General features: G+C 54.5%; 85 protein-coding genes and 1 pseudogene (2 of these 86 running past the window's edge). 30 read left to right on the top strand and 56 right to left on the bottom strand.

The window, feature by feature from the left end:
• The 3 genes from ACYVHX_RS03390 to ACYVHX_RS03380 form a co-directional block, all read left to right on the top strand.
• Window positions 1-561, top strand: the 3' portion of a protein-coding gene (locus tag ACYVHX_RS03390; protein WP_460670182.1) for a DUF4097 family beta strand repeat-containing protein. It extends 480 nt beyond the left edge of the window; only the last 561 of its 1,041 coding nucleotides appear in the window; its start codon lies off the left edge, out of view; the stop codon is at window positions 559-561.
• A 238-nt stretch (window positions 562-799) separates the two neighbouring features.
• A complete protein-coding gene (locus tag ACYVHX_RS03385; RefSeq protein ID WP_460670181.1) occupies window positions 800-3,184 on the top strand; it encodes an ABC transporter permease in 2,385 nt (794 codons plus the stop codon).
• Window positions 3,185-3,274: 90 nt separating this feature from the next.
• Complete coding sequence (locus tag ACYVHX_RS03380) at window positions 3,275-3,964, top strand: ABC transporter ATP-binding protein (RefSeq protein WP_460670180.1); 690 nt, start codon at window positions 3,275-3,277, stop codon at window positions 3,962-3,964.
• A 10-nt stretch (window positions 3,965-3,974) separates the two neighbouring features.
• Here the strand turns inward: ACYVHX_RS03380 and ACYVHX_RS03375 are convergent, their stop codons facing one another.
• On the bottom strand, window positions 3,975-4,796 hold the full coding sequence (locus ACYVHX_RS03375) for an aminotransferase class IV (protein WP_460670179.1): 822 nt from the start codon (window positions 4,794-4,796) through the stop codon (window positions 3,975-3,977).
• Window positions 4,797-4,863: 67 nt separating this feature from the next.
• Between ACYVHX_RS03375 and ACYVHX_RS03370 the strand changes: the two genes are divergently transcribed.
• From ACYVHX_RS03370 to ACYVHX_RS03360, 3 genes are all read left to right on the top strand, one after another.
• A complete protein-coding gene (locus ACYVHX_RS03370) occupies window positions 4,864-6,375 on the top strand; it encodes a TolC family protein (RefSeq protein ID WP_460670178.1) in 1,512 nt (503 codons plus the stop codon).
• A gap of 128 nt (window positions 6,376-6,503) precedes the next feature.
• Window positions 6,504-7,922 carry an efflux RND transporter periplasmic adaptor subunit gene (locus ACYVHX_RS03365; RefSeq protein ID WP_460670177.1) on the top strand — a complete coding sequence of 473 codons (1,419 nt, stop codon included), beginning with the start codon at window positions 6,504-6,506 and terminating at the stop codon, window positions 7,920-7,922.
• Window positions 7,923-8,088: 166 nt separating this feature from the next.
• Window positions 8,089-9,087 (top strand): NAD(P)H-dependent glycerol-3-phosphate dehydrogenase, encoded by a 999-nt coding sequence (locus ACYVHX_RS03360; protein ID WP_460670176.1) that lies wholly within the window; start codon window positions 8,089-8,091, stop codon window positions 9,085-9,087.
• Between the two features lie 95 nt (window positions 9,088-9,182).
• Here the strand turns inward: ACYVHX_RS03360 and ACYVHX_RS03355 are convergent, their stop codons facing one another.
• Both ACYVHX_RS03355 and greA read right to left on the bottom strand, forming a co-directional pair.
• Window positions 9,183-9,572, bottom strand: coding sequence for an HIT family protein (locus ACYVHX_RS03355; protein WP_460670175.1), 390 nt, complete (start codon window positions 9,570-9,572; stop codon window positions 9,183-9,185).
• A 120-nt stretch (window positions 9,573-9,692) separates the two neighbouring features.
• Window positions 9,693-10,166 carry a transcription elongation factor GreA gene (gene greA / locus ACYVHX_RS03350; protein WP_460670174.1) on the bottom strand — a complete coding sequence of 158 codons (474 nt, stop codon included), beginning with the start codon at window positions 10,164-10,166 and terminating at the stop codon, window positions 9,693-9,695.
• A 290-nt stretch (window positions 10,167-10,456) separates the two neighbouring features.
• On the opposite strand from greA, the gene fmt reads away from it, so the two are divergent.
• Window positions 10,457-11,383: a methionyl-tRNA formyltransferase gene (gene fmt, locus ACYVHX_RS03345; RefSeq protein WP_460670173.1), complete on the top strand. Its 927-nt coding sequence runs from the start codon at window positions 10,457-10,459 to the stop codon at window positions 11,381-11,383.
• Window positions 11,384-11,387: 4 nt separating this feature from the next.
• A complete protein-coding gene (locus tag ACYVHX_RS03340) occupies window positions 11,388-11,882 on the top strand; it encodes a dihydrofolate reductase (protein ID WP_460670172.1) in 495 nt (164 codons plus the stop codon).
• 3 nt (window positions 11,883-11,885) lie between these two features.
• Here the strand turns inward: ACYVHX_RS03340 and ACYVHX_RS03335 are convergent, their stop codons facing one another.
• From ACYVHX_RS03335 to ACYVHX_RS03310, 6 genes are all read right to left on the bottom strand, one after another.
• Entirely contained in the window at window positions 11,886-12,497 is a 612-nt protein-coding gene (locus ACYVHX_RS03335; RefSeq protein ID WP_460670171.1) for a Uma2 family endonuclease, read from the bottom strand.
• 30 nt (window positions 12,498-12,527) lie between these two features.
• Window positions 12,528-14,603: a BatA domain-containing protein gene (locus tag ACYVHX_RS03330; protein ID WP_460670170.1), complete on the bottom strand. Its 2,076-nt coding sequence runs from the start codon at window positions 14,601-14,603 to the stop codon at window positions 12,528-12,530.
• A gap of 148 nt (window positions 14,604-14,751) precedes the next feature.
• Complete coding sequence (locus ACYVHX_RS03325) at window positions 14,752-15,456, bottom strand: metallophosphoesterase (protein ID WP_460670169.1); 705 nt, start codon at window positions 15,454-15,456, stop codon at window positions 14,752-14,754.
• 71 nt (window positions 15,457-15,527) lie between these two features.
• A complete protein-coding gene (gene infB, locus ACYVHX_RS03320) occupies window positions 15,528-18,674 on the bottom strand; it encodes a translation initiation factor IF-2 (protein WP_460670168.1) in 3,147 nt (1,048 codons plus the stop codon).
• Between the two features lie 325 nt (window positions 18,675-18,999).
• The gene (nusA, locus tag ACYVHX_RS03315; protein WP_460670167.1) at window positions 19,000-20,244 is read right to left on the bottom strand and encodes a transcription termination factor NusA; all 1,245 of its coding nucleotides are present in this window, start codon (window positions 20,242-20,244) and stop codon (window positions 19,000-19,002) included.
• A gap of 105 nt (window positions 20,245-20,349) precedes the next feature.
• The gene (locus ACYVHX_RS03310; protein ID WP_460670166.1) at window positions 20,350-20,829 is read right to left on the bottom strand and encodes a ribosome maturation factor RimP; all 480 of its coding nucleotides are present in this window, start codon (window positions 20,827-20,829) and stop codon (window positions 20,350-20,352) included.
• A 317-nt stretch (window positions 20,830-21,146) separates the two neighbouring features.
• On the opposite strand from ACYVHX_RS03310, the gene ACYVHX_RS03305 reads away from it, so the two are divergent.
• Window positions 21,147-22,253: an endonuclease/exonuclease/phosphatase family protein gene (locus ACYVHX_RS03305; protein ID WP_460670165.1), complete on the top strand. Its 1,107-nt coding sequence runs from the start codon at window positions 21,147-21,149 to the stop codon at window positions 22,251-22,253.
• Between the two features lie 105 nt (window positions 22,254-22,358).
• Here ACYVHX_RS03305 and ACYVHX_RS03300 read toward each other — a convergent pair whose 3' ends face one another.
• Window positions 22,359-22,769 (bottom strand): molybdenum cofactor biosynthesis protein MoaE, encoded by a 411-nt coding sequence (locus ACYVHX_RS03300; protein WP_460670164.1) that lies wholly within the window; start codon window positions 22,767-22,769, stop codon window positions 22,359-22,361.
• Window positions 22,770-22,877: 108 nt separating this feature from the next.
• Window positions 22,878-23,126 (bottom strand): molybdopterin converting factor subunit 1, encoded by a 249-nt coding sequence (gene moaD / locus ACYVHX_RS03295; RefSeq protein ID WP_460670163.1) that lies wholly within the window; start codon window positions 23,124-23,126, stop codon window positions 22,878-22,880.
• Between the two features lie 245 nt (window positions 23,127-23,371).
• On the opposite strand from moaD, the gene ACYVHX_RS03290 reads away from it, so the two are divergent.
• The gene (locus tag ACYVHX_RS03290) at window positions 23,372-24,550 is read left to right on the top strand and encodes an aldose epimerase family protein (protein ID WP_460670162.1); all 1,179 of its coding nucleotides are present in this window, start codon (window positions 23,372-23,374) and stop codon (window positions 24,548-24,550) included.
• Window positions 24,551-24,694: 144 nt separating this feature from the next.
• Window positions 24,695-25,828 carry an endo-1,4-beta-xylanase gene (locus ACYVHX_RS03285; RefSeq protein ID WP_460670161.1) on the top strand — a complete coding sequence of 378 codons (1,134 nt, stop codon included), beginning with the start codon at window positions 24,695-24,697 and terminating at the stop codon, window positions 25,826-25,828.
• A 39-nt stretch (window positions 25,829-25,867) separates the two neighbouring features.
• On the opposite strand, the gene ACYVHX_RS03280 is transcribed toward ACYVHX_RS03285, so the two are convergent.
• The 5 genes from ACYVHX_RS03280 to ACYVHX_RS03260 all read right to left on the bottom strand — a co-directional run bounded on the left by ACYVHX_RS03280 (window position 25,868) and on the right by ACYVHX_RS03260 (window position 32,386).
• The gene (locus ACYVHX_RS03280) at window positions 25,868-26,797 is read right to left on the bottom strand and encodes an ATP-grasp domain-containing protein (RefSeq protein ID WP_460670160.1); all 930 of its coding nucleotides are present in this window, start codon (window positions 26,795-26,797) and stop codon (window positions 25,868-25,870) included.
• Entirely contained in the window at window positions 26,790-27,944 is a 1,155-nt protein-coding gene (locus tag ACYVHX_RS03275) for a toll/interleukin-1 receptor domain-containing protein (protein WP_460670159.1), read from the bottom strand. Before ACYVHX_RS03275 ends, ACYVHX_RS03280 begins: the two co-directional genes overlap by 8 nt.
• A 194-nt stretch (window positions 27,945-28,138) precedes the next feature.
• Entirely contained in the window at window positions 28,139-28,468 is a 330-nt protein-coding gene (locus ACYVHX_RS03270) for a hypothetical protein (protein WP_460670158.1), read from the bottom strand.
• Between the two features lie 125 nt (window positions 28,469-28,593).
• Window positions 28,594-29,805 (bottom strand): alpha/beta hydrolase family protein, encoded by a 1,212-nt coding sequence (locus ACYVHX_RS03265; RefSeq protein WP_460670157.1) that lies wholly within the window; start codon window positions 29,803-29,805, stop codon window positions 28,594-28,596.
• 94 nt (window positions 29,806-29,899) lie between these two features.
• Window positions 29,900-32,386: a S9 family peptidase gene (locus tag ACYVHX_RS03260; protein ID WP_460670156.1), complete on the bottom strand. Its 2,487-nt coding sequence runs from the start codon at window positions 32,384-32,386 to the stop codon at window positions 29,900-29,902.
• 132 nt (window positions 32,387-32,518) lie between these two features.
• On the opposite strand from ACYVHX_RS03260, the gene ACYVHX_RS03255 reads away from it, so the two are divergent.
• The 3 genes from ACYVHX_RS03255 (at window position 32,519) to ACYVHX_RS03245 (ending at window position 34,483) form a co-directional block, all read left to right on the top strand.
• Complete coding sequence (locus ACYVHX_RS03255) at window positions 32,519-32,806, top strand: YciI family protein (protein ID WP_460670155.1); 288 nt, start codon at window positions 32,519-32,521, stop codon at window positions 32,804-32,806.
• Between the two features lie 169 nt (window positions 32,807-32,975).
• The gene (gene hxpB, locus ACYVHX_RS03250; RefSeq protein ID WP_460670154.1) at window positions 32,976-33,656 is read left to right on the top strand and encodes a hexitol phosphatase HxpB; all 681 of its coding nucleotides are present in this window, start codon (window positions 32,976-32,978) and stop codon (window positions 33,654-33,656) included.
• Between the two features lie 14 nt (window positions 33,657-33,670).
• The gene (locus ACYVHX_RS03245; protein WP_460670153.1) at window positions 33,671-34,483 is read left to right on the top strand and encodes a PhzF family phenazine biosynthesis protein; all 813 of its coding nucleotides are present in this window, start codon (window positions 33,671-33,673) and stop codon (window positions 34,481-34,483) included.
• Between the two features lie 2 nt (window positions 34,484-34,485).
• Here ACYVHX_RS03245 and ACYVHX_RS03240 read toward each other — a convergent pair whose 3' ends face one another.
• A complete protein-coding gene (locus ACYVHX_RS03240) occupies window positions 34,486-34,914 on the bottom strand; it encodes a DoxX family protein (protein ID WP_460670152.1) in 429 nt (142 codons plus the stop codon).
• Between the two features lie 338 nt (window positions 34,915-35,252).
• Here ACYVHX_RS03240 and ACYVHX_RS03235 point away from each other — a divergent pair, with 338 nt between their 5' ends.
• The 4 genes from ACYVHX_RS03235 to ACYVHX_RS03220 all read left to right on the top strand — a co-directional run bounded on the left by ACYVHX_RS03235 (window position 35,253) and on the right by ACYVHX_RS03220 (window position 38,470).
• The gene (locus ACYVHX_RS03235) at window positions 35,253-35,711 is read left to right on the top strand and encodes a GNAT family N-acetyltransferase (protein WP_460670151.1); all 459 of its coding nucleotides are present in this window, start codon (window positions 35,253-35,255) and stop codon (window positions 35,709-35,711) included.
• A gap of 60 nt (window positions 35,712-35,771) precedes the next feature.
• A complete protein-coding gene (gene hemW / locus ACYVHX_RS03230) occupies window positions 35,772-36,920 on the top strand; it encodes a radical SAM family heme chaperone HemW (protein WP_460670150.1) in 1,149 nt (382 codons plus the stop codon).
• Between the two features lie 69 nt (window positions 36,921-36,989).
• On the top strand, window positions 36,990-37,790 hold the full coding sequence (gene mtgA / locus ACYVHX_RS03225) for a monofunctional biosynthetic peptidoglycan transglycosylase (RefSeq protein WP_460670149.1): 801 nt from the start codon (window positions 36,990-36,992) through the stop codon (window positions 37,788-37,790).
• Window positions 37,791-37,990: 200 nt separating this feature from the next.
• Window positions 37,991-38,470: a response regulator gene (locus ACYVHX_RS03220; RefSeq protein WP_460670148.1), complete on the top strand. Its 480-nt coding sequence runs from the start codon at window positions 37,991-37,993 to the stop codon at window positions 38,468-38,470.
• Between the two features lie 8 nt (window positions 38,471-38,478).
• Here ACYVHX_RS03220 and ACYVHX_RS03215 read toward each other — a convergent pair whose 3' ends face one another.
• From ACYVHX_RS03215 to ACYVHX_RS03195, 5 genes are all read right to left on the bottom strand, one after another.
• Window positions 38,479-38,805, bottom strand: a complete 327-nt coding sequence (locus ACYVHX_RS03215; RefSeq protein ID WP_460670147.1) for an MGMT family protein — start codon at window positions 38,803-38,805, stop codon at window positions 38,479-38,481.
• A gap of 12 nt (window positions 38,806-38,817) precedes the next feature.
• Window positions 38,818-39,381, bottom strand: a complete 564-nt coding sequence (locus ACYVHX_RS03210) for a DUF3109 family protein (RefSeq protein ID WP_460670146.1) — start codon at window positions 39,379-39,381, stop codon at window positions 38,818-38,820.
• Window positions 39,382-39,388: 7 nt separating this feature from the next.
• Complete coding sequence (locus ACYVHX_RS03205) at window positions 39,389-41,683, bottom strand: LysM peptidoglycan-binding domain-containing protein (RefSeq protein WP_460670145.1); 2,295 nt, start codon at window positions 41,681-41,683, stop codon at window positions 39,389-39,391.
• Between the two features lie 6 nt (window positions 41,684-41,689).
• Window positions 41,690-42,355, bottom strand: a complete 666-nt coding sequence (locus ACYVHX_RS03200; RefSeq protein WP_460670144.1) for an O-methyltransferase — start codon at window positions 42,353-42,355, stop codon at window positions 41,690-41,692.
• A 144-nt stretch (window positions 42,356-42,499) separates the two neighbouring features.
• The gene (locus ACYVHX_RS03195; RefSeq protein WP_460670143.1) at window positions 42,500-43,747 is read right to left on the bottom strand and encodes a M16 family metallopeptidase; all 1,248 of its coding nucleotides are present in this window, start codon (window positions 43,745-43,747) and stop codon (window positions 42,500-42,502) included.
• 212 nt (window positions 43,748-43,959) lie between these two features.
• Here ACYVHX_RS03195 and ACYVHX_RS03190 point away from each other — a divergent pair, with 212 nt between their 5' ends.
• Together ACYVHX_RS03190 and ACYVHX_RS03185 are read left to right on the top strand one after the other, a co-directional pair.
• Window positions 43,960-44,958, top strand: a complete 999-nt coding sequence (locus ACYVHX_RS03190; protein ID WP_460670142.1) for a glycosyltransferase family 9 protein — start codon at window positions 43,960-43,962, stop codon at window positions 44,956-44,958.
• A 57-nt stretch (window positions 44,959-45,015) separates the two neighbouring features.
• Window positions 45,016-45,882, top strand: coding sequence for a mechanosensitive ion channel family protein (locus tag ACYVHX_RS03185; protein ID WP_460670141.1), 867 nt, complete (start codon window positions 45,016-45,018; stop codon window positions 45,880-45,882).
• Window positions 45,883-45,891: 9 nt separating this feature from the next.
• Here the strand turns inward: ACYVHX_RS03185 and ACYVHX_RS03180 are convergent, their stop codons facing one another.
• The 3 genes from ACYVHX_RS03180 to ACYVHX_RS03170 all read right to left on the bottom strand — a co-directional run bounded on the left by ACYVHX_RS03180 (window position 45,892) and on the right by ACYVHX_RS03170 (window position 49,452).
• The gene (locus ACYVHX_RS03180; RefSeq protein WP_460670140.1) at window positions 45,892-46,722 is read right to left on the bottom strand and encodes a hypothetical protein; all 831 of its coding nucleotides are present in this window, start codon (window positions 46,720-46,722) and stop codon (window positions 45,892-45,894) included.
• Window positions 46,723-46,822: 100 nt separating this feature from the next.
• Window positions 46,823-48,226, bottom strand: coding sequence for a tetratricopeptide repeat protein (locus tag ACYVHX_RS03175; protein ID WP_460670419.1), 1,404 nt, complete (start codon window positions 48,224-48,226; stop codon window positions 46,823-46,825).
• 182 nt (window positions 48,227-48,408) lie between these two features.
• Window positions 48,409-49,452: an SDR family NAD(P)-dependent oxidoreductase gene (locus ACYVHX_RS03170; RefSeq protein ID WP_460670139.1), complete on the bottom strand. Its 1,044-nt coding sequence runs from the start codon at window positions 49,450-49,452 to the stop codon at window positions 48,409-48,411.
• Window positions 49,453-49,683: 231 nt separating this feature from the next.
• Here ACYVHX_RS03170 and metG point away from each other — a divergent pair, with 231 nt between their 5' ends.
• Window positions 49,684-51,765 carry a methionine--tRNA ligase gene (gene metG / locus ACYVHX_RS03165; RefSeq protein ID WP_460670138.1) on the top strand — a complete coding sequence of 694 codons (2,082 nt, stop codon included), beginning with the start codon at window positions 49,684-49,686 and terminating at the stop codon, window positions 51,763-51,765.
• A gap of 499 nt (window positions 51,766-52,264) precedes the next feature.
• Here metG and pth read toward each other — a convergent pair whose 3' ends face one another.
• A complete protein-coding gene (gene pth / locus ACYVHX_RS03160; protein WP_460670137.1) occupies window positions 52,265-52,825 on the bottom strand; it encodes an aminoacyl-tRNA hydrolase in 561 nt (186 codons plus the stop codon).
• 116 nt (window positions 52,826-52,941) lie between these two features.
• Between pth and pyrR the strand changes: the two genes are divergently transcribed.
• Both pyrR and ACYVHX_RS03150 read left to right on the top strand, forming a co-directional pair.
• Window positions 52,942-53,481: a bifunctional pyr operon transcriptional regulator/uracil phosphoribosyltransferase PyrR gene (gene pyrR, locus ACYVHX_RS03155; protein WP_460670136.1), complete on the top strand. Its 540-nt coding sequence runs from the start codon at window positions 52,942-52,944 to the stop codon at window positions 53,479-53,481.
• Window positions 53,482-53,822: 341 nt separating this feature from the next.
• Entirely contained in the window at window positions 53,823-54,533 is a 711-nt protein-coding gene (locus ACYVHX_RS03150) for a head GIN domain-containing protein (RefSeq protein ID WP_460670135.1), read from the top strand.
• Between the two features lie 95 nt (window positions 54,534-54,628).
• Here ACYVHX_RS03150 and ACYVHX_RS03145 read toward each other — a convergent pair whose 3' ends face one another.
• The 7 genes from ACYVHX_RS03145 to ACYVHX_RS03115 form a co-directional block, all read right to left on the bottom strand.
• Window positions 54,629-57,760 carry an efflux RND transporter permease subunit gene (locus tag ACYVHX_RS03145; RefSeq protein WP_460670134.1) on the bottom strand — a complete coding sequence of 1,044 codons (3,132 nt, stop codon included), beginning with the start codon at window positions 57,758-57,760 and terminating at the stop codon, window positions 54,629-54,631.
• A 110-nt stretch (window positions 57,761-57,870) separates the two neighbouring features.
• Window positions 57,871-58,926: an efflux RND transporter periplasmic adaptor subunit gene (locus ACYVHX_RS03140; protein WP_460670133.1), complete on the bottom strand. Its 1,056-nt coding sequence runs from the start codon at window positions 58,924-58,926 to the stop codon at window positions 57,871-57,873.
• 22 nt (window positions 58,927-58,948) lie between these two features.
• A complete protein-coding gene (locus ACYVHX_RS03135; RefSeq protein WP_460670132.1) occupies window positions 58,949-60,277 on the bottom strand; it encodes a TolC family protein in 1,329 nt (442 codons plus the stop codon).
• Between the two features lie 76 nt (window positions 60,278-60,353).
• The gene (locus ACYVHX_RS03130) at window positions 60,354-60,830 is read right to left on the bottom strand and encodes a MarR family winged helix-turn-helix transcriptional regulator (protein ID WP_460670131.1); all 477 of its coding nucleotides are present in this window, start codon (window positions 60,828-60,830) and stop codon (window positions 60,354-60,356) included.
• Window positions 60,831-61,052: 222 nt separating this feature from the next.
• Window positions 61,053-62,450 carry an FGGY-family carbohydrate kinase gene (locus tag ACYVHX_RS03125; protein ID WP_460670130.1) on the bottom strand — a complete coding sequence of 466 codons (1,398 nt, stop codon included), beginning with the start codon at window positions 62,448-62,450 and terminating at the stop codon, window positions 61,053-61,055.
• A gap of 116 nt (window positions 62,451-62,566) precedes the next feature.
• Window positions 62,567-63,853, bottom strand: coding sequence for a sugar isomerase (locus ACYVHX_RS03120; RefSeq protein ID WP_460670129.1), 1,287 nt, complete (start codon window positions 63,851-63,853; stop codon window positions 62,567-62,569).
• 129 nt (window positions 63,854-63,982) lie between these two features.
• Entirely contained in the window at window positions 63,983-66,118 is a 2,136-nt protein-coding gene (locus ACYVHX_RS03115; protein WP_460670128.1) for a bifunctional aldolase/short-chain dehydrogenase, read from the bottom strand.
• Between the two features lie 260 nt (window positions 66,119-66,378).
• Between ACYVHX_RS03115 and fdhD the strand changes: the two genes are divergently transcribed.
• Together fdhD and ACYVHX_RS03105 are read left to right on the top strand one after the other, a co-directional pair.
• Window positions 66,379-67,242 (top strand): formate dehydrogenase accessory sulfurtransferase FdhD, encoded by an 864-nt coding sequence (gene fdhD / locus ACYVHX_RS03110; protein WP_460670127.1) that lies wholly within the window; start codon window positions 66,379-66,381, stop codon window positions 67,240-67,242.
• On the top strand, window positions 67,226-69,523 hold the full coding sequence (locus ACYVHX_RS03105; RefSeq protein ID WP_460670126.1) for an FdhF/YdeP family oxidoreductase: 2,298 nt from the start codon (window positions 67,226-67,228) through the stop codon (window positions 69,521-69,523). Before fdhD ends, ACYVHX_RS03105 begins: the two co-directional genes overlap by 17 nt.
• Here the strand turns inward: ACYVHX_RS03105 and ACYVHX_RS03100 are convergent.
• Window positions 69,489-72,110, bottom strand: coding sequence for a PQQ-dependent sugar dehydrogenase (locus tag ACYVHX_RS03100; protein ID WP_460670125.1), 2,622 nt, complete (start codon window positions 72,108-72,110; stop codon window positions 69,489-69,491). The genes ACYVHX_RS03105 and ACYVHX_RS03100 overlap by 35 nt on opposite strands.
• Before the next feature lie 107 nt (window positions 72,111-72,217).
• Between ACYVHX_RS03100 and ACYVHX_RS03095 the strand changes: the two genes are divergently transcribed.
• Window positions 72,218-72,904: an SDR family NAD(P)-dependent oxidoreductase gene (locus ACYVHX_RS03095; protein WP_460670124.1), complete on the top strand. Its 687-nt coding sequence runs from the start codon at window positions 72,218-72,220 to the stop codon at window positions 72,902-72,904.
• 29 nt (window positions 72,905-72,933) lie between these two features.
• Here ACYVHX_RS03095 and ACYVHX_RS03090 read toward each other — a convergent pair whose 3' ends face one another.
• A complete protein-coding gene (locus tag ACYVHX_RS03090) occupies window positions 72,934-74,103 on the bottom strand; it encodes an alpha/beta hydrolase (RefSeq protein ID WP_460670123.1) in 1,170 nt (389 codons plus the stop codon).
• A gap of 171 nt (window positions 74,104-74,274) precedes the next feature.
• Here ACYVHX_RS03090 and ACYVHX_RS03085 point away from each other — a divergent pair, with 171 nt between their 5' ends.
• Together ACYVHX_RS03085 and ACYVHX_RS03080 are read left to right on the top strand one after the other, a co-directional pair.
• Window positions 74,275-76,836 carry a glycoside hydrolase family 95 protein gene (locus ACYVHX_RS03085; RefSeq protein WP_460670122.1) on the top strand — a complete coding sequence of 854 codons (2,562 nt, stop codon included), beginning with the start codon at window positions 74,275-74,277 and terminating at the stop codon, window positions 76,834-76,836.
• A gap of 77 nt (window positions 76,837-76,913) precedes the next feature.
• Window positions 76,914-77,348, top strand: a complete 435-nt coding sequence (locus ACYVHX_RS03080) for a nuclear transport factor 2 family protein (protein WP_460670121.1) — start codon at window positions 76,914-76,916, stop codon at window positions 77,346-77,348.
• A 94-nt stretch (window positions 77,349-77,442) separates the two neighbouring features.
• On the opposite strand, the gene ACYVHX_RS03075 is transcribed toward ACYVHX_RS03080, so the two are convergent.
• The 4 genes and pseudogenes from ACYVHX_RS03075 to ACYVHX_RS03060 all read right to left on the bottom strand — a co-directional run bounded on the left by ACYVHX_RS03075 (window position 77,443) and on the right by ACYVHX_RS03060 (window position 84,097).
• Complete coding sequence (locus ACYVHX_RS03075) at window positions 77,443-77,916, bottom strand: YdeI/OmpD-associated family protein (protein WP_460670120.1); 474 nt, start codon at window positions 77,914-77,916, stop codon at window positions 77,443-77,445.
• 62 nt (window positions 77,917-77,978) lie between these two features.
• Window positions 77,979-80,565, bottom strand: a pseudogene (gene ppsA, locus ACYVHX_RS03070) (phosphoenolpyruvate synthase).
• 12 nt (window positions 80,566-80,577) lie between these two features.
• The gene (locus tag ACYVHX_RS03065) at window positions 80,578-81,039 is read right to left on the bottom strand and encodes a MarR family winged helix-turn-helix transcriptional regulator (RefSeq protein ID WP_460670119.1); all 462 of its coding nucleotides are present in this window, start codon (window positions 81,037-81,039) and stop codon (window positions 80,578-80,580) included.
• Window positions 81,040-81,199: 160 nt separating this feature from the next.
• Entirely contained in the window at window positions 81,200-84,097 is a 2,898-nt protein-coding gene (locus ACYVHX_RS03060) for a M16 family metallopeptidase (RefSeq protein WP_460670118.1), read from the bottom strand.
• Window positions 84,098-84,449: 352 nt separating this feature from the next.
• On the opposite strand from ACYVHX_RS03060, the gene rhaT reads away from it, so the two are divergent.
• The gene (gene rhaT, locus ACYVHX_RS03055) at window positions 84,450-85,487 is read left to right on the top strand and encodes an L-rhamnose/proton symporter RhaT (protein ID WP_460670117.1); all 1,038 of its coding nucleotides are present in this window, start codon (window positions 84,450-84,452) and stop codon (window positions 85,485-85,487) included.
• A 138-nt stretch (window positions 85,488-85,625) separates the two neighbouring features.
• Window positions 85,626-86,993, top strand: coding sequence for a histidine kinase (locus ACYVHX_RS03050; protein WP_460670116.1), 1,368 nt, complete (start codon window positions 85,626-85,628; stop codon window positions 86,991-86,993).
• Here ACYVHX_RS03050 and ACYVHX_RS03045 read toward each other — a convergent pair.
• The 17 genes from ACYVHX_RS03045 to ACYVHX_RS02965 form a co-directional block, all read right to left on the bottom strand.
• Window positions 86,990-89,164, bottom strand: coding sequence for a c-type cytochrome domain-containing protein (locus ACYVHX_RS03045; protein ID WP_460670418.1), 2,175 nt, complete (start codon window positions 89,162-89,164; stop codon window positions 86,990-86,992). The genes ACYVHX_RS03050 and ACYVHX_RS03045 overlap by 4 nt on opposite strands.
• A gap of 39 nt (window positions 89,165-89,203) precedes the next feature.
• The gene (locus ACYVHX_RS03040) at window positions 89,204-90,658 is read right to left on the bottom strand and encodes a DUF1501 domain-containing protein (protein WP_460670115.1); all 1,455 of its coding nucleotides are present in this window, start codon (window positions 90,656-90,658) and stop codon (window positions 89,204-89,206) included.
• A 4-nt stretch (window positions 90,659-90,662) separates the two neighbouring features.
• Entirely contained in the window at window positions 90,663-92,987 is a 2,325-nt protein-coding gene (locus ACYVHX_RS03035; RefSeq protein ID WP_460670114.1) for a PSD1 and planctomycete cytochrome C domain-containing protein, read from the bottom strand.
• A 131-nt stretch (window positions 92,988-93,118) separates the two neighbouring features.
• Window positions 93,119-94,054, bottom strand: coding sequence for a sugar ABC transporter substrate-binding protein (locus ACYVHX_RS03030; RefSeq protein WP_460670113.1), 936 nt, complete (start codon window positions 94,052-94,054; stop codon window positions 93,119-93,121).
• Window positions 94,055-94,075: 21 nt separating this feature from the next.
• On the bottom strand, window positions 94,076-95,062 hold the full coding sequence (locus ACYVHX_RS03025) for an ABC transporter permease (RefSeq protein ID WP_460670112.1): 987 nt from the start codon (window positions 95,060-95,062) through the stop codon (window positions 94,076-94,078).
• 17 nt (window positions 95,063-95,079) lie between these two features.
• Window positions 95,080-96,573, bottom strand: a complete 1,494-nt coding sequence (locus ACYVHX_RS03020; RefSeq protein WP_460670111.1) for a sugar ABC transporter ATP-binding protein — start codon at window positions 96,571-96,573, stop codon at window positions 95,080-95,082.
• 75 nt (window positions 96,574-96,648) lie between these two features.
• The gene (locus ACYVHX_RS03015) at window positions 96,649-97,812 is read right to left on the bottom strand and encodes a Gfo/Idh/MocA family protein (RefSeq protein WP_460670110.1); all 1,164 of its coding nucleotides are present in this window, start codon (window positions 97,810-97,812) and stop codon (window positions 96,649-96,651) included.
• Window positions 97,813-97,911: 99 nt separating this feature from the next.
• Window positions 97,912-98,943 (bottom strand): sugar phosphate isomerase/epimerase family protein, encoded by a 1,032-nt coding sequence (locus tag ACYVHX_RS03010; protein ID WP_460670109.1) that lies wholly within the window; start codon window positions 98,941-98,943, stop codon window positions 97,912-97,914.
• 203 nt (window positions 98,944-99,146) lie between these two features.
• Entirely contained in the window at window positions 99,147-100,370 is a 1,224-nt protein-coding gene (locus ACYVHX_RS03005; protein ID WP_460670108.1) for a class I mannose-6-phosphate isomerase, read from the bottom strand.
• A gap of 22 nt (window positions 100,371-100,392) precedes the next feature.
• Entirely contained in the window at window positions 100,393-101,454 is a 1,062-nt protein-coding gene (locus ACYVHX_RS03000; protein WP_460670107.1) for an aldose 1-epimerase family protein, read from the bottom strand.
• A gap of 136 nt (window positions 101,455-101,590) precedes the next feature.
• On the bottom strand, window positions 101,591-102,340 hold the full coding sequence (locus ACYVHX_RS02995) for a 3-keto-disaccharide hydrolase (RefSeq protein ID WP_460670106.1): 750 nt from the start codon (window positions 102,338-102,340) through the stop codon (window positions 101,591-101,593).
• A 121-nt stretch (window positions 102,341-102,461) separates the two neighbouring features.
• Window positions 102,462-105,155: a c-type cytochrome gene (locus ACYVHX_RS02990; RefSeq protein ID WP_460670105.1), complete on the bottom strand. Its 2,694-nt coding sequence runs from the start codon at window positions 105,153-105,155 to the stop codon at window positions 102,462-102,464.
• Window positions 105,156-105,637: 482 nt separating this feature from the next.
• Window positions 105,638-107,146 carry a RagB/SusD family nutrient uptake outer membrane protein gene (locus ACYVHX_RS02985; RefSeq protein WP_460670104.1) on the bottom strand — a complete coding sequence of 503 codons (1,509 nt, stop codon included), beginning with the start codon at window positions 107,144-107,146 and terminating at the stop codon, window positions 105,638-105,640.
• Between the two features lie 49 nt (window positions 107,147-107,195).
• Window positions 107,196-110,405 carry a SusC/RagA family TonB-linked outer membrane protein gene (locus ACYVHX_RS02980; RefSeq protein ID WP_460670103.1) on the bottom strand — a complete coding sequence of 1,070 codons (3,210 nt, stop codon included), beginning with the start codon at window positions 110,403-110,405 and terminating at the stop codon, window positions 107,196-107,198.
• A gap of 358 nt (window positions 110,406-110,763) precedes the next feature.
• Window positions 110,764-112,197 carry a DUF1501 domain-containing protein gene (locus tag ACYVHX_RS02975; protein WP_460670102.1) on the bottom strand — a complete coding sequence of 478 codons (1,434 nt, stop codon included), beginning with the start codon at window positions 112,195-112,197 and terminating at the stop codon, window positions 110,764-110,766.
• Between the two features lie 63 nt (window positions 112,198-112,260).
• Window positions 112,261-114,621 (bottom strand): DUF1549 domain-containing protein, encoded by a 2,361-nt coding sequence (locus ACYVHX_RS02970; RefSeq protein ID WP_460670101.1) that lies wholly within the window; start codon window positions 114,619-114,621, stop codon window positions 112,261-112,263.
• A gap of 128 nt (window positions 114,622-114,749) precedes the next feature.
• Window positions 114,750-115,343 carry the 3' end of a RagB/SusD family nutrient uptake outer membrane protein gene (locus ACYVHX_RS02965; protein ID WP_460670100.1) on the bottom strand. The gene runs 900 nt beyond the window's last position, so only the last 594 of its 1,494 coding nucleotides appear in the window; the start codon falls outside the window, past its right edge; its stop codon occupies window positions 114,750-114,752.

Below are 115,343 nucleotides of genomic sequence, written 5' to 3'. Positions count from 1 at the left end.
CTGACCGGTGTCGAAGGATTGATCAAAGGCCGGACGTCGGGTGGCAGCATTCACCTGGAACGTTGCCGGAAAGACATCGATCTGGCGACCAGCGGTGGGTCAATCCACGCGACGGATTCGGATGGCAATCTGGATCTGCGGACCTCCGGTGGCAGCGTTCACCTCGATGGTCTGAGTGGCCGGATCAACGCCCGCACCAGTGGCGGCAGCGTGAAAGGCGATGGCATCAAAGGTGAACTGGTGGCCGGAACGTCCGGCGGCTCGGTTCGGTTGTCCGGCATTGCGGGCAGCGTGGAAGCCAGCACCAGCGGGGGCGGAATGGACGTAGAAATTACGAAGCTGGGCGAATACGTCCGTTTGTCGGGCGGTCCGGGCAGCGTCAACGTCAAAATGCCGCTCGATCAGGGCATTGATCTCGATCTGTCGGGAAACCGGGTCGATATTCCCCTGAGCAAATTCGACGGAACCGTTGAAAAAGACCGCGTTCGGGGCCGCCTGAACGGGGGTGGGGTGCCGGTCCGCATCTCCGCCGGCAGCGGCAGCGTACGCGTCAACAGGTAGTGAAGAATGATGCGTTACGAGTGAGGAATTGGCTGACGGGTTTTAATACTGCGGAGCCGACTCATCACTCTTAACGCATCATTCTTCACTCTAATCCCTTTGTCCGTTTGTGAACAAAAGAGTGTCCGTCACCGGACACTCTTTTGCATTTGTTGGGTTTATTCGGTTAATTATCAGTCTTTTGGTTTTCTGGCATAAGCCTTGAGTCTGGATAGTCGATTCCGTCCTTCGATTCCCTATGTTGCGCAATTACGTCGTCATTGCTTTTCGAAATCTCTGGAAACACCGGCTGTTTTCCTTTATCAACATCTTCGGCCTGGCGTCGGGGATCATGGTGTGTCTGCTGGCATTGATCGACATCAAAGGCGCTTTTGATTATGGCAATTACCACCCCCATCCTGACCGGACCTACCGGGTTTTAACCGATGTCACGGGCCGTGATAACCAAACGGCAGCCTTCGCAACCAGCCCGCTGCCCCTGGCCGGAACCTTGCAGCGTGACTACGGTTTTGTGGAAAAAACCGCCCGCGTCATCCGGAGTTATGCGGAACTAACGGTGGATCGCAAACCATTATCGGTTTCCTTTTGCGCCGTTGATTCGGCATTTTTTACGGTTTTAGGCTATAAACTGGCCAGTGGACAACCGGCTACAGAACGGAATACGGCGGTTTTGACACCCCAGACGGCCGGGCGGTTTTTTGGGGTAGCGAACCCCATCGGCAAGGTCATTCACCACAAGGAGTTTGGCGCGATTAGGGTAACGGGCGTTTTTGAGCCACTGCCCAACCGCTCGCATTTGAAATTCGATCTGGCCATGTCGATGGCAACGCTTTCCTCAAAAAATCAGCAGCGGGAGCAGAGCGACTGGAAAAACTACAGCAGCGGTTACACCTACGTTTTGCTGAAAGAAGGGGCATCACCCGAATTATTGAAAAACGTACTGCCGACAATTGCGGCCAGGACTACAAAAGGATTACAATTCAAATCGGAAAAAGGATACACGTTGCGGGCGCAATCGCTGGCGGCACTTTCGCCGTCGTACGAGGACCTGCAAATGGGAACCTGGGAGCCAACCTGGGGAAAGCTGGCGACCGAGATGGGCGTTGGGCTGGTAACGTTGCTGCTGGCGGTTTTCAACTACGTCAATTTAACGCTGGCCCGTTCGCTGAGTCGCGCGCGGGAAGTCGGCATCCGGAAAGTGTCCGGGGCCGTGCGCTGGCAGTTGATGAGCCAGTTTATGGCCGAATCGGTGGTGTTATCGGTGCTGGCGCTGGGCGTGGCTTACGGAATGTTGTTGCTGATCGAGCCGATGCCGTTTGTGCAGCAGTGGCTGACCGGCGGGGTTACCTTGACGGGTTCGTTGTGGGCGATTTTCATCGGATTCAGTATCGGGGCCGGTTTGCTTGCCGGTTTTGTTCCCGCCCGGGTGCTATCCGGTTTTCGTCCGGCCCAGGTTCTGCGCAGCCAGACGGGGTTGAAAGTATTCAAAGGAATCACGTTGCGTAAGTCGCTGATTGTGGCGCAGTTTGCCATTGCCCTGGTGGCAATGATTGCGCTGCTGTCGATGGCGCGGCAACAAAATTACATGGCCACGGCCGACTACGGTTTTCGCACGGAACAGATCCTGAATATTCCGCTGAATGGCCTGCCCTACCAGCGCCTTGCCAATGAACTAAACCGGGTTTCGGGGGTCGAGCGCGTATCGGCTTCTTCGGAGCGGTTTGGTCATCACGATGGCGATTACGGACAGATCCACCGGCAACGCTCCGGTGGCGATTCCATCGCGGCTTTTCAGTTTTCCGTCGATCAGAATTTTGTTGCCAACCTGGATCTGACGCTCCTGGCGGGCCAGAATTTGCCGGAGATGGTGACCGATACGACCGGAGGAGGTGCGCCGGGCCGCTTCGTGCTCGTCAACGAGGAAGCGGTCAACGCCTTTCGGCTCGGAAACCCCCGGGAGATGGTCGGCCAGTCACTCTGGTTGAACGACAGCACGGAAGTAACGATTGCGGGGGTATTAAAAGATTTCCGGTTTACGACGTTTAATTGGACCATCAAACCCCTGGTTCTGCTGCATCATCCGAAGCAGTTCCGGTTTTTGAATGTGAAAGTCGCCCGCGGAGCCGAAGCCTCGGCGATGGCCGATATGCAGCGAATCTGGAAACGTCTGAATCCGTACGAACCTTTTGACGCTCAGTGGTATACCGATTTTCTGCACGAACGGCACAGCCACGAGGACGATGTTAACTTCATGGGTTTGCTGACGGGGCTGGCGTTTTCCATTGCCTGCCTGGGCTTGCTCGGCATGGTGACCTACACCACCGAGACCCGCATCAAGGAAGTGGGCATCCGGAAAGTGATGGGCGCGCGGGTGAACCAGATTATCTGGCTGTTGTCCTGGGATTTTGTTAAATTACTGCTCATTGCCGGAGCGATTGCGTTGCCGTTGGGGTATATGGCAGGAATGGCATTTCTGCTTAATTTTGCCTACCACGTTACGGTCGGAATCGAAACGCTGGGCGGTTGCATTGGTCTGTTGCTGTTGCTGGGCGGTTTGACCATCGGAATCCGGACGTACCGGGCGGCATTGGCCAATCCAGCGGACAGCTTACGGAGTGAATAGGTAGTACCGATAAATGATGAATTATGAATGATGAACGATGAATGAGCGGACATCTTAATTCATCATTCATAATTATAAAAAACACAAAGTATGATTTCACTACATAACGTTTCCAAGTACTACCCGGCTGGTTTCGGGAAAACCTACGTGCTGCGTAACATCACCCTGGAGATCAACGAAGGCGAGTTTGTGTCCATCATGGGGCCGTCAGGATCGGGCAAGTCTACGCTGTTGCACATTCTGGGAATGCTGGAAGAGCCGTCGGAGGGCGAGTACCTGTTTTTTGACCAGCCGGTGCAGAAATTGTCGGAAAAACGACGCACCGAATTGCACCGGAATTACATCGGATTTGTGTTTCAGGCCTATCACCTGATCGACGAACTGACGGTGTATGAAAACATCGAAACGCCCCTGCTTTACAAAGGCATGTCGTCATCGGAGCGCAAAAGCCGGGTGGCCGAGCTGCTCGACCGGTTTAATATGGTCGCCAAAAAAGACCTGTTCCCGACGCAGCTTTCGGGGGGCCAGCAGCAGTTGGTCGGCATTGCCCGCGCCGTTGCCTCGGAACCCAAAGTGATCTTCGCCGACGAACCGACGGGCAACCTGCACTCCGACCACGCGAAGGAAATTATGGAGCTGTTCAAAAAACTGAATAAGGAAGATGGCGTGACGATTGTTCAGGTGACGCACTCGGAGGTCAACGCGGAGTACGGAAACCGGATTTTGCGCCTGAAAGACGGCTGGCTCGAATCCTTCCCGGTTTCGGTGGAACGCGAGTAAAACCGCCGGGCTACAAATCCGCGTATAGGGGTTTGATTTTATCCCGCGCCTTTTCGTCGAAGGATTGGCTGCCGATTTGCCGGACCCACTGGATGCCCGCGACGTTCGTGCAGAAAACCGCATCGGCCTGGCTTAAAACGTTCGGCAAAAAAAGCCCTTCCTGAACGATCAGGCCGTGTTTGGGGGCCCGGCGAAGGAGCTGGCGACGCAAAATTCCGTCGATGCAGCCGCTGGCAAGCGAAGGCGTAAAAAGTTGGTTGTCGCTGAGCCAGAAGAGATTGGACGCAATGCATTCGGCCAGATGGCCGTGTTGATCGAGCAGAACCATATCGTCGGCCTGTTCGTGCTGTTTGGCAAGGCCCGCCAGCACGTAAGGCAGGGCGTTGAGGGTTTTGTAGGCCGAAACCGGCGAAGGACTTAGCCGGACCGCATCGAAAAAACCGACTTTGGTCTTGTCGGTGAAGGCAAACGCCGGGCCGGAGCGGGCGGTCAGGAGGAAATTGGAATGGGCGTTGGTCGGGGTGTATAAACCACCCGGTTTTCGCCAGACCTGGAGCTTGATTCGGGTGGCCTGGTCGAGCAGATGGTTGGCTTTCAGAAGGCGCATGATCTGGTCGTGGAGCAACTCCGAATCGAAAAAAGGGGGAGCCTGCAGGGAAAGCGCTTCCATGCCCCGGCTCAGCCGGTCGTAATGGTCGGGCCAGAACCGGACTTCGTGGTGTTCGTAGCGGATGGTTTCAAACAAGCCGTCACCGTATTGGAATGCCCGGTCGTTCAGCGAAAGCTGAACGACTTCTTCCGGTACTACATCCCCGTTTAAAACCACGTTCATTTGTATTTTCACCGTTTATCTAAAATAATCAATTAGTACGCAAGATACTTTGTAACATTGAACAACCATGAAGCGATTTTCTATTAACCACGGCCCGGTGAACCGGTTTAAAGTGACGATCCTGGCATCGCTATTGGGGCTTGTCGTAACGTCAACCCATGCCCAGACAAGCCAAGTCACTACAGCAAATTCGACGGGATCAACCGTATATTCTTTACGGCAGTGTGTTGAAATTGCCTTGCAGAATAATATTCAGGCTCGTCGGGGCCAGTTGCAGGTTGAAAACAGTAGTTTGCAATTGCGTCAGTCACGGGTAAATTTACTGCCAAATGCGGCTTTTAACGCCAATCAATCCATCAGTGGAGGTGGGCGACAGATTGACCCTTTTACCAATGAAGTTATACCCCAGCAAAGCGTAAGTTCAAGCAATTATCAGCTTAGTTCATCCCTAACGCTTTTTAATGGGTTTTCGCAGCGAAATACCATTAAACAATACAACTTGGCGCTGGATGCGAGTCAGAAGGAATTGTTGGCAACCAACAATACCGTTGCGTTGACAGTTGTCCAGAATTATTTAAATGTGCTGACGTATCAGGAGCAGTTAGAAATTGCTCGGGGTCAAGTTACCACCACTCGCGGTCAACTGGATCGGACTCAAAAACTGGTGAATGCCGGAACGTTGGCGGAGGCTCAGCTTTTTGACCTACGGGCTCAGGTTGCAAACGACGAACTGGCCATCGTTACGGCCCAGAACAACCTCGACCTCGCTAAGCTGGCTTTGCTACAAGCCATGAATGTACCGGGAGGGCAAAGTATTGATGTAGAACGGATGGAAGTACCGGATCCGACGTTTGCTCCCTACTCGGCGACGGCCCAGGAAGTTTATAATGTAGCGTTGGAAAACATGCCGGATATTCAGGGCGCCGACTTAAGGGTACGCAGTGCAGCTGCCGGGGTTGAAGTAGCAAAAGGAGCATTATATCCTTCTTTAACATTAAATGGTAGTCTGTACACCTTTGTTTCCAGCACGAACCGGCAAAGCTCGCGAGATACCAGCATCGTTATACAACAACAAATACCTGGGCAATACATCATGGTTAGCGGTATACAACAGCCCATTTTTCAGACCGTTTATGGCTCAAATTCTTCCAGAGTTGGGTTTTTCAACCAAGTAACCAACAACCTGAACCGGTCTGTATCCGTAAGCTTACGTGTACCAATTTTTACGAATTTTCAGTCGCGGACCCAGATCACTACTGCCAAGATTCAGCAGCAGACGGCCGAATTAAACGCCCAAAATGCCCGCCTGACGTTGCGACAAAACATTGAAACCGCGTATACGAACATGCTGGCCGGATCCAATCGTTTCCGGGCGACTTCAATTCAGGTTGAATCTTTGGAGCAAGCATTTCGAGCGGCCGAAAGTCGGTTTAACGCCGGGGCACTAAACTCCGTGGATTATAACATTGCTAAAAATAACTTAGATAAGGCTCGTGCTAACCTGGTGCAGGCTAAATTTGATTATATTTTCCGGACAAAAATCCTTGATTTTTACCAAAACAAACCGTTATCTTTCTAACGACGAATGGCCATTGAATAATGAATATTGAATAATTTGCGCATCTTTTCATTTGTTGCCTGCGTATTCAATATCCCGTTCATGATCATTCGGGGCCGCTTGGGCGGTTCATTATTCAACAATCGTGTATGAAACGTAAATCGAACCGTCTCTGGTGGATATTAGGGGCTATTGTTATTTTGTTAGTGGGCGGACTGGTGGCTGCCAAGCAAACCGGCCTGATTGGAAAAGAAAAACCGGCTGAAGTTGATTTTACAGCGGTTAAAAAAGTCGATATTATTGAACGGGTGAGCGCTTCGGGCCGCGTTCAGCCCGAGGTGGAAGTAAAGATCAGCCCGGACGTTTCAGGTGAAATCATCGCTCTGTACATTGCCGAAGGCGATTCGATCAAGCAAGGGCAGTTACTGCTGAAAATCCGCCCCGACAATTACGAGTCGTTATTGGCCCGCGCCCGAGCAACCGTTAACTCCAGCCGCGCTCAATACCTCCAGACCAAAGCGCTGGCCGCTCAGGCCGAAGCCCGGCTGATTCGCGCCAAGGCCACGTACGACCGGAACCGAAAACTGCTGGCCGATAAGGTGATCTCAACCGCTGACTTTGAACAGAATGAAGCGGATTACAACGTGGCGAAACAGGAAATTGAGTCGGTTCAGGCCAACATCAAAGCCGCCGAGTTCAACGTAGCCGGGGCCGAAGCCGGTTTACGGGATGCTACCGAGAACCTCCGGAAAACCACCATCTACGCGCCGGTGAACGGTACGGTTTCCAAACTGAATGTCGAATTGGGCGAGCGCGTCGTCGGAACCTCGCAGATGGCCGGTACGGAAATGCTCCGGATTGCCAACCTCAACAACATGGAAGTGCGGGTGAATGTCAACGAGAACGATATTGTACGGGTCAGCCTGGGCGATACGGCCGATATCGATGTGGATTCGTACTCGACTACCGGACGTAAATTCAAAGGAGTGGTGACCGAAATTGCCAATACGGCCAACGGTCTGGCAGCCGCCGGGGCGTCAACCGGCGCGGCATCGAGTTTGTCGACGGATGCGGTTACCGAATTTGAAGTCCGGATCAAGGTGCTGAACAGTTCGTACCGGGATTTAATGGCGCAACGGGCCAAACGCTCTTATCCGCTTAAACCGGGGATGACAGCCTCGGTCGAGGTCATCACCGACCGCCGTCCGGGCGTTCTGGCCGTGCCGATTGCCGCCGTCACAACGCGCGGAGCCGCGCAGGAAGCCATGAACAAAAAGCCCAACGAGGAGGGCAATCAGGAGGCTGAAAAACCGGGTAATCAGGCTGCGGCTAAAAAAGAGGAAGTGAAAGAGATTGTTTTTGTGCGCCAGAATGACAAAGTTGTGCAGCGGCAGGTAAAAACCGGAATCAGCGATTTTGATAATATTGAAGTGAAATCGGGTTTGAAAGCGGGCGAAGAAGTCGTCTCCGGGCCGTTCATTGCCGTTTCGAAACGCCTGAAAGACGGCGATCCGGTGGCAAAACGCGATCCGGCAAAGGAGAAAAAACCGGAGAAATCCGACCAGTAATACCAGGCTGAATAAGCGAAAACGCCTGTGCGGTTGAGACTGTGCAGGCGTTTTTTGTATTTTGCATCTCCTTATTCGGAGGGAAAAGAAGGTAGACGGGCGAATAGCGAGCCAACCCTTTGGCCGTCAACAGTCTTTTCTCCTTATTCTCGTGTCTGTTACAAGTATGAATCAACCCGCTCGAATCACCGTTGTGGGCGGTGGCAGTTGGGCCACGGCGCTCATTAAAATTCTGTCGGAAGGAAATAACCACATTCGTTGGTGGCTCCGCAGCCAGCGCGATGCCGACCATATCAAGAAATTTCATCACAACCCCAGCTACCTGAGCGATGTGCAGATCAGTCCGCGGAAGGTTCGCGTCTGCACCAAAATCAAAGACGCCCTGAGTGTCAGTGAGCACATTATTCTGGCGGTGCCGGCGGCTTTTGTGGGCGATGCTTTAAAGGGTGTAAAACCGGCGCAACTGGACGGAAAAAGTATTATTTCGGCCATCAAAGGGATGATTCCCGAAAAAAATCAATTGATAACCGACTGGGCCGAGCAGGAATTTGACGTTCCGGCCGACCGGATTGCGGTAATTGCCGGCCCGTGCCACGCCGAAGAGGTGGCCCTGGAGAAGCAGTCCTACCTGACGCTGGCTTCGCAGAATCTGGCGTTTGCCGCCCAGGTATCGCAGTTGCTCAACGGCCGCTTTGTTCAGACTTCCCCGCTCGACGATATCTACGGCGTAGAGTACTGTGCGGTGATGAAAAACATCATTGCGCTGGCCTGCGGCATCACGCACGGGTTGGGCTATGGGGATAATTTTCAGGCGGTTCTGGTGTCCAACGCCATGCAGGAAATCCGGCGGTTTGTCGATACGGTTTACCCCATGCAACGCGATCTGAGTGCATCAGCCTATCTGGGGGACTTGCTGGTTACGGCTTATTCGCCCTTCAGCCGAAACCGGACGTTTGGTCATTTGATCGGGCGAGGCTACAGTGTGCAGTCGGCTCAGATGGAAATGAATATGATTGCGGAAGGCTACTACGCCGTGAAAAGCATTCACGAAATTAATCAGCAGTACGGCGTTGCGATGCCGGTTGTGGAGATGGTCTATGCGGTTTTATACGGAAAAACGTCGCCGGGCGTGGCGACGAATGCCCTGAAAACCGTCCTGAAATAAGGGCCTGCGGATTGGAGCACGCAGGATTTAATCGTGAGAGTTGTAAAATTGTCTGCTGTCGTGGACGAAGCTCACGGACTAAAGCCCGGGGGCTGTCAGAGGAAACTCCGAATCTGAGCGGCTACTTCAGCCAGTTCTTCCGCGCTCATTTTCAGTTTGTTATTTAAATTCATGTCGGCCATGCTGTTCATCGGAATCAGGTGAACGTGCGCGTGGGGTACTTCCAGACCAATGACCGAAACGCCGATCCGTTGGCAGGGAACGGCTTTTTCAAGGGCCGGAGCGATCTGCCTGGCAAATTTCATCAAGCCGGTGTAAAGCTCTTCATCCAGATCGAACAGGTAATCAATTTCCTGTTTCGGAATCACCAGCGTGTGCCCCTTTACCACGGGGAACGCATCCAGAAAAGCCAGGTACTGGTCGGTTTCGGCAATTTTATGCGCCGGAATTTCGCCAGCCACAATGCGGGAGAAGATGGAAGGCATGTGATTTAATGAACAATGAACCGCACAGGCGGCCCCGAATGAATAATGAACAACCTAATTCGAGGCAGATTCCCTTCATTCATTGCTTATTCGGGGCCGCCCGGGCGGTTCATTTAAAAATTAGCGTCCAATTTCGAGTACTTCAAATTCCAGCGTACCGGCCGGTACTTTGATTTCGGTGGTGTCGCCTACTTTTTTGCCGAGCAGACCTTTTCCGATGGGCGAACCCACGGAGATTTTGCCCAGCTTTAAATCCGCTTCTTCTTCCGAAACCAGCGTGTAGGTAACCGTTGCGCCGTTTTTCTTATTTTTAATTTTGACGGTTGATAAAACCGAGACGAGCGACGTATCGATGGATGATTCATCAAGCAGCCGGGCGTTCGAAATAATTTCTTCCATCTTGGCAATCTTCATTTCCAGCAGGCCCTGGGCGTCTTTTGCCGCATCGTATTCAGCATTTTCGCTCAGGTCACCTTTGTCGCGGGCTTCCGCAATCTGGCGGGACATATCGCTCCGCCCTTTGGTCTTCAGGTCATTCAGTTCGGCTTTCAGTCGGTTTAGACCCTCTTCAGTGTAATACGAAATTTTACCCATGTTACATTAACTCTATAATTTCTTTGCCTTTGGTTTCGCTGTTCCCAAGACCCGGCAACTCCACCGCAGCCCGTTCGTGGAATGGGCTACAAAAAAGAAAAGAACGGTTCGCTGACCGTTCTCCATACAAAATCTTGTTTCTTTGTAGGAAGCGTCAGGAGCCTTTCTGCGGAATTGTATGTATAGTTGTTCGACTACTCATAGTGGAACTCAGGAAGACAAAAATAACAATTCCCTGGTATTCTCCCAATGTCCTAATCAGCAATTCGAGCAAATAACTAGTTACGGTTTTGAGAAGTGATTCTTTTCGTATTGTATTTATGGGTACGCCCGATTTCGCGGTAGCCAGCCTGCAAAAACTGCTTGACGACGGCTGTCAGGTTGTGGCCGTGGTGACGGCTCCCGACCGGCCTTCCGGACGCGGGCAACAACTGACCCAGTCGCCGGTAAAACGGGCGGCTGTGGCGGCTGGTATTCCGGTTTTGCAGCCCGAGAAACTGCGCGACCCGGTTTTTTTGGAAACGCTCCAGGGTTATCGGGCCGATTTACAGGTGGTCATTGCGTTCCGGATGCTGCCTGAACTGGTTTGGTCCATGCCCCGGATCGGCACGTTTAACCTCCATGCGTCTTTGTTGCCGCAATACCGGGGGGCGGCTCCCATCAATTGGGCCGTAATCAATGGCGAAAAAGAAACCGGCCTGACCACGTTTTTGATCGAAAAAGAAATTGATACCGGACAACTGATTTTCCAGGAAACCGAGCCAATTCATGCCGACGATACCGCCGGGACGCTCCACGACCGGTTAATGGAAAAAGGAGCCGATCTGGTGCTGAAAACCGTGCGGGCGATTGAAGCCGGAACCTACCCGTTGATTCCGCAGCCGTCGGCCAGTGATCTGAAACCGGCTCCTAAAATTCACCGCGAAACCTGCGAAATCAACTGGTTTCAGCCCGCGGTCACCGTTCGCAATTTTGTGCGGGGTTTATCACCGTACCCGGCCGCCTGGACGAAAATTAACGGCAAGGTGTATAAAATCTACGCGGTTTCGGTGGCCGACGAATCCCCCTTTGCCGCCGAACCGGGCGAAGCCTACACCGACGGAAAGAAAACCCTGCTCATCAAAGCGGCCGACGGCTGGCTGGCGGTGCAGGAATTACAGGCCGAAGGCAAGCGGAAAATGACGGTTGAAGACTATTTTCGGGGAAATAAAATTTGATAAAATGCTGATTAGTCTAATTGCCGCCGTGGCTGAAAACGGGGTTATTGGCCGGGATAACGAACTGGTCTGGCGGTTGCCCGATGACTTTAAATATTTCAAGCAAACGACCTCCGGTCACCCCATTCTGATGGGCCGTAAAACCTTTGAATCGTTGGGGAAACCGCTGCCCAACCGGCTGAATGTGGTCATTACGCGCAACGCGGAGTATCAGCCCGAAGGTACGCTGGTGGTCGATTCGTTGGAAAAAGCGCTTGGAGAGGCCCAAAAAACCGGGATTGCCGAAGCGTTTGTAATTGGCGGGGCTGAAATTTACAAACAGGCCATTGCGGCAGCCGACCGTCTGTACCTGACCGAAGTAAAAGCCGCGTTTGAAGGCGACGCCCGGTTTCCGGATTTTGACAAAACCGAGTGGCAGGAGGTAAGTCGTCGGCACCATCCGGCCGACGACCGGCACGCCGTCGCGTTTGATTTTGTGATTTGGGAACGGAAAAAGTAGGGTTTAGCGCAGCAGGCCAAGATCGAACGTAAAACCGGGTAGTGTACCTTCACCGGATAAGTGCTTGTCGAAGCCCTGAACCACCTGCACCGAGCCGTCGGCCTGATAAATTCGGGCGGTTTCGGTTTTCGGGTCGATCAGCCAGCCCAACCGACAGCCGTTGTCGATGTATTCGCGCATTTTGTCTTCCATCGTTCGCAGGACATCCGACTCACTCATTAATTCAACTAGAAATTCGGGGCAAATTGGGGGGAACTTTCGGCGTTGTTCCGCTGTAAGCTTATTCCATTTTCCCTGGCTAATCCAGGCAACATCGGGTGAACGGTCGGCGCCATTTGGCAGTTTAAATCCGGTCGATGAATCGAAGACGAGACCAAGTTGTGTTTCGTCCGACCAGATATCCAGACGAGATGTTAGTTTAGTGTTTCTGCGACCTGTCTCTCCGCCTGTCAATGCCATAATTTCAATATTGCCTTCAGAATCGCGCTCAAATTTGATATCTGGATTTTCCTGACAGAAATAATAGAATTCGTCATCGTTCATAGCCCGAAGCTGGTCGGCCAAGTCCGTGCCGGATGGCAAATTCGTAATCTCAAGCGGCAAGGTCAGTTTCATAAAACCACCGGTTTTTACCAAATATACCAATTACCCTTTCATAAACCGAATGACGGCGACTTCGGCGAGCAGAAAGAACAGGGCGGCAATCACGAAATATTTCCAGAGGGTCGTACCCAGGTTCTGCTGACGGAGTTCCTCCACAAAATCGTCGTCCTGAATGCTGTCGAAAATCTGAACGTTGGGCTGGTTGGAGAAGATTCGCCGGAGTTCGTCGGGTTTGTAAAATTCCATCTGCGATTCCCGGTTTCCGTGGTTGAAAGCCAGCAGTTTTTCGGTTTTGCCGTTCAGCTGCAGTTCATAGTATCCCGACGCCAATTGCTGCCCTTCGTTTAGCTGGTTGCTTTTCGGAAGTTCCATCAACAATTGCTGCCCGTTGATGCGCTGGACCGGAATGATTTCCAGCTTGTCGCGCTTCAGTTTATAAACCGCATTGGGCGACGAATTGCTGACCGGAATGTCGATGGTGTTGTCGCCGAACGAGTACGCCGTACGCTGCGGCCGTACGCTCAGCGCGGCAATCTTATACATAATGGGCACAAACAGCGCGTGCTGGGCCAGATTTCCGTACTCGGTATTCAGGGGGCTGGCAAAAATATAGACCTGACCGCCCGTTGAACCGCCGGTTCGCGATTGCGTCAGAAAAGGGGTGCCGTTGCGCAGGGTCAGGAGTCGTTCGCCCACCACCCGCCACTGCCAGACGGGAACGGCATTCGGCAGGTTTTCGATGCCCTGCTGATTCGTTTGCTCAAAAATATCACGAAAGAACGGGTTCTGGCGGTTAGGAGCCGACAGCGGTTGCGAAGGCGGCAGGGGAGTCGGCTGCGTTTGTAAACCGCCTGCGCCCAGACTGGCAAAAAAGGACGACCAGGCGGTTGCGTCGGGTTTTGGGGGCGGAATAACCACCAGATTACCGCCCTGGCGGACAAACCGTTCGAGTTCACTTCGTAGTGTGCCGCCAACCTGGTTAAGACCTTCCAGTACTACTAGATCCGCATTTTTTAACTGACCTACGTCTACATTCTGGGCACTGAAGCTGCGCCGAACGAATAAACTGTCGTTTCCGTAGACGTTTTCAACGTAATTGGCTTCTGTTTTCTGATCGTACAGGTGCAGCACCCGAATGGACGGTGATGCCTGAATGACAAAATAATATTCGTTGTCGAACGTAATCGGGTAATCCTCGAACGTAATGCGCCCCCGCCGGAACCCTTTTTGGGTGACATTAAAGTTAAGCGTAGCCGTTGCGGCCCCTTTACCGGCCAGCGTCACCGAAGCCGTGGAAATCTGGGTCTGATCAATAAAGAGCTTAATGGGCAAATTCCGGACCGACTCGTCACCACTGTTGCGGACCCGAACGTTGAGCGTGTTGTTCTGAAGCTCCCGGATAAACGGCGTGCTGAGCCAGACCGAATCGACAAAAACGTTCTTGGTCGGCTGCGTTTCCAAAGGTACCAGAAAAAGCCGGTTGGTGGTGTCTACTTTCAGGCGGGACAGATCGCCGGCGGTGCTTTTCTGAAAGTCGGAAAACCAGAACAATTGATTCGGGCCACTGGGGTTGTGCGTCGCCAGCAGGTTGAGTTGCCGGCGGTAGACATCGGGCAGGGTGCGGGGCGTATGGGCAAACCGGATGGTCGTGACGCGGTCGCGCAGGGCATCGGCGGTTCCGACGGTTTGCTCCTGACTGCTAAAGTCATTGGTCACCAGTTGCAGCGAAGTCGCGTTTCGGAACAACCCCAGCAGTTGGTCGAGTTTGCTGGTGGCAATGTCCAGATACCGTTTCTCGTTCAGCTCGTTCTGCATGCTGTAGGAATTGTCCAGATACAGGCTCGTCAGTCCGGTTCGTGACAGACCCAGTTTGCTTTTGCTGGGAATAAAGGGTTGGGCGAAGGCCAGAACGAGGCAGATCACGAAGAGCGACCGGAACAACAGAATCAGGTAATGCTTCAGCCGCCGGAACGATTTGGTTTCGGTCTGGACGGTTTTCAGCAGGGCGACGTTGGTAAAAAATACCCGGCGCGTCCGGCGAAAATTAAATAAGTGAATGGCGACAGGGACAGAGACCGCCAGTAGCCCAAACAGGAACGAAGGATATAGGAAACTCATCAAAGGGTTCGCTGGAACGATTAGTTACTTTATAACGGCCAAACAAACCAATGTTGTTTCGGCTCCGACGAATTTAACAAGAATAGCACACGGATGATACTAAATACTCCGATTTACCCAGATAAATCCGTGAAGTAAACTTTTATACTCAATCAGTTACAAGCGTGTAGAACGCTTCCTTCGTTTGCAACACGTCGGTATACGTGATGGAACTGGTTTGGTCGCCGATGGTTAAAAAGTCCGGTACGGGCGTATGGCCAACAATCTGGTGAAAACCGGGTAGGTAATCGGTCGAGGTTTCCCGTTTGTCGGCCCAAACCGGGCCACCCGCTTCGTCGAAACCGCCCCGCAGGTAGCTGACGTCAAACAAGGTTGTTCGCAGCGTCCGGTCCTGGTGCATGGTATTCATCCAGTCAGCCAACTGGTCGGATGTCCGCAGATTCAGTTCCGGATTTCCGTTGAAAGTTGCTTTGGGTAAATGGGCCAGCCAGCGGTTCGAGACGCCCGCGTGGGTGAACAGATACGGTCCTTCCTGATGAGCAATCTGAAACAACGAGCGGTTTTGGATGAATACTTCGCTGAGAGCGGTTTGCATCGATGCCCGAAACCCCGAGCAGCGGTAATGCGGAAAGTGCAGATACTGGGCGTCGTGGTTCCCGATCAACAAGACTACTTTGTGAACGTGCTGTTGTTTGAGCGCAATAATTTGTTGCAGATTCGTCAGGATCGTGTCATCGCTCAGATCGTAGCTGTCGGTATAATCACCCAAAAAAATTACTTTGTCGTACTGATCGACATCAACCTGAAGCCAGCTGTTGCGTCCGTGAAGATCCGGAATCGTAATGATTTTCATACCGCGCCAATATATTGAAAAAGCCTTTACCGCGTTTGCAGTAAAGGCTTTTTTGTCAAATAGGGAGTGACTTACAGCGTCCGCTTCACTTCTTTCAGTTCGAAGCTTTCGATGGTATCGCCTACCTGAATATCGTTGAAGTTCTTGATACTCAAACCGCATTCGTAGTTGGTACGAACTTCACTGACATCTTCCTTAAACCGTTTCAGCGCGCTGATTTCGCCGGTATGCACCACGATGAAGTCGCGGACCACGCGGACCTTGTTGCTCCGGCGGATGATACCATCGGTAACCATACAACCCGCTACCGTTCCTATGCGGCTGATTTTGAACACTTCACGAACGTCAATGTTACCGACAATGACTTCTTCGGTGGTCGGAGCCAGCAAGCCTTCCATGGCATCCCGGATCTCGTTGATCGCGTCGTAGATGATGGAGTACAGGCGAATCTCGATCTGCTCCTGCTCGGCCAGACGACGGGCGCTGACCGAAGGCCGCACCTGGAAGCCGACAATGATGGCATCCGATGCCGACGCCAGCAGAATATCCGACTCGGAAATCTGCCCAACGGCTTTGTGAATGATGTTGACCTGCACCTCTTCCGTTGACAGTTGCAACAAGGAGTCGGACAAAGCTTCTACCGAACCGTCCACGTCACCTTTAACGATCACGTTCAGTTCCTTGAAGTTACCGATGGCCTTCCGGCGACCGATCTCTTCGAGCGTAATGTGCTTCCGGGTGCGGAGGTTCTGTTCACGCAGCAGTTGTTCGCGTTTGTTGGCAATCTCGCGGGCTTCACGCTCGGTTTCCATCACGTTGAACTTATCGCCTGATTGCGGAGCGCCCGGCAGACCCAGAATCTGGACCGGCGTCGACGGCCCGGCTTCTTTCAGACGTTGCCCGATGTCATCCGTCATCGCGCGAATCCGGCCGAAGTGGGCACCGACCAGCACGATATCACCTTGTTTGAGCGTACCGGTCTGGACGAGCATCGTCGTCACATAACCCCGGCCTTTGTCCAGCTCCGCTTCAATAACCGTACCGGTCGCCCGTTTATCCGGATTGGCTTTCAGTTCGAGCAGTTCGGCTTCGAGCAGGACTTTTTCCAGCAGTTCGGAAATCCCCTGACCGGATTTCGAAGAAATTTCCTGAGTTTGGTATTTACCACCCCATTCTTCGACCAGCATATTCATCGCCGACAGTTCTTCCCGAACCTTATCCGTGTTGGCACCCGGTTTATCGATTTTACTGAAGGCGAATACGATCGGAACACCGGCCACCTGCGCGTGGTTGATAGCCTCGCGGGTTTGTGGCATGACGCTGTCGTCGGCGGCAATCACGATGATAACGATATCAGTTACCTGGGCTCCCCGTGCCCGCATGGCCGTAAACGCTTCGTGACCCGGCGTATCGAGGAACGTGATCATCCGGTCATCGGTCGTTTTTACGCTGTAGGCACCGATGTGCTGCGTAATCCCCCCGGCTTCGCCAGCCGCAACGCGCGTCCGGCGGATGTAGTCAAGCAAGGACGTTTTACCGTGGTCGACGTGACCCATGATGGTAACAATCGGGGCCCGGTGCTCCAGATCTTCCTCGGCATCCGGTTCTTCAACCAATCCCGATTCGATCTCTTCCTCGGCTGACACGAACTGAACTTCGTATTCAAATTCGTCGGCAATTACCGTGATGGCTTCGGCATCAAGGCGCTGGTTGATGGATACAAACATCCCCAGGCTCATACAGGTCGCAATCACGTCGTTGACCGAAACATCCATCAGGGAAGCCAGGTCATTCGCCGAAACGAATTCGGTCACTTTCAGGATTTTTGCTTCTTCGTTTTCAAGGTCGATCCGTTCGCGTTCGCGTTCGGCGCGCTCCTGACGGCGATCCCGGCGACGGTCGGCCCCCCGGTTCGGTTTGTTACCGGTCATCCGGGCCTGAGTGGCCTTGATCGAATCTTTTACTTCGCGCTGGGTGGGCTCTTCCCGCCGATCGCGCGTATTCCGGTTGCCGGTTTTTCCTTTGTTCTGGCTTGCGGCTCCGGCCGTACCAGTAGCCGGTTTGTTGCCTTGACCCTGACCCGGCTGATTCCGGTTGCCCGGCTGATTCGCATCCCGGTTTCGTGGAGCGCCCTGACCCTGTTGGGGTTGAGCGGTTCCGCCGGCTGCCGGTGCAGCCCCGCTGACCGGATCGCGACGCAACCGTTTGCGTTTGCGTTTCTTATCGCGCTCGTCGGTTGAGGCAACGGGTCCATTCTGGCGTTTGTTGCGATCAGAAGGAAGCTCGATGGTGCCCAAAACCGTCAGACCACGCAGTTGCTCACCACGAGCCCGAATGGTCTCGACGGGCACATCCAACTCCACTGATTCCGGTTCATCGACCGGCGGAGGGGGTGTTGGCAACGGATCAATCGGGCGGGGTGGCTGTTGAGCCCGGGGATCCTGCGGACGGTTCCGGTTTTGGTCCGGGCGATTGCCGGGTCCTTGCGAACCGGGCCGATCCGGACGTTGGGGTTGGTCACCCGGCCGGTCGGGCCGCCGATCGCGTGATCCGTCGTTCCGGTTGAAGGGCTGACCTTGCCGGTTATCCGGCCGGTTTCCATCGGGTCGCGGGCCGTTGGTGCGTTGATCCCGATTCGGGTTTTGCGGGCGCGCATTCGGGTCGTTCGGCCGCTGGGATGGCTGCGGACTCGGTTTGCGTTCCAGATCAATTTTCCCCAAAACCGTCAAGCCGGGTAGTCGAGGACTGGTCATTTCCGGTTGAACCGGTTCCTTGGTTTCCGGTTGGGTCACTGGCGGACGGGTTTCTGCCCGAACAGGCTCAACGGGCTGCGACGGTTCGGCGGGTGGAGTTACCACGGGCGGGGTTGGGGCCGGTTTGTTTTCTATAATGGGCGCGACGGTTTCCGGTTTTGGAGCCGGAGCCTCACGCGGTTCTACGGGTGCAGGTTGCTGCCGGGCTTCTACCGGAGCAACTGGGGGTTGAACGACCGGTGCCGGTTGACTTGGCTCCGGTGCCGGTGTTTTTTCTGCCACAACCGGTTCGGGTTGTGGGGCTGGTTGTGGTTTCGGTGTTACCGGCACTTCCGGGGTAGCCACGGGCTTCGGAACAACCGGATTGGCGACCGGTTGGGGCGTTGCGGGCTGGGCCGGGCGGGCGGGTTCATTACGAAAATATTGCGGCAAATCATCGTCATCCCGGCGCTTGGGTTCGGGCATGACAGGTTCGGGAGCTGGCTTGCGGACCGCTCCTCCATTCAACAATTCAGCATTACCGAATTCTTTCGCCAAGATCTCCACCTGTTCATTGGAAATCTTGCCGTTAGGGTTACTATCAACCTTAATCCCTTTGGCAGAAAGACGACTCACCACAGTAGACGAACCTACTCCGAGTATTTTTGCCACTTGGCTAAGGCGCATGGATTTATCTTCTGCCATACAAATGGTTTAGAATGAAAAATAGCACTATTAATGATGGCTTTTAAACGAGTAACGATGAATGGACGAACTTAATTCATCCTCCACCATTTATCATTCATCATTATTACTCAAATTCCTGACGTAAAATAGCCAGAATCTCTTCAATCGTATCTTCTTCCAGATCGGTCATCCGAACGAGTTCTTCCTTCGTGCGGGCCAGTACGCTTTTAGCGGTGTCCAGACCAACCCGGCGCAGCTCCTCGATCATCCAGGTATCGATTTCATCGCTGAATTCCGACAGATCAACGTCTTCATCGTCTTCCTGCCCTTCGACATCCCGGAACACATCGATTTCCATTCCCACTAACCGACCGGCCAGCTTAATGTTCTGACCACCTTTTCCGATAGCCAGCGAAACCTGATCGGGTTTCAGAAAAACCGATACGCGCTTGGCGTCCCGGTCGACGTTCATCGTACTGATTTTGGCCGGGCTCAACGCGCGGCTGATCAGCAGTTCAAAATTGTCGGTATAGTTGATAACGTCGATGTTCTCGTTGCCCAACTCCCGGACAATGCTGTGAATCCGGGATCCTTTCATCCCGACGCAGGCACCCACCGGATCGATCCGGTCGTCATACGATTCAACGGCGACTTTAGCCCGCTCACCCGGTTCGCGCACGATCCGGCGAATGGAAATCAAGCCGTCATAAATCTCCGGAATCTCGTTCTCAAACAGGCGCTCCAGAAAAACCGGCGAGGTCCGTGACAAAACGATCTTGGGTGTCCCGTTGATCATTTCGACGCGGTGCACGACAGCTTTCGTGGTTTCCCCTTTCCGGTAGCGGTCTTTCGGAATCTGCTCACCTTTCGGAAGGCTAATCTCGTTGCCTTCGTTATCGAGCAAAATTACTTCATTTTTAAGCAATTGGTAAACTTCCGCGTTCAGCAGATCGCCCACCTGATTTTTGTATTTGTCGTACAGGATTTCTTTCTCTAAATCCTTTACTTTCTGAATGAGCGTCTGGCGGGCGGTTTGCACCACCCGGCGACCGAAATCCTCCAGTTTAACCTCTTCGGCTACTTCTTCACCAACTTCAAAGTCCGACTGAATTTTGCGGGCTTCGGCCAGCGGAATTTTGTCGTAATCCCAGATGTCTTCCGAGTCATCATCCACAATTTCGCGGGTGCGCCACATTTCGAGGTCACCGCTTTCGGCGTTGATGATCACGTCAAAGTTCTCGTCGGTGCCGTATTTTTTGCGAATCATCGTCCGGAAGACATCTTCCAGAATTTTGATCATGGTCGGGCGGTCGATGTTTTTTGACCGTGCAAAGTCTGCAAACGACTCAATGAGTATTCCGCTATCCATAAGTTCAGTCCTCAGTTTTCAGTTTACGAAGATCAGTTAAGGGTTTCCAGTCAGAACAAACAGAAACAACTAACTGAAAACGGTACTTTAAAACTGATACTCAATTTATTTAAATGAAATTTGTATTGTGCTTTTCTTGATATCGGTCAACGGTATTGCCACGGGTTCGATCGGCGGGTCGTTCTTTTTCGGTTTTTTGACCGGTGTTTCGGTGATCACAATCTGTTCATCACCGATGCTTTCCAGTTTACCTTTACGAGTCTGACCGCTGTTGAGCAGCACTTCAATCTCCCGTCCGACGTTTTTCAGGTACTGCCGTTTCGAAACAAGCGGTTCATCGACACCGGGTGACGATACTTCCAGCGTAAACGGCTGATCCTCAAAGACGTTCAGTTCTTCAAGCTGGTTGCCCAGCTGACGGCTGATCGATGCACACTCATCAATTGTAATTCCGGTATCGCTGTCCAGCAAGACGGTTATTTTAGCACGAGTACGGGAAGGGGATACCTGAATATCAACGACAAAATACTGGTCTTCGTTCAGATACGGCTGTAACAGTTCGTTAACCTTCGCTTTTACATCCATAAATTAACAAAAAAGGGAGTTAAAAACTCCCTGCCATGCATAAATGCTGATAAGTGCTGCAAAGATAAGTATTTTATGAATTGTTTCCCAATCAAATTAGGGATGAGCCGGTAACAATTTTTCCGAGTGATTAAACGGGCCATTTTCCGGGCAAACGTTCGTAACTTTGTATTCCTGCGCCCTACATCTGTCGTTACTGGAAAAAGTCGGTCTGCGATTCCGCACCCATCTTGTTCGTTCGTATGAAATTTTCGCTTAGGCTTGGCGTACTGGTTTCTTCGTTTTTTTCTTCGATACTCTGGTCGCTAAACTTGTTGTTGTTTCTTTACACACTTCTGGTTTATTACCTGCTGTACGAAGTCCCGATCGGACACTGGATGGCCAGTGTGCTGATGATTTCGTTGCCGGTTGCCTGGGCTCTCAATCTGCTGTTTATCATTTTCTGGGTGCTGGTGCGCCCCTGGCGGGCCGTCCTTCCGGTGGTTACCATGCTGATCGGCATTCCGTTCTGGCGACGGACCCTTGCGTTTAGCCAGCCCGGTAGCAACAGCGAAAAACGCGCGACCTTGCAGATCATGAGCTACAATGTCATGGGTTTTAACAAATATGATGTGGTGGATACGCAGCACCCCGACGATGCCAACCGCATGATTGACTGGGTTTTGAAAGAATCGTCGGACGTGAAGTGTTTTCAGGAGTTTTACAACAACAGCAGTTCGGTGGTTTTTAAAACCATCCGGCGGCTGGAAAAAGCCGGGTATCCGTACTATGCGGTTCTCCACCCGCCCGATAAAGAAGACCGGAAAGACGAGCAGGGAAAATTCATCGGGGTGGCCCTGTTTTCGCGTCATCCGATTGTGAAGCGGGGTGAGGAGGTTTTCGATAATTTCAACGGGCTGGTCTGGGCGGATTTGAAAATTGGCGTGGATACCATCCGGGTTATCAGCGTGCATCTGCAGTCAATGGGAATCCGGGTGGGCGGGATGCTGGAGGAACAAAAAACCGATCAGGTGCGGGAGAAAACGCAGGGGGTTATGCGGCAGCTCCGGCAGGGCTTCACGCACCGCCGGAACCAGATTGCCCGCATCGAAGAGTACTACCGGAACAGTCCGCACCCGGTTATTGTCTGCGGAGATTTCAACGACACGCCCTACAGTTATACGTACGGAAAGCTACGCCGGTTGCTTCGGAATGCCTTTGAAGACGCGGGGCGTGGGTTTGGGTTCAGTTACAACAAGGCACCGGGGTATTTGCGCATCGACAACCAGTTTTACAACGCCCGGTTTCTGGAACCGCTCAACTACGTTACGTACCGCGACGTCAAGTTCTCCGACCATTACCCGATCATGGCACAATATGCCATCAAACCGCGCGAAGTCAGCAAAGACCGAACGCCGAGGACACACGTCGAGTTTGATTTTTAATAACGATGTATAACGGATTTTGAATGGCGATTACGGTAAAGATTCGCTGAATTATTTCCCGTTCGGCATTCGATGTTCAGTAGTCGGTATTCGTTATTGATGGCTCTACGGATGCGCATCGACCCAGACCTGGCCATCCTCGAAGATTTCTTTTTTCCAGATCGGAACCTGCTGCTTCAGCGTATCGATGATATACCGGCAGGCATCAAAGGCGTCGGCGCGGTGCGGAGTCGCCACCGCAATCAGTACCGCCATATCACCAATGGCCAGGTTTCCTTTGCGGTGAATGATGGCATACTTCCGGACATCCCAGCGCTGGCAGGCTGCGTCGGCAATTTCCTGCATTTTGGTTAGCGCCATCCGATCGTAGGCTTCGTATTCCAGCCGTTCGACGGGGCGGTTTTGGGTATTGTCGCGAACCGTACCAAAAAAGAACGTAATGGCCCCGGCCGCTTCGGTCGAAACGTACTGGTAAGCCGCGTTCATATCAATGGGATCTGTCGTAATCGAAACCATAATTTTGAAGGATGGATGATAATCGATGGATTATCAATGGGCTGACGCGAAGAATTCATCCGTTCATCACCGCACGGGCGGCCCCATCATAACGCATCATTGCGGTTTTTACCCTCCGCTGACGGGCGGGATGAGGGCGATTTCGTCGTTGGGATTCAGGAGCTGGTCCGTTTCGGCGTATTCGCCGTTGACGGCCACCAGCAGCGAACGCAGACCGTTCAGGGCCGGATAGTGGGCTTTCAGATGGGTCAATAAATCGTCTACCTGACCGGATTGCGGCAGGTCGAGCGTGAGGGCCGACGAGCCGACGATCTCGCGGGTGATGCCAAAAAGCTGAACGGAAACCTGGTTGCTCATGCTCAAAGATACAAAATTATCAGGTTAGGATGGTTAAGAGGGGGGCCGATAAAACGGCAAAAAAGGGTTGGGTCGCCAATCCTTCAATCCTTTTAATCATCCTAATGCTCTCAAACGACACCGCCGAAAATCCGGCGGAAGAGTAGGAGTATGCGTTTTTCCAAAATAAGTTTGATATTTGACGCCCGACTTTTAAATCGGATTGGTAGTCAGTAGTACCAAGCAACCCAACACCTTTCGTGGTTATGAAACAAATCCTTCTCTCCGCCGTCCTGCTCGGAATGCTGGTCGGTTGTAATAACTCCCAAAAGCAACAAGAATCTTCAACCATGTCGGATAGTACAAGCACTGCGGCCGCGGATTCAGCCGGTGGCCTGCCCGAACGAGCGCGTTTTCAGAAAGAAATTGAAGGCAAAAAAAATGATTTGTATGTCTTGACTAACGCCAGCGGCATGAAAGTCGCCATCACGAACTACGGCGGTCGGATTGTCAGCATTCTGGTGCCCGACAAAACCGGGAAGCTGGTGGATGTGAACCTGGGGCACAGCAGCATCGACGATTACGTGGCGAATGAGTCTTTCTTCGGAACGCTGGTGGGACGCTACGGCAACCGGATCGGCAAGGGGCAGTTTACGCTCGACGGGAAATCGTACAAGCTGGCCACCAACAACGGTCCTAACTCGCTGCACGGCGGCAAAAAGGGCTTTAACGCCAAAATGTGGGATGCCACGCCGGTGGGAACCAACGGCCTGAGATTGCACTACGTCTCCGCCGACGGCGAAGAAAATTACCCGGGAACGCTGAACGTCGATGTGACCTATACGCTGACCGACGACAACGGAATCAAGATTGAGTACATGGCCACGACCGACAAGGCGACGGTTGTCAACCTGACCAACCACGCTTATTTCAACCTGAACGGTGAAGGCTCCGGTTCCGTAGCCGATCATCTGGTGCATATCAAGGCCGACCGCTATACGCCGGTGGATGCAACCCTGATTCCGACCGGCGAACTGGCGCCGGTGGAAGGTACGCCCTTCGATCTGCGGAAACCGGTTGCCATCGGCTACCGCCAGGATGCCGACGATCCGCAAATTAAAAACGGGGGCGGTTTTGACCATAACTTCGTGCTGAACGGCGGCCAAACCGCCCAGCCCCGGCTGATTGCCACCGTTACCTCCCCCAAAACCGGCATCAGCATGGACGTGCTGACGACCGAACCGGGGGTGCAGTTTTACGGCGGAAACTTCCTGAACGGCCAGCGCACCGGAAAAACCGGCAAACCGTACGAAAAGCGGAATGCCTTCTGCCTGGAAACCCAGCATTACCCCGATTCGCCCAACCAGCCAACGTTTCCGACGACGGTTTTGAAACCGGGCGAAACCTACAAAACCACGACGGAATACCGGTTTTCGGTGAAATAAGGTTGGAGAAATGATACATGTAAAGTGATGGATAAGGAATATAAAAGTGTTTCGGGCACGTTTAGCCCCTTTTATATTCATGATTCATCACTTTACAGTTGATAGTCACGAATTGAATTCCCGCAAAATTGATCTTTGAAAACGATGAAGAATAGATTGGGACTAAACATAAAAACCGCTTTTATCGCTCTGCTGATGATCGGGTCGGTTTCGGCAATGGCGCAGCAGTGGACGGCCAAACAGGCGAACGACTGGTATAAAAGCCAGCCCTGGCTGGTCGGGAGCAATTACATGCCCGCAACGGCCATCAACCAGCTGGAAATGTGGCAGGCCGAAAGTTTTGATCCGAAAACGATCGACAAAGAGCTGGGCTACGCCGAAAGCCTGGGCATGAACACCATGCGGGTTTTTTTGCACGACATGGTCTGGCGGCAGGATGCCAAAGGATTCAAAAACCGGCTCGATCAGTTTCTGGCGCTTTGTGCCAAGCACAAAATCCGGCCGATGCTGGTGTTGTTCGATTCGTGCTGGGACCCGCAGCCGAAGCTGGGCAAGCAACACGCGCCGGTTATGGGACGCCATAATTCGGGCTGGGTGCAGGGCCCCGGCTCGGCGATTCTGAGCGATAAAACCCAATGGGAAAGCCTGCGCAGCTACGTAAAAGACGTGGTGGGTTCGTTCCGGACCGACAAGCGGATTTTGTCCTGGGATATCGTCAACGAACCGGACAACGATAATGCCAACAGCTACGGCCGGAATGGCACCATCAAAACCGAACTGCCCAACAAATCGCAGCTGGGAGTTGAACTGGTGAAAGCCGGTTTTGGCTGGGCGCGCGAAGCCAAACCGACGCAACCGATCACATCCGGACCGTGGAAAGGCGAATGGTCGTCGCTCGAAAAGATGGACGACATGAACCGGTTTCTGGTCCAGAATTCCGACATCATTACGTTCCATAACTACGGAAAACCGGAGGATTTCAAAAAGCGCGTGGCCGATCTCCAGAAGTTTGGCCGGCCGCTGATCTGTACGGAATACATGGCGCGTCCGGCGGGCAGCACGTTTGAAGGCGCGTTGCCGATTGCCAAAACCGAGCGGGTCGGAATGATCAACTGGGGGTTTGTGTCGGGCAAATCGAACACCATTTATCCCTGGGATTCGTGGCAGAAACAATATACGGCCGAGCCGCCGGTCTGGTTCCACGACATTTTCCGGGAAAACGGAAAACCGTATATCCCCGCCGAAACGGCTTTTATCAGGAAGATGACGGGAAAATAAAACCGGGAAGAGGATGCTGAGCATCCTCTTTTTTTTCTGCTATTTTCTGCGGTTCTGGCGGTTCAATGCGCGTTCCACCAGGATTTTGGCTACGTTCAGGCCGGTGGCTTCTTCAAAAGCCTGCCACTGCGGGGCGCGGTTGGTTTCGATGATGTGCACCTGCGAATCCTGATCAATAGCCACATCGACGCCCAGCGCGCCCTCATGGCTTACATTCTGCAAAACCGTCCGGACTACCTCAGGTGCCTCTACGGCCACAAATACACCGCCCTGAGCGGCATTGGCCGTTAGCTGGCCCGCCGGTTTTCGTTTTTCTACCACCCCGATGGCCTCGCCGTCGATCACCAGCACCCGATATTCCCGCTGAAACTGGACAAAATCCTGAAAGTAAAACGGGTCCGCCAGGTATTCTTCCGCGCCAAAATACCGATCGATGCAATCCAGGCCGGCCATTCGGTCGCCGATCAGTTCGACGCCCTCTCCTCGGCGGCCCGCGACGGGTTTGCTCAGCAGCGGAAACCGGTTTTCCTGCTCCAGTTTTCGCAACAGCGCCTGCGCGCCCGGGCGGGTAAAGCTGATGTAGGTGCTGGTGCCCAGACCACGCTGAAACCGGCTGATGGTGGTGAGGAGTTTAGAGGCTTTCCCGACCGAAAACCGCTCCATGGGGTCCAGAATATCACAGCCGCAACTTTTGAGGGACCGAACCAGGATGGCGATGGCCGCTTCGCTGTTTTTAGTGCTTCGCACCAGCAGCGTATCCAGCGAAGAAATATCGGTATCCTGATAGAGAATAACCGGCTTTGTCGTGTCCCGCACGAATAGGTAGGACACCCGCCGGGGATTGATCAATAAAACGTCGTCGTATAGTTTTTGCGCTTCCTGATAAACGCGGAACAATTCATACGACAACTGGCGGGGAAAGGTGTGGAGGGTGCAAATACCGAACGATTTTTTAGGGTGATTACGCATCTTGATTGCCGATGTTTTCATTTAGCCACGCAAGCACTTTCTTAACCTTGTTATCAGCAGCCACTTGCTCGATCCGCTGACGTAGTGGTTCTCGTAAATGAGGTGCATGCTCTGCCAATTTTTTTAAAGCCGGGATGGCATACGTTTCTGGTTTGTCAATCAGTTTAGTCAGTATAGTAAACAGAATGTCTATATCCGGTTTTGCTTTCTTTAAGTATTCCAGTAAAACCCGCTCCAAACCGTTCTTATTGTGTATGTTTTCAATAACGAACGGGAACAGGGTGTTTTCAGATTTAGAATTATTGATCATGTATTCGGCTAGTTTTGCACTGGCAGCCTGATTTTTTTGGCCGATAATGCTTACTATCTCATACACTTCTTCCCGGTCGAATCCGTTTTTGTCGACCATTTTAGTGGAAAGAGTATAAAGCGGCTCTGACAGATCAATGCTCTGATAGAGCGCTTTCATTACATCCAGCTGCCCCTTTTCAAGGGCAACAAGCGCCACTTCGCCTTTCGTGCGATCCTGAAGTCGTGAAATAAGGTTTATGACTTCACTGGTATCCCCTAACTGATAAAAATAAGTCAGAATTTTTTCAATTTCAGGGAAGTCCGACGGGAGCGGGGTGTCGTGATGGCGGTAAATTTCATACGAATTTAACTCTTCTTCCTCCAGTTTCTGGATGGCGCTTTGAATCAATTCCCGAATAGACTCATCGTAAAGCGAACGATTTTCGGGAGGAGCGCCCGTAATCTTGGTGTGCAGGCGTTGAAGCAAACGCTGCATGGACGGCAGGTCATTCAGCTCCGTGTATTGAAGCGTGGACAAAGGTCCTTTTAAGCTGTATTTTTCGACTTTTTCCGTTAATAACAGGTAAATCGGTTTTTCGAATAGCCAGAAATAGGTCCACTCAATAAAAAACCATTCTCCCTTGTTAAAACTCGGTGTTACCAGGCTGAGAACGGCATCGCTGTCCAGAATATTCGCTTTAAGTTCTTCCATCCAGCGGTCTCCGCCACCAATGTCATTTCCGGATAAATAGAATTTAACTTCATGGGCGAATCTCTCCTGAAGGTTGGCTAAAATCAATTGAGCCGTATGCGTATTTTGGCTGCTGTAGCTGATAAAAATTTTGTAAGGGCTCATTTCAATAGCCTGGGCGGTTGATCAATTGGTTTTCAACCATAAAGTATAAAAGGCTATTCTTTTATTCAATGCTTAAGAAATTTATCGGCTACCTTGAAGCCTTGAAACTGGCTAATAAAGACCAAAAAAAGCGGAGAAACCGGAACACATGGCCCCGGTTTCTCCGCTCTTCACTGTAGCATTTCGACTAGTGACTAATTTTCCTGCATCTTCTCGCCGGCTTTCTCTACTTTTTTGCCGGTTTTGCGTTTTGCTTCGCGTGCTTTCTGCTTCGTTTCTTTGCTCGTTTCCCGGACTTCGTCACCTACATCATCAGCCGCTTTATCGATTTTCCGTCCCGCTTTTTTGGCTTTCTGCTTCACTTCCTGCTTCGTCTCCCGGGTTTCATCACCTACTTCATCAGCCGCTTTTTTAACAGTTTGGCCGGCATGGTGCGCGGTTTCCTTCGCTTCCTCTTTCACGGTCTGTGCATTTGCTGTAAAACCGAACACGGCCAGCAAGGCTGCTATCCACAATTTTTTCATGACTTTGGTTGGTATGATATATGAGTCTTGTCTCTATAACCACGCAGAGCGCTAAATGTTGGGTAACAACAAAAAATCCTCCGTTTCGGGAGGATTTTATAGCCGGAAAACCGCGACCGATTGCCCTACTGAAGACCGGTGAACAAAAGATACGTATTGATCAGGTAATCTGTAACGGCGCTGCTGTGGGTTTTACCGGCGAGCGGTCTGATTTCGACGCTGGCAGCCTGCCGCTTTTTCATGGCGTCGTAGGCGTCCTGCGTATTGAAAAAGAACACCAGGTTGTCGGCAGTGCCGTGAAAGAGATACGTGGGTGTTTTCGGTTTCCAGTCGTAGACATCGTTGTCTTTTACGGCATTCAGAAAACCGGTCTCCGTTCCGTCGTTGATGGCTTTTTTAAAAGTGTCCGTAAAGGCATCGCTGATGCTGACATTGATCTGGGCGCTCCGGCTGTTCTGGGTTGCCTGCGACGCATACGGTTCTTTCAGGTAATAGCTCATCGGTTTATTCAGCTTATACAAGTCGTTGTAGGTCACCAGCGTCCATAAGTACAAATTGTTGTAGCTGGTATTGCCGTGCGTTTTTTCGTTGATGATGTATTTCATGAACGCCGATTTGTGATAGGCCCCCGACCCGACGCTGGAAGCGGTCAACGTAAATTCGGACGGAAATTCTTCTTCAATTTTTTTCTGCAACGACATGGTCGCAAAACCACCTTCCGAATAACCGGTCAGAAACACGCGCTCATCCCATTTGATTGAATTTTTCCGGATAAATTCCTTCGCGGCCCGGAGCATATCCAGCGAAGCCGTGGCCAGGCCTTCGCGGTGTTCGTACGTGTGCGGAATGGCTTTGGACTCGCCATACCCGATGTAATCCGGACAAACCAGAATGAAACCGGTTGCCGCAAACAGCGTACCTCCAAAAGCGGCATCGCTGTTCGGGCCGAAACTGGAAGGCGCATCGGCCTCATTCAGAATCGTGCCGTGCTGCTGGCTCAGGATCGGAACGGCGGTGGGTGCCGCCGGAACAATCACGGCTCCGGAGGCTTTGGTAGCGGTTCCGTCGGGTAATTTGGTGTTATAAACCAGTTTATAGACCTTAACGTCGTAGCGCAGGAAGCTCGACAACAGGGATTGGTACTGGCCCGCCAGGTTCTGGCTGATCTGCGTCGCCAACTGAGCCTTAGTCAATGACGTGATTTCGGCACTGCTGACGAGATACGTATCGGGTTCGGGTTCCGGCTCTTTTCCGTTTTCGGAGGTTTTGCAGCCCGACAGAAATAGCGTAGTCGACAGGAGGAGCGACAGCAGGAACTCCTTGCGGTTAATGGTCATGCGAATGAGTTAAGAAAAAAGATGGAAAGGGCGGTTTTCGGACCGAAACCGCCTATTTTTATAACAACGCGGCAAAGCGCTTGGTTCGTGTCAGTTACAGTCGTTCTTCAAATAATTTTAAGATCCGCTTGTATTCGTCCATCCAACTGGTGGGTTCCACAAAAGCGTGATCTTCAACCGGATACGAAGCTACTTCCCAGTTTTCTTTGCGCAGTTCGATCAACCGCTGCGTGAGCCGCACCACATCCTGGTAATGCACGTTCACATCCACCATTCCGTGGCAAATCAGCAGATGGCCTTTCAGGCCGTTGGCGAAGTAAATCGGTGAACTGCGCCGGTAGGCCAGCGTGTCGGTAAACGGTTCGTTCAGAATGTTGGCCGTGTAGCCGTGGTTGTAGGCGGCCCAGTCGGTAACGGGCCGCAGAGCCGCCCCGGCGGCAAAGACATCGGGCGTCGTAAACATCGCCATCAGCGTAATAAAACCGCCGTAAGAACCGCCATACAGCCCGATCCGTTTGGCATCGACACCCTGCGTTTTAACCAGCCACTGAGCCGCATCGACGTTGTCCGTTAAATCCTTGCCGCCCATGTGCCGGTAGATGCCGGTTCGCCAGTCGCGCCCGTAGCCCGAACTGGCCCGGTAGTCGATGTCTAAAACCGTATAGCCTTTGTCGGCCAGCAGGTTATGAAACATGTATTCGCGGAAATACTGACTCCACCATTTGTGCGCATTTTGCAGGTAGCCCGCGCCGTGCACAAACACGACGGCTTTTCCGTTGGGCTTGGCGGGTTTGTAAAGCCGCCCGTAAATGGTTTGTCCGTCGCGGGCCGGAATGGTAACAACCGCCGGATCGCGCCAGGGATACGCCTGAAATTCAGGGGTTAGCGAATGCGTCAGTTGAACCGGGGCCGTAGCCGACGGCGCTCTCTTCCGGCCCTTGTTCACGCTTGTGGGCCGCGCGGCCGCCCCGTCATGGGTCGTTAAAAACAACTCCCACGGTTTGTTGCTGTACGAATAGCGAATGGCCAGCTTTGTTTCATCGGGCGAAAGCGTAACGTCGTTGGCTCCGGTCAGGGTGGTGAGCTGGGTGCGTTCTCCGCCGTTGATCGCCATGCGGTAAAAATGCTGCTCACCGGGATGCACTTCGTTGGTGGTCAGGTAAAAAAACTTTTTATCGTTTGACAAGTGGACCTGCTGAACCTCAAACTTCCCCTTAGTCAACTGTTTCTTCTGGCCCGTTGCCACATCGACGGTATACAGGTGGGCGTAGCCATCGGCTTCGGACAGAAAATAAAACGTCCGGTTATCGGCCAGAAAACCGGTGGTGGCTGCCGACCCGCCGGAGCCGTTGATCCAGGCTTCGTCACGCTGCCGATCCAGCGGTATTAGCTGGCGGGTGGCCGGATCGAGCCGCATGATCCAGCGATCCTTGTTGTCCAAAGCCCGGACGATGACCACGGCGTAGTTGCCATCTTCCGACCAGATCGGCCCGCTCACGGTTACACTGCGTTCGGCCGGTTTTTTTTCCTTCTTCACGGTGTCGGCCACCAGGGCTTCGGCGGCCGACGGCCCGCGTCGGTTGCTGCTGTCGGGCACCGGTGCGCTCAGGGTTCTGGCGTAGTCCGGCAAATCGGTAATGCCCGGAATGGTTTTGGTCGAAACCGCCTGAATGGTATCCCGCTGACGGTCATACACGTAAAATTCAGAACTGGAAAACGGCGCTCCGACTTTGGTGCGGGCGCTGAGGTCTTCCGTAAAACCGGATTCCGTGACATAGCTCGGTACGATGGCGGTTTTGGCGCCCTGCGCAGATTTGCCAAGGGAGAACGTAACAAACCGTCCGTCGGGACTGAGCTGCGGGTTTTGCACGGTGCGACCCTCGGTATAAAACTGCTTCGGGCGTTTGGGTTGCCCGGTTTTGGTGATTTTTTCACCTTCGTCTTTTTTTGCTTTGCGTTCCTTCAACACGTCAAACAGGGCCAGCTGATCGCGCTTGAGCCAGGTTTCCTGCTCGTTGACTTTGGGAGTGGTTTTTTTCGTACTGGTGTCGAGGTTCGTGACCTGCGTCAGTTCGCCGGTGGCCAGCGTGATCGTAAATAAATTGTTGGCGCGGGCAAATACGACCTGTTGCTCATTTCCGCTAAAGGCCGGATTGCTCTCCCGCTCGACGGTGTTGGTAAGCTGGCGCACGGACAGCGGGCCGTTTTTGGCCGGTTTGCAGTCGAGTAGAAACAAATCGCCGTCTTTTTCGTAGAGTTTTAGCGTGCGGGTGCGGTTGTAGATGCCGCCCGTTGCCGGGGGTAACATCAGCCGTTCGGCGGGGGTGACTTTCAGCGGTTTGCGGTCACCGGTCAGCACAATTTTGTAGAGTGAATCGGCTTTTGCTTTCGCCGGATTCCAGTTGAAGTAAATGGTTTTGGAATCTTCCGACCAGAAAATGGCCGATGGCGACGTACCAATCCAGCCTTTCGGGTCCTGCATGATTTTTTCAACGGTAAGCAGGGGCGGATTGGGGGTTGGAGTCTGGGCGGTTGCGTGGCTGGTTAGCAGCCAACCCAGGCCGATAAGTAATTGTTTCATTGATGAATCTGAGGCTTTTGCGCTTTTAGGCTATGAAATTAGCGAGAAAATGGGAAAAGGGTTAGATTTGGCCGAAAACAAGTTTCGATTGCCGGATAGAGGTAGCCCTTTTGATGGTTTTGCTGGTAATTTATGCAGTATGTGATTCACGCTTACGATTATACGGACGAGCAGGCTCACGATCGGCGGCTGGCCGTGCGAGCTCAGCACTTCGATGGCGCCCGCCGACTGAAAACCGCCGGTCACTTTGTCCTCGGTGGCGCTTTGCTGGACCCGGCCGGAAAAATGATCGGTTCCATGATGCTGCTGGATTTTGATTCTGAAGACCAGTTGAACGACTGGTTGCAGAACGAAGTTTATCTGACAGGAAAAGTTTGGGAGCGGGTTGATGTCAAACCGTTTCGCCAGGCAGATATTTAAATAGTTTACGGGATACGGTTTTTGGTTTACGGTGGCTAACGCTAACGTTCGTTAGACCCGTGGCCGATCGGAATTGACACCGCAATGGGGCGATGTTCCCGATTAACATCCACCACTATAACCGCTTACCGTAAACCAAAAACCGTAAACTGAATACCGAAAAAAACGAATGATTCAGGCAGCAATATTTGACATGGACGGCCTTCTGGTCGATTCGGAGCCGTTCTGGCGGGAAGTGGAGATTGAGGTTTTTCGCACGGTGGGGCTGGAAATGGACGACGAAATGTGCAAGCGCACCACCGGTTTGCCGACCGACGCCGTGGTGCGGTATTGGTATGAAAAGCAGCCGTGGCACAACCGGAGTCTGGACGACGTGAATGCGGATATTATTCAGGGCGCTTACGACGCCATTGGGAAACACGCGGGACCGATGCCGGGCGTACCGGGCATTCTGGACTTGTTTCAGGAACGGGGCATTCCGATGGCGATTGCTTCGGCTTCGCCCATGCACCTGATCGAAGTCGTCATCGACCGGCTGAACATCCGGTCTTATTTCAAGCTCTGGCATTCGGCAACGCTCGAAAAACGCAATAAACCGCATCCGGACGTCTACCTGGGAACCGCCCGCAAACTAGGCATTGATCCGCGCTTTTGCGTGGCTTTCGAAGATTCGGGCAATGGTCTGAAATCGGCCCATGCCGCCGACATGCTGACGGTTTCGGTTCCGGCTGATTATGAGTTTGATGATCCTAAATTTGACATCGCCACGCTGAAACTGGCGTCGATCGCCGACTTCAGGCTGTCGCACGTAAAAGAGTTAGAAAATCACCTGTCATTAGCGACCCGCTGAAAACCTAAACCATCATGCCTTTTCGCCTTTATCAACTTGACGCTTTTACCAACCAGCTTTTTGGGGGCAATCCGGCCGCCATCTGTCCATTGACGGAATGGTTGCCCGACGAAACCATGCAGGCAATCGCGGCTGAAAACAACTTGGCCGAAACCGCTTTTTATGTGCCCATCGACCCCGACAACGGGCTGTTTCACATCCGGTGGTTCACACCGGCGGTGGAGGTCGATCTGTGCGGCCATGCCACGCTGGCGTCGGCCTATGTGGTATTTTTTCTGGAAAAAGCCGTTGACGGCGACGCGATTTCATTTGACTCCCGGAGCGGTATTCTGAACGTTCGGCGCGAGGACGACTGGCTGATTCTCGATTTTCCGGTCGATCACACGCACCTCGCGATTCAGCCGCCGGCGCTGGAAACCAGTCTGGGCGGTAATAAACCGGTGGAGGTCTTGAAAGGAAAAACCGACTACCTGATTGTGTTTGAGAATGAACAGCAGATTCTGGACATGCAGCCCGACTTCCGGGAACTGGCGACGATTCCGGCGCGGGGTGTCATTGTGACGGCCCCCGGAAATTCCACCGAAAACGGGCCTATCGACTTCGTTTCCCGGTTTTTTGGCCCGCAATCCGGAATTGACGAAGACCCGGTGACGGGTTCGGCTCACACCACCCTGATCCCGTACTGGGCCGAAAGACTGGGGAAGACAGACCTGATCGCCCGGCAGGTTTCCAAGCGGGGCGGTTACCTGCGCTGCAAACTGGTCGGCGACCGGGTTGAAATTGGCGGTCAGGTGAAATTGTATCTAACCGGCGAATTTGACCTTTAAATTCAGTGGGGGCGGATTCCTTCGTCGATAGACGGTTTTCCGGGACCATTTAAGAGCAGAAAGACGCTCATCGCCAGCAGGTTGAGCGCAGGAAACGTATTCTTGTAGGTATCCTGAATGACGATGTGCCCCATGAAAACGGCAAAGATGAAGTTAATCATCAGGAAAAAAGCCGCCCAGCGCGTCCAAAGGCCAACAACCATCAGAATGGCCCCGAAAAATTCGGTATAAGCCGATACCGTTGCGCTCACCAGCGGCAACGGAAACCCCAGACTTTTCAGCCAGTCGGCATACCCCGGAATTCCTTCGGTGGGGTGGAGAGCCGTGTGCCCGACCACGTCAAACAATTGATAGCCGAACGCCAGCCGGAGTAAAAAAGGCGCGTAAGGCCGAAACCGGTTGAGCGGTTGGAAGGTAGTTTTGAGCGTCATTTTCGGTTCATTTAGTTCGCGGGTGCTTTTAACAAAAAAATGATATTTGTACTTATTCTAAATAAGTCCTACTTTTGTTTTGCAACGTTGAAAGCGCCATGATCGAATTGACCGAAAAATCGTTTGAATTCTCCTTTTTAGCAGAAAAATCCCCGGAACCCGGTACCAATCCGCTCATGGGTGGCATGGACTGTGTGTTTAAAAAGTGCTGCAAAAAATGGAAAAAGAAGGGGAATCATTGCAAAAAATGTCCCGAGAAATAAGAACTTCTTTTCATCTTCCTTTTGTTTGCGGGCCGTTGGCTAAAAAAGCCAGTTCAATTTCTGCACTTTTGTAGAATGCAGCTCCGCTATGAAAGATACCACGGTTTTCCGCCCGAACGGATTCTGGGGGAAATTAGTCAACTTCACCTCCGTGTTTTCTCCGGCCAGACGGCGGAAGAACTTCTTCAGGAATTCCGCGAGGTACAAAACCGGAATCTGCTGACGATTCTGGCCCTCGATCAGCAGACGGTGGTCGGATATAAAATGGGTTATCAGCGCAAACCGGGGCATTTCTACAGTTGGCTGGGTTGCGTGAATCCGGATTACCGGCGGCAGGGCATCGCGGGCGAACTGATGCGGCAACAACACGACTGGTGCCGGGAAGGCGGTTTTCAGGCCGTTCGGACACACACCCGCAACCAATGGCGCGACATGCTCATTCTGAACCTGCGGCACGGTTTCGACATCATCGGCACCATCGCCAACGCGGGCGGCCACACCACCATCGTTCTGGAAAAAAGGCTGGCTGAATGAGTTACCCCGTTTAACCGGGCTGCCGGGAACTGGATCGACCCAGGATTTGTACTTTTCCCGATGCATCTGTATGTTCATATCCCGTTCTGCAAACAAGCCTGCCATTACTGCGACTTTCATTTCAGTACTAATCTGAAGCAGAAAACCGCCCTGGTCGATGCGCTCTGCCGGGAAATCGAGCTGCAAAAAGAGTACCTCCCCAACCGTCATCTGGAAACCATTTACCTGGGTGGCGGCACGCCTTCCCTGCTGACCGAAAGCGAATTGACCCGGCTTTTTGACACCATTCACCGGTATTATACGGTGGCGCCGGATGCGGAAATTACGCTCGAAGCCAATCCCGACGATCTGGTTGGGCCGCCGACCGACCCAGGGGCGCCACTCCGGATGTTCCGGCAATACGTCAATCGCTTAAGCATTGGCATTCAGTCGTTTCACGAGCCCACTCTCCGGATGATGAACCGGGCTCATTCGGCCGCCGAAGCTGAAACCTGCGTGCGGCTGGCGCAGGAAGCCGGATTCGACAACCTGACGATTGATCTGATTTACGGTATTCCGGCCGAAAACCACCAGCTTTGGCAGACGGATCTGGAAAAGGCGGTTTCGCTCGGGGTGCCGCACCTTTCGGCGTATTGCCTGACGGTGGAGCCGGGTACGGTTTTGGGCAACTGGTCGAAAAAAGGTCGGTTTCAGGCCGCCGACGACGACTTTGCGGCCGAACAGTTTGCCTGTCTGGTGCAGACGCTGAAGGCGAGCGGATACGACCAATACGAAATTTCGAACTTTGCCCGCCCGGGCTGGGAAGCAAAACACAACAGCAGTTACTGGAAACAGCATCCTTACCTGGGGATTGGGCCGAGCGCCCACTCGTTTAACGGCCACAGCCGCCAGTATAACATTTCCAATAATTCGCGGTACGTTCAGTCCCTCGGCGAAGGGGCCGTTCCGGCAACGGTGGAGGAACTATCGCGGGCCGACCGGGTCAACGAATACCTGCTGACTGGCCTCCGGACCACCTGGGGCTGCGAGGTGCCGGCCCTGACGGCGCTGGCCGGCACCGATTTTGAGCAGCTTCAGCGTACTGAATTGCAAAAATTATACAAAGCGGGCTGGCTCACGCTTAAAAACCGTACGCTAACGTTAACCGAAGCCGGGAAGCTCTTCGCCGACCGCGTAGCCAGTGATCTTTTCGTACATGATGCGTTATGACGACTCCCGCGCGCAGATGAATGATAACTTCATGCCATCATTCACCATTTATCACTAGTTTTGCGTTTAATGAGTACGCCCCGTCCCGTTAATCGTTTGCGCTCGTCAACTCCTCAGTCGGTTTCATCCCGTTCGGGCCGGTCTCCGCGCGTCGGTTCCGCCCTCCGCCAGCGTCCGTGGCTGGAGCGGGCCATTCGTCTGGTTGTCAAATTGATTACCCTGCTGTTTCTGACCTCGTTCGGCTGGGTGATTTTGCTGAAATACCTGCCGGTTACGTTTACGCCCCTGATGATCTCCCGGAAGATGGAAGCCGTTGGTGAAGACCAGAATAGCCAGCTTTACAAGGATTGGACGCCCTACGAAAACATCTCCAAAGAAGCCGCCCTGGCGGTTATCGCTTCGGAGGATCAGGCGTTTCCCCTCCACTGGGGGTTTGATTTTGACGAGATTCAGGACGCCATCAAGGAAAACAAAAACCGCAAACGTCCACGCGGAGCCAGCACGATCTCGCAACAGGTGGCCAAGAACGTTTTTCTGTGGAATGGCCGGAGTTACCTGCGCAAAGGACTGGAAGTTTACTTCACGTTTCTGATTGAATTGATCTGGGGAAAAGAACGCATTCTGGAAGTATACCTGAATGTGGCCGAAACCGGTCCGCTGACCTTCGGGGTCGAAGCCGCTTCCCGGCGGTATTACGGACATTCGGCCAAAACGCTTTCCCGAACGGAGGCCGCCCGGATCGCGGCCGTGCTCCCCAACCCCCGCTTGTTTTCGATCAAAAAACCGTCTGCTTATACCCAGCGACGGACCCGCCAGATTAGCCGCCAAATGCGTTATTTGGGCGGGCAGAAGTACCTGAATAATTTGTAAAATGAGGAAATAGTTGTATTTTTAATCGTCCGTAAAAGACGGTTTTACTCCCTGTTAATCCTGTGGAATACTGACAGAAAAAAAAGCTGTTTTGTGTTGATTACCTGGTTTTAATGCTGGTAGACTGGACGGTATAAATTCAGCACAAAACGCTTTTAGGTAAAAGATTATACCCTCATCCTGAACTGATTATTACACTAATGCCACAATCGGCCCGGTTTCTGAATTCACCTTCCCTTCAACGCAAAATATCGGTTTTCATCGTGGACGATGATGAAGATGATCGTCAGTTTATTCTTCGCGCCTTCCAAAACGTGGGGGCCAAATACCAGGTTAGCCAGTTTGAGGACGGGGATCAATTGATGAACAGCCTGCTTAACGGCGAGGAAGCGTCTGAAAAAGTAAGCCAGTGCGGACTGATTATTCTGGATGTCAACATGCACCGGATGAGCGGCATTGAAGTGCTGGAAGCGATTAAAACCAATCCGTCGCTAAAACATATTCCGACGGTGATGCTATCGACTTCCATCGAGGAAGATCTGGTGCAGCGGGCGTATGGACTGGGGGCCAACGGGTATTTGCAAAAACCGAATCTGATGGATGATTATAATCATCTGGTCATCAGCATGCAGGCCTGTTTTCTGGAAGTGCCCAGTCTGCGCTGGTCCAAGCTGCTTTAAAAAACCGCCTATTGTAATTCCGTCGTGGGGTCCCAGAGCACCTGGTCGAAATGCTCCACGCGGTCGTCTTTCACCCCAACTCCTTCAGCCGCCAGCAACTCCTGCATGGCCGTTGGGGTTCCGAAAAAATGCTTGCCCGATAAAACGCCGATGCGGTTGACAACGCGGTGCGCCGGAACGTCGTGGCCGTGGGCGGCATTCATGGCCCAGCCGACCATACGCGCGCCCGCCCGCAGACTCAGGTAGCGGGCAATGGCACCGTAGGTGGTGACGCGCCCCGGCGGAATAAGCCGGACCACGTCGTAGACATCCTCGAAGTACTCACGCTGGGCCATCGGTCACTCCGCTTACTTATTTTCAATTTCGTTGACCAACTCGCCGTACCAGTCCGGGCCGTACATCCGAATAAGCGGTTCTTTCAGAAACTTGTAAACCTGGACCCCCAATTGTTCGCCAAAACCGCAGGCCGGGCTGCAAATGGGCCAACGGTCGTAGTTGAGGGCGTGGAAGCTCTCGTATTTGGTAATCCGGATTGGGTAAAGGTGGCAGGAAATAGGTTTCTTGAAATCCACTTTGCCGTCGTTGTAGGCGGCCTCAATACCGCATTTCAGAATTCCGCGCTGGTCGTAGTTGGCAAAAACACATTCGCGTCCGTTGATGGTGGTCGTCACAAAACCGTCGTCGCCGTCGGATTCGTACAGGCCCTGTTTTTCAATGGCTTTAACGCCTTCGGGGAGCAAATACGGTTTTACCAGCGGATAAATCTCATCCAACACGGCCAGTTCCGATTGTTCCAGCGGAGCACCCATGTCCCCTTCGACGCAGCAGGCACCTTTGCATTTTTCGAGGTTGCAAACAAAAAATTTCTCGGCCACATCATCGCTGATGCAGGTATTGTCAATGAGTATCATTCCTGGCTTATTTCTTGATAATTTTCAATTGCTGACCCACACTAACACCGCCCGACGAAAGCTGGTTCCAGGTCTGGATCTGTTCGACCGTCACGCCGTACTGTTTTGAAATCCGGAACAGGGTTTCGCCCTTCTGAACCGTGTGATACTCGATCTCTTCGGTCACCAGCGGGTCGTTGGTCGGACGGCTGGACGAACTGACCGACGCGGGTTTAGAGCCATCGCCGGCTCCTTTGATCACCAGCGATTGACCCACCGACAGTTTGTCATTTTGCGTCAGGTTGTTCCATTGCAACAGCTCATCGACCGATACGCTGTACAGCCGGGAAATGCTGTAATACGTTTGCCCCGGTTCTACTTTGTGCGTTAACGAGCGGGCATTGTTCCCCCGGGATGTTGTGGTAGCGGCTGGCGCCGAGCGGGTTACGGGTGCCGATCCTTCCGCCGATGGTTCGGAAACCGGACGTTTGGCGCTGGCCGTGACCGGGGCATTGCTGAAACCCGAATCTGCGGGTTTGCGCTCGGCAGGTCGGTTCGCCGGAGCGGTTGTGTTCCGCATGGGCGTGGCGTCCCAATCCGAGCTGGACGAACTTCCGGAGCCTTCCGGACGAACAATTACGACCCGCTGGGTGGAGCCGGCATTCGGGCTGCTGACGGTGGGCGTACTGGTCGGCGTTGAAACCGGCGGTTTGGTAACGGGGCTGGTGGTGCTCTCCGCCGGGCGGCTGGCGGGTGCGGGCGTCGTCGTGGCCATTCGGGAATCCGGGCTGTTCGAGCTCACGGGCGCGGGCGAATCTTTCGATTCCACTAACTTCGGCGAATACAATTTACGTTCCGACGCGTTGCGCGGAATGCTGTTGGCCGGCCGATCGGCGGCCGTAGACTGACTAACCCGGTTTTCGCTGGGGGCGGTTGTGGACGGAGACGCAATTGGGCGGGATGCGGGAGCCGGTGCCGACGGCGTTTTGATAATTTCCACCGGACGATTGCCCGGACGGCGTTCGCGCAGCCACATCACGCGGCCCACCTGCAAGCGATCCGAGCGGTCGATGCGATTGTAACGCAGGAGTTTTTTCAGCCGGATGCCATACATCTGGGAGATGCTCCGGGCGGTTTCGCCCACCAGAACCGTGTGGTGGGGCACCACCGCTTTCCGCATTTTTTTCGACAGGTAGTACACTTCATTTTCCGTCACTGGATCGCGGTCGCTCATGTCGTTATACCGCAGAAAGCTGGACAGGCTGATCCGGGCTTTGCGGGCCAGCGTCGATGCGTTGTCGCCCGCCAAGGCCTGAATACCGGGCAGCCCGTTGATTTCGTAAAGAACAACATCCGGTTTGCCTTTCGAGTAGTTGACTTTCCGCAAAATCGGAAAACCGGTGTCTTTTTTGGCGTATGCGGGCGCTTTGGCCGGGGTCTGACTGACGAACGGTTTGGCCTGCGCGACCTGCCGCCGAAGAGCCGCCACCTGTTCACCCGTTGCCGGAATGGCCAGCACGTATTCCTTGTCGGATGGAATATCGTCGCCCAGAATCCAGCGGTTGTATTTCCGAATTTCGACTTCGTCGATGCTCAGATCGGCCGATACTTTCGAGACGGTTTTTCCGCTGCCGTAGGGATATTCGACGAGGGCCACGGCATTTGCGCTGCGGTAGGCGGGCAACACGGTTTCAAAGGCTATTTTGTGGGCAAAAAAGCGGAGGATGTAGCGGTCGGTTTTGTCGTTCAGGGTAACTTCCCTGGCGTAAGCCCAGTCCGCCGGAACGATTTTGCTGATGCCGGTGGTGCCGAGGTAGTAGGAAAACAGCGACGAAACCCAGTTGTTGTAAACCGCGTTGTTGCGCTTGAAATAGCGGGCCGCGCCGTGCGTGGAAGCCACAATGCTCTTGCGTTCGTCAACTTCGTCATCGACGCGCATGCCGTGGTCGGTGGCGGTTTCTTTCTTGAACTGCCAGTACCCCACGGCCGTCGAAGCCGAAACCGCATCGGGCGTCAGCGAACTTTCCTGAACCGCCAGATACTTCAGATCGACCGGCACTTCTTCTTCGATCAAAATGGATTCGATGAGCGGAAAATACAACACCACGCGGTCGAGCTTAGCTTCCCAGTATTTTTTGTTGGACTGCACCAGGGCCGTAATATCCTGTTTGATGATGCGCCGGGCGCCGTCGTCAAAACGAACGTCGAGGTCGGCAAAACGGATGGAAGAGGGAACATCGACAGGCGTTTGGGCGCTTCCGGGAGGAAGGAGAGAATAGGAAAAGAAAAGGACTAGGGAGAGAGTCGATAACCTCTTTTTCATACGTTATTAGTGTTTGTAAATCATCATTAATCCATCCCGAACCGGCAGCAAAACCTGCTCAACCCGCGGATCGTCACTTACTTTGCGGTTAAAATCGCGCACGGCCTGGGTGTCTTTATCGGCCCGGCGTTCGGCGGCCGTTTTTCCGGCACCGGCCGGTTTTACCACCTTTCCGCTCCACAGCACATTATCAGCTAAAATGATGCCACCGGTCCGGACTTTGTCGAAAACCAGGTCGTAATACAAACTATAATTTTCTTTGTCGGCATCGATAAAAACCAGATCGAAGGGGCCGTCCAGCGTCGGAATCAAGTCGGGCGCAAAACCGACCCGCAGGTCGATTTTAGAACCAACCGGCGACTGATTCCAGTACGAGCGGGCAAATTCTTCCAGCTCATCGTCTTTTTCGAGGGTGATCAACCGGCCGTCGTCAGTTAGTCCTTCGGCCAGGCAGAGCGCCGAATACCCGGTGAACGTGCCGATTTCGAGAATCCGGCGGGGGCGGAGCATCCGGGAAAGCAGGGCCAGCGTTCGACCCTGCAAGTGCCCCGACAACATGCGCGGATAAAGCATCCGGGCGTGGGTATTCCGGTTAAGCTGGCGCAGTAACTCGCTCTCGGGGGAGGTATGCGCTTCGGAATAGGCTGAAATATCAGGTGGCAAAAAATCCATGCCTGTTTACGGGGGTTGCTTTCGGTCGCTCAACGTGCAACCGGCGGTTTTGTAAAAATACGATTATTCTGTTAACGGGAATGCAACCGTCGTATTTTGTTCGCGGGCCGACGAACCGGATTCAGGTGGAGAAATCACGAGAAATTACGCATCTTCGTCCGGTTCCGGCACGAAAATCAGGTGGCTCAGGCGGTTTTCTTCAAACATATCGTGCGCCAGCTCCTGCAACAAACCGGCATCGACCTGGCGGATTTCCCGGAAAATTTCGTCCAGCGAATCCAGTTTGCCCGTGTCCAGAATGCTTTTGGCCATCGTGAGCATCAAACTCTGGTTGCTTTCTTCCGACATCGCCAGTTGCCCCATCAACTGTTCCTTGGTGTTGTGAAGTTGAAGTTTCGTGAGCGGTTTTTCGCGCAAGGCTTTCATCTCCCGGCTAATCAGCGTGATGCTGCGGTCGAGGTGTTTCTGGTCGGTGCCGAAGTAAATTCCCAGAAAACCGGTGTCCAGAAAGGGCGTGTAACTGGCTTCGATGGAGTAGACCAAACCGTATTTCTCGCGCAGGTTCATGTTCAGCCGGGAGTTCATGCCGGGGCCGCCGAGCAGGTTCGTCAGCATGAAAAACGGCAGCCGGCGCGCGTCGGTCAGGGCGTACGACGGGCGGCCAATGGCGCATTGCGCCTGCGTAATGGGCCGTTCGACGGTCAGCCGTTGCGGTTCGTAATGTTCGGGTGCCAGTCGTTTCCGTTCGGTGATCCGGTGCGGAATGTCGCTGAGGTACTTGGTGGCAATTTTTTTTATTTTGCTGAACGGCCAGTTGCTGACCGACGCAAACACGACGCGCTCGGTGTCCAGGTTTTCGCCAATAAACTGCTGAAGCTGTTCGCGCGTAAACGAGCGGACGGTTTCGGGCGTGCCGAGGATGTTGCCGCCCAGCGGGTGATTTTTGAACACCACCTGATCGAAATCGTCCTGCAGCGCATCTTCGGGCGAGTCGTAATACATCGCCATTTCTTCCAGAATCACGCTGCGTTCTTTCTCGATCTGCTTTTCGGGAAAAACCGAGTGGAAGGCAATGTCGGCCAGCAGTTCGGTCGCTTTTTCAAAGTGCAGGCCCAGCACCGACGCGTGAAAGCAGACTTTTTCCTTGGTCGTGTAGGCGTTCAGTTCGCCCCCGACGGTTTCGAGCCGGTTGATGATGTGAAAGGATTTGCGCTTTTTGGTGCCCTTGAACGCCATGTGTTCCCAGAAGTGGGCCAGGCCTTCCTGCTGCGGTAATTCGTCGCGGCTCCCGATGTCGAGCATGATGCCACAATGAGCAATCTGGGTATGCGGTACTTGTTTATGAACAATCCGGATTCCGTTCGGTAAAGTATAGAGTTCGTATTCTTCCATTCGTTTTCAACCCCGTTTTGAAGCGCAGGGTCAGCTTACCATCCGGCCGGTTTGGGGTTTTTGCGGTACGGAGTTGCAGGTATAAAATTAAGAACTAAATTTAGTCAAAGAAAATTCATGATCCGGTAACGAAGAAGCAATCGGTGGCCAGTTTATCGATTTGAACGAACGATAAACTTGTTTCCCTGCGCCGTGTTCCCGAAACTTGCCCAATGAACCACCCGCAACGGTTTTTGATTATCCAAACCGCTTTCATCGGCGATGTCATTCTGGCGACTTCGCTGGTGGAAAAACTCCATTCCCATTTTCCGGATGCCAACATCGACTTTTTGCTCCGGAAAGGCAACGAAGGCCTGCTGAAAAATCACCCGCATCTGAACGAGGTGCTGATCTGGGATAAGAAAAACGGTAAGTACCGCGATCTGCTCCGGTTGCTGCGCCTGATCCGCCCGCGCCGGTACGACAAAATTATTAACCTGCAACGGTTTGGGGCAACGGGATTGCTGACGGCTTTGTCGCAGGCTACGGAAACCGCCGGGTTTAGCAAAAACCCTTTCTCCCGGTTTTTTACGCACCGCGTCGAGCACCGAATCGCGCCGGATATTCACGAAACGGACCGAAACACGGAGCTGGTTAGCTGGTTTACGAACCGATCCGTGTTCCGGCCCCGGCTGTATCCGTCGGCCGGCGATGTCGAGCAGGTAAAACCGTATCAGCGCGGGCCCTACATTTGTCTGGCACCTACCTCGGTCTGGTTTACCAAGCAGTACCCGGAAGACAAATGGATTGAGTTTTTGCAACAAATACCGGCTCATTTGACGGTTTATCTGCTCGGCGCTCCCCAGGATCGGGAAGCCATCGAGCGGATTCGGCGGGGCGTGGGAAGCCAGCAACTGGTGAATCTGGCCGGGGAGCTGTCGTTGCTGGCGTCGGCGGCTTTGATGGAAGGGGCCGACATGAATTACGTCAACGATTCCGCCCCGCTGCACCTGGCGTCGGCGGTTAATGCCCCAACGACGGCTATTTTCTGCTCCACCGTGCCGCAGTTTGGTTTTGGTCCGCTGGCCGACGATTCGCACCGGGTCGAAATTGAGGAAATCCTTGACTGCCGTCCCTGCGGTTTACACGGACGAAAGGCGTGTCCGTTGGGTCATTTTCAGTGTGCTTACGGGATTCGGGCGGAGCAGTTGACGGCCCGGCTCCGGTCTTAGCCGGCAAATCCAGAGTCGCGCCGGCAATGCTGTAATTCTACTATCCTTAATTAGTGTATGTTCAACCTGCGGGAAGTCGCGCAACTGATCTTCGGACGGCTGGAAGGCTGGGGCAAAACCGCCCTGGTGCTGATGCCGAATCTGGTGGTGGCGCTGCTGGTCATTGTTCTCTTTAATTTTATTTCCCGCTATTTCCGGCGGCTGGTGGTGCGCGGTTTCGACCGTTTCAGCGATAACCTGTCGCTCATCAACCTGACCGGAACGGTGGCACAGTTGCTCATGATGACCCTCGGGTTATTCATTGCGCTGGACATCCTGGGGCTGGAAAAAACCGTGGCTTCGCTGCTGGCCGGAGCGGGGGTGCTGGCCCTGGCCATCGGTTTTGCCTTTCAGGATCTGACCGCCAATTTTATTTCGGGAACGATTATTGCGCTTCAGCGGCCGATTCAGGTGGGCGACGTGGTGGACACCAACGGTTTTCAGGGCCGGGTGGTTAGTATCAAGCTGCGGTCCATTGTGCTGGACAACGGCGCCGGGCAAACCATCGAGATTCCGAGCAAAGACGTTTTTCAGAAACCGATCATCAATTTTTCGCGCTCGGGGGGCCGGCGCATCGAGTTCGCAGCGGGCGTTTCGCACCTCGACGACTTGGACAAGGCGCAGCAGGTGGCCATCAGCGCCGTCAGAAACCTGCCGTTTATCCGGAAAGACAAACCCGTGGAGATGCACTACAAAGGCGTTTCGCTGGAAATGGTTCAGTTTCTGGTCTGGTTCTGGATTGATCCGGCCAAAGCCGATGCCGCCAAATCGTTGAGCGAAGCCATCAAGGCCGTCAAAAAAGCGTTCGACGAAAACGAGGTGCTGATGGTGTTTCCCGCGCACACCTACGACCTGAAAAAGCGGGCGCAGCATCCGGCGGAATGACCACCGGTTTTAGTAGGTTTCGTATTCGTACTGCTCCAGCACCGTCGCGTTTTCGGCCTGTACCCGTCTGACCGGCAGGTTGTTGTCGTATACGTACCGGTATTCATTGACGAACGGTTTGGTTTGTTTGCCGGCTTCGGTCAGGTAGGTGGTAGCCCGGACGCAATTGTTTTTCGACCAACTCGCCTGATCGAAAATCGGGTAATCGGGCAGGCGGTACGGATTGGGCTTGTTGTCGTATTCGTACACAATCCGGCGGGTCTGGGACGTTGCGGCCGCGTGGCGTTGCAGCGGAACGGTGGTCACGGTTTCTTCGGCCAGATTGCCCTGGGCGTTGTATTGGTACTTATGGTTGGTCAGGTTAATGGGCGAATTGGCAGTTTCGCCCCGAATCGCGTAGGTATAGCGCTGACGGCCTACGATCTGCCCGGCCGCGTTGTAGGTCAGGGAGTCTGAATAAAAAAGCGATTTGTCGGGCTGGGCCGACGAACTTCCTTTGCGCAGAACGTACCGTTCTTTCGAGTTCAGGCGGCCCTCGCGGCTGTAGTTGTACTGCTCCGAGTAGCCGTAATTCCAGGGCGCTTCGGGGTGCTCATACTGCATCGAATACACTTTCAGCTTACCCGTTGTGGCAAACTGGTGCTGAATCTGGCTCAACGGAGACTGGTCGCGGGTAAATTCTTCTTTCGTGACCTTTCCTTTCACGTCGTAAAAAAACTGCCGGATGCTGCCGTCGGTGTAGGTAATTCGCTTGAGCCGGTTTTGGGCCAGGGTGGGAGAGGAGGAGGTAAGACCGATCAAAAGGCTGAAAAAGAGGATCGAACAAAACGTTTTCTGCATAACGCTGGACGGTGGCTTGATAGTTTAGGAGAATAGTGCAAAAACTATGCCCGTAAAAAAAGCCGCTCAGTTCGAGCGGCTTTGGGCAGTAATTTCAAGCTTAATTTTTGCGGTATTGCTCGATAATCTTGTAGAGCGCTTTCTGTTTTTCCAGCTCCGGAAAGAAGTCGAACAACTGAACGTGCAGGTCGTAATTGAGCGTCAGGGCGGCTTCCAGGCTGACCAGAGCCTCGCGGTACATCCCGCCGTGAATCAGGTAAATAACCGCCCGGTAATACAGGTCGGCTTCCTGCGGCAGTTCCTCGATGCCCATCTCGATGATCTCGTGGGCCCGGCCAAAATCGCCCTGATCGAACAGCACCAGCGACCATTGCAGGTACACATCGATGTTGGTCGGATCGGCCTCGACGGCTTTTTCAAACGCTTCCAGACTCGAAACGCCGTTGCCCAGTTTGTATTCGGTTTCGGCCAGCGCCAGCCAGTATTCGGCGTTCTTTTCGTTGAGTTTCAGGGCTTTCCGCAAAAACGGAATGGACTCGTGCCATTTGCCCAATTCGCTCAGGCACACGCCGATGCCGTAATAGCCCTCGTCCCACAGGTTGTCCAGCCGGACGGCCTCGCGGTACCGCGTGATGGCTTCGCCGAAGCGGTTTTGTTTCTCCAGGCTCGCGCCCAGGTAGCAATACGTTTCGGGCGTCGCTTCTTCAAACTTCAACGTGTTCCGGTACGCTTCTTCCGCCTTGGCAAACTCGTTCAAATTCATGTACGTATTGCCCAGGTTGAAATACGCCGACGCAAAATCTTCCTTGATAATCGTCGCGTAGTCGTAGGCTTCGGCGGCTTCCTTGTAGCGATTCAGTTTGCTGTAGGCAATTCCGATGTTATACCAGGCATTGTGCGAATACGGGTCGCGGTCGATCAATTGCTGGTAATAATCCAGGCTGTTTTCCAGTTCGCCAATCAGATCCAGGCAAAACGCCAGTTCGTAAAGCGAATTCTCGTTGTTGATGTTGTGGTTGATCGATCGTTTGTAGTTCTCGATAGCCTCTTCGTATTTTCCCCAATTCTGGTAAGTCTGCCCGATCTGAAAATAAATGTCGTCCTTTTCGTCGGCGGTTTCCAGCAAATCACTCAGGATTTCGACGGATTGTTCGTAATTACCGGCCAGGTTGCTGATGGTTCCCTGCATATACTGAATATCCGGGTCACTGGGATTGTAAAGGGCGGCTCGATCAAGAAGGGTCAGGGCCTGTTCAAATTTGCCGTTGGTGGCCAGGAGCTGCGCCTTATCCAACATCAATTCCAGCGAGTAGGGGAAATTGCCGAGTCCGGCTTCACAGGCTTTCATGGCTTTTTCCAGATCGCCCTCTTCCATATAATGCTCGACCATCTGTTCATAAACATCCAGGTCGAAAAATTGGGTTTCTGTGCCTCCCAGCATACTTTCAAACCGCTGTAATGAGGCCTTTATTTCGCTTTCTCTTTCCTCAAACTCTTGCTCCATATTCACATCGTACAGGGGTTACGTATATACTATACACCACTCTCGGGCGTGGAAATGTAGTAGAAATATACAACTAATAATCTATTTCGCAAGTATTCCGGCAAAAAATGTACCCACTGGTTTTGGGCCTTTTTGGGCGGGAATTGGCGATCAGGATTTTAACAAATTTACACCGCCAAAGCCTACGCGGCCCGGCCGTGGGTACGATTGAAGAACATACAAATTCGCTGAATCGTTTCGTCGATATTCCGGTACCGGAACGGCAGCGCCTTTTCAATCTTCCGACCGTCGTAGCGGTACGACCCGGAAGCCGAGCGGGCGGTTTCACGGGTGATCAGCGGGGCCTTCCCGGTGAACCAGGAGCGGACGGCTTCGAGCGGCCACAGCAACCGGGTCAGCCCGGGCGAAACCCGAAAAGACGGTTTTTTTCGGCCGAATGCCCCCGCCAGTTTGTCCAGAAATTCCTTGTACGGCAGACTGACGGCACTCAGAATAAACCGTTCGGCGGTAATCGGACTTTGCATCAGTTGAAAAACCGCTTCGGCCACATCCTGCACATCCACCAGGTTTACAATGCCGGCGGGGTAGAACGGTTTTTCGTCGTAGGCATACTTGAACAGTTGCGTGCTGCTGCGCGTCCAGTCGCCCTCGCCCAGCACCAGCGACGGATTGACCAGCACGGCGTCCAGCCCTTCGGCAATGCCGCGCCAGACTTCCAGCTCCGCCCGGTATTTGGTCTGGCCGTAAAATGAATTCTGGGGCGATTCTTCCCAGCGCTGTTCTTCGTCGATCACAACGGGCGAGTGGTCGCTGTCGCCTTTGATCGTCGGTCGGCCCACGGCTGCCACCGAACTCACGTAGCCCAGTTTCCGGACGCCCTTCGCCAGGCAGACGTTGACCACGTTGGCCGTTCCTTCGACGTTTACCTTGTTCATGCGGTTGCGGTCTTTCGGCTGGTAGGAAACAATAGCGGCCACGTGCACCACGTCCACCACGCCGTTTTTCTGAACGGTTTGAATGGCTTCTTCCAGGGCCGGGATGTCGAGAATGTCGCCTTCGAGCCAGGTGACCCGGTTTTTAAGGTCATCCAGCAGCTGGAGATCGCTGTCGGCCCGGCGCAGGGCGGCCACGTTCCGGCCCGCGTCGAGGTACCGCCGGACGATGTGGCTGCCAATCAGGCCGTTGGCGCCGGTGATGAGGGTGATATCAGGTCGTGAGGAAGTCATTCAGAAGATTTCAACCCTGTTCAGGAAATTATTCGTGCTTTCCATGTTGTTATCCATAACCGGCCCGTTGTCGAGCATTTTTGTAAACATAACAACGTTTAGAGCCGATTTGCTAATTTCGCGCCAAAATTAGGTGTTCAGGAATACGATTTGCCGGTTCTGTTTATCCTGACTGCAAACCGAAACGGCGGCCCGGCAAAAACCGTTTACCAAAACCGTAAACCGACGATCATGTCACTAGAAAACCCGCAACGCTATACCGTCACGGCGGCCCTGATTTACGCCAACGGCCCGATTCACATCGGACACATCGCCGGTTGTTACCTGCCCGCCGATATTTACGTGCGTTACCTCCGGGCAACGGGCAAGGACGTGGCCTTCATCAGCGGTACCGACGAACACGGCGTCCCGATCACCATCCGGGCTCAGAAAGAAGGCATTACTCCGCAGCAGGTGGTGGATAAATATTACGTGCAGATCAAGCGGTCGTTTGAAGAGTTCGGCATTTCGTTCGATATGTACTCGCGAACCTCGAAACCAATTCACCATGAGACGTCGCGGGAGTTTTTCACGAGTTTGTATAATTCCGGCGATTTTACGGAAGAAGTGACGGAACAGTATTACGACGAAACCGCCAAGCAATTTCTGGCCGACCGCTACATTGTGGGCGTATGCCCGGTTTGCGGCAACGAAAATGCCTACGGTGACCAGTGCGAACGCTGCGGCTCGACGCTCAGCCCGACCGAGTTGAAAGAACCGCTCCGTTCGATGCTGTCGGGTGCCAAGCCGGTTTTGAAAGCCACCAAAAACTGGTATCTGCCCCTCGACCGGATGCAGCCGCGCATCGAAGAATACATCAACGCCCATCCCGAATGGAAAACCAACGTGATGGGTCAGTGCCAGTCGTGGCTGAAAGAAGGGCTGCGACCCCGCGCCATGACCCGTGACCTCGACTGGGGCATCCGGGTGCCGCTGCCCGATACGGAAGGCAAGGTGCTGTACGTCTGGTTCGATGCGCCGATCGGGTACATTTCGATGACGAAGGAATGGGCCGAACAGCAGGGCCGCGACTGGGAACTGTACTGGCGCGACAAGGACACGAAACTGGTGCATTTCATCGGAAAGGACAACATTGTGTTTCACTGCATCATCTTCCCGGCGATGCTGATGCACGAAGGCTCCTACATTCTGGCCGATAACGTGCCCGCCAACGAGTTTATGAATCTGGAGGGCGACAAAATTTCGACTTCGCGGAACTGGGCGGTCTGGCTGCACGAATACCTGGAAGAATTGCCGGGTAAACAGGATGTGCTGCGCTACGTGCTGGCGGCCAATGCGCCCGAAACCAAGGACAGCGAGTTTACGTGGAAGGATTTTCAGACCCGCAACAACAGCGAACTGGTTGGGGTGTTTGGTAATTTTGTGAACCGGGCGATGGTGCTGACGCAGAAGTTCTGCGAGGGGAAAGTGCCGGCCAAACACGGTTTGACCGAAACCGATCAGGCGGTGCTGGACGAACTGGCGCAGTTTCCGGACCGCATCGGGCAGGCCATCGAGCAATACCGGTTTCGCGAAGCCCTGAATCATTTGCTGGATCTGGCCCGGTTGGGTAACAAATACCTGGCCGAAACCGAACCGTGGAAAGTGGCCAAAACCGATGCGCTGCGCGTCCATACGATTCTGAATATTGCCCTGCAGATTTCGGCCAGTCTCAGCGTTGTCTGCGAACCCTTCCTGCCGTTTACGGCGGAGAAATTGCGGAAATTGCTGAACGCCAATCAGATTACACCCGAGGACGCCACGGGCTCGGCCTTCCACTGGATCAACGCGGGAAAACCGGACCTGTTGCCCCAGGGACACGAGCTGGGCGAAGCGGTTTTGCTGTTCGAGAAGCTGGAGGATGAGGTCATTACTGGACAAATTACTAAACTGCACGACGCCAAACGCATGAACGAGCTGGCCGTTAAAACCGTACCGGAAGCTAAACCGGTGATTCAATACGACGATTTTGCGAAAATGGACATTCGCATCGGAACCATTCTGGAAGCCGAGCGGGTGCCGAAGAGCGATAAACTGCTGAAACTGAAGGTGGACGATGGAACCGGCCCGCGCCAGATTCTGAGCGGGATTGCAAAGCATTTTGAGCCCGAAAAACTCATTGGTACGCAGGTGACGTTTCTGGCGAACCTGGCTCCCCGCAAAATGATGGGCCTCGAATCGCAGGGCATGATTCTGATGGCTGAAGACCGCGACGGCAGCCTCGCCCTGATCAGCCCGGACAAGGCGGTTTGGAATGGCGGAACGGTAAGTTAAAAGAAGGGCGGAGGGAACGAGAGGAAAAAGGGATTACCCTCGTCCTTTCGTTCCCTCCGCCCTTTCTCCTTTTTCTAAAAAGATAAAGCCTCCCGATCACTGCGAGAGGCTTTATACTGACTATTCCTAAACCCTTAACCTTTTCTTCTTTAAGATCTTACCTTCTGTTTTTTCGTGTCAACTGTCCTTAAGACGTAACCGGTTTTCAGAAGTAACGAACCAAAATCAGAATTTTCTAAACTAACTGATAATTTCCTGATTTTGTTCAATTGTTCTGCTGTTGAAGAACAATGCAAATATCGCAATAAATTTTAAGAGTACAAATTTTATTTTTAAATTATATATGAAGCTTGTGCGGTTATGGTATTGATTTGTAGAAGGTTATAATGCCTTCTGTGTGCCGTTTTGGCGGTATTTTAAAACAAAATACTACAATTTGCACAATTTTGCCAAAGGAAATTTTTATTTGGCAAACTGAAAAAATCTTTAAATAATTCTATTATTGGTTGAAAAAATTCATCGTGTGCTGTAAGCCAGAAGTGCAAAAACTGAGGGTAGCGTCGCCCGCCCGGTCGAGATGCTGCGGCAATTGCTCCATTTCTTCGTTTGGGAAGGTGCCCAGAACAAAATCAACCTGCCGGCCTTTCGAAAAATCATTGCCAATACCAAACCGCAACCGGGCGTACTCCTGAGTGCCCAGCACGTCGTCGATGCTCCGCAGTCCGTTGTGACCTCCCGCCGAGCCTTTGGGTTTCAGGCGCAGTTTACCAAATGGCAGGTCTTTATCATCGGTTATAACCAGAAAATTTTCGATGGGGACATTGAATTGCTTTAAATACGAGCTAACGGCCCGCCCACTCAGGTTCATGTACGTGGTGGGTTTGATCAGGTAGATGATTTTTCCTTTGTGACGCCATTCCGCGGTGTAAGCCAGCCGGTTCAGGGAAAACGAAAAACCGTGTTGAGCCGCCAGGCGATCCACCACCATAAAACCGGCGTTGTGACGAGTCAGCGCATATTCCGGGCCAATGTTGCCGAGCCCGGCGATTAGAAATTTCATAGAGATCGTTTTGAGTTGTCTGTCGATCATTACCGCTCGCAAAGTTCGCAGAAACAAATCAACAAAAAACATTCTCCGAAAACCGAAAACTGAAAACCGCCCCTTATCTTTCGTTCATGAATCAAAAACGCCTTATTCTCGCCAGCCCGTTGCTGGAGATCGTAATCAGTCGCTTGTGTCAGGAACTGATTGAGAATCACCAGGATTTTACGGATACAGTGGTATTAGGGATGCAGCCGCGGGGGATTTATTTTGCGAAACGGGTGGTGGCTGAGCTCAATCAGACCCTGCAGAAAGAAATTCCACTGGGCTTTTTGGATGCCACCTTTTACCGGGATGATTTTCGTCGGCGCGAAATGCCTTTGCGCCCCAACAATACGTATGTGCCCTTCCTGATTGAAAATAAAAAGGTGATTCTGGTTGATGATGTGATTGCCACGGGCCGGATGGTCCGGGCGGCCATGGACGCCATGACGGCTTTCGGACGCCCGCAGTCGGTGGAATTGCTGGTGCTGGTCGATCGGCGCTACAACCGGGATTTGCCCATTAAGCCGGATTACATCGGCAAGCGGGTCAACACGCTGGAGTCGCAGCGCGTCCTGGTCGAGTGGACCGAACAGGGTACCGAAACCGACCGGATCTGGCTGATGGAATAAACGCTGGCCGGCCCGTTGAACCCGCCAGGGCCCTGGCCAGAGCGCAGGGATCGCTCAAGTCTATTTTCCTGATTCAGAGTGACTTTCCGGCTGGGGTTTCGTCCTACTGAGGACTGAGGCAACAGAGGAGGTTGCCCGCCAGGAGTACATACACGTTAATGGTTCAAACCGGCTACCCTGTGGCCGGTTTGTTTTTTGAAATCAAACCACACACTAGTCTCCACAAATCCGCCGGTTTTTCATTTTCGGAAAAAAGTTGAAACCGGCGTAGGGGTGCGGTTTGGTACGCGGGTCATAGCAGCATCAAACAACAGATACAGTCACAACTTGCTATGACAGCCATGAAAATTACCTCCATTCTTTCCGCCTTTTTGATTTTTGCCCTGGTCGCACTCTCTTCCTGCGACTTTGAGCGGGTTGGTCCCTACGAAGAAGACGAACGATCGTACGGCCTGACCAACTTCGACCGGCTCGACATGGGCAGCGCTTTCACGGTCATCGTTGAAGAGGGCGGTACCTTCAGCGTTGAAGCCCGCGGAAACCGCCGGGATCTGGACGATCTGGATATTTACACCCGCAACGGAACGCTCTACGCCAAATACCGCAACAACCTGCGGAGCCGCCGGTACGACATGAACATCACCATCACGATGCCAACGCTCCGTGCCGTCGATTTTTCCGGGGCTTCCCGCTCCGAAGTGGTTGGATTTCAGGGCCTGCGCGAACTGGATATTAAGCTCTCGGGTGCTTCGCGTTCGACGTTTGATGTCGACGCCGACCGCACGAACCTTGATTTGTCGGGTGCCTCGGATCTGGATCTGAAAGGAGCCAGCGGATGGCTGTACGGCGATTTGTCCGGCGCCAGCAGACTGGAAGCGTACGAATACGCCGTCGCTGAAGCCGAGCTGGATTTGTCGGGCGCCAGCACGGCTCGCGTGCGCGTAACGAAACGACTCGATGTGAACGCCAGTGGCGCCAGCAGCGTGCGCTACCGGGGCGCTCCCGAACTGAAATCCCGGCTGTCGGGGTCCAGCACCGTTCGGCAGGATTAGGGAAACCAGCAAAAGAAGGGCGAAAATGGCCTCCCTTCCAACAAAAAAGGAGCACTTTCAAGTGCTCCTTTTTTAATACAACCAGTGCAGGACGATTAATCAATCGCCTGGGCAACTTCCAGTTCCTGCGGTTTTTTCGGTGTTACCTTTTTGCCGGAAAACCGGGCGATCAGGCGATCCACCACCAGATAGGTTGCAGGCACTACCAGCAGCGTCAACAGCAGGGAAGACGTCAGACCGCCGATGATGACCCAGGCCATCCCGTTTTTGGTTTCGGCCCCGGCTCCACTCGCCAGCGCGATTGGCAGCATCCCCAGAATCATCGCCAGCGTCGTCATCAAAATCGGGCGCAGACGTTCTTTCCCGGCTTCGATCAGGGCGTGAATCACATCGTGTCCTTCGGCTTTCAACTGGTTGGCAAAGTCAACGATCAGGATGGCGTTTTTAGCCACCAGACCCAGCAGCATAATCATCCCGACAATCGAGAAAACCGTCAGGCTTTCCATCGTCAGCGCCAGCGCCAGCAAGGCACCAACCAGCGCCACCGGAATCGAGAACAAAACGACGAACGGATACACCACGCTTTCATACAGCGCCACCATGATGAAGTAAACCAGCAGAATGGCGATTCCCAGCGCCAGACCCAGGCTGCCAAAGGCGTCGGACTGCTGTTGCAACTGACCCAGGTACTGGACAGACACGCCTTCCGGCAGTTTCACCTTCGCCATCTTGGTCTGGATATCCGTACCCACGGTACCCACCGGACGGCCCACTACCTGCGCGTTGACCGTTACGGACGAAAGCCGGTCGATCCGCTCCAGCACGCTTTCACCGATTTGCTCCTGTACCTGAGCGAACTGCGAAAGTTCGAACGTTTTGCCCTGGCTGTTAACAAACGTCAGGCGGCTGATGTCGTTGGCGTTCGTGCGGTCGAAACGGTCCAGACTAATCAGGATATCGTATTCATTACCGCCCTGTTTGAATTTCGACTGGTCGTTCCCCCGGAAAGCATTTTGCAGGGCCAGTCCCACATCGGACGCATTGATGCCGAGCTGGGCCATTTTCTCCCGATCAAGATTCACGGTTACTTCCGGTTTCGGATCTTTTACCGAATACTTCACGTCCTGGGTTCCCGGTACGGATTTGGTGACGTTCAACACGGTCGCAGCCGCTTCCCGAATCGATTTCAGGTTGGTTCCTTTCACCGCAATCTGGATCGGCGCCTGTGATGCGCCCACAATCCCGACCGGGCTCACCGTTACTTTCACGCCCGGAATCTGGCCGACTTCCCGCTTCAGCAACTGACCAAATTCTTCCGTCGAAAGCGTCCGCTGTTTTTTATCCACCAGCTTCACGTTCAGGTCGGCAATGTTGCTGTTCGAAGAGGTAGCAATCCCGCTGCTGGTATACCCGACGTTGGTAAAAACGTTGGTGACTTCAGCGTGCTTCATAATAATCTGCTCCGCCTGTTGCGCGACGGCGTTCGTTTGGTAAATCGAAGCAGTAGGGGCCAATTCCAGGTTGACGGCCATTTCGCCCTGGTCGCTCTGCGGCATGAACGCGCCACCGATAAAACCGGCCGGAACCAGCGCAATGGAGCCAACTAACAAAGCAATCACGGACAGGAAAATATACCGTTTGTGACCCAGCACCCACACCAGAATACTGCCGTAGGCTTCCGTGATGCGGTTCAGCAGGTTTTCAAAACCAAGGTTCAGACGGCCCCAGAGTGATTTTTTGCTCAACACCTCAATTTTGCCGAAGCGCGAAGCCAGCAGGGGCGTCAGCGTAAACGACACCAGCAAGCTCATCAGGGTCGAGAAAACCACCACGAGGGCAAACTCCCGCAGAATGTTCCCGATCAAACCGCCGGTCATGGCCAGCGGCACGAAAACCACCACGTCCACCAGCGTAATCGCCAGGGCCGTGAAGCCAATTTCGCTCCGGCCATCCAGAGCCGCCGTGCGCTTGTCTTTCCCCATTTCGAGGTGCCGGTTGATGTTTTCCAGGACCACAATCGAGTCATCGACCAGAATACCGACCACCAGCGAAAGCGCCATCAACGTCATCAGGTTCAGCGAAAAGCCCATCAGGTACATCAGCGCAAACGTCGGAATCATCGACGAAGGCAGCGCCACCAGCACGAACATGGCCGAGCGGAAACTGTGCAAAAACAGCAGCATCACCACCGACACGATCAGGATCGCCAGCCCCATATCGAACACGACGGCATCGGCCGATGCCAGCGTGTAAACCGACTGGTCAGAAGCAATGTTGAATTTCAGCTTGACGTTGCTGTACTGCTTTTCAAGCTGCTTCATCCGGACCTGTGCCAATTGGCTGACCGACACGGCGTTGGCATCCGATTGCTTCTGGATCTGCAAACCGATGGACGGTTGGGCATTGATGTGGTTGATGGCCGTCGGTTTCGTGGTGGCATCTACCACTTCGGCTACATCTTTCAGTTGAATCTCACTGCCGTTCGTCCGGCGGGCAACGATCAGGTTCCGCAGCCGGTTGGTGGTTTCCACCGAAGCATCAAACCGGATCGAAAGCTGCGATTCCCGCGTTTCGAGCTGACCCGCCGGGTAGCTGGTGTTGGCGGCTGCAATGGCCTGCGATACCTGTCCGATTGATAAACCGTACCCCCGGAGTTTTTCCTGATTGATGTTGACCTGAATTTCCCGTTCGTTGCCACCAATCACGTTCACCTGTCCCACGCCCGATACGTTCGAAAGCTGCGGTTTGATGTCATCATCGATCAAATCATAGAGTTTCGTCGGCGACATATCGGCCGTGACCCCCATCCGCAAAACCGGTATTTCGTCGGTCGAGAATTTATTCAGAATCGGACGGTCGGCTTCGTCGGGCAACAGGTTGACAATCTGCTCTACTTTCCGTTGGGCATCCTGTTGGGCCAGGGTCGTGCTGACGCCGTTTTTCAACTGAATGATCACGATGGAAGCGCCTTCCTGCGAGGTTGACGTCATGCGGTCCAGACCTTCCAGCGACGACAGGGCGTCTTCGATGCGTTTGGTGACGTTGGTTTCTACTTCGTCGGCCGACGCGCCCCGGTAGGTCGTTGCCACGCTGATGACGTTGGCTTCAAACTTTGGCAATAAATTGTACGACAACTGCTTGTAACTCAGCGCACCGAACAGAATCAGGACGATGAAAACCGTGAGGACCAGCAGCGGTCTTTTAACGGCTATTTCGGATATTGACATAATTGGAAAGAGTGAATGCGTGAAAGAGCGAGTGGTGAAGAACTGAATGATGAAACCGGGACGCCGGACTCGGGCAATACCGAAACGTTCACCATTCGCTCTTTCACTCTTTATTTTGTGACTTGTACGGATTTACCGTCGCTCAGGTTCAATTGACCGGTGGCAACCACCTGATCACCAGCCGCCAGGCCGTCCAGTACTTCAATAGTGTCGCCGAATTCCCGGCCAACTTTAATTTTCCGCTGCTTCGCAACGTTGCCTTCGATCACGTACACGTACGGATTCTTGATGCTTTCCACCAGGGTCGTGCGCGGAATCTGCAGAGCTTTCTGGTTCGACTTCTGCGAGAAATCCACGTTCACAAACGTTCCGGCTTTCAGACTACCCGCGCTGCTGAGCGTAATTTCGACGGGATAATTGTGCTCATCGGTACCCTGCGGAGCGATGTACGAAACCTGTCCGTTGAAGGTTTTGCCCGGAAACACATCCGCCGAGATGCGCACCGTCTGACCTTTGCGCAGGCGGTATACGTCGCTCTCGTTGACCAGCACATTCACCTTCAGCCGGTTTACGTCCAGCACCGTTCCCAAAACCGTACCCGGAGAAATGTATTCGCCCGGTTCGATGTCTTTCTTTACGATCTGACCGCTGATCGGCGCCTTCACGTTGGCATCCAGAATCTGCTTTTTGATCTGCTCAGCCTGGTTGATGGCGTTTTCGTAATTGTATTTCGTCTCGTTCACCTGAATTTCCGTCGTGGCGTTTCCGGCCAGCAGCGTGTTGTACCGAGTTACGTCCTTTTTCAGCTTTTCAATATTCAGTTGCGTAGCTTCCAGCGACAGTTCTTTCAACTTGTTGTCCAACTGCACCAGAACCTTGCCCTGGCCCACCTGCGAGCCCAGATCGAAGTTTACCGCCGTCACCCGCCCCGCCGTGGTAGCCGTGATGTTGGCTTCTTTGAACGGAATCAGATTGCCGGTTTTGATAAGTTGCTGACTAACCTCGCCTTCTTCAACCCGCGTAACGGTGACCGGAATGGCAACGTTGGTGTTCGTCGGCAGTTTATTCTTCTCATCAATGGTCTTCTTATTGGAAGCCAGCCGGAAGCCGATGAGTGCGGTAATGGCTACCATAGCCAGTACAACGATGATGGATGACTTTTTCATGAGCTTTTCTTCGGTTGTATTCTTAGAGTTGATTATAAAAACTTAACAAACTGCCCTGCGATTGTTCTAAATCCAGGCGGGCCTGATAAAAATTAATGAGCGAGTTGATGTAATTCGACTGCGATTGCCGGTACGAATTGTCGGCGTTGATCAGGTCCGTCAGCGTTTTGGTGCCCTGCTTATACTGGAGTGTCGTGACGTTGTACACTTCCTGCGCCAGTTTCACCGTCCGCTCGTCGTTCTGAGCCGTAGTCCTGGCGCGCTGCAACTGCGACTGGGCGTTGTTGAACTGCAACTGGTACGATGAAGCGTTCAGCCGCTGCTGTTCTTCCTGCGTCAAAACCGTCAGCTTCTGCTGCTGAATCTGGGCATCGCGTTGCAGACCATCGAAAATCGGAACGTTCAGCCGCACCCCGACGCTACCAAAACCGGTAAAGTTCTTGAACGCACCCCCAAATTCGTTCGCAAAGGCCAGCGTTCCGTAACTGACCGACGCGCTCAGCGTGGGCTGGTAACCCGCCTTGATTCGTTCCAGTTGCAGGCGTTGCAACGACAGGTTCGTTTCCGTTTGCTGATAACCGGCCAGTTTCTTGACGTCGAACGGGGTAGTTTCAACCGGCGATGCCTGTCCGAGCGCCAGCGAGTCCGGCAGTTCAATTACCTGCTCCTGCGACAAGCCCATTTGAAATTTCAACCGGTTCAAGGCCAGATTCAGGTCGTTTTCGGCCAGCGACAGTTGCGAGCGGTTGTTGTTGTAGCTCACTTCCGTGTTGGTATAGTCGATGGGCTGGATCACCCCATTGTCCCGCTGAAGTTTCAGCACGTCCAGTACCTGCTGGGTCCGTTCCAGGTTGTCGCGCAGCAGACTGATCTGCTGTTTGGCAATAAAAACCTGATAATAGTTGCTGGTGATGTTATAGATTACGTCTTCGCGCGTCTGGCGGTCGTTCAACTGCGCCAGTTGCTGATTCGGCTTGTTGGCTTTCAGACCGAGCAGCAGCGATTTATCGTAAATGGCCTGCGTTGCCGTCGCACTGGCCGTGGTCTGGTATTTCTGACCGAAGGCAACCCGAACCGGCTCCGGACCGAAAATACCGGCCGGGATAATCGAAGTCTGTAATTTGAGGTTGTCCGTAAAGTTTCCCGTTCCGGATACCTGTGGCAAATACAACCCAACCGCCTGACGAGCCTGCTGATCAGCCGTTTGCGTTTGATACTGGGCAATGCGTACGGTTCCGTAATGTTGAAGACCGTAGTCGATGCATTGCTTCAGTGACCAGTCCGTCTGCGCCAGTCCGGGCAGCGAAGCAGTCACTGAAAGCGTTAAAACAAGAGCAATTACCTTTTTCATAAATTGTACTAAAAAAAGAAAAACTTACATCGGAGACCTATCAACAGTGGATATGTCAACTATTTATTCAAAAAAATTAATTTTCCAGTAGCGTCGTCACTTTCCTTACCAGCCGGAGCAGGGTAGCCACTTCTTCGGGTTCGAGCTGGTTGGTAATTTCCTCATCGAGTTGCTTGGCGGTTTCCATTACTTTTTCGATCGTCAGTTTCCCGGCGGGGGTTAGCTTGATCAGATTCTTTCTCCGGTCAATGCTGTCGGGCGTCACGCGGAGGTATCCGTCCCGCTCTAGGGTGCGAATAGACCGCTGAATGCCCGATTTGTCTTTTTGCAGGAGATTCGCAATATCCTGCTGCGAAAGCAAACCATCCGGCGAACAATTGACCACAAAAAGAACCGGAAGCTGTTCCAATTGCAGCGAAATCCCGGATTTTGCCAAATCGCGGTTGGTCTTCTTGGCAAACATGTGGGAAACGTGCGTGATGTTAAACACCACCAGGCGGCCCATCATGTTGTAAATCTTTTCCTTTATGGTACTATCTTCCTGCGTAATCATGGTCACAAACTTATTGTACGTTGATATATCAACCAAATATTCCTCAAAAAAGTTTTGTCTTTTTTGAGGATTCGGTAAATAGGAGGGATGAGCGGTAAAAAGCCGAAGAGCAGCAGATAAAAAGACAAGAGAGGGGAAACGGGGACCATAGATCGAACGTTGTTCGCCGTCTATTAGACCCTGGTTTCACCTCTCTTGTCTTTGGGCTTAATTCCTTTATTACTACGCTACATACCGACCGGCAGCCGTGTAGTGCTTGAGTTCAATGGTGTCGCCGGGAAGCGGTTTGCTGTTCCAGTACGAGTGAATGGCCAGGGCAGAGCCCAAAGCCGTGGCCTGCGCCATCGAGGCCGCAAACACCTCGATCTGGGGAAAAGCGGCCGCCAGCAGGTTCATGTAAATAGGATTCTTGCTGAAACCGCCATCGACAAAAATGCGCTTGACGGGAGAGTTATCGAGCACCAGATTGGTCGAAACCAGTTGCTGGGCGACAATGTCCAGCATTAGCTGGTGATAGGCTTCTTCGTAAGTCCGGAAAACCGACAGGTCGCGGTGGCTGAAAAGGGATTCCTGGAGCGGGGGCGCTTTCACTTCGTCAAACCGATTGGCGGCATTCGGGCGGGCTTCCCGCAAGTAATGAATCAGTTCCGGGTTGTAATCGACCTGCTTGTAATAATTTTCGTCGGTAGTAAAGTGAGCAGCCAGTCGTTTGGTTTGCTGTTCGTGTTCGTAACCCGCAAACAAACGTGATGCCTTGACGGGCTGGCCTTTATAATGCATGTAACACAGACAATCATACTGCAATTCTTCAGCCGTCAGCGGAATGGTGTTGAACGGATTGAGGCTGATCGACCAGGTGCCCGTCGAAATCAGCACGAACGGTTCCTGAAACGAAGCCAGATACGGTATTAAAGCCGCCGAGCTGTCGTGCAGCCCGACCCCAACTTTCAGTGGGTGGTTCAGCCAAATGGCGTTCAGGACGCTGTCAGACGTAAAAATGGGTCCGAAAAGTTTGTCCAGCTTTTCACTGATCACCCAGTCGTGGTACTGGTTTTTCGTGTAGTCCCACAGCATGGTGTGACAACCAAGGCTGGTTACATCCGTCAGCACCTGTCCCGTAAAAAGGTAGCTCAGGTATTGGGGCAAATGCAGCGAGTACCAGATTTTGCGGAATAATTTCGGCTTATCGTACTTAATGCGGTATAGCATCAACCCGGAATTCAGGCTGTCCAGCGCCGGAGAAGCGGTTTCCATGGCCAGCGTCGCTTCCTCGCCGTAGGTTTTGTAGAATTTCTTCCGAACAGCCGCCGGATACGGTTTCAGGTAATTATACAGATGACCGATCGGACGGCTTTCTTCGCTCAGGTACACAAAACTGGCGCCGTACGTCGAAAAATTTAAGGCTTTGATGTCAAATTCGGGCAATTCCAGCACCTCGCGCAGCAATGTCTGCACCCAGGTCGTCAGTCGGTTCAGGTCCTCGCAGGGGTCGCCATCCTCATCCACAATGTCGGTAAACGGCTCCGATCGTTCCCACACGATTTCGTACCGCTCGTTGAACAGAAACAACTTCTTATTCGTCTTCCCGATGTCAAAAATGGCAATGACTGGCGTTTTCATTGAGTGAATTAGCGATTGAGTGATTGAGTGAAGGAACAATCGGTTAAAAGCAGACCGATATCAATCATTGTATCGGTAACCCACTCAATCACTCAATCGCTAATTCACTCAATAATTTAAAGTCCTGTTGCGATGGTTTTCAGTCCGCGTTCGCTGATGAGCTGCTGGCGGATGTTTAATTGGCGGAACAGCGCCAGGGGCTGCAAGGCTCCACCGGCCCGCCGACGGGCTTCGGCCACCAGCGGCCGAACATCGGTGCGGAAGGCTTCCTGCAAAATCTCCTGCGCCCGCACCACGTCGTTGGCTTCCCGGGCTTCTTCCAGCGCCGGGCGGTCCACCAGCAGCGCCTGGGCGTAGGCCAGTTGAATGGCTTCGACGGATTGCAGCAAATCTTCCAGCGGATCTTTGACGTTGTGGCTCGCGTCGATCATCCAGCCCAGATCCGTCGCGTGATTCATCCCCTTGCGGTCCATGCCGTCAATCAACTCGTTGAAAATCAGGAAAAGCTGGTAAGGCCGGATGCTGCCGACGGTCAGGTCATCGTCGCCGTATTTGGAATCGTTGAAGTGAAAACCGCCCAGCTTGCCTTCCATCAGCAGCAGCGCAACAATCTGCTCGATGTTGGCGTTGGGCAGGTGGTGGCCCAGGTCAACCAGCGTGTAGGCTTTCGGACCGAGTTTGTCCGCAAACAGCAGGGACGAACCCCAGTCGCCGACGGTCATGGAATAAAAATTGGGCTCGAAGGCTTTGTATTCAACGAACATCTTCCACGGGGCGGTCCCATCGTCGGGCAAGGCCGCGTAGATTTCTTCCAAGCTCTCCAGCGTGCGCTCAAACGCCCTCCGGAAATTCAACTGACCGGGAAAACACGAACCGTCGGAGAGCCAAACCGTCAGGGAAGTGGAGCCCAGCGCAACGCCGTGCCTGATCACCTCAATGTTATGATCGATGGCCTGTTGGCGCACCGCCCGGTCGACGTGCTGCAACGAACCAAACTTGTAACTGTGTTTCTGGTCAGGCTGGTCCTGAAACGTGTTGGAATTCATCGCATCGAACCGCAGCCCGAAGCTGGCGGCCAGGCTTTTGATGGCTTCCCCGTCTTTCGGAATATCCCACGGAATGTGCAGCGAAATCGCCCCGCTCGATTGATTCAGGGCGTGCAGCAACCCCACGTCCGAAATCTTTTCCTCCAGCGAACGCGGTTCTCCGCCCCCCGGAAACCGCCCGAAGCGCGTGCCGCCCGTACCGAGCGCCCAACTCGGAATCGCAATCTGGAACTCAATCAGTTTTTTGATAACCTCCTCCGCATTGCCGACTTCCTCGGTCCAGTAGGACAGTTTGCGCTGGTGCGCTTCCTGGAGCTTGTTATTATGATCTGCAATCTGATAGCCTTCGAGTTGCATGGGAGGTTAGGGGTTTAGGGGATAAGTTGTTTCGCAGCGTTAAGCGGAGTAAATCAGCGTTACGCAGAGGTTTTTCTCTGATAAACGCTGATTTACTCCGCTTAACGCTGCGATATCACTCTTTAACTTTTATCGCACAAACGCCATCGCCACCCCGCCGTCGACGTTGAGCACGTTGCCGGTCGATTTGCTCAGCAAACCGCCCACAAACGCGAAACAGGCATTGGCAATGTCGTCCGGCAGAATAATTTCGTTCAGCAGGGTCCGCTTGGCGTAGTAAGCGGGCAGCTCTTCCACCGTCACGCCGTAGGCTTTGGCGCGGCCTTCGGCCCAGGCCCCCGCCCAGATTTTGCTGTCGGAAATTACCGCATCCGGATTCACCACATTGACCCGCACGTGGTCTTTCCCGAGTTCGGCGGCATTCAGTCGGCTCAGGTGCAATTGCGCGGCTTTGGCCGAACCGTAACCCGCGTTGTTGGGGCCGGAAACCAGACCGTTCTTGCTGGCAATGTTAATCACGTCACCGCCTAGTTTCTGCTTCCGCATGATCTCAACGCCTTTCTGCGTCACCAGGAACTGGCCTTTCACCAGCACGTCATACAGCAGATCCCAGTCTTTTTCGGTATGTTCTTCAATCGGTTTTGAAATCGACAAACCGGCGCAGTTGACCACAATATCCACCCCGCCGAACGCCAGAGCAGCCGCATCAAACGCCTTGCGAATGGTTTCGGCGCTGGTTACATCGAGTGTAGCGGACGTGTGCGTATCCCGGCCGTATTGCTGGCGGAAGTCTTCGTCGGCCCCTTTCAGGCGCTCCGGATCGTTGTCGTTGATCACCACTACAGCACCCTCAGCCACAAATCTTTTGGCAATGGCTTTGCCAATACCGCCCGCACTGCCCGTAATCAGCGCAATTTTGCCCGACAACGGCTTCGGTTTCGGCATCCGTTGCAATTTTGCTTCTTCCAGCAGCCAGTATTCAATGTCAAACGCTTCCTGACGCGGCAGGGACGTATATTCCGAAATGGCTTCGGCACCCTTCATGACGTTGATGGCGTTGGTGTAAAACTCAGCCGCCACCCGCGCCGTCTGCTTGTCTTTGGCAAACGCGAACATCCCCACCCCCGGCCACAGAATGACCACCGGGTTTTTGTCGCGGATCGCCGGACTGTTCGGGTGTTTGCAGGTTTCGTAATAGTCTTCGTACATCGCCCGGTAGGCTTCGTACGCGGGCGTCAGGCGCTCCTGAATGGCCGCCGTGTCGGTCACATCTTCGTCCGGTTTCAGATCGAGCACCAGCGGGCTGATTTTGGTCCGCAGGAAGTGGTCGGGGCAGGACGTGCCGAGCGGAGCCAGCCGGTCGAGGTCGTTGGAATTGATGAACTCCAGCACGCGCTCGTCGTCCGTAAAATGGCCGATCATCGACGTTTTATTCGAGCAGAAACCGCGCAGCACCGGCGCCAGCGTAGCGGCCTGTTGCAGACGGGCCTCTTTGTCGAGGCTTTCGAGTTTGGCACCGCCAAAAACCGGGCGGTTTTTACCGTAGTTTTCTTCCAGGTATTCCGCACACCGTTCGATGACTTCCAGCGTATTGATGTAGCTTTCGTAAGCCGTGTCGCCCCAGGTAAACAAGCCGTGTGAACCCAGCATGATGCCCCGGATGCCCGGATTCTGCTCCAGACATTCGGCCAGTTTCAGCCCCAGATCAAAACCGGGACGCTGCCATTCGACCCAGCCGATGGTGCCATCGAACAGGTCCTGGGTGATTTTCTTGCCGTCTTTGGCCGCAGCAATGGCGATGGCCGCATCCGGGTGCAGGTGGTCGATGTGCGCAAACGGCAGAAAACCGTGCAGGGGCGTGTCGATCGACGGCGCTTTGGACGACAGATCGAAGATGCAGTGGTTGAACAGTTCGACCATCTCATCTTCAAATTCGATACCCCGGTAAATGTTTTTCAGACTCCGCAACCGATCCACGTACAGGGCGGCCAGACCGCTCCGCTTCATGGTGCCGAGGTCGCCCCCGGAACCTTTGATCCACATCACTTCGGTATCCTTGCCCGTCAGCGGATCTTTCGCCATCGTTTTGCAGGACGTGTTGCCCCCGCCGTAGTTGGTCAGCCGCAGGTCGGCACCCAGGAGGTTGGAACGATAAATGAGGAGGGCCACTTCGTCACCGGCCAGTTGGGCGGCTTTGGCTTCGTCCCATAAGTAGCTTACATGACGAAACTCGTTCGCCTGCCGTGTGTTGTTCGTACTGAGCATATCGAATTGATGTCGGAACGCCGACGCGATTGAATCTTCTGAGTTTTAGTCGAATCTTTATACAAAGATTATTTAATCGAACTTATACCCAAAGATAAATGCTATTGACAGGCTGACTTTCATGTACTGTCCTATTTTATGCACGAAAAATTCTTTTTATGTCTGTCAATCCTCTTTTTAACCCGAAATGGCGGAAAATAAAACCGCCCTTAAACTCTTTTTCAATCCGGTTGTTTTAAAATAGATTCTAAAATTAGAGTATGCTGTCCGTCGCTCCCGTAACCATCCGAAAAATTTCACAATCTGCTATCTCGCTGGAACAGACGGATTTGCTGGCCGTGGAAGAGCCCCTGGAAATCCGGCTGGGGTTTGGCCCGGCGGACGACCGTCAGCAACGCAGCGTGGCCGTAACCATGCGAACGCCCGGCCACGACGAAGAACTGGCCCTGGGGTTTTTGTTTACCGAAAATATTCTTTCCCACCCGGCTCAGGTTGTTTCCGTCCGTCACTGCGTTTCCGATGCCGCAAAAAAAGGAAATGTGCTGCGCGTGGAGCTGCAACCGGAGGTTGTGGTCGACTGGCAGCGGCTCGAGCGGCACAGCTATACGGCCTCCAGTTGCGGCATTTGTGGAAAAGCGTCGATTGAAGCCGTGCAGACGGTTTGTCAGACACCCCTCCGTCCCGGTTTCCACCTTGATCCCGAACGGATTCATGCCCTCCCCGAAAAACTCCGGCAGGCGCAGCGAGCTTTTGCCTACACGGGCGGGTTGCACGCGGCCGCCCTGTTCGACGAAACCGGCCAGTTGCTGCTCGTTCGGGAAGACATCGGGCGGCACAATGCGCTGGATAAACTCATTGGCGCGGCTTTCTGGCAGGGCTGGCTCCCGCTGAGCCGGTTTGGCGTTCTGGTCAGCGGGCGCGTTGCGTTCGAGCTGGTGCAAAAATGCTGGATGGCGGGCGTACCGCTGCTGGCGGCTGTCGGCGCACCCTCGAGCCTGGCCGTCGAACTGGCGAACGAAGCCGGCATGACGCTGCTCGGTTTTGTCCGGGATAATCGCTTTAATTCTTATGCGCCGACCCCCGCGCCGGCTGCTCAAACCCAGACGAATGAAACTCGCTCCTGACGCCCTGACCGGCCTGAAAATTACGAAACCGGCCGCAACGGCGGCCGGCATGACCGCCATTACCGAATCGTTTCGGCACGTTTTCCGAAATACCGAACTCGTGCGGGGCTGGAAAGCCCTGATCGAACTGAACCAGAAAGACGGCTACGACTGCCCGAGCTGCGCCTGGCCCGACCCCGACGACGACCGGTCGTCCATCGCGGAATATTGCGAGAGTGGCGCCAAAGCCGTCGCCGACGAGGTGATGACCAAACACACGGCCTCACCGGTTTTGTTTCAGCGGTATTCGGTGGACGAGTTGCGGCAGAAAGATGATTTCTGGCTCGGCCAGCAGGGTCGTCTGACGCAGCCGCTGGTGATCCGGAAAGGCCAGACGCACTACGCGCCGATTTCGTGGGAAGCGGCTTTTCAGCTCATCGCGGAGGAACTCAATGCGCTGGCTTCTCCGAACGAAGCGGTTTTTTATACCTCCGGCCGAACCAGTAACGAAGCGGCTTTTCTGTACCAGTTGTTCGTGCGGGAATTTGGCACCAACAACCTGCCGGACTGCTCGAACATGTGCCACGAATCGACCTCCGTTGCGCTGGCCGAAACGCTGGGGCTGGGCAAGGCGTCGATCGTGTACGACGATTTTGAAAAAGCCGAAGTCATCATCATCATGGGGCAGAATCCGGGCACCAACGCGCCCCGCATGCTGACGCCATTGGAACAGGCCAAACGCAACGGCGCGACGATCATTGCCGTAAATCCGCTGGTCGAAACGGGTTTGCTGGCGTTCAAATACCCGCAAAGCGTCCGCGACATGACCCTGGGTGGCCAGAAACTGACCGATCTCTACCTGCAAATCCGCATCAACTCCGACCTGGCTTTTCTGAAAGCGGTTTGTAAACTGCTGCTCGAAGAAGAGAAAAAAACGCCGGGCCTGGTCATTAACAAGCCGTTTATTGAACGCTATACGGCTGGTTACGAAAACTTTATCAATAGCCTGGCGCAGTATGAGCTGAGTGAGCTGGTCGGGCAAACCGGTTTGTCGCTGGCGCAGATTCAGCAGGCGGTCGATGCCATCAAACACAAAAAGAAAATCATTATCTGCTGGGCGATGGGCCTGACGCAGCACCGCAACTCCGTTCAGACGATCAACGAAATCATCAATGTGCTCCTGCTAAAAGGCAGCATCGGCATCGAGGGTGGGGGAGCCGCGCCAATTCGGGGCCACAGCAACGTGCAGGGCGACCGGACGGTGGGCATCTGGGAAAAACCGAAGCCCGAATTTCTGGACAAACTGAAAGCCGTCTTTGGGTTTGAACCTCCGCGCGAACACGGTTTTAGCACCGTCGATGCCGTGCAGGCCATGCACAAGGGCGAAGCAAAGGTTTTCTTCGGCATGGGCGGAAATTTTCTGATGGCGGTTTCCGACACGAATTACACCGCCGAAGCCCTGCAAACGTGCCGGCTGACGGTTCAGGTATCGACCAAGCTCAACCGCAGCCACCTGATTCACGGCGAAACCGCCCTGATTCTGCCCTGCCTGGCCCGCTCCGACCGCGACGTGCAGGCGTCTGGTCACCAGTTTGTTACCACCGAAGCCACCACCGGCGTCGTGCAGCAATCGTATGGAAGGCTGGAGCCGGTTTCGAAACACCTGAAAAGTGAACCGGCCATCGTGGCGGATCTGGCCAGGGCGGTTTTTCGCAACCGGAAAACCACCGTCGACTGGGAGACGCTGATCGGAAATTACGACCACATCCGTGACCTGATCGAACAAGTGGTGCCCGGTTTTGATCAGTACAACGCGCGCGTCCGAAAACCGGGCGGTTTTTATCTGCCCAACGGCCCCCGCGAACGGAAATTTGCCACCAAAGACGGCAAGGCGCAGTTCTCGATCAACGTCCCCGATCCGCACGTGTTGCAGCCCGACGAACTGCTGCTGATGACCATCCGCAGCCACGACCAGTTCAACACCACGGTCTACGGCCGCGACGACCGCTACCGGGGCATTCACAACGAACGGCGCGTGGTGTTCATGCACGCCGACGACATTGCCAGCCGGGGCTTGCAGCCGCAGCAGGTAGTCAATCTGCAAAGCCGCTACGACGGCAAAATCCGCACCGCCGAACGCTTCGTCATCGTGCCGTACAACATTCCGCGCGGGTGTGCCGCGGCCTATTTTCCGGAAACGAACGTGCTCGTGCCCATCGACCGCGTGGCCGAAGGCAGCCTGACGCCGATTTCCAAGTCGATTGTGATTACGGTATATCCTTCCGAAACCGCACGTCCTTGACTTCGATCAGATCCACGACCGTCAGCCGGTTGCGGAAAACGAAATACACATCGTGTACGCCCGAAACCGCCTTGATGGGCATGGATTTTTCCGTCCACTGTTTTCGACCGGTTTGGGGCACGTGCAGTTCGCCCACCAGCTCACCCTCCGGGCCGTCCAGCCGGGCTTCGATCAGGGTGCCTTTCAGGGCAGCGGCCAGCGTGAAGTCGACGACGTGAATGCCGGTCAGGTCAAACTGGCGCATCATCACCCAGGCCGCTTTGTGCACATCCGCCAGAATGTCCCGGCGATTGAGTTCGTAATGCGCGTCAAAATCCTGGGCCGTCAGCAGCGATGAGCGCAACACCACCGCCGACTGGCGCGTCAGCGGGCGGGCGGTTTTGTTGCCTTTGTCCGTGTAGCTGGCCGTCAGAATGTACGTGCCCTCGGTGTTTGGGGCGGTGGAAAACTGGCCCTGCGCTGGGAGTTTTTTCTCGGTTTTCTGGTCGGACAAGGATAAAATATAGCGCACCATTTCTGACGTAACTTCGCCCGAAAGCTGCGGGTGTGCGCTCATGTTCACCTGCCCCCAGACCCCAAAACCGCCTTTCAGAATCTTCTGACTTAGTTTTTCCACCAGCGCCACATCCGATTTTTCCGGCTGGTACTTCGCGGCAATCGCCCGGAAGCTCGGCCCGACGGATTTATCGTTCAGGGCGTGGCAGGCTTTGCAGTCGTTTTCTTCGATCCAGGTGTAGCCCCGCTGGTGGGGCGACTGGACTTCGCCCTGGTCCGAAAACGACACGGTTTTTCGAGTGGGCAAATACGTGAGTTTGACCTGAACCCGGGCCGGGTCAATGCGCCCGTCTTCGGCATCGTCCACCTTCACCCGGTACGCAACCGTGGGGCCGTAAAACCGCCCCGGTTCGCCCAGTTCGATGGCTACGTTGGGTGGATTATTGCCCGCGCTGACTACGGTTTCGGCTTCGGAACGCAGGCCCGCCCGGTCGCTGACGGTCAGTTTGACCCGGTAATTGCCCGGTTTCTGAAAGGTGTACGGCAGGTCGGCCGTGGTTTGACTGAGCGGTTTTCCGTTGATCGACCAGCGGTAGGAAAGTTGATCGTTTTTGTCATAGTCCAGCGATTTTTGGGCCGAAAACCGGACCGGCAGGGGCGTCCCACCGGCATCGGTGCTGGCGTCGAGGTGGGCAATCGGCGGGCGGTTTCCGGCGATGTATTCAATTCGGGTCAGGCGGGAATCTTTGTTGCCGCCCCAGAGCGAGCCAAATTCGATGAGGTAGAGGGCTCCGTCGGGGCCGAATTTCATGGCAATCGGTTTGCGAAACGCCGTCGACGGCATGAACGATTCCAGCGCTTTCAGGTTTTTCTGCCCGTCGAGCGCGACGGTTTTCATCCAGTTGCGCATCCATTCACCCAGAAACAGCCGGCGGTCGAAATAAGCCGGAAACTTGATGGGTGAGGGGTTTTTCGGATCGAAATAATAAATCGGTCCGGCCACCAGCGTGCGTCCGCCCGACCCCAAATCCGGGTGCTCCGGCAGCACATCGTACGGATAGGCCAGAAACGCCGGTTGGGCCGGGGGCAGCTCGCGCCGACCGGTGTTGTTGACCGAAGTGTTGATGGGCTGTTTGGGGTCGAATTGAAACAGGACCGAATCTTTCGTGAAATCGACTTTGGCATACGGTTCGTTGCTGCCGATAAACAGCGGCCAGCCGTGGTTGCCGGCCTTGCGGGCCTGATTCAGTTCGTCGTAACCGCGCGGTCCGCGGGCTTCCTTGTCGCTGGCGTCGGGGCCCACTTCGCTCCAGTACAGAAAATCCGTGTCGCGGTCAATGGTCAGGTGAAACGGGTTCCGGCAGCCCATGACGTAAATTTCCGGCCGCGTCAGGTTGTCGTTGGAACCGGCAAACAGGTTGCCTTTCGGAATGGTGTAGGTGCCGTCGGGTTCGGGATGAATCCGGAGAATTTTGCCGCGCAAATCGTTGGTATTGGCCGACGAACGCTGGGCGTCGTAGATTTCCCGGCCGGGCCGTTCGTCGATGGGCGCGTAATTGGTCCCGAACGGATTGGTATTATCGCCGGTTGTCAGGTACAGGTTTCCGTGTTGATCGAACGCCATGCCTCCGCCCGCGTGGCAGCACTGCCAGGAGTCGGGCACCTCCAGCATCCGTTTTTCCGAAGCGAGGTCGAGCGAATCGCCCCGGAGCGTAAACCGCGACAGTACGTTGACATTCTTCGGGCTTCGGGGGGCGTAATACAGGTACAAATGGCGGTTCTGCGCAAAACCGGGGTCCAGCGCGATGGCCTGGAGCATGGCTTCCGACGGCTGAACGTCGAGCCGGCCGATCTGCCGGTTTTCTTTGGTGGCCACGCGGTGGCGGTAGAGTTCACCGTTGTGGCTGATGTAATACACGTCGCCGTTGGGCGCAATGTCCAGCTCGACCAGATCGCGGAGGTCGCCGGTCAGGTCCACTTTCCGAAAACGGTGTTCGTCGGGGGCGTCGTCCGACGCGGGCTTGTCCTGCCGGAAAGCCGCCGTCAGCATGCCAACCAGCACGAGCGGCAGGAAAAGGCGTGAAATTGTCATGGATGGTTTAGGAATAATAGAATAGACCCAAATGTAATTCAATCCTGGTTTTTTTGGAATAGGCCCGTTCCATTCCTTACTTTGAATTTTACCCTGATCCCAATCGCATGTCTCTTGTTTTCCTGACCGGCGGAGCCGGTGGCCTGGGCCGCTCCATTACCAAAAAACTGTTGCAGAACGGCCACACGGTTGTCGCAACCCTCGAACCGGGCGGTCACGCGCTGGAAGCCCGGCCCAGCCTGTTCACGCACGAACTGGACCTGACCGACGAAGCCGGTTGTAAAGCACTGGTTGAGCAGGTGGTGGCCGAACACGGCCGCATCGACGCAGCGGTGTTGCTGGTGGGCGGTTTTGCGATGGGCGCGCTGGAAGAAACCGATTTTGGGGCCGTCGACCAGATGATCCGCCTGAATTTTCAGACCACCTACCAGGTCGCCCGACCTGTTTTTGAGCAAATGACGCAGCAAGCCGCGGGCGGGCGGCTGGTGCTGGTGGGCGCGCGCCCGGCCCTGGTGCCGTCGGCCGGGCAACACATGGTGGCCTATGCCTTGTCGAAAGCGTTGGTGATTCAGTTGTCCGAAATTCTGAATGCCGCCGGCAAAAGCAAAAATGTCGTGTCAACGGTGCTGGTGCCCAGCACCATCGACACCCCGGCCAACCGGGAAGCCATGCCCGACGCCGATCCGGCCAACTGGGTGAAGCCCGAAGAGATCGCCGAACTGGTCGATTTCGTGACGTTTGGCGCCGGGAAAATGCTCCGTGAGTCGGTTTTGAAAGTGTATAACAACGCCTGAAAAAGAGCAGGCCCGGCCGGGTTTCGGGTCTATTGCCGGCTCATTGTCTGAATCGCCTGGCGGGCTTTCTCATCGGTTGCTTTCAGGGCCAGCACTTTTCGGTAGGCTTGAATCGCCTTGGCCTTGTCGCCTTTGGCCTGATAAGCTTCGCCCAGACTGCGGTGAACGACCGGCGAATCGGGGTAATACTGTTCGGTCAGTTTTAACAAGTCAAGGGCTTGGTCAGCCTGCTTCTGGCTCTGGAGCAGAAACAGGCTGACCTGATTCATGACCTTGCCGGGGGGCAGCAGGTTGGCGCCCCACTGCTCAAATAACCGCTGATAATGCTGGCGGATGCCGCTGCTTCCCTGCGCTAAAAACGTCGGAACCGGAAATTCATAGTTTTCGAACACGAACAGCAGGCCATCGTGCAGGCTCCGGAAAGGCACCGAAAAATGCGTTTCCTGTTCGTAATACGCATAGCGATGCGAAAGCCGGGCGGGGCTATGGCTGGTTAAACTCGCCCGGAAGGAATCAAAGGATTTTCCCCGGACGCCGGTGTGCGGGCCGGGATCAAAGGGGTTGTTGGCTTGTGTGACGTACAATTTACCCCGCAGGGCGGTGTTGGCCTTCAAAACCGAGTCCGCCTTCGCGGGCAGGTACCGGTTGTTCCAGGTTAGTGTCGGGTCGATGGCAATGTAGGCATTGAACGCGTTTTGGTTCAGCAAACAGTTTACGGCAAATAAACCCGCCAGGGAATGTCCCACCAGCAAGCGGTACGGCAGGGTTCGGTAGTGCTGGTCGATGTGGGGCAGCAGCTCCTTTTCCAGAAAAGCCGCAAAAGGGGTGGTCTTGTTGGGTAAATCCGACGTCATATCGCGGGTCCGGTTGGTGTTCCGGACAGCCACCACAATCAGTTCGGGAATCTGCTCATTCGAGCCTTCGCTCAAAAAGTGGATCATGCTGCTGGCGTAGCGAAAATGCGTATCGGCATCCAGCAGAATCAGGACGGGATACCGTTTGCGCTGGTAGAACTCATCCTGATCGTACGAAGCGGGAACGCTGATGAAAAAAGACCGCTCTTCGCCCAGGACGGCTGAATGGAGGGTGTGCTCTTTTCCAATTGTCAGCGATTCGGCGGATTGGCTCCGGCCGGGGCGGGTGGCCGCCAGGAAAAAGAAGGTTACCAAAACGAGGTGATAACGCAGGGTCGAACGCATGGATACCGTAGCTTCTGTTTGGAAATCAAGGTATTGATTGAACCGTACAATACCAACTTCAGGAGCGATCCGGTAAACGGCGCGAATGATAAAACCATTTTAAAATACCCATTGATACAGGATCAAACCGGGCGATACAGTAAGTATCGGGCGGTCGTCCCTTTTAAAACCATGTACTTTTCTACCCGTAATTTTTCATTTCTGAGCCGCCGAATCCTCCGAATCGGTGTGCTGGGCCTGCTGATTCACCCGGTTTTTGGGCAAAAGCCGGCGGCCATCTGGTATCGCCAGCCCGCCCGCAACTGGAACGAAGCCCTGCCTGTGGGCAACGGGCGGCTGGGGGCCATGGTGTTCGGGCGGCCCGGTGAAGAGTTGATTCAGTTAAACGAAGCCTCGCTCTGGTCGGGTGGGCCGGTCAACCGAAATCCGAATCCCGGTGTGGCGAAATACCTGCCCGAAATCCGGGAGGCCCTTTTTCGGGAAGACTATGCCGCTGCCGCCAAACTGACGCAAAACCTGCAAGGCTTGTATACGGAAGCCTACCAGCCGCTGGGCGATCTGCTGCTGAAACAGACTCTGGCGGGGCCGCCGACGGCGTATTACCGGGATCTGAATATTGATAACGCCAGCTCGACCACCCGGTTTCGGGCCGAGGGCGTGACCTACACCCGGGAAATTTTCGCTTCCGCGCCCGATCAGGTGATTGTGGTGCGGTTGACGGCGGATAAGAAAGGAAGCCTGAACGTAACGGCAGCCGCCCGGAGCGTACATCCGGTGACAAAAACCGTAGCGGGGCGGGATGAACTCGTTCTGCGCGGAAAAGCGCCCGCCCACGCCGATCCGAATTACGTTAGTTACCATCAAAAGCCGGTTTTTTACGAAGACTCCGCCGGGTGCCGGGGCATGCGGTTCGACTGGCGGGTGAAAGTGCGCTCGACCGACGGCACGGTTTCGGCCGATACGGCGGGCATCCGGATTCAGAACGCGACCGAAGCGGTTTTGCTGCTGACGGCCGCGACGAGCTTCAACGGGTTCGACAAATGCCCCGACCGCGAAGGGCGGGATGAAAAACAACTCGCGGACGGGTATCTGAAAAAAGCCCTTGCCAAAACCGTCGATGCGCTGCGCCGGGATCATGTGGCTGATTACCAGCGGTATTTTAACCGTATAACGTTTACGCTGCCAACCGCATCGCCGGTTACGCTGCCGATGGATGAGCGACTGAAACGCTACGCCGAAGGGGGCGCTGACCCGGAGCTGGAAACGCTGTATTTTCAGTTTGGGCGGTATCTGTTGATTTCGAGTTCGCGGCCCGGCGGGGTTCCGGCCAATTTGCAGGGGCTCTGGAATCCGATGGTGCGTCCGCCCTGGAGCAGCAACTACACGACCAACATCAACACCGAAATGAACTACTGGCCCGCCGAAATGGTCAATCTGTCGGAACTGCACCGGCCGTTGCTCGACTGGATTGGCCACATGGCGGTGACCGGGCGCGAAACCACGAAGAATTTTTATAACGCCCGGGGCTGGACGATTCACCACAATTCGGACCTCTGGGCGACGAGCAACCCCGTGGGCGATAAAGGCAAAGGCAGCCCGTCGTGGGCCAACTGGGCGATGGGCGGGCCGTGGCTCTGCCAGCATCTTTACGACCATTACCTGTTTACCGGCGACAAAAAGTACCTGCGCGACTACGCGTATCCGCTGATGAAGGAGGCTGCCTTGTTCTGCCTCGACTGGCTGGTGGAAGACCAACAAGGCCGTCTGGTGACGGCGCCGGCCACCTCGCCCGAAAACGTTTTTATCACCGATCAGGGCGTGAAACAGGCGGTTTCGGTGGCTACCACGATGGATATGGGCTTGATCTGGGACGTGTTTTCCAACGTCATTCAGGCGTCGTCGCAACTGGGTATTGATGCGGATTTCCGGAAGGAACTGGCCCAGAAAAAGAAAAACCTGTTTCCGTTGCAGGTTGGCAAAAACGGCAATTTGCAGGAGTGGTACAAAGACTGGCAGGACGAAGATCCGCAACACCGCCACGTTTCGCACCTGTACGTGCTGCATCCGGGCCGGGAAGTGTCGCCCCTGACGACGCCTGCGTTGGCGGACGCGGCCAAACGAACGCTCGAAATCCGGGGCGATGGCGGAACCGGCTGGAGCAAGTCCTGGAAAATTAACTTCTGGGCGCGGCTGCACGACGGCAATCACGCTTACAAATTGCTGCGCGAACTGCTCAAGCTGACGGGCGTGGAAGGAACCGACTACGCCCAGGGCGGGGGCACGTATCCGAACCTGTTCTGCGCGCATCCGCCGTTCCAAATCGACGGCAATTTTGGCGGCACGTCGGGCATTGGCGAAATGCTGCTGCAAAGCCACGACGGCTTGCTCAACCTGCTGCCCGCCCGGCCCGATGCCTGGGCCACCGGCGAGGTGAAAGGACTCAAAGCGCGGGGCGGTTTTGAACTGGACCTGAGCTGGAAAGCCGGCAAGCTGACCCGCGTGGCCGTTCGGTCGGCGCTGGGGGGCAACTGCCGGTTGCGGTTGACCAATGCCTTGAAAACCGATGGAAAAACCGCCCTGAAAACCGCCCGGGGCGCCAACCCGAATCCCTTTTTCCAATTACCCGAAAACCGCTACCAGACCACCGCGCCGGAAATGCCCGCCAACGGCGTCTGGCTGTATGACCTGGCGACGGAACCGGGCCAAACGTATGTATTGCTGAATGCCAAGTAGAATGAAGACAGGAGAGTGAGAAGCGAAGGAATGTCTTTTGTCTCTCTTTTTTTAACACCTTTCAAACCTGATTACCCATGAAAACCCTGAAATGCCTGATTTTGCTGTTGTTCGTATCCGGAAACCTGCTGGCGAACGAACCCGCCAAAGACGAAAAGCAAGCCGTTGAGCAGGCCGTCGAAAAACTTCGGAAAGCCATTGTGGATGCCGATAAAGCCACGCTGGAAGGTATTACCACCGACCAACTGACCTACGGCCACTCGAACGGTTTGCTGGAGGACAAAACCGCCTTTGTCAAAGCGCTGGTCAGTGGCGAGTCGGATTTTACGTCGATTGATCTGACGGAACAAACCGTGACGGTGGTGGATAACACGGCCTGGGTGCGGCACAAACTGGCCGGCAACACCAACAACAAGGGCGTTGCGGGCACGGCCAAGCTGGCGGTTCTGATGGTTTGGGTCAAGCAGAAAGGCGACTGGAAGCTGCTGGCGCGGCAGGCCGTGAAGATTTGAAGCCGGATCCAGTTTACGGTTTACGGTATTCCAAACTGACGTTAGCTACCGTAGCAACGACCAGCGAAAACCGTATACTAAAAACCGAAAACCGTCACCCTATTTTTCTGCCTTTCAGCAGCCGCTCGATGGTGATCGCTATGCGCTCCACTTTGGTTTCGTCGGTTTTGGCCGAATCGATCCAGTCGATGCACGCTTGCTGCTCGTCGGCGGTGCACTGCAAAAAGGTTTGGTGGGCGCGGGGTTCGTCTTCCAGACACAGCAATAAATCCTGGTGCGAATCGACCGGAGGCTGAATGGGATACAACCGAATCTGGACCCAATCGCCGGCCTGTTTTCCGATTCTTTTCCGGATTTCGGCTTTGACGGGCAGGAAAAGCTGGCCGTTGCCGAGCGGCATGAGCTGGGAATTGGTGAGTTCGTAGTCATCGATGCGGCCGTTTACTTTGACCCAGTTGAAGTACGACTTTTTATCCGGCTGAACTTCGGGAAGGGCGGCATAGGTCCAGCCGCCTTTTCCCTGAAATTTCTTCAGTTGATACAGGCCGTCGACCAGCGGTTTTTTCATAACAAGGCAGGGGAGACGATTCGGTTTTTGACGGCCAAAGATACGGATAAACCGCCGACCCGTTACAGGATTTCTACGTAACCGTCCGTTCCATTGACCCGAATCCGCTGGCCGTCTTTGATCAGCCGGGTCGCATTGTCCAGGCCGACAACGGCGGGCAGGCCATATTCCCGGGCGATCACGGCTCCGTGGGTCATCAATCCGCCCACTTCGGTAACCAGCCCTTTGATGGAGACGAACAGGGGTGTCCAGCTCGGGTCCGTAAAGGCGGTGACCAGAATATCACCCTCTTCCAGATTGGCTTCCTCCATCGTCAGAATCACCCGCGCCCGTCCCTCAATCAGGCCGGCCGAAACCGGTAGCCCCGCAATGGCTCCGGCTGGGAGGTTTTCGCGTTGGTACTGACCCGAAAAGATTTCGCCATCCGAGGTCATCACCCGGGGCGGATTCAGTTTTTGATAGCGTTGGTACGCGTCTTTCCGCCGGTCGATGATGCGGTGATCCAGGTGGTGGGTGCGGATCAGGTCGCGCAGTTCGTCAAACGTGAGGTAGTAGATGTCTTCTTTTTCGGGAAGAACGCCCACTCGTACGAAGGTTTCGGCTTCCTTTACCAAAGCCTGCTTGTAGATAAAATAGCGATTGACGATGCCGTATTTGGGATACTCCCGGTACCCGATGAAAGTCCGCAGCAGACCGATCTGGTGTTTTGTGGCTTCGGCCTTTTGCTCCCCATCCGGTAATTGCTTCAGGCGATCCAGTAATTCCTGTTCTTTTTGCAACGCTGCCCAACGGCCGTGCTCAAATTTCCGACGGCTGGCCCCCGGCTCGAAGTTTTTGATGTTGCTCAGAATCAGCGGAATCAGCGTACCCGGTTTTTCGCTCCAGCGGGTTCGGGTAATATCAATTTCTCCCACACCGCGCATGCCGTATTTTTCCAGAAACGCACGAATCGCGTTCCGGGCTTCGGCGCCACCCGCCAGCTGAACCAGCGCATCCCAAAAGCGTTCATCGTTGCCCTGCGGAAGATCGCTCCGCTGCAAATACGCAATGACGTCCGGATAGGGCCGCATCACATCGGCAACGTCCAGCAACGCCAGACCCATTTCCGAGGTAATGTTGTTGGGCGCCGACTGGGCGAGTGTATCCGCGACGGCTTTTTCGCCCAACCACTCCTGCATGTGTTCATTGATCCAGGCGGCCGCGTTGATGCCCGTCATAATGGCCCCAAAACTCTGCGGATACGATAAACTCTGCTGAAGTTTCAGCCGGTCTTCCAGAATAAAGTCGATCAGCTCCACGCCGGACTTCGTCTGAATATCCAGCTTCAAGGTGTCGATCAGTGCCTGGCTGTCCCTGATCAGGGTTGCAACGATGGTTGGATCGTTGGGGAGTTGCGTTTGAAAATTCGCGGGTGATGGCCCTTTCGGACCCGTACCGGGACCCGGTTCGGCCGGGTCGTTTGGCAAGGCCGGCACCACATCGCCCCGCTCCAGGAGGGTCGTCAGGATGTCCCGGATGAGTGGGTCGGATTTGCCCAGCACGTTGATCAGAAGCGCCCGCCCGGCCGGGGAAGCCAGGTCCCGGGCGACATCCACAAACAACCGGCCACCCGCCTGATACATGGGTCGGCCCGCCGTTAACTGCCACAGCGACAGGCCCAATGGCTTCATGGGGTCGGTCATCATCTGCTGGTGCCCCACCGATACGTAAATGTGCGGGCCGGGTTCGGGATTGTCGGGAATGGGGTACAGGGTCGTGATCGGGCGACTCTGGACAATGGAAAACGTCTCATCAACCAGACACCATTCGATATCCTGGGGCTGGCCGAAGTGGGCTTCGATGGTTCGGCCGATCTGCGCCAGCTGTATGATCTGCTGATCCGTCAGCACCGGCCGGTTCTGCTGCTCCGGTTCAAGCGCCTGTTCGCTCGTGCCGCCCGTTTTTACGGCCTGAATCGCCCGTTTTTTGGTCGCAATCCTCTTCCCGATCACCTGACCGGCCCGCACGTTGTACGTATCCGCATTGACCAGACCGGATACCAGGGCCTCACCCAGGCCAAAACCGGCGTCGATGGACAGTACGTTCCGGTTGGACGTAACGGGGTCGGCCGTAAACAAAATGCCAGCCGCCTGCGGAAAAACCATCTTCTGCACCACCACCGCCAGGTGGACATTCCGGTGGTCGAAGCGGTTTTGAAGGCGGTAGATGACCGCCCGATCCGTGAACAGCGACGCCCAGCACCGGCTGATGTGGTTTAGAATGGCTTGCTTTCCGATCACGTTCAGGTAGGTGTCCTGCTGACCGGCGAAGGAAGCCGTCGGCAGGTCTTCCGCCGTAGCGCTGGACCGCGATCTCGTCCGCCAGCTCCGCAGGGATGGCGATTTTCTCGATGATTGCGCGGATTCTGGCGCTGATTGCGCCGATGGCTTCCCGCTCTTCGGGCCTCAGCCGCGTCAGTTCTTCCAGCAGTTCTTCCAGCTCCGGGCGGTTTTTGGTTATTTTTTTATAGGCTTCGGTAGTCACGCAAAATCCCTCCGGCACCCGGATTCCCTTGATTCCGGACAGCTCCCCCAAATTGGCACCCTTGCCGCCGACCAGTCCCCACGTTGCTTTGTTGATCTCCTGAAAACCGAGTACGTACGCGCTCATCGTTTTGCTTTTTTACCGTTCCTGCTCGTTGAGTTGCTGGGTCGTTGCCTTCATGATATCAATCGACTTCAGGAAATACGTCTCAATAACCGTGCTTTCCTCGTTTGAAAACGAAGCAATGAGTTCCTCGGACTGGCGCCGGAATTCTTGATAGAGCGGTGCCAGCAGTGCCATGATGGTCGCGGTCATGGGCTCAATGAAAACCTTCCGCCGGTCCTCTTCCGCAAACCGCCTTTTCACCAGCTTTTTCTTTTCCAGCCGGTCGATCAAACCGGTAACGGCGCCGGTCGTCAGCCCCGTTAAACCGGAAAGCTCACCGGCTGTCATCGGTCCTTTCTGAATTAAAAATCCCAGGTATTTGTGATCCGTCCCCGACAGCCCGGCTTTTCGGGCAACGGCTTCGTGCATCTGAATGGACGAGTAAGCGTGTTGCTGACTCAGCTTTCGGATTCGTTCCAGGACTTCATTCTCCATTTTATGCCTTAGTAAATAAGTATCTTAGTTACAAAGATATTATTTGTTCTTCATTTTGCCAAAAAAGAATCTCATGCTTTTTCTGGTTTTCAGGACGCGGTTAAAACGCCAAAAGCCGCTCCTGAGCGGCTTTTGGCGTAGAGAAATCTGGTTATTCGTTTTACTCTTTCGGTTTGGTCGAAGACGCGCCACCGAGCGAAGCGGGCGTTGAGGTGCCTTCGGCCACGGCCGGATTGCCTTCTTTATCCAGTTCGACCACTTCGTAACCCAGCTTCTGCAAACCCGGTTTGACGGCTGATTTATTACCCACAACGGTGATGATCAGGTTATTCACCGGCAGCCGTTTTTGGGCAACCGCGTCGATTTCCTTTTTCGTCATGTTTTTCAGAATCTGACTCTGTTGCTCCACAAATTTGCCCGGCAGGTCGTAGTCGATGATCTGGTTCAGAAAGAGGGCCTTCTGGAACGAGGTTTCGTAGCGCAACGCATCCCGCTGGCCGACCGAGCTTTTCAGAAACGCCAGTTCGGCGTCCGTGATCCCGGTTTTTCCGTAGTTCGTAATTTCTTTCATGAACTCCACCACCGAGCTGTCGGTAGCTGCGGCTTTCACGCCCGCCGATGCCGTAAACGGTCCGGGCGCCTTGGTGCTGCTGAATACCGAGCGGGCCCCGTACGTCCAGCCTTTGTCTTCGCGCAGGTTCATGTTGATGCGGCTGTTGAAAGCACCCCCGAGAATGTAATTCGCCAACCCGGCCCGGTAAAATTCGCCCGTGACATCGAACGGAATATCGGTCAGGTAGCCGATCCGGATTTCCGACTGCGGAGCCTTGTCCTTATCGATCAGGTAAACCCGGGTTTTGTCGATTTTCCGGGCCAGAGCCGGTTTGGGCAGCTCAACGGGTTTGGCGGCCCATTTTTTCAGAAAATCGAGCTTGGGCAGAAAGGCGGTTTTTTCGACGTCACCCACCACGACGAGGTTGGTCACGGAAGGGGAGAAGTTCTGCTGATAAAACGCCTTAACATCGTCCAGCGTAATGCTTTCCACGGTTTTCGTTGTTCCGCTGGTCGGAACGCCCCGGATGTTGTCGTTGCCATACAGCAGTTTGTTGTAGGCTTTGTTGGCAATCACGACCGGCTGCGTGCTCTGGTTGGCAATCAGCTCAATCTGTTGTTTTTTCAGCCGGTCAAAATCCTGTTGCGCAAACTTGGGCCGGAACATTTTTTCCTCCACCAGCGCCAGTGTGGCGTCGAGGTTTTTGGTCAGCGACGAAACCGACACCTGAATTTCTTCCGTGGTGGCGTAGATCTGGATGCTGCTGCCCAGTTTTTCGAGTTTGGCGTTGATTTCCTCGTTGCTGAAGTTCTGCGTGGCTTCGTTCATCAAAGCCGCCGTAAGCTGGGCAATACCGGCTTTGGACGGATCTTTGGCCGACAGCAAGTGCCCCCCTTTGACCGAAAACAAGAGCGTCACATCGGGCACCTCGTCATTTTTCGTCCCGATTACTTTCAACCCGTTCGGCAGTTTATCGGTCCAGAACGGAGGCACTTTGACCGCCGGATTCGGACCTGAAGCCGGTTTTTTGGCGCGGTCGAACGCGTCTTTGGCCTTGACGTACTTCAAACCGGTGTAGCCGTAATCCGGCGCTTTGTACCCCGTCGTATCAATGGTGTAGTTGTCCGGATGGGCTACGATTTCTTTCTGGTCTTTGGGGTAAACCGTCAGAATAACGCCTTTTTTGCCTTTGACGTACTGGTTGTAGACCCGCATAATATCCGCTTTCGTCAGGTCCCTGTAGCGTTTCAGTTCTTTCGGTAAATAGTTCGGAGAACCAGTAAAGGTCTGGAACGAAGCCAGTTGGGAAACTTTACCGGCAACGCTCGACAAATAATTGACGATTTCGGCTTCGCGGGTGGCTTTGACCTGGGCCAGATCGTCGTCCGTAACGCCCCGTTTTTCAAATTCGGTCAACGTCGCACGGATAATGGCTTCGGCCGTGTCCAGCCTGACGTTCGGGAATGGCAAAACCGTAAACGTAAACTCACCCGCCAGTTCATTGGCCGGATGGCCCACGTTGGCCTGAACGGCTTTCTCGGTTTTCACCAGATTTTTGTAGAACAACGAGCTTTTACCACCGCCCAGAATCTGAGCCAGGGCGTCGAGCGGAGCTTCGTCCGGATGGAAACGCGGTACCGTCGGATACACCATCCGCAGCATCGGAAACCGGACGTTGTCTTCGTAGGATACGTAGCGATCTTGGTCAATCACCACCGCCGGGACTACGGTTTTGGTCACCGCCGGCCCTTTCGGAATGCCGCCAAAGTATTTTTGGGCCAGTTGCACCACCTGCTTCGGATCCACGTCACCACCGACGGTCAAAACCGCGTTGTTGGGGCCGTACCACCGCAGGAAGAAATTTTTCAAATCGTTGACATTCACCCGGTTCAGGTCTTCGATGTAACCGATGGTGAGCCAGGAATAGGGGTGGCCGTAGGGATACAGATTTTTGGCCGTGTACTCATACGCCAGTCCGTACGGGCGGTTGTCGTACGACTGCCCGCGTTCGTTTTTCACGGTGGCCCGCTGAATTTCAAATTTTTTCTGGGTCACGGCATCCAGCAGAAAGCCCATGCGGTCGGCTTCGAGCCAGAGCGCGCGTTCCAGCTGGTTACTGGGTACGGTTTCGAAGTAGTTGGTCCGGTCGGCGTTGGTGGTGCCGTTCAGGGTTCCGCCGGATTCGGTCACAATTTTAAAATGCTCGTCGTCGGCAACGTGGTCGGAGCCCTGAAACATCATGTGCTCAAAAAAGTGCGCAAAACCGGATTTGCCGATTTCCTCGCGCGCCGAACCGACGTGGTACGTAATATCGACGTGGACGATGGGATCGGAATGATCTTCGTGAACAACCAGTGTCAAGCCGTTGGGCAGCACGTACTTCTGATACGGAATGACCAGTTCGCCGTTTTTTCGGGTGACGGTTTCGACCAGTTTGGCCTGAGAAAAGGCCAGATGCGTCACTAAAAGGCCCAGAAGGCCGAAGAAATAGGGTCGTTTTCTCATAGATTTGCTGATGAACTTAGCTATACAAATTACGTAGAATAAGCGCAGCTTTAAAAGAATTCTGGCAACAAAGGCGCAGATTCTGCGGGGTTGCTGGAGGAAATGGGCCAATCACAAAATAAGCCCATTAGAAACCTAACGGGCTTATCCTACTAACCTATGATGAAATAGTATTCTACGGTGCAAAAATATTGAGTTAAAATGAACCAACTATACCGGACTCTCCTGCTTTTTTCAAAATACTTACCCGGTTTCATCATTAGAATACCCCGGGGGCCGGCTTTGTAGGTCAGGAGAGCGCAGGAAGGTGTTTCTCCGAAAACTGCACAGATTTGTTGAAAAAGCACTATACATGGCTGTATTCTGGGGTGTCGTTCTGCACGCAATCGGAGGATTCGCTTCCGGTAGTTTCTACTTACCATACAAAAAAGTACAAGGCTGGGCCTGGGAAAGTTACTGGCTCGTTGGCGGCATTTTCTCGTGGGTGTTTGCCCCGCTGATTTTCGGCTGGATGACCGTGCCGAATCTGTTCGACGTGCTGGCGGCTGCGCCGACCGAAACGAAGTGGTGGTCGTATTTCTGGGGCGTACTCTGGGGGTTCGGCGGCCTGACCTTCGGCCTGACCATGCGCTACCTGGGGTTGTCGCTCGGGATGGCCGTGGTGCTGGGGCTCTGTGCGGTTTTCGGCACCATCGTGCCGCCGATCTGGCTGGGGCAATTCAGCGATCTGGTGCGAACAACCTCGGGTCAGGTGATTATGCTGGGGCTGGCCGTCTGTGTGCTGGGCATCTCAATTTGCGGAATCGCCGGAATGATGAAGGAAAAGTCGATGTCGGACGAGAAAAAAAAGGAAACCATCGCGGAATTCGATCTCAAGAAGGGCATTCTGGTAGCGGTTTTTTCGGGCGTCATGAGCGCCTGTATGTCCTTCGGCCTGACCGCCGGCCAGCCCATTGCCGAGCTGGCGATCCAGAACGGGGCCGATCCGCTCTACATGAACAACGCTCCGCTGGTGTTTATTCTGCTGGGCGGTTTGACGACCAACGCCCTCTGGTGCATCTACCTCAACATCAAAAATAAAACCTATACCGACTACCGCAACGTTACGGCGCCGGCCGTCCGGAACATCATTTTCTGCGCGCTGGCGGGTACTACCTGGTACCTGCAATTTTTCTTCTACGGCATGGGCGACAGCAAAATGGGCGAATACCGGTTTTCGGGCTGGACGCTGCACATGGCGTTCATCATTGCGTTCAGCAGTTTCTGGGGGCTCTATCTGCACGAATGGCGGGGGGCCAACCGCCCCACCATGCGCACCATTACGCTCGGCATTGCCACGGTAGTTTTCTCGACCGTCGTTGTCGGAATTGGGAATTATCTGGCGGAGTAAGGGTCCGGTCCGGATAGGCAGCTTATTCTGAGCAGCGTTCGGTGGCTTCGATTTTCTGCCCGGTTTTTCCGAAATTGCGCTGCAGAGCCGGCACAAGGCCCCGTCTATGGACCATCGCGTTGCTCTCTTTCATTTCCTATGGCTGGTGAAGCGGTATTGTTTCTGTATGTCGGTGCGGTGGGTGCCATCTTTCTGTTGAATGCCTTTCAGTGGAGTTTTTCCCGCGACTGGATTTACGGCATTTTTACCCTACAAACGTTCACCTGGTTTGCTTATGCCTTTTTTCAGCGGGTGTATCTTTCGGATGAATCGCTGACGACGGCCGATTACATGACCATTCACCTGGGGGTGCATAGCCTGGCTCAGATTGCTTACCTGGAATTAGTTTACAATTTATTCGACGTTCCGCACCGCTGCCCTCGCCTGCGAGGGTGGTTGCGCGGGAGCCAGTTCGTGGCCCTGATTTATCCGTTGGCGGAAATCAGTTTGCTGATCGCTACGCAGAAGACCTGGCAGGCAACCGCGTGGCATACGGCCATCGCTTCCCTCTACTGGATGCTATTGATCGGCAATTGTCTGACCGGCATCTGGATTGCCACCCGGAGCCGGAATGCGGTAGGCTGGTACTTTTTGGCCGGGAGCACATTGCTGCTGCTGCATGAAATTAATTCACTGGGCAACTACATTGGGCCTTTCTATCCGTTGCCCACCACGCAAGCCAGTATTAACCTGGCCAAGCAGATTCTGGGTGGTGGTCTCATCCTGGAACTGCTGAGTTTTTCGCTGGCCCTGGCGCTGCGCCAACGACAGCTTGCCGTCGCCCAGGCTGTGGAGCAAACGCGCCGGGAAGCGAAACTGATTCAAGAACGCCTGGAAGCTGAATTGGCGGTCCGGTGGCTGGAAAAAGAAAAAACGGACGCGCAGTTGCGGGCGATGCAGGCGCAGGTGAATCCGCACTTTCTCTTCAATAGCCTCAACTCACTGTCTTCGCTGATCGAAGAAGAACCGGAGCGGGCGAGCCAGTTTGTGGACCAGCTCAGCGTTGTTTATCGCTATCTATTGCGCGCCAACGATCAGCAGCTGGCGACCTTTTCGAGCGAACTTGAGTTCATTCAGTCCTATTACCATCTGCTGAAAACCCGTCACGGACAGGGTCTGCACCTGCTCATTCGGGTGAGTCCCGAAGATTTGTCGCATTGGTTGCCGCCCCTGACCTTGCAGTTGCTGGTGGAAAATGCAGTGAAACACAATGTGGTATCGCTCAAACGGCCTCTGACGATTGAAATTCTCAGCCATGGAGCCGGGTATTTGACGGTACGCAACAACCTGCAGCGAAAAGCGACCCGCGTTTTGTCCAATGGGGTCGGGCTGTCGACCATTGCCACTTATTACCAGAAGTATGGCCAGTCAGCCCCCGTCCTGAGCGAAGAAAATGGACAATTTTCGATCACGCTGCCCTTGATTCTGCCCGCTGCGAATCTGGCCGCAACCGAATCGCCAGGTTAATTAATAAACATCTCGTCCACCAGCACCAGACCCGGTTTTCCTTTGCCGCCGTGCCATTCCGGCAGCGTACACGGTTTGGCCACGATTTTCAGATACGCCACGGTTTGCGGTTTGAAGGTGCAGGTGACATTCGTCAGGCTGTGCTCGTCGCCTTTGCTGGGCATCTTCGGCTTGACGGTCGAGAGCAGCTTCAGGTTGTCGCGGGTGTCGCCCCCCCAGACTTCGACGGAGCCCGGCGGAAAAATGCCGGTGGCTTCTTCGATCATGATCCGCAGCGAAACGGACGAAGCCGTAACCGGTTTTTTAAACTCCGATACCACCACCATGTCGTTGTTGCGAACGCCGGTCCAGTTGTTGGCCCAGGCCGGACTGTTGGCATTAAACGTACCCAGTTTCTGGTCGAAAAGGGATTTGGGACCTTCGGCCTGATGCACCCGGTTCAGGGGCTGTAACAGGTTGATGCTGTCGGGTTTGTAGGCACATTTAAAGAAGTCGAAGGTGGCCACGCTGCTGCCGTACCAGCCGTCTTTGTAGGCTTTGGCTTTGATGGTGGTCATGTCGGTCAACACGGTTTTGTTGTCGAAAACCGGTGAATGAATGCTGTCGGGCTCGGTGCCGTCGGTCGTATACCGAATCTGAACGCCTTTGATCGGGTGCCGCAGATCCAGCGCCAGCGTCTGGTTAAACACCACCGAGCTGTTTTTCACCTGGGGCGGATTCAGCGTCAGCGGATTGCTGCCGTCGTCTTTAAAACCGGCAATGAACGTAATGTTCCGGTTGGCTTTCTGCAACTGCTGAATCTCCGAAGGCGACAGTTTGGTTTCCCACAGCGACACGGTTTTCAGGCTTTTGAAATCGCGGATCTGGTTCTGCAAATCGGCGTACGTGACCTTCGTACCGGAGAGCGTCAGGCTTTTCAGGTGCGGCAAACTGCTCAGCTCTTTCAGGGCGTTGCCGGTCACATCGGTAAAATTCAAATCCAGTTTTTCCAGGTTTTCAAACTGGCTGATCGTTTTCAGATCGGCATCTTTCACCGGTAATTTGTTCAGGCTCAGCGAGACAACCTGCTTTTTGATGTCACTCAGTTCCTGCAATTTCTCGGCCGAATACGTGCTGCGGTTGTACAGATTGACGGCCAGCGCCGGAGACTCTTTCGCCAGCGGAGCGATGGTGCGGTAATCATTGTTCAGCTTCTGGACGGTTTCTTCGTCAGCCGCGGCAAATTCATAAACCATTTCGGACTGCTCCGTGGCCTTGAAACGAGTAGCGGCCAGTTGGCGCAGCGAATCGGACGCCGGCAAATCCACCACTTTGGCTTTAAAATCCGGGCGGCCTTTCACCCACAGCGCCAGCAGCGTCACCTCGTCCGCGGTCAACTGCGTTTTGCCCCGGGGCGGCATGTGTTTTTTATCGTCTTCCGACAAATGAATCCGCTCGAGCAGCAGGCTTTGGTCGGGATGACCGGCTTTGAACAGCTTTCCGGTTTTTCCGCCTTTCAGAATCGCGTCCACATCCGCCAGGCTGAGTTGTCCCTTCAGTTTCTCCGGATTGTGGCAACTCAGGCATTTCTGCTCAAAAATGGGCTTGATGACGTGATCGAAGACCAAAGCCTCGTTGAGGGCCACCGGTTCAGCCTCCGCCTGGCTGGTGATGGGCCCCGAAATGAAATTGTCGCCGTGCGTCAAAACCGCCCCGTAGTGCCCGGCACCCACCAGAAAAAAAACCGCCAGAATCGCCCCGGATTTCGCCACCGGAGCCTTATACCAGCTTTTGTTTCGGCTCCAGTAAATGAAGCAGGACAGGTAAAAAAGCAGAATGCCCGTCCATTTGTGCCATTGCAGCACCGCGCCCGCGTACCCTTCTTCCCGGGACAGAAACAGACCCATAATTACCGTAACAGCCGCCGACAGAATGCCGACCAGCAGCAGGTTACTCAGAAAGCCCCGGTAAAACTCGTTTCTGGAATAGGCTTCGTTGAAACGAAACATCTCCATCGCCATCGCCAGCAGCAGGATGACAATCGGAAAATGCAAAAAGAGCGGGTGCATCCGTCCGACGGGTTGCAGCCAGGTCGGCACCACGAGTTTACTCTCAAACAGCAACAGAAATAAAATGAAGACGGCAGAAGCAAACAACGCCTGCTCGGCCAGACTTTTGACCTGTTTAGTCATCACAAAATCAATCCAGTGGGTTTAGGAATGCGGCCCTGTTCAGGCCAGAATGTCCCGGACAACTTTGCCGGAAACATCCGTCAACCGGTAGCGCCGTCCGAGGTGTTTGAAAATCAGTTTTTCGTGGTTCAGACCCAGCTGGTGCAAAACCGTGGCCTGAAAATCGTGGACGTGCACCGGATTCTGGGCGATGTTGTAGCCGAGTTCGTCGGTTTCGCCGTAGACCATGCCCGGTTTGATGCCGCCCCCGGCCATCCAGATCGTAAAGCAGCGCGGGTGGTGGTCGCGGCCGTAGTTGTCGGCCGTCAGTTTGCCCTGCGTGTAGCTGGTCCGGCCAAACTCACCGCCCCAGATCACCAGCGTTTCGTCCAGCAAACCGCGTTGTTTCAGATCCGTCACCAGGGCCGCCGACGCCTGATCGACGTCCTTGGCCTGCTTGGCAATCTCGAACGGCAGGTTGCCGTGCTGATCCCAGCCCTGGTGGTACAGCTGCACAAACCGCACGCCGTTCTCGGATAATTTCCGCGCCAGCAGGCAGTTGGCCGCGTAGGTGCCCGGCACCAGGCAATCCGGCCCGTAGAGCTTGATGATATCGTCCGATTCTTTCGACAGATCCATTACCTCCGGAACCGCCGTCTGCATCCGGTACGCCATTTCGTACTGCTTCACTTTGGCCGTAATTTCCGGATCGCCAAACTCCTGGTAGGCTATGTCGTTGAGCTGGGCCAGGTTGTCCAGCATATCCCGGCGGGCGTGCCGGTCCATGCCTTCCGGGTCGCGCAGGTACAAAACCGGGTCTTCGCCCTTGCTGAACTGTACGCCCTGGTGAATCGAATCCAGAAAACCGTTCGACCAGAGTTTGGAATAAACCCCCTGGCCGTTGCCAATGCCGCGCGACAGCAAAACCGTGAAGTTGGGCAGGTTTTTGTTTTCGTTGCCCAGGCCGTAACTCAGCCACGACCCCATGCTCGGGCGGTTTCCCTGCTGCGAGCCGGTTTGCAGAAACGTCAGCGCCGGATCGTGGTTGATGGCTTCGGTATACATCGACTTGACGATGCAGAGGTCGTCCACAATTTTGGCGGTATACGGAAACAGATCGCTGACCCAGGCCCGCGACTGGCCGTACTGCTTGAAATCGACGAACGATCCCACGAGCGGAAACGACGCCTGATTGGCCGTCATCCCCGTCAACCGCTGCGTTCCGCGCACCGAGGGCGGAATTTCCTGCCCCAGCATTTCGCGCAGCTTGGGTTTGTAATCAAACAGTTCCTGCTGCGAGGGCGCGCCGTTCTGGAACATATAAATCACCCTCTTGGCTTTGGGCGCGAAGTGCGGAATGCCAGGCGTAAAACCTTCTTCATCCGTGTTATTGCCACCGAACAGATCCGGGATCATCAACGACCCCAAAGCCGCACTGCCGAGTCCTAAACTTAATCGGGATAAGAAGCGACGCCGGTTGAAATTAAAGCCGTGTTCTAAGATTTCCTTTTCCATGTAATTAAGTCTTTGTAATGGTTTCTTCCAGGTTGTAAATTGTTGAAACGACGCGCATCAGAGCGGCCAATTTCGCCTTGTCGATGTTGCCGGGAATGGGGTATTCCCCAACGGCAACGGCTTTTTCGGCCACCGGTTTTTTGATTTCCCGGGCTTCTTTTTCGTAATAGGCCGTTAGCGTTTCTATTTCTTTCTCGCGCGGTTTCCGGCCCACAATCAGGCGGAACGCCTTGCTGATTTTATCCTTCGATTCGCTTTTTTCCTGTAATAAACGGGCGGCCAGCACGCGCGACGCTTCCAGCACCGTGGGGTCGTTCATCATCACCAGCGCCTGCAGGGGCGTATTGGTTTTCAGGCGTTTCACCTCGCACAAGTCCCGGTTGCTGGCGTCGAAAATGGCCAGCGACGGGGGCGGAACCGTGCGTTTGATCAGCGTATACATCCCGCGCCGGTACAAACTCGCGCCGTGATCCTGGTTGTAGGTCGACAGCAGACCCCGGCCCGACGTGGCGCCTTCCCACAAACCGGGTGGTTGATACGGTTTTACGCTGGGGCCGCCGATGGTCCGGTTCAGCAAACCGCTGCTCGACAACACCAGGTCCTTGACAAACTCCGCCTGAATCCGGTACCGCGGACCGCGCGCCAGGTAAATGTTATCGGGGTCGGTTTTTAGTTTCTCCGGCGTAATGACGGCCGACTGGCGGTAGGTGGCCGACGTAACCATCTGTTTTACCAGCCGTTTGATGTCCCAGTTGTGGCTCATGAAATCGACGGCCAGCCAGTCCAGCAATTGCGGGTTGGTCGGCAGATCGCCCTGCATCCCGAAGTCGCCGGACGTTTTGACGATGCCTTTGCCGAAAAATTCCTGCCACAGCAGGTTGACGTAAAACCGGGCCGTCAGCGGGTTCTTTTTATCGAACAGCCACTGGGAGAGTCCCAGGCGGTTTTTGGGGTAGCTGGGGTTAAAAGGCAGAATGGCATCGGGCGTTCCGGCTTCCACTTCGTCGCCCGGCGCGTCATAAACGCCCCGTTTGAGGATGTAGGTTTTCCGGATCGTATCCGGGTCCATATCACCCATCACCGACACGATCAGCCGGTTGGTGTCCGGTTTGTTGACGAACGTCAGCAGGTTCTTCACGTCGTCGTCGCTGATTTCCATAAGCGGTTTTTTGGCGTAGGTTTCGGGACCGCCAATCACCGATTCAATGCCGACTTCCTTCACGTTGTTGAAGAACGCGAACAGCCGGTAGTATTCTTTCTGCGAAAACGGATCGTACTTGTGATCGTGGCAGTGCGCGCATTCCATCGTGACGCCCAGCAGGCCTTTTCCAAACAAGTCCGTGCGGTCGGTGACGTACATGATCCGGTATTCTTCCGGAATAACGCCCCCTTCTTCCGTGATTTTGTGGTTGCGGTTGAAGCCCGTCGCCAGCAGGTTTTCTTTGGTCGAGTTCGGCAACAAATCGCCCGCCAGCTGCCAGGTCACGAAGTCGTTGTAATGCATGTTTTTGTTGAACGCGTGGATCACCCAGTCGCGCCAGGGCCACTGCGTCCGGTAGCCGTCATCCTGGTAGCCGTGCGAATCGGCGTAGCGGGCCAGATCGAGCCAGTGCAGCGCCATTTTTTCGCCGTAAGCCGGGTTTTTCAGCAATTGATCAACGGCTTTTTCGTAGGCATTCGGGCTGTTGTCGGCCAGAAAACGGTCCATCATGTCCAGGCTCGGCGGCAATCCGGTCAAATCCAGACTGGCCCGCTTCAGCAAGCGTTCTTTGTCGGCTTCTTCGTTGGGCGTCAGACCCCGTTGTTCCTGCTGGTGCAGCACGAAATAATCGATCTCGTTCTTGGGCCAGTCAGTCTGCTCCACTTCCGGAAGCGCCGGTTTTTTCGGAGCCACAAACGCCCAGTGTTTTTCGTACTTCGCGCCCTGCTTGATCCACTTTTCGATCAGCCGGATTTCGCGCTGCGTGAGTTTCAGGTTGGACGAGGGCGGGGGCATCAGCAGGGAGGTATCCTGCGTGGTGATGCGCAGAAAGGCGGCCGATGCGTCCGGATTGCCGGCCACCAGGGCGTGCGCCGTGGGGTTTTCTTCCAGGGCTTTAAACGCGCTTTCGGCTAAATCGAGCCGCAGCCCCGCTTCGCGTTTGTTGGCATCGGGGCCGTGACAGGCCAGGCATTTATCGGAAAGAATGGGTCGGATATCAAAGTTATAGCTGACCTCATCGGGCAGTTTGGCTTCGTCTGCCTTACTGGCCGAATCCGTGTTGCAGGATTGGAAAACGCCGATCATACCCGCCAGAACACCGATCAAATAACAGGATCGCTTCAACATATTCGGTTTACTAACTAGTCAGATTTTGGGATAAATACAAAAGTGTAGCGTGTCAAAAAGGCTCCGAAAAGGAGTGACAAGTAACAAAAAGAGCTTGGTAAAGTCTGGTATAATTTTGCAGGATAGTAATGTTATTTCATAAAATTAGCCAAATTTTCTTTAGTTACCAACTGAAACGGGATCAATACTTCCTTTTTGTAAGGTTGACCTTTGGCAATTTTGAGGGCGGTTTCGATGGCTTGGGCTCCCTGTTGCTCGGCATTCTGAAAAACCGTAGCGTCCAGAGTCCCTTTCTGAACCGCCTGCAAGGCATCCGGAATGGCGTCGATGCTGACGACCACCACCTTATCCTTCAAACCGGCGTCCGTCAGGGCTTTAACGGCTCCCAGGCCCATTTCGTCGTTCTGGGCAAAAACCGCATTGATGGTGTTGCCGTACGACTGAATCCAGTTTTCCATCAGCGACATGGCCTTGGCGCGGTCCCACTCCGCGGTCTGGTGGGCGATGAGTTTCAGGCCGGGGTACTGTTTCAGCACTTCGCGCGCGCCCAGTTCCCGTTTGATCTGGGCCGCCTGTCCCATGTACCCGTGCATCATCAGCACGTTGCCTTTGCCACCCAGTTTTTCGGCAATGAATTTCAGGGCAATCCGGGCCGACTCCACATCGTCGGAGCCCACGAAGGCCGAGGGTTTGGCCGTGGTTTCGGAGTTGACGTTGATGATCGGAATGTTGGCGGCCAGCGCCTTCGTGACGGCGGGCGAACTGGCTTCAACCTCGCAGGGATTCATGATGATCACATCGACGTTCTGCGCAATGAAGCTCTCGACCTGCTCGATCTGTTTGAGGGCCGAACGCTCGGCATCGACGGTGATCAGTTCCACATCCGATTCCTTGGCTTTTTTTTCGATCTCATCGTTCACGTTGACAATGAATTCGTTCTGCATGCTGAGCATCGTGACGCCGACGGTCAGTTTCTTTGCGCCATTTTCGCCCGACGACGATTGGTTACAACTGGTTAAACAACTGGCAATGAGGAAAGGCAATGAATAGAAAAAAATACGTTTCATACACTAGCGATAGGGAGTGGGTTAACCGTTCTTGGGTTGATTCAAACTGTCCAGCACCACCGCGCCGATGATGATAATGCCCATCACGACCTGCTGGTAGTAGGAGGTAACATTCATCAGATCCAGGCCGTTGCTGATGACGCCGATCAGCAGCGCGCCAATCAGCGTGCCGGTCATGGTGCCGGTGCCGCCCGACGTGCTGGTGCCGCCGATGATGGCAGCCGCAATGGCGTCAAGCTCGAAACCGACACCGGCGTTGGGCTGGCCGGTGGTGATGCGGGAGGTGAGCAGAATACCGGCCAAAGCCGCCAGCCCTCCGCAGAGCGTATAAACCACCATTTTGACTTTATTCAGCTGAATGCCCGATGCGCGGGCGGCCTGTTCGTTGCCGCCCACGGCGTACATATAACGGCCCAGGACGGTTTTTTTCAGCAGGACCGAACAGATGACGAAGAACACGATCAGGATGATGATCGGGGTCGGGATGCCCAGCAGTTGCCCCCCGCCGATGAAGTTGAACGAGTCCGAGAGGTTCGAGATCGGGCGGCCTTTGCTCAGAATCAGGGCCAGGCCGCGGCCAATGGTCATGGTGCCCAGCGTCACGATGAAGGGCGGAACCTTACTTTTCGTAATGACCAAACCGTTGAAGGCGCCCAGCAGCAGGCCAGCCGCCAGTCCCGCCAGCACCGGAACTGGGACCGGATACGAATCCGAGTGCGCAAACAGGGCCGCCACCACGCCCGTAACGGCCACCGTGGAGCCAATGGACAGGTCGATGCCGCCCGTGATGATGACGAAGGTGACGCCGAACGCCAGCAGGGCGTTGATCGACACCTGTGTGAGGATGATCATCAGGTTGGAAACCGTCAGAAACCGGGGTGTAATCAGGGATAGAACCGCGCAAATGAGGAGAAAGGCAATCAGAAGACCGTATTGCCCGAGGCCGCGCAGCCGCGTTCGGGACGGTTTTTCAGGGGTAGCAGGTTCCGGTTTAAAAAGGGTTTTCATTCAGTTTTCAAGCGTCATTAATGAGGCACCGCATACTGCATAATCGTTTCCTGCGTGGCTTCTTCTTTCGTTAATAAGGCGGTTTGCCGGCCCTGCGACAACACCAGAATCCGGTCGCTCAGCCCCAGAATCTCGGGCAGTTCGGACGAAATCATGATGACCGCAATGCCGTCGGCGGTGAGCCGGTGAATCAGTTTATAGATCTCCGATTTCGCACCAATGTCGATGCCCCGGGTCGGCTCGTCCAGAATCACCAGCTTCGGCGACGACAGCAACACCTTGCCAATCACCACTTTCTGCTGGTTGCCTCCGCTCAAAAACCGGACGGGCTGGTTGGGTCCGGCGGTTTTGATGCGCAGATCCGCGATGGTCCGGGCGGCCGTTTCGGCTTCCCGCTGATCCTGCACAAACGGCCCCCTGGCGTGGTTCGGCAGGCTGCCCAGCGTGATGTTGTGCTTCACCGACAGCCCGGGAATAAACCCGAGTCCCTTCCGATCTTCGCTAACATAACCAATTCCGCGACGAATGGCATCCTGTGGAGTCTTGATAATAAGTTGTTTTCCGTGCCAATACATTTCGCCCCCGTCGAGCGGGTCCAGCCCGAAAATGGCGCGGGCAACTTCGGTGCGTCCGGCGCCCATCAAACCGGCCAGCCCCAGCACCTCCCCGGCGTGTACCTCAAAACTGATGTCGGAAAATTTGCCGTTCCGGCGCAAATTCCGCACTGCCAGCACTTCGGCCCCTTTTTGCGCACCTGATTCCGGAAATAAACTGTTAATTTCGCGGCCCACCATCAGTTTGATCAGCGTATTCGTGTCCAGTTCCGTCGCCGGTTTGGTGGCCATGTATTTGCCGTCCCGCAAAACCGTAATGGTATCGGAGATGGCAAATATTTCGTCCATTTTGTGGGAAATGTAGATGATGCCGACGCCTTTTTGCTTCAACTCGCGGATGATGCCGAAAAGCGTGGCCACTTCCCGGTCGGAGAGGGCGGAGGTCGGCTCGTCCATGATGATGACCCGGGCGTCGTTCGAAAGGGCTTTGGCGATTTCCACCATCTGCATTTCGGCCACGCTCAGGTACTTCATTCGGGTGGTCGGCGAAAGAGTCACGCCCAGTTGGGCCAGCAGCGCTCCGGCTTCCTGATTCAGCTTTTTTTCATCAATCCAGCCAAATAAACCACCTTTCGATTCGCGCCCCAGGAAAATGTTCTGCGCCACCGTCAGTTCCGGCACTACCAGCAACTCCTGGTGAATCATCGAAATGCCTTTTTTCAGGGCATCACTGACCTGACCGGTTTTTAAATCCTGACCGTCAAAGAAAATCTCGCCCGCATCCGGTTTGTACAAGCCCACCAGAATCTTCATAAAGGTCGATTTTCCGGCGCCGTTTTCGCCCATCAGCGCGTGCACTTCGCCCTTCCGCAGGTCCAGTTGCACCCCGTCGAGCGCCTTCACGCCCGAAAAGGTTTTGATCAGTCCGCGAACGGTAAGAATCGAATCCGGTTGCATGGTTGCGTTGAGAACGGAGGGACAAGCAACAGCCCACGGGGTTAGCCGTGGGCTGCCAAATGAAAGGATTTCAGACTAGTTTTCGGTCCACTCGACGCCGGTATCCTGCCAGCTTCTTGATTTGGCCGAATTGATGACGGCTTCGCAGACTTTCTGGGTTTCCAGCGCATCTTTGAAGGTCGGATTGCAGGGCGCACCGGTTTCCAGACTTTTCAGGAAATCGGCCACCTGGTGCACAAAACCGTGTTCGTAACCAATGCCCAGACCCGGTACCCACCACTTGTCCATGTACGGCTGATCGCCATCCGTGACGTGAATCGAACGCCAGCCCCGTACCACCGACTCATCCCGGTGATCGAAGTACTCCAGGCGGTTCAAATCGTGCAGATCCCAGCGAACCGAAGCATTTTCGCCGTTGATTTCAAGCGTGTACAGGGCTTTGTGACCGCGCGCGTACCGCGTCGATTCAAACAGGCCCAGCGAACCGTTTTCAAAGTGGCAGTGGAAAATACAGGCGTCGTCGATGCCCACCGGCTGCACTTTGCCCGTCACGGCGTGCATCCGTTCTTTCACGAAGGTTTCGGTGACCGCCGACACATCCGTAATGCCGCCGTTGATCCACATGGCCGTGTCGATGCAGTGGGCCAGCAAGTCGCCCGTTACGCCCGAACCGGCGGCTTCGACGTCCATCCGCCAGGTGCCCGTGCCGCCCTGCGGCACATCGGCGTTGATCGTCCAGTCCTGCAAGAAGTTGGCGCGGTAGTGGAAAATCCGGCCCAGCTTGCCCGATGCCACGATTTGCTTCGCCAGCGAGACGGCCGGCAGACGGCGGTAGTTATACCAGACCGTGTTGGCAACACCGGCCTTGTCGACGGCTTCCACCATTTTCTCGCCTTCGGCCAGGTTGCGGGAAAGCGGTTTTTCGCAGAGAATCATTTTGCCGGCGGCAGCCGCGGCAATGGCGATTTCGGCGTGGGTGTCGTTCGGCGTACAGATGTCGACGGCGTCGATGTCGTCCCGGGCAATCAGGGCTTTCCAGTCGGTTTCGATGGATTCGTAGCCCCACTGATCGGCAAACGCCTGCACTTTTTCGGCGTTGCGCGAACAAACCGCCTTCAAAACCGGGGTGTATTCGAGATCAGGAAAAAAATTGGGTACGCGATTATAACCGTTGGAGTGCGTCCGGCCCATAAAACCGGTTCCGATCAATCCAATTCTGAGTTCTTTTTTAGCTGCCATTTGAGGGTTAAGTTTATTTACAGTTTTCAGTTTACGGTTTCTGGTTTTCGGCGGCTGACGTCAGCCTACCGAAAACCGAAAACCGTAAACCGGATACAACTATTCACTCCATCCGTGCTGATCGCGGACTTTGATCATGGCCGCCAGGATGTCGTTCCAGGTCTGTTGTTTATGCATGACCTCGTTCGGGAACATACAGCCATCCCAGCAAATGTGTTTGAAGGCTTTGGTGAGGTTACCGTTTTCGTCGCGCAGCCAGTAGCCGGCGTCTTTGGTAATGTCGAGTTTGCCGTTCGGGTCGGTGGCCAGGCAGTGCCGACCGGTTTTGTCGTGCGAACCGGTTCCGTGCACGGTTCCGTCGTTCTGGGCCACGTGGAAGTCGATGGTCCAGGGGCGCAGGGCCGCCGTCATTTTTTTCAGACCTTCTTCCAGCGTCGCGCGGTCGCTCCAATCGAAATCGGCGGGCAGAATCCGGTCTTCGGGACTGTTGTATCCCAGCATATACAGCAACGTGTGCGACATATCGGCCTGGAAACCCATGTTGGGGCGGTCCACGGCGGCCAGCGTATCGATCATCGTTTTCCAGCTGTGCATTCCGCCCCAGCAGATCTCGCCCTCGGCGGCCAGTTTCTCACCGTATTCGGCGGCTACGTCGCAGGCTTCGCGGAAGGTTTCGGCAATCAGTTTCGTGCTGCCCGCCGGATCTTTCGACCAGGTTTCGGGCGAACTCGCCGAGTCGATCCGAATCACGCCGTACGGACGGATGCCGCTTTCTTTCAGCAACTGGCCGTACTGGCAGGCTTTGCGCACCATGTCAATAAAAACCGCCCGGTCTTCTTTGCTGCCCAGAATCGGGCCGCCCCAGATCGGAGCCACCAGCGAACCAATGACCAAACCGTGCGCGGCCACCTTGTCGGCTAATTTTTTGGCCCCTTCTTTCGGGTCGTTGATATCAATGCTCGGGTCGAACAGGCCCACATCGACCCCGTCGAATTTCTGCCCGTTGACTTCCGCAGCCGCCGTCAGTTCGAGCATCGTATCAATCGGAATCAGTGGTTCAGAGTCAGGACCTTTTCCGACAACACCCGGCCAGGTGGCGTTGTGGAGTTTGGGGAATGTATTTGCGCTCATGATGATTTTTTGGTTTAAGGTTTTAGACGTGGTATGCGGTTTACGGTTTTCAGTTTACGGTTTTCGGTGGGCTGACGCGTTTAGCCTTCAACATTCGATATTCAACATTCGCCATTCATTATTCGATATTCAGGAATAAATGATTCAAGCATGAATGCGTCAGCCGACCGAAAACCGTAGACTGAAAACCGTAAACCGTCAACTTATAAAACGAGATCCGGGTTGCCCGGGCCGAAGTGTTTCAGCATCACAATCGGGTCGGTGGTCGACGGGTTGACGATGGTGACGCCTTCGACGGCGGCTTTTTCACTGATGAAGAACTCGTCGTTGGTCAGTTGGCCGTAGCGAATCAAGGCCGGGGTTTCGATGTCCCACACGCCTAGTTTCCCGTGACCCTGCATGACGATGATGCCGTAGGCCGCGCTGTCTTTGATCGTGACCGTCTGGCCGGGCTGCACCGTCAGTTCCTTGGCGCTGAAGGCGTCGGATTTGTAGCAGACCCAAACCTCGCTGTAGCCTTCGGCTTCCATTTCGGCCTTGTCTTTCACCGGTTTGGGCGCCATGAAGCGGTTTTTCATCATCTCCGGATCGACGTTCAGATCCCAGTCGATGGCTTCCATCAGTTGGTCGTAATCGCCAATGCGGTCTTTGGGCGTACCGTTCCAGAGCAATTCTTCCGGAATGATGGCTTCGTTCACCAGCGACTGGTACATCGCGAAAACGTCGGAGGCTTTCTGCGGCTCGTACGTACAGAGGCTGCCCGGAGCGTGGAGCAAGCCCGGCGGCACATCCCAGCCGGTTCCCGGCTCCAGCCGGTAGGCCATCGAGTAGTTCGTGATTTTGTTATCGCCTTTGGTGAAGTTTTGCAGGCACTCCTTGATGGTTTCTTTGCTGGTGCCGGGCGCAATGCCGATGAACGTGTACGGAAAATCGCCCCCGTGGTTGTTCAGTTGCGGAGGAAAATAATAGGCTTCCGGTTTTCCCAACTGCCCAATCTGAGCCGCCTGCTCGTCGTTGTGGTGCAGGTGGTGGGGGAGCGGCCCCATATTGTCGAAAAACTTCGAGTACATCGGCCAGCTTCCGTACTGGTCCCACAGCCGGTCGCCGATCAGTTCACCTTTCAGTTCGTCGATGGCGTCTTTGAGCAAAAATTGCACTTCGTTTTCGCCATCCTGAAAAACAACCTGACTCAAGCCTTCGTTCTCGCCGGTCAGCGGGCCGTTTTTGGCGGGCGTTGTGGAGGATAACCAACGTTCGTCGATGCCACCGCGCTCACCGCCCAGGACATAATAATCGTCCGGGTGCAACTTGATCCGGCGTCCGGGAACGCAGAAGGACCGGGGAACCCAGGTCGGGGCCAGTCGTAAAATTCCGTTGCCTTGTTCAAGGGCTTTCTCTGCTAAACTTACTTTTTCGGTTGTTTCCATGAAGGATTCACTTTTATGCGGCTTACACTTGGTTTCTTAAAAAAGACTGAATCGTCTCTTCCTTACTCAAAATTTCGATTTCTACTTCGTAGTGGCGGCTTTCACCCGGTTCCAGAAACAGCAGCGTTTTTTGTTCGCGGGCCGCAGCCTGGCCGATGGGCGGATGCGTGCCCGGTTCGATGCCCGTCACGTATTCGCCTTTGCCCCAGTGCTGCCAGTTGGTCAGCCACGGCAACTCGTCTTTCCGAAACCGCAGGGCCAGCGCAAAACCGAGCCGGGCGTTGTATAAACCGGCCGTGCAACGACCGTCGGCGTCGGCGGTGGGGTCGATAATTGCGACTTCCTCGCCAAAACCGCTGTGATCGTCTCGCGGGGCCGGGCACTTGCGGAAGTCGTTGCCTTCCACGAAGATTTTGTTTTCCTGATCCGGATGGCGGGGCTGCCAGCTGCCCTGCCAGACCAGGTCGGTTCCCTCATCGACCAGCGGCCAGCCGAAGTTGAAATGGTACAGCAGCATGTGCGGAGCCGCCGTATTGGCCCGGTTGATGACCTCGTCGTGAATCCGGATGGTGGGCTGGCCGAGCGTGCCCGAAATGGTGCGACGCAGTTCGAGACTCGGTCCAAACACCCGCGTTTGCCGGATGATGCCCGTAATGCTCATGTCGAATTTGCCGAGGGCCGGATCGGGCTGGATGATGGATTCGATTTCGGCGGGCAGGTTGCTGATTTCGCCGTGCAACCCCCGGTTTCCGTAGTCGTCGGCTTCCGGACCGCCCACGTGCGTCAGCCCGCAGGTGGTCAGCAAACCGCCGGTAAACGTCCGGAGCCAGTCGATGCCCTGATCGGAGAACGGCTGCGGGGAGGTAATGCCGACGTGGCTGATCCAGGCCAGGCCGTGCTGGTTGTAAAAGGCATCGGCGATGTCCATGGCCCGGTCGATCACCACTTTATACCGCAACCCGGTTCCGGTGTTGATCCAGGCGATTCGGGTGCCGCGGCCCGCGCCATTATCGAGAACGGCGGTTTCAATGCCGCCCCATTGGGACGGATGGGAAAGTTTGTTGTGCCAGTTTTGGGGTGTCAAATCTACGGGCGGTTTACGGTTTACGGTTTTCCGTTGACGGTGGGCTAATGCGCTGTTCCTAAACGGCGTCAGTCCCGGCGTGAAACTGCACCGCTCCGGCGGCCCGGCGAAAACAGAAAACCGTAAACCGATACGACTACAATTGCTTCAGCATCAGGTTCCGGTATTGCACTTTCATCGGCGGGCCAACGTGCACCTGAACACCCAGCAGACCTTTGGCTGCTCCGTTGACGGTGTCATCGTCGGTCACCTCGCTCATCAGAACGCCGTTGATGTAATGCTGTAATTTGTTGCCTTTCACAATGAGGTGAAAAGTGTTCCAGTCCGCGTTTTTGATTAACGTCTTTAGGGAATCGGAACTGCCCAGCGAACCGGTCACGGACAGGCCGTTCCAGGCGTTTCGGCTGACGTTGGCCCGGATGGCCTCCGGGGTGTTCTGGCCGGTAAACGGTTTGATGGTGGTTTTCTGGCCCCGATACGCCAGGGTGGTCCGTTTGCGTTCTTCGTAATTCTGGCCGGTGTAGCGGTTGGCACCATCGATATCGGCCTGATAGCCCCGGAGTGCAAACGGAATATCGGTCAGCTGTTCGCTGCGGTAGTTGATGCCGGAGTTGCCGGATTCCGTAATGTTGAATTCGCCTTTCAGTTCGAAATCAGCCGGTTGTCCGCCTTTCCAGATGATGAAATTGTTGGTTTTGAGCAGGGTTGACGGCGTGATTTCGCCCACCAGCACCCCGTTTTCGGCCCGCCAGTAGGTCGCGTCGGCATCCCAGCCATCCAGATTTTTGCCGTTGAAAATCGATACAAACCCCTTGTCGCTTTTGCTTTTTTTACCCTGGGCGACCGCCGTTGTTGCCAGACCGCTGGTGAACAGTGCGGCTACCATCAACCCAAGCGGAAGAACTTTTAAACCTGTTTTTCTCAACATCTTTTTTTTGATTTTAACGCTGCAAGTTGTCCTAAAAAGAAAACCGTACCACACAAAGCGTGCAGTACGGTTTTTTCAATTATTTATCGCCTTTGGCGGCCCCGCTGCCACCTTTGTACACGGCATTGTCCGGGTTTCCGCCGGCTTTCAGATACGCCATCAGATCCTTCAGTTCGTCCGGATTCAGGGCGTTGATCAGGCCGGGCAGCATCACCGATTCCGACGAATACTTGGTCGAAGCCACCTCTTTCTTCAGAATCTTGCGGGTTTGATCCGGCGCAAACGGATTCTGCGAGATGGTGTAGCCGGCCTTGTCTTCGGAAAGCTGGCGCCCCACCACCGACTGTCCGTTTTTCAGGATGTAAATCGTCGATGCGTACTGATCCGAAACCGCCTTGTTCGGGTTAATGATGGCATCCAGAATGTCTTTGTTTGAAAACCGGGTGCCGAGTTGCGTCAGGTCCGGACCTACATCACTTCCTGAGCCCTGAATCGAATGGCAACGGCTGCACAGAATCGCGCCGTAAATTTTCTTGCCTTCCTCGAAGTTGCGCCCTTTCAGGTCTTCACCGACAGCCGCAACGGCATCGGTCAACTGCCAGCGTCTTCCCGGACCTTTCGGCGCATACCCCATTGCCAGGTCATTTCCCGAAGTGGTGAGCAATTCGGACCCCGACATTTTGTTGTACGTATCAAACTGGTCTTTGGGAACGTGGGCCAGGGCCAGTTTACGGGCGCGGTCGATAAAACCAACGTAGCTGCGTCCTCCCTGATACTTGAAGGCGTTGCCAAACCAGGTAAAATATTTGTTCCGGAGTTCGGGCGTCCAGCCGGTTTCTTCGCGGCTCAGCATCACGGCGTAGTACGTCTGTTGCAAAGGCGGTACTTTTTCCAGCATCTTGGCGATGTCCAAACCGTATTGCGGGTTGCGCAAAATCAGGTCGGAAGAGGCCGTTGAGGGCGTCAGGTCGAGGGCGGCCATGCCAGGTTCCTCTTTTTTCTCCATCAAGGCCAGCGTTTTGGCAATCACGCCGGGCGCTTCCAGATAGATCAGCACTTTGCTCAGTCCCCGGTTTAACAAGGCGGTTTTTGCCGGATAGTGCGGGTTCAGATACGCCGTTACTTTGGCTTTGTCGGCGTCAGCGGGTGCGCCCATGCGCAGGAAAATCAACTCAAAAGCCCGGAGTACGTCGAATTGTTGCGACTCGGAAAGCTGCGTAAAATTAATTTTCGTCAGGGTATTGATAGCACCGCTTTTCGCTGACTCATTGCCCTGCCGGGCCAGGGCCACAATGGCTTGGGTGGCCCGTTGCGGGTTGGTTTCGCTCAAGGCTTTGTCCTGCCACTGGGCGACGGGCTGGTGTTCGACGGCAATCCGGGCGGCATACCGCACGAAGCGATCCGGGTGGCTAAGGTTCGGCCATGCCGCAGCCAAAGCCGCCGGGTTCGGTTCGCCGTGGTACTGCTCCAGACTGGTCCGGAGCTTATGTTCTGGCGTAACGTTGGCAGTCAATGGCGTGGTCGAAGCGGATTCGGTTCCTGCGTAATAAACCCGGTAGAGATCCGATTCCAGCCGACGGCCACCAACCAGGAAGTACATCGCGCCGTCCGGTCCGATGGAACCATCCGTCAGGGGCAGGGGTGATCCCGAGATAAATTCTTCCCGTTCGCCTTCATACGTAGCGCCTTTCGGTTTCAGATGAACCGAGTAAATAATACCGAAACTCCAGTCGAATGCGTACAGCGACTGGCGGTATTTCTGCGGAAACTTGGCATTGGCTCCGTAGAAAACATTGGTCGGCGAGCCTTGTCCGATGTTCAGCAGGGGCGGGAGGTTGTCGGGGTTTCCGGGTAACCATTTGCTGTTACCCGTGCGCCAGCCAAATTCGGAGCCACTGGTGATGTGGCAAATCCGGGTCGGGCGATACCAGGGCGTACCGAAATCCCACTCCATATCCGAATCGTAGGTAAACATGTCTCCGTTCTCATTGAACGCTACATCAAATTCATTCCGGAAACCGGCTCCGATCAGCTCCCAGCGTTTGCCTTCAGGGTCCGTATTGGCCACCCAGCCGCCGGGGGCCATGCGGTCATTGGCGTGTCCGCGGGGGTCTTTGATCAACGGAAACAGGTTGTCTTCTTTCCAGTTGGAGGGCAGCCGGTAGGCATCCATCTGGGGAACGTCGGTGTGGTTACCGGCCACCACGTAAAGTGATTTTTTATCGGGCGATAACACGATGCTGTGTGGTCCGTGCTCCCCCTCGCCTTTCAGTTCCTTCAGCAGGGTCACTTTATCGTACTGATCGTCGTTGTCGGTATCCTGCAGGCGATACAACCCGCTGGACTTGGGGAAACGGGGGTTCGACCGGTTATTGACCATTACATACAGACTATTGAACGCATACAGAAGGCCCTGAGCGTAGCCCATGCCCAGGGTATCCTTGCCAATGAGCAGTTTTTCAACGGTGGGTTTCGTTGAGCCGGCCCCGATAGCGGGAATTTTCAATCGAAACAACCCGCCATATTGATCGGAACAAACCATACGGCCTTTGTCGTCAAAGGTCATCGAAACCCATGAACCCTGGTTGTTTTCGGAAGGACTGTACAAATGTTCTGCCTTAAAACCGGGCAGCAATTTTAGCTTGTCGACTTTCGGACTTTCGGCACCCTGTCGGTTTGTTTCCGGGTACCGTAACGTGACCCAGGATGCTCCGACCAGAACAAGAGCCGAAACCGATAACACGAGTTTGGCTGCGTTGAAGCGAGAAAACATAATAAGTGTTGGATAAAGGTTTAACTAAGTACTGCAAATATCGTTGGATGGACCCCGGTATCAATCCGGCTCCGTCCGGTAGACGCTTGTTCAATGGACTGCTCCGGGGAATCACCCGGCTCCTTCTGTTCATCCGCTCGTTCGGATCGAAAGGGCTCCAACCAGGGGCAGCCGCTTCCGCCGATTCTATCAATCACAACCGCTGATTGTTCCGCCAGCTGCGGAATCGCCCGCAAGGCTTCGTAAACAGCCGGCCTGCCCCAACCGCTGACCCACCGGAACGGGGCCTGAGCCGCCGGGCGGGTGTCCATCGGAAGGGATTCTACTTTTATACCTGACAAACGCACCGTTTTCCATAAAGCTCAGCAAGTAAATCAATCGAACGATTTTTCCAGTGTTTTCCCGTTCAAAATTCGCATTGCGCTAAAAATCCCGAAAGCATCAACGGGCCGATTGTCCGTTGATGCTTTCGGAGAAATAAGTTAAAAATGCGGGGTCAAGGCCGCTTCAACCGCCGGAAGGGCGTAGTAATCGTCCAAAACCGTAAAGGCGTTTGGTGGCGGAACGGCTCCTTTCGGGAAGTAATAGGCCGCCGGATTGGCCTTCACCCGGGCACCGTACGCACCGATGATTTCCTTCACGCGACCGGTCCGGGTTAAATCGAACCAGCGTTTGTTTTCAAAAGCCAGTTCAACGCGCCGTTCCTTGAAGATCGCTTCGCGCAGGGTCGCCTGGGTCGTGGCGGTGGTGGCCGCCAGCCCCGCCCGCGTCCGGATCTGGTTCAGGTAGGTCGCGGCATCGGCGGTTTTGCCCTGCTCGTTGAGGGATTCGGCCAGGAAAAGCAACACTTCCGCGTACCGATAAACCGGCCAGTTCTGACCCGTGTTGTTGTGCAGCGAGTGGGTTTTGGCGTATTTTTTGATGTACGGATACGTTTTGTTCTCCGCCAGCGCCTGGCTCAGCGTTACATAACCGATGGAAGCCTCTTTCCGTTTGTCACCGGTTTCGTAGGCGGCAATCAGATCCGGCGTCGGAATGTTGTTGCTTTCCTGCGAAGTGGGCTGCGCGTTCGAGGTGCCCGTAATCGGGGCAATTTCAACGGCGGTGATCGGCGACGGAATAAAGCGGTAAATCTGATTTCCGTTGTAACCCGCCGATCCTTCCATGTACTGAACCTCAAAAACCGACTCGGCGTTGTTTTTATTGCCGGCGGTCGTGGAGAAAGCGTTGGTGTAATCGGGCATTAGCATATAGCCGTCGTTGGCCACGATTTCTTTCAGCAGGGTTTCGGCCTGGGCCCATTTCTTCTGGGTGATGTACAGGTTCGCCAGCAGGGTTTTGGCGGCCCCCGAGGTGGCCCGACCGGCTTCCTGCTTGGCTTTGTTCAACAAACCGGCACTGGCGTCTTTGGCGTCTTTTTCAATCTGGGCGTACAGCTCTTCGGTCGACGACAGGGGCAAAGCCGCATCTTCGCGACCGGTTACCGGCGTTAAATGCAGGGGCACTTTACCAAACAGACGAACCAGATCGAAGTAGGCAAAGGCGCGCAGGAACTGGGCCTGCCCCTTCAGGTTGCTCTTGGAAGCCGCCGGAAAGTCCACTCCGTCGATCAGGGCCATGATCTGGTTGGCGCGGGCAATGATCTGATAATTCAGGCGGTATTGCACCAGCACGTTGTCGTTGGCCGTTACGCCGTTGGCCGTCGGAACGGCAAAATCGGCGATGTTTTCCGTCGCATCAACCGCGCCGTACAGAATGTTCCGGGCGTAATACGTATTGTCGGAGTGCATTTCTTCCAACACCCAGGCCCGCTCGTTGAACATCTGACGGAGCGGCACGTAGGCGGCATTCACCGCCTGCTGAAAATCCGCTTCCTTGGTATAGAAGGTCGCCGAACTGAGGGCGGTTTCGGGCACTACGGTGAGGAAATCTTCTTTGCAACCGCTCAGGGCAAGCGCCAGCAGGCAGGTTGCGATGTATTTTGTTTTCATTCTCGATCAGAATAAGAATCCTAAAAATGAGTTTTGTTACGGACCGGGCTTAAAAGTTCAGGTTGACGCCCAGCGTGTAGGTGCGCGGAACCGGGTAGTTGGAGAAATCAACTCCCTGGCTCAGGTTACCACCGTCACCTCCGCCATCGGCCTGCGCGCTGGTTTCCGGGTTCGGTCCGCCCCAGTATTTCGTGAATACGTACACCTGCTGAATGGAAGCGTAAATCCGGGCCGACTTGAAGAACTTGTTAACCGCGCCCATGTTGTAGCCCAGCGTAATGTTCTTGATCGTGAAAAACGAGGCATCGGCCAGGAACTGCGTGCTGTTCCAGTCGCGTTCGATCCCGGTGAAGTTACCGCCGTTGTTCGTGGCGCCAAATTCTCCTTTTCCGGGGGTGATCACGGTGGTCGCAATGCTGTTGCCGCTGGCATCGGTGACGTTTTTAACCCGGAAGCGGTCTTTCACTCCGGCGACCAGGTTGAATACACCGTCGAGGTTGGCCGTGCTGTAGAGGTGACGCACCCAGAGCTGATTGCCGTACGAACCGGAACCCACGACCGAGAAATCCCAGTTGCCGTACGTCAGGTTGTTGGTGATCCCGTAGGTGAATTTCGGGAAGGGCGTTCCGATGATGGTCCGGTCGTCCATGTCGCCCCCGTACGTGATGACACCGTCGCCGTTTACATCCCGCATTTTGATGGTCCCGATGGCCGAACGACCCGGAATAATGGGGGAGGTTCTGAGTTCTTCGGCACTTTGGTAGTAGCCTTCTTTCACCAGTCCGTAGAACTGGCCGAACGGCTGGCCGACCTGCGTGATGTGGAACGAACCATACACCCGGTCGATGCCCGGCGCCAGTTCCATCACTTGGTTGCGGTTGAACGAGATGTTGGCGTTGGTGGTCCATTTCAGCTTGCCGTCGGTGTTCCGGGTGTTCAGGGCAAATTCGTGACCCCAGAATTTGATTTCACCGATGTTGTCGTTGAAGTTACCAAAACCGGCTTCCTGCGGAATCTGCACGGCGTACAACAGATTCGTCGTCCGTTTGGTGTAGAAGTCGTAGGTGAACTGAATCCGGTCATTGAACAGCCCCAGGTCCAAGCCCAAATCCAGCTGTTTCGTGGTTTCCCAACCCAGGTTCATGTTGGCCAGTGAAGTGACTACGGCACCCGTCGCCACCGTACTGCCAAAAACCGCATTGGTCGTGTTGTTGACCAGGGCGTATTGCGTGTAGTTACCGATGTTGTTGTTACCGATGATCCCGTAGCTGGCCCGCAGTTTGGCAAACGATACTTCCGGGGTGCTTTTCAGGAAATCTTCATCCGAGATCACCCAGCCGGCCGATAAGGAGGGGAACGTACCCCAGCGGTTGGCCGAACCAAAGCGGGAAGAACCGTCCCGCCGGATGGCGGCTGTAAACAGGTACTTGCCTTTGTAATTGTAGTTCAAACGCGACAGCAGCGAAGTTAACGTCCATTCGTTCACCCCGTTGACGGTACCGCCCCGGTTGATGTTGATGGCGCCCTGAATGGTTGGCAGCCGGTCGTCGGCGTAGGTGTCGGCCTGAATCCGGGAGAACTCCTGCCGGTAGCGCTGATTCGTAAAACCGCCCAGCAGCTCAAAGTTGTGATCACCAAAACTCCGGGAATACGTGGCCGTGTTTTCGTTCAGCCAGCCGACGTTTTCCAGCGCCTGCCGGATTGAAACGGCCGTGGTCGGGATCGGTACGTTGATCGAGCTGGTGGCCGTCGACGGGTTGAAGAAGAAGAATTTGTTGTTCTCGAACTCGATGTTGATGCTCGATTTGAGGTTCAGTCCTTTGATGGGGCTGTACTGGATATACGCGTTGGAGAGCAACTTTGTTTGCTTGGTTTCATTGGTCAGCTCCTCGGCCGCCCGCACCCAGTTCGGATACTGGAAGATGTTGCCGGTGCTGCCCGGAAACGTGTTGAACTTGGTCAGTTCGCCATTTTGGTCATAAATCGGCATCACCGGCCAGGTGTGCAGCGCGTTGAACAGAATCCCGGTTCCGCGGTCACCATCGGTGCGGGGCGTGTTGTCGTACACGTACTGCGGAGCAATGTTGAAACCCACCCGGATTTTTTCGGAAATGTCGTAATCCGTGTTCATCCGGAGCGAATACCGCAGGTATTTATTGTTCAGAACGACCCCTTCCTGGTTGAAAATACCGGCGACGATTGCCGTTCTGGATTTTTCCGTGTTGGCCGTAATGGTCAGGTTATAGCTTTGAATGGGCGCTTTCCGCAGCAGGGCACCGTACCAGTCGTTGTCCTTGCCTTCGTATTGCGACGGATTCTGGAACTCCGTCGGAACCGCCTGGTTCATATCTTCGTAAAATTCCTTTTTGAACTGCGCGAATTCAACGGCGTTCAGCATTTTGATCCGGCCTTTTTCCGGAACCTGCTGAACCCCCGCAAAGGCGTTGAAGCTGATGTTGGTCTGACCGGCTTTGCCGCGTTTGGTCGTGATGAGCACCACCCCGTTGGCCGCCCGTGAACCGTACAGCGAGGTCGACGAAGCGTCTTTCAGAACCGAAATATCCTCAATCTCGTCCGGGTTGATGGCGCCGATGCTACCGGTAATCGGAAAACCGTCGACGACGTACAGCGGATCGCTTCCGGCCGAAACCGACAACTGACCCCGAATCCGGACCGACATGCCCTGACCCGGTTTTCCGGTGGCCTGGTTGATCTGAACCCCCGCCAGCCGACCCTGCAATTTCTGGGTCACCTGCGAAACCGGGATGTCTTTCAGTTCTTTCGCCGTGACGGTCTGCACCGCGCCGGTTACTTCTTTCTTCAACTGGCTACCGTATCCCACGACCACTACTTCCGATAACGTCTGATCGTCGGGTCTCAGTTTGATGTTAATGGTGGTCTGGCTGCCAACGGCAATTTCCTGTCTGAGATAACCGACCGAGCTGAAGACCAGCGTGGCCCGGTTTTCGGGTACCGAAATTCGGAATTTTCCTTCGGCGTCGGTGGTCGTGCCCTGCGTAGAACCCTTCACCACGACGTTTACACCGGGCAGGCCCGCACCGCTTTCGTCCGTCACCGTGCCGGTTACATCGACCGCCAGAACGGCCGGGCTGAGCGCCGGATTTTTACCCGATCCGTTTTTTGGGGTGTCGGCATGGGCGCAAACCGTGCTGGTTAATAGACTCAGGACCAGGCAGGGAGTCAGTAACTGTCTGGCAATATATTGGGGGTTACCCAATAAAGTAATGTTTTTTTTCATAAGAATAGAAATGGTAAAGGTTTAGGAATAGCTGGGGCACCGCAGCGGATACCCGCACCGCAACCACAATGATTCCGGCATCATGGTTGCCAGGAAGCGATTCGGTCTAAGGCATAATACGTAGAGATGGTTAAAAGGTATGGTTTTAACAACACTAGTGGATAGCGGGTACGCGTTCGCATGAAGGTTACTCCACGCGGGAATCCGGAAAACATGGAATTAAAGGTATCAATTAATCCCAATTAATTATGAAATTAGTTCAATTAAGAAAAAGATATACTGTGGACTATCCTTTACTCTGCTGGTTTTTGCAAAAAGGCTGCTTATTCGATTAAAAAATCAGATTATAAACGGGCGGTTATGCTAATAAATCCAGTACGGGCTTCCCTTTTCCGTCGGGTGTGGTGTAAAACGGACGTTTTTCGATCTCGTATTGGGTGTCATCAGGGATCCCCAGCGCGTGGTAGACGGTCTGGTGAATGCCGTCGATCTTGACCGGGTTTTCGATGGTTTTGCAGGGACGTTCGTCGGCGGTTTTTCCGTAAACAAATCCCCGCTTGATGCCCCCGCCAAACATCAGCAGCGAACTGCCGTCGGTAAAGTGCCGGTGCATGCCGTAAAACTTCAGATCAGAAAGGATATCCGGCTGGTTGACCTGCTCCTGCACTTTCTCGCCCGGACGGCCTTCCACCATCATGTCCCGGCTGAATTCGCTCGCCAGAATGATCATCGTGCGGTCCAGATGACCGGTTTTGTCCAGATCTTTCACCAGCTGCGCCACGGGTCCGTCGATCATCTTTTTCATGTCAACCAGGCGCGTATGACCGTTTTCGTGCGTGTCCCAGCCTTTGAACGGTTCGTATTCCGTCGTCACGCTGATAAACCGGGCGCCCTGCTCCGTCAGGCGACGGGCCAGCAAACAGCCCAGCCCGAAGCGGCCGGTATTGTAGATGTCGTAGCTTTCCTTCGGCTCCGTGCTCAGGTCAAATGCCTTGGCTTCGGGCGAATTGAGCAGCATATACGCCTGTTCCATCGAGCGTTTGAGCGATTCTTTCTGGTAATCGCTGCCAAACTCACCCATCGGGCTGTTGCTGATCAAGTCGTTGTACAACTGATTCCGGCGCTCAAAGCGTTTGGCGTCCATCCCGACCGGCGGGCGAACGCTTTCGAGGCCCTGGCTGGGGTCCGGAATAAAGAACGGACCGAATTCATTACCCAGAAAACCGGCGGTATGAAACGCCTTGAGTTCTTCGGCTTCACCCACCGTAAACCGCTGGCCAATGTCGATGAACGCCGGAATAACCGGGTTTTTCGGTCCGAGTTCCTTGGCAATCCAGGAGCCCAGGTGCGGAGCCGCTACGGTTTGGGGGGGTTCGTAGCAGGTGTGCCAGTGGTATTGGTGGCGCGAGTGCAGAATGTGGCCCAGATCGGCCGAAACGTACGAGCGGATGAGTGCGCCTTTGTCCATCACCTTCCCGATGGATTCGAGTCCTTCCGAGAAATTGATGCCGTCCAGAACCGTCGGGACGGGTTTAAACGTACTCAGGACGCGGTTGCCCTCCATATCCTTTTCGTAGGGCGTATATTTCTTGGGATCGAAGGTTTCGGTATGGGCCATACCACCGGCCATCCAGAGCAGAATCACGGTGTCGGCCGTTCCGTCGGTCTGACCGATTTTTTTGGTTTTACAGCCTGACAAAAGGCTCGCCATCGGAGCACCGGCTGCCATTGCGGCCAGGGTTGCAGCGCTGGTGCGTTGCAAAAATTCCCGTCTGTTCCAATTGGTTTTCATTTTCATTCGGTTGTTTCAAAACCGGCAAGGTCGCCAAAACCGTGCAGGCTTGTCGGTAGAGTGTTAATTAATCAATTGAAATTCAGGATGCAGGCTGATCGCCCAGACCAGATCCTGGATGCCTTCGATATTCGGCGTTTTCCCCACAATCTTCTCGGCAACGGCCAGTTCTTTGGGTTGCGGTTCGCGGCCCAGCGCCTTCCAGTACAATTGTTTGACCAGCTGGTCGGAGGTGGGATACTGGGCTTTCCAGCGTTCCGCACCGCGTTTCAAAGCCGCGTTGAACTTAGCCCCGTTGGTGAGTTCCAGCGCCTGCAGCAGATTGGCCTGCGAAGCCCGGCTGGTGCTGACGGTTTCGCGGTTCGGACGGCCCAACGCCGTCAGGAACGGGTCGTTTTTGACCAGCGAAGCGCGCGGAAACGGTATTTCCTGCTTGATGGTTTCGGGCAGGCGTTTTTCGGCCAGCGCCGAATCGCCGTAAATCGGATTGAATGCTAGACTGACGGCATCGGCAAACTGCTCCGCCGACAGGCGCCGACGGACCATCCCTTCAAACACAAAGGTCGGGGCCGTGAGCAAAGCCGGGTCTTTCACGCTGATGGACGGCAGCTGGTAGGTTTTCGACGTCAGAATCTGCATCATCAACCGCTTGATATCGTAGCCGTTAGCCGCAAAGTCGGCCGCCAGCCAATCCAGCAAATCCTGGCTCCAGGGGTCGTTGTCCATCATATCGACGGGTTCGACCAGACCGCGGCCCATCAACTGCGCCCAAATCCGGTTGACCAGCGTCCGGTAAAGCCGCCCGTCTTTGGGCTGGGTCATGAACGCGGCCAGTTCGCGAAGCCGCTCCGCCGTGGGCGCTTCCGGGTTGATTGTTCCTAATTCTTTGAAGAGAATCGCCCGCTTGGCCATTTTGCCCGTTGGTTTGTCGCAGCGGTGAATTTCCAGCGTTGTATCCGAAAAAACATTGGCAAACGCGTAGGCATCGGCCAGTTTCCAGTCGCTGATAAAACTGTCGTGGCAGGAAGCGCATTTCAGGTTCAAGCCCAGCAGCACCTGCGCCACATTCTGAGCCGCCTGCATTTCGGTACTTTGGCTCGAATTGATTGTTCCGCGCCACTTAATGCCTTTGATGAATCCGGCCGATTCTTTCGTCGGGCTGATCAGTTCCTGTACAAACTGGTTATACGGTTTATTCTCTTTCAGCGACGCATAGAGCCATTTTGTAATGTCGAAGCGGCCCCCGGTAATGTAGCCCGTTCCGGAATAATCGTTCCGCAGGGCGTCGTTCCAGAAGCTGAGCCAGTGCTGGGCGTAGGCGTCGTTCTGGTTCAGCAATTCGGTGACGAGCAGTTCGCGCTTGTTGGGGCGCGGGTCGGCCGTAAACGCCTGAATTTTTTCGGGTGTTGGCAACAAACCCACCACGTCCAGGTACACCCGGCGCAGGTAGGTCCGGTCGTCAACGACGGTTTTCCAGGCAATTTTATGCTGCTGGAAATAAACGTTCGTAAACCGGTCGATGGGGTTGGTGAGGTCGCCGGTTGCGGCCGGAACTGCAGGCATTCGGGGCTCCAGCGCGGCCACGCGGTAAATGCTTTTTTCGGCACCGCTGGGCCAGGGCGCGCCCTGTTTGATCCAGAATTCAAGAACCGCAATTTCTTTGTCGGTGAGTCGCTTGCCTTTGGTTGGCATGGCATCATCGTGTCCGGCGGGCAGTTTCACCCGGCGAATCATGTCGCTGTCTTCGGGATGGCCGACCTTCAGAACCGGCCCGTTCTCGCCCCCTTTCATCAGCAATTCTTTCTTATCGAGCCGCAACTCACCTTTGGTTTTGGTGGCGCTGTGGCAACTGTAGCAATTGTGCGCCAAAATGGACCGAACCTCCAGGTTCAGATCCTCAATCTGCTTGGCGTTGAGGGGTTGGTTGGTGTTGCTGATGAAGGCCAGGTTCGCATTGGTGGCCGCGGGCGATTCTTTTTCGTTTCCAAAAGGTAAGACGCTGCTGAGGTAATCCTCACCGTGCGTCAGCAGGGCGCCGTAATGACCGGCGATAGTGACGCCAAAAACCGTCAGGAACAGCAAACTCCGGAACAAGGCCAGCCGTTTCGTGCGAATGGCAAAAACCGTCAGGAGCGACAGGACCATGGTGGTCAGCCCCGCCCATTGGTGAATGGTTACGGTGTCGCCCCCATATTCTTCCTGATTCACTAAAATAAGACCCAGAATGGCGGCCAAAACGGAGCTAATGGCCCCAATCCAGACCAGGGCGGTAATACCAGCCCGCATGTCATTGGTTTTGCGGGACCAGCCAATTACTTCAAGCAGCAGGGCTACGCAGAGTAAACCGACCGGAAAATGGACCATCAGCGGGTGCAGACGGCCCAGGAACTGCCAAAGCCAAAACGATTCTGTCAATATAGTCACTTCGTGAGTAGGGATTAGTTGACTGAGCACTATAACTAAATGCACCTTAATGCATGGATCAGTCCTAATTTAACATTAATCCATCCAATAAGGTGCATTTTTAACGATTAACTATCCTGCACTTTCCTTTAGTAGCCCGGATTTTGGGTCAGATTGGGGCTAATCAGGATTTGGGGTGCCGGAATCGGAAGAAAATACTCGTTATCCGCAAACACATAATCCAGGGCGTTGAATGCAATACCGCCCCGGTCAACCGTCGGTTTCGCTTTCTCTTTTGCACCATACGCGTTCATGAAGGCCGTCAGTTCGGCCGGGGTTTTGGTCCGGCGCAAATCAAACCATCGGTGGTTCTCAAACGCCAGCTCTACCCGCCGTTCTTTCATGATGGCATCCCGCAGGGCCACTTTATCCAGGCCGGTTTTGTCGGCCAGACCCGCCCGCTTCCGAACCTGATTGAGGTAACCAAACGCTTCCGCCGAGGGACCGGTGGCTTCGTTGATCGACTCGGCCAGCATCAGCAACACATCGGAATACCGCAGCACCGGCCAGTTGTTGTCGGTACGACCCGTCAACGTGTGTGGGTAGGTGTATTTGATGATGTACGGAATGTTGACGACGGTACCGTTCAGCGTGTAACTGGTTTTGAGGGAAACGTCTTTCCGTAAGTCGCCGGGTTCGTAAGCGGCAATCAGGTCATTGGTCGGGATGTTCCGGCCGGCCGG

Source organism: Larkinella ripae, assembly GCF_054780775.1.
This window is presented reverse-complemented; position numbering and strand designations above follow the sequence as displayed.

Coding starts and splice junctions, on each gene's coding strand:
- ACYVHX_RS03385 (WP_460670181.1), top strand. CDS start 800: ATGTTGCGCAATTACGTCGTCATTGCTTTTCGAAATCTCTGGAAACAC.
- ACYVHX_RS03380 (WP_460670180.1), top strand. CDS start 3,275: ATGATTTCACTACATAACGTTTCCAAGTACTACCCGGCTGGTTTCGGG.
- ACYVHX_RS03375 (WP_460670179.1), bottom strand. CDS start 4,796: ATGAACGTGGTTTTAAACGGGGATGTAGTACCGGAAGAAGTCGTTCAG.
- ACYVHX_RS03370 (WP_460670178.1), top strand. CDS start 4,864: ATGAAGCGATTTTCTATTAACCACGGCCCGGTGAACCGGTTTAAAGTG.
- ACYVHX_RS03365 (WP_460670177.1), top strand. CDS start 6,504: ATGAAACGTAAATCGAACCGTCTCTGGTGGATATTAGGGGCTATTGTT.
- ACYVHX_RS03360 (WP_460670176.1), top strand. CDS start 8,089: ATGAATCAACCCGCTCGAATCACCGTTGTGGGCGGTGGCAGTTGGGCC.
- ACYVHX_RS03355 (WP_460670175.1), bottom strand. CDS start 9,572: ATGCCTTCCATCTTCTCCCGCATTGTGGCTGGCGAAATTCCGGCGCAT.
- greA (WP_460670174.1), bottom strand. CDS start 10,166: ATGGGTAAAATTTCGTATTACACTGAAGAGGGTCTAAACCGACTGAAA.
- ACYVHX_RS03340 (WP_460670172.1), top strand. CDS start 11,388: ATGCTGATTAGTCTAATTGCCGCCGTGGCTGAAAACGGGGTTATTGGC.
- ACYVHX_RS03335 (WP_460670171.1), bottom strand. CDS start 12,497: ATGAAACTGACCTTGCCGCTTGAGATTACGAATTTGCCATCCGGCACG.
- ACYVHX_RS03330 (WP_460670170.1), bottom strand. CDS start 14,603: ATGAGTTTCCTATATCCTTCGTTCCTGTTTGGGCTACTGGCGGTCTCT.
- ACYVHX_RS03325 (WP_460670169.1), bottom strand. CDS start 15,456: ATGAAAATCATTACGATTCCGGATCTTCACGGACGCAACAGCTGGCTT.
- infB (WP_460670168.1), bottom strand. CDS start 18,674: ATGCCCGAACCCAAGCGCCGGGATGACGATGATTTGCCGCAATATTTT.
- nusA (WP_460670167.1), bottom strand. CDS start 20,244: ATGGATAGCGGAATACTCATTGAGTCGTTTGCAGACTTTGCACGGTCA.
- ACYVHX_RS03310 (WP_460670166.1), bottom strand. CDS start 20,829: ATGGATGTAAAAGCGAAGGTTAACGAACTGTTACAGCCGTATCTGAAC.
- ACYVHX_RS03300 (WP_460670164.1), bottom strand. CDS start 22,769: ATGGTTTCGATTACGACAGATCCCATTGATATGAACGCGGCTTACCAG.
- moaD (WP_460670163.1), bottom strand. CDS start 23,126: ATGAGCAACCAGGTTTCCGTTCAGCTTTTTGGCATCACCCGCGAGATC.
- ACYVHX_RS03290 (WP_460670162.1), top strand. CDS start 23,372: ATGAAACAAATCCTTCTCTCCGCCGTCCTGCTCGGAATGCTGGTCGGT.
- ACYVHX_RS03285 (WP_460670161.1), top strand. CDS start 24,695: ATGAAGAATAGATTGGGACTAAACATAAAAACCGCTTTTATCGCTCTG.
- ACYVHX_RS03280 (WP_460670160.1), bottom strand. CDS start 26,797: ATGCGTAATCACCCTAAAAAATCGTTCGGTATTTGCACCCTCCACACC.
- ACYVHX_RS03275 (WP_460670159.1), bottom strand. CDS start 27,944: ATGAGCCCTTACAAAATTTTTATCAGCTACAGCAGCCAAAATACGCAT.
- ACYVHX_RS03270 (WP_460670158.1), bottom strand. CDS start 28,468: ATGAAAAAATTGTGGATAGCAGCCTTGCTGGCCGTGTTCGGTTTTACA.
- ACYVHX_RS03265 (WP_460670157.1), bottom strand. CDS start 29,805: ATGACCATTAACCGCAAGGAGTTCCTGCTGTCGCTCCTCCTGTCGACT.
- ACYVHX_RS03260 (WP_460670156.1), bottom strand. CDS start 32,386: ATGAAACAATTACTTATCGGCCTGGGTTGGCTGCTAACCAGCCACGCA.
- ACYVHX_RS03255 (WP_460670155.1), top strand. CDS start 32,519: ATGCAGTATGTGATTCACGCTTACGATTATACGGACGAGCAGGCTCAC.
- hxpB (WP_460670154.1), top strand. CDS start 32,976: ATGATTCAGGCAGCAATATTTGACATGGACGGCCTTCTGGTCGATTCG.
- ACYVHX_RS03245 (WP_460670153.1), top strand. CDS start 33,671: ATGCCTTTTCGCCTTTATCAACTTGACGCTTTTACCAACCAGCTTTTT.
- ACYVHX_RS03240 (WP_460670152.1), bottom strand. CDS start 34,914: ATGACGCTCAAAACTACCTTCCAACCGCTCAACCGGTTTCGGCCTTAC.
- ACYVHX_RS03235 (WP_460670151.1), top strand. CDS start 35,253: ATGCAGCTCCGCTATGAAAGATACCACGGTTTTCCGCCCGAACGGATT.
- hemW (WP_460670150.1), top strand. CDS start 35,772: ATGCATCTGTATGTTCATATCCCGTTCTGCAAACAAGCCTGCCATTAC.
- mtgA (WP_460670149.1), top strand. CDS start 36,990: ATGAGTACGCCCCGTCCCGTTAATCGTTTGCGCTCGTCAACTCCTCAG.
- ACYVHX_RS03220 (WP_460670148.1), top strand. CDS start 37,991: ATGCCACAATCGGCCCGGTTTCTGAATTCACCTTCCCTTCAACGCAAA.
- ACYVHX_RS03215 (WP_460670147.1), bottom strand. CDS start 38,805: ATGGCCCAGCGTGAGTACTTCGAGGATGTCTACGACGTGGTCCGGCTT.
- ACYVHX_RS03210 (WP_460670146.1), bottom strand. CDS start 39,381: ATGATACTCATTGACAATACCTGCATCAGCGATGATGTGGCCGAGAAA.
- ACYVHX_RS03205 (WP_460670145.1), bottom strand. CDS start 41,683: ATGAAAAAGAGGTTATCGACTCTCTCCCTAGTCCTTTTCTTTTCCTAT.
- ACYVHX_RS03200 (WP_460670144.1), bottom strand. CDS start 42,355: ATGGATTTTTTGCCACCTGATATTTCAGCCTATTCCGAAGCGCATACC.
- ACYVHX_RS03195 (WP_460670143.1), bottom strand. CDS start 43,747: ATGGAAGAATACGAACTCTATACTTTACCGAACGGAATCCGGATTGTT.
- ACYVHX_RS03190 (WP_460670142.1), top strand. CDS start 43,960: ATGAACCACCCGCAACGGTTTTTGATTATCCAAACCGCTTTCATCGGC.
- ACYVHX_RS03185 (WP_460670141.1), top strand. CDS start 45,016: ATGTTCAACCTGCGGGAAGTCGCGCAACTGATCTTCGGACGGCTGGAA.
- ACYVHX_RS03180 (WP_460670140.1), bottom strand. CDS start 46,722: ATGCAGAAAACGTTTTGTTCGATCCTCTTTTTCAGCCTTTTGATCGGT.
- ACYVHX_RS03175 (WP_460670419.1), bottom strand. CDS start 48,226: ATGGAGCAAGAGTTTGAGGAAAGAGAAAGCGAAATAAAGGCCTCATTA.
- ACYVHX_RS03170 (WP_460670139.1), bottom strand. CDS start 49,452: ATGACTTCCTCACGACCTGATATCACCCTCATCACCGGCGCCAACGGC.
- metG (WP_460670138.1), top strand. CDS start 49,684: ATGTCACTAGAAAACCCGCAACGCTATACCGTCACGGCGGCCCTGATT.
- pth (WP_460670137.1), bottom strand. CDS start 52,825: ATGAAATTTCTAATCGCCGGGCTCGGCAACATTGGCCCGGAATATGCG.
- pyrR (WP_460670136.1), top strand. CDS start 52,942: ATGAATCAAAAACGCCTTATTCTCGCCAGCCCGTTGCTGGAGATCGTA.
- ACYVHX_RS03150 (WP_460670135.1), top strand. CDS start 53,823: ATGAAAATTACCTCCATTCTTTCCGCCTTTTTGATTTTTGCCCTGGTC.
- ACYVHX_RS03145 (WP_460670134.1), bottom strand. CDS start 57,760: ATGTCAATATCCGAAATAGCCGTTAAAAGACCGCTGCTGGTCCTCACG.
- ACYVHX_RS03140 (WP_460670133.1), bottom strand. CDS start 58,926: ATGAAAAAGTCATCCATCATCGTTGTACTGGCTATGGTAGCCATTACC.
- ACYVHX_RS03135 (WP_460670132.1), bottom strand. CDS start 60,277: ATGAAAAAGGTAATTGCTCTTGTTTTAACGCTTTCAGTGACTGCTTCG.
- ACYVHX_RS03130 (WP_460670131.1), bottom strand. CDS start 60,830: ATGATTACGCAGGAAGATAGTACCATAAAGGAAAAGATTTACAACATG.
- ACYVHX_RS03125 (WP_460670130.1), bottom strand. CDS start 62,450: ATGAAAACGCCAGTCATTGCCATTTTTGACATCGGGAAGACGAATAAG.
- ACYVHX_RS03120 (WP_460670129.1), bottom strand. CDS start 63,853: ATGCAACTCGAAGGCTATCAGATTGCAGATCATAATAACAAGCTCCAG.
- ACYVHX_RS03115 (WP_460670128.1), bottom strand. CDS start 66,118: ATGCTCAGTACGAACAACACACGGCAGGCGAACGAGTTTCGTCATGTA.
- fdhD (WP_460670127.1), top strand. CDS start 66,379: ATGCTGTCCGTCGCTCCCGTAACCATCCGAAAAATTTCACAATCTGCT.
- ACYVHX_RS03105 (WP_460670126.1), top strand. CDS start 67,226: ATGAAACTCGCTCCTGACGCCCTGACCGGCCTGAAAATTACGAAACCG.
- ACYVHX_RS03100 (WP_460670125.1), bottom strand. CDS start 72,110: ATGACAATTTCACGCCTTTTCCTGCCGCTCGTGCTGGTTGGCATGCTG.
- ACYVHX_RS03095 (WP_460670124.1), top strand. CDS start 72,218: ATGTCTCTTGTTTTCCTGACCGGCGGAGCCGGTGGCCTGGGCCGCTCC.
- ACYVHX_RS03090 (WP_460670123.1), bottom strand. CDS start 74,103: ATGCGTTCGACCCTGCGTTATCACCTCGTTTTGGTAACCTTCTTTTTC.
- ACYVHX_RS03085 (WP_460670122.1), top strand. CDS start 74,275: ATGTACTTTTCTACCCGTAATTTTTCATTTCTGAGCCGCCGAATCCTC.
- ACYVHX_RS03080 (WP_460670121.1), top strand. CDS start 76,914: ATGAAAACCCTGAAATGCCTGATTTTGCTGTTGTTCGTATCCGGAAAC.
- ACYVHX_RS03075 (WP_460670120.1), bottom strand. CDS start 77,916: ATGAAAAAACCGCTGGTCGACGGCCTGTATCAACTGAAGAAATTTCAG.
- ACYVHX_RS03065 (WP_460670119.1), bottom strand. CDS start 81,039: ATGGAGAATGAAGTCCTGGAACGAATCCGAAAGCTGAGTCAGCAACAC.
- ACYVHX_RS03060 (WP_460670118.1), bottom strand. CDS start 84,097: ATGAGAAAACGACCCTATTTCTTCGGCCTTCTGGGCCTTTTAGTGACG.
- rhaT (WP_460670117.1), top strand. CDS start 84,450: ATGGCTGTATTCTGGGGTGTCGTTCTGCACGCAATCGGAGGATTCGCT.
- ACYVHX_RS03050 (WP_460670116.1), top strand. CDS start 85,626: ATGGCTGGTGAAGCGGTATTGTTTCTGTATGTCGGTGCGGTGGGTGCC.
- ACYVHX_RS03045 (WP_460670418.1), bottom strand. CDS start 89,164: ATGACTAAACAGGTCAAAAGTCTGGCCGAGCAGGCGTTGTTTGCTTCT.
- ACYVHX_RS03040 (WP_460670115.1), bottom strand. CDS start 90,658: ATGGAAAAGGAAATCTTAGAACACGGCTTTAATTTCAACCGGCGTCGC.
- ACYVHX_RS03035 (WP_460670114.1), bottom strand. CDS start 92,987: ATGTTGAAGCGATCCTGTTATTTGATCGGTGTTCTGGCGGGTATGATC.
- ACYVHX_RS03030 (WP_460670113.1), bottom strand. CDS start 94,054: ATGAAACGTATTTTTTTCTATTCATTGCCTTTCCTCATTGCCAGTTGT.
- ACYVHX_RS03025 (WP_460670112.1), bottom strand. CDS start 95,062: ATGAAAACCCTTTTTAAACCGGAACCTGCTACCCCTGAAAAACCGTCC.
- ACYVHX_RS03020 (WP_460670111.1), bottom strand. CDS start 96,573: ATGCAACCGGATTCGATTCTTACCGTTCGCGGACTGATCAAAACCTTT.
- ACYVHX_RS03015 (WP_460670110.1), bottom strand. CDS start 97,812: ATGGCAGCTAAAAAAGAACTCAGAATTGGATTGATCGGAACCGGTTTT.
- ACYVHX_RS03010 (WP_460670109.1), bottom strand. CDS start 98,943: ATGAGCGCAAATACATTCCCCAAACTCCACAACGCCACCTGGCCGGGT.
- ACYVHX_RS03005 (WP_460670108.1), bottom strand. CDS start 100,370: ATGGAAACAACCGAAAAAGTAAGTTTAGCAGAGAAAGCCCTTGAACAA.
- ACYVHX_RS02995 (WP_460670106.1), bottom strand. CDS start 102,340: ATGGTAGCCGCACTGTTCACCAGCGGTCTGGCAACAACGGCGGTCGCC.
- ACYVHX_RS02990 (WP_460670105.1), bottom strand. CDS start 105,155: ATGTTTTCTCGCTTCAACGCAGCCAAACTCGTGTTATCGGTTTCGGCT.
- ACYVHX_RS02985 (WP_460670104.1), bottom strand. CDS start 107,146: ATGAAAACAAAATACATCGCAACCTGCCTGCTGGCGCTTGCCCTGAGC.
- ACYVHX_RS02980 (WP_460670103.1), bottom strand. CDS start 110,405: ATGAAAAAAAACATTACTTTATTGGGTAACCCCCAATATATTGCCAGA.
- ACYVHX_RS02975 (WP_460670102.1), bottom strand. CDS start 112,197: ATGAAAACCAATTGGAACAGACGGGAATTTTTGCAACGCACCAGCGCT.